Annotated in this window: 97 protein-coding genes and 26 pseudogenes (2 of these 123 running past the window's edge); 74 read left to right on the top strand and 49 right to left on the bottom strand. The window is 58.5% G+C overall.

The window, feature by feature from the left end; genetic code table 11:
* From SJ05684_RS29405 to SJ05684_RS29930, 9 genes and pseudogenes are all read left to right on the top strand, one after another.
* A pseudogene (locus SJ05684_RS29405) lies at positions 1–68 on the top strand (conjugal transfer protein TrbE); its annotated part reaches 2,164 nt to the left of the window's first position; the annotation flags it as partial.
* Entirely contained in the window at positions 40–843 is an 804-nt protein-coding gene (gene trbJ, locus SJ05684_RS29400; RefSeq protein ID WP_014858035.1) for a P-type conjugative transfer protein TrbJ, read from the top strand. The pseudogene SJ05684_RS29405 and the gene trbJ, both read left to right, overlap by 29 nt.
* Positions 840–1,037, top strand: coding sequence for an entry exclusion protein TrbK (gene trbK / locus SJ05684_RS29395; RefSeq protein WP_014858036.1), 198 nt, complete (start codon positions 840–842; stop codon positions 1,035–1,037). Before trbJ ends, trbK begins: the two co-directional genes overlap by 4 nt.
* Positions 1,031–2,206, top strand: a complete 1,176-nt coding sequence (gene trbL, locus SJ05684_RS29390) for a P-type conjugative transfer protein TrbL (protein ID WP_034859627.1) — start codon at positions 1,031–1,033, stop codon at positions 2,204–2,206. Before trbK ends, trbL begins: the two co-directional genes overlap by 7 nt.
* Before the next feature lie 23 nt (positions 2,207–2,229).
* Entirely contained in the window at positions 2,230–2,892 is a 663-nt protein-coding gene (locus SJ05684_RS29385; RefSeq protein ID WP_014858038.1) for a conjugal transfer protein TrbF, read from the top strand.
* Between the two features lie 17 nt (positions 2,893–2,909).
* Positions 2,910–3,722, top strand: coding sequence for a P-type conjugative transfer protein TrbG (gene trbG, locus SJ05684_RS29380; RefSeq protein ID WP_014858039.1), 813 nt, complete (start codon positions 2,910–2,912; stop codon positions 3,720–3,722).
* 3 nt (positions 3,723–3,725) lie between these two features.
* Positions 3,726–4,172, top strand: a complete 447-nt coding sequence (gene trbH / locus SJ05684_RS29375) for a conjugal transfer protein TrbH (protein ID WP_014858040.1) — start codon at positions 3,726–3,728, stop codon at positions 4,170–4,172.
* A gap of 11 nt (positions 4,173–4,183) precedes the next feature.
* Positions 4,184–5,478, top strand: a pseudogene (gene trbI / locus SJ05684_RS29370) (IncP-type conjugal transfer protein TrbI).
* A 302-nt stretch (positions 5,479–5,780) separates the two neighbouring features.
* Positions 5,781–6,493 (top strand): annotated as a pseudogene (locus tag SJ05684_RS29930) (autoinducer binding domain-containing protein).
* A 3-nt stretch (positions 6,494–6,496) separates the two neighbouring features.
* Here SJ05684_RS29930 and SJ05684_RS29355 read toward each other — a convergent pair.
* From SJ05684_RS29355 to SJ05684_RS29340, 3 genes and pseudogenes are all read right to left on the bottom strand, one after another.
* Entirely contained in the window at positions 6,497–6,820 is a 324-nt protein-coding gene (locus SJ05684_RS29355) for a transcriptional repressor TraM (protein ID WP_014858045.1), read from the bottom strand.
* A complete protein-coding gene (locus SJ05684_RS31195; protein WP_014858046.1) occupies positions 6,817–7,638 on the bottom strand; it encodes an ATP-binding protein in 822 nt (273 codons plus the stop codon). The genes SJ05684_RS29355 and SJ05684_RS31195 overlap by 4 nt, the downstream gene beginning before the upstream one ends.
* Before the next feature lie 40 nt (positions 7,639–7,678).
* Positions 7,679–7,939, bottom strand: a pseudogene (locus SJ05684_RS29340) (IS21 family transposase); the annotation flags it as partial.
* On the opposite strand from SJ05684_RS29340, the gene SJ05684_RS30895 reads away from it, so the two are divergent.
* Positions 7,915–8,244 (top strand): DUF5372 family protein, encoded by a 330-nt coding sequence (locus SJ05684_RS30895; protein ID WP_015633592.1) that lies wholly within the window; start codon positions 7,915–7,917, stop codon positions 8,242–8,244. The pseudogene SJ05684_RS29340 and the gene SJ05684_RS30895 sit on opposite strands and share 25 nt — an antisense overlap.
* A 22-nt stretch (positions 8,245–8,266) precedes the next feature.
* Here SJ05684_RS30895 and SJ05684_RS29330 read toward each other — a convergent pair.
* Positions 8,267–8,560, bottom strand: a pseudogene (locus SJ05684_RS29330) (helix-turn-helix domain-containing protein); the annotation flags it as partial.
* A 221-nt stretch (positions 8,561–8,781) separates the two neighbouring features.
* Between SJ05684_RS29330 and SJ05684_RS29325 the strand changes: the two are divergent.
* The 3 genes and pseudogenes from SJ05684_RS29325 to SJ05684_RS29315 form a co-directional block, all read left to right on the top strand.
* Positions 8,782–9,476: pseudogene (locus SJ05684_RS29325) on the top strand (IS6 family transposase); the annotation flags it as partial.
* 71 nt (positions 9,477–9,547) lie between these two features.
* Positions 9,548–10,216, top strand: a pseudogene (locus tag SJ05684_RS29320) (IS5 family transposase); the annotation flags it as partial.
* Positions 10,217–10,802: 586 nt separating this feature from the next.
* Positions 10,803–11,276 (top strand): DUF2867 domain-containing protein, encoded by a 474-nt coding sequence (locus SJ05684_RS29315; RefSeq protein ID WP_037403195.1) that lies wholly within the window; start codon positions 10,803–10,805, stop codon positions 11,274–11,276.
* Positions 11,277–11,397: 121 nt separating this feature from the next.
* Here the strand turns inward: SJ05684_RS29315 and SJ05684_RS29310 are convergent, their stop codons facing one another.
* The gene (locus SJ05684_RS29310) at positions 11,398–12,114 is read right to left on the bottom strand and encodes an IS6 family transposase (protein WP_109023434.1); all 717 of its coding nucleotides are present in this window, start codon (positions 12,112–12,114) and stop codon (positions 11,398–11,400) included.
* A 164-nt stretch (positions 12,115–12,278) separates the two neighbouring features.
* On the opposite strand from SJ05684_RS29310, the pseudogene SJ05684_RS29305 reads away from it, so the two are divergent.
* Both SJ05684_RS29305 and SJ05684_RS30185 read left to right on the top strand, forming a co-directional pair.
* A pseudogene (locus SJ05684_RS29305) lies at positions 12,279–12,623 on the top strand (transposase); the annotation flags it as partial.
* A 158-nt stretch (positions 12,624–12,781) separates the two neighbouring features.
* Positions 12,782–12,928, top strand: a complete 147-nt coding sequence (locus tag SJ05684_RS30185; RefSeq protein ID WP_158499789.1) for a hypothetical protein — start codon at positions 12,782–12,784, stop codon at positions 12,926–12,928.
* A 755-nt stretch (positions 12,929–13,683) separates the two neighbouring features.
* On the opposite strand, the gene SJ05684_RS29290 is transcribed toward SJ05684_RS30185, so the two are convergent.
* Both SJ05684_RS29290 and SJ05684_RS29285 read right to left on the bottom strand, forming a co-directional pair.
* Positions 13,684–14,913, bottom strand: coding sequence for a type II toxin-antitoxin system HipA family toxin (locus SJ05684_RS29290; protein ID WP_014857525.1), 1,230 nt, complete (start codon positions 14,911–14,913; stop codon positions 13,684–13,686).
* The gene (locus SJ05684_RS29285; protein ID WP_014857526.1) at positions 14,906–15,496 is read right to left on the bottom strand and encodes a helix-turn-helix domain-containing protein; all 591 of its coding nucleotides are present in this window, start codon (positions 15,494–15,496) and stop codon (positions 14,906–14,908) included. Before SJ05684_RS29285 ends, SJ05684_RS29290 begins: the two co-directional genes overlap by 8 nt.
* Before the next feature lie 207 nt (positions 15,497–15,703).
* Between SJ05684_RS29285 and SJ05684_RS29280 the strand changes: the two are divergent.
* From SJ05684_RS29280 to SJ05684_RS29225, 12 genes and pseudogenes are all read left to right on the top strand, one after another.
* Positions 15,704–16,398: pseudogene (locus tag SJ05684_RS29280) on the top strand (IS6 family transposase); the annotation flags it as partial.
* Between the two features lie 484 nt (positions 16,399–16,882).
* A pseudogene (locus SJ05684_RS31160) lies at positions 16,883–16,993 on the top strand (LLM class flavin-dependent oxidoreductase); the annotation flags it as partial.
* Positions 16,994–17,237: 244 nt separating this feature from the next.
* The gene (nifH, locus tag SJ05684_RS29270) at positions 17,238–18,128 is read left to right on the top strand and encodes a nitrogenase iron protein (RefSeq protein WP_010875130.1); all 891 of its coding nucleotides are present in this window, start codon (positions 17,238–17,240) and stop codon (positions 18,126–18,128) included.
* A 96-nt stretch (positions 18,129–18,224) separates the two neighbouring features.
* Positions 18,225–19,739 carry a nitrogenase molybdenum-iron protein alpha chain gene (gene nifD, locus SJ05684_RS29265; protein WP_014857528.1) on the top strand — a complete coding sequence of 505 codons (1,515 nt, stop codon included), beginning with the start codon at positions 18,225–18,227 and terminating at the stop codon, positions 19,737–19,739.
* Positions 19,740–19,834: 95 nt separating this feature from the next.
* On the top strand, positions 19,835–21,376 hold the full coding sequence (gene nifK, locus SJ05684_RS29260; protein ID WP_042779273.1) for a nitrogenase molybdenum-iron protein subunit beta: 1,542 nt from the start codon (positions 19,835–19,837) through the stop codon (positions 21,374–21,376).
* Between the two features lie 252 nt (positions 21,377–21,628).
* Positions 21,629–22,117 carry a NifX-associated nitrogen fixation protein gene (locus SJ05684_RS29255; RefSeq protein ID WP_014857530.1) on the top strand — a complete coding sequence of 163 codons (489 nt, stop codon included), beginning with the start codon at positions 21,629–21,631 and terminating at the stop codon, positions 22,115–22,117.
* A gap of 22 nt (positions 22,118–22,139) precedes the next feature.
* Entirely contained in the window at positions 22,140–22,343 is a 204-nt protein-coding gene (locus tag SJ05684_RS29250; protein ID WP_014857531.1) for a CCE_0567 family metalloprotein, read from the top strand.
* A complete protein-coding gene (locus SJ05684_RS29245) occupies positions 22,340–22,516 on the top strand; it encodes a hypothetical protein (RefSeq protein ID WP_010875125.1) in 177 nt (58 codons plus the stop codon). Before SJ05684_RS29250 ends, SJ05684_RS29245 begins: the two co-directional genes overlap by 4 nt.
* A gap of 75 nt (positions 22,517–22,591) precedes the next feature.
* Positions 22,592–22,951: an exopolysaccharide production repressor protein gene (locus SJ05684_RS30890; RefSeq protein WP_234818765.1), complete on the top strand. Its 360-nt coding sequence runs from the start codon at positions 22,592–22,594 to the stop codon at positions 22,949–22,951.
* A gap of 429 nt (positions 22,952–23,380) precedes the next feature.
* Entirely contained in the window at positions 23,381–23,914 is a 534-nt protein-coding gene (locus tag SJ05684_RS29235) for a tryptophan 7-halogenase (RefSeq protein ID WP_014857533.1), read from the top strand.
* Positions 23,915–23,984: 70 nt separating this feature from the next.
* Positions 23,985–24,818, top strand: coding sequence for an IS5 family transposase (locus tag SJ05684_RS29230; protein ID WP_014327878.1), 834 nt, complete (start codon positions 23,985–23,987; stop codon positions 24,816–24,818).
* Positions 24,811–25,821: pseudogene (locus SJ05684_RS29225) on the top strand (tryptophan halogenase family protein). Before SJ05684_RS29230 ends, SJ05684_RS29225 begins: the two are co-directional and overlap by 8 nt.
* Before the next feature lie 158 nt (positions 25,822–25,979).
* Here SJ05684_RS29225 and istB (SJ05684_RS29220) read toward each other — a convergent pair.
* Entirely contained in the window at positions 25,980–26,723 is a 744-nt protein-coding gene (gene istB / locus SJ05684_RS29220) for an IS21-like element helper ATPase IstB (protein WP_014857536.1), read from the bottom strand.
* A gap of 14 nt (positions 26,724–26,737) precedes the next feature.
* Positions 26,738–27,661: pseudogene (locus SJ05684_RS29215) on the bottom strand (Mu transposase domain-containing protein); the annotation flags it as partial.
* A 52-nt stretch (positions 27,662–27,713) separates the two neighbouring features.
* On the opposite strand from SJ05684_RS29215, the gene SJ05684_RS29210 reads away from it, so the two are divergent.
* A protein-coding gene (locus SJ05684_RS29210) for an IS3 family transposase (protein ID WP_086018076.1) occupies positions 27,714–28,903 on the top strand; the annotation gives its coding sequence in 2 pieces (ribosomal slippage) (positions 27,714–27,963 and positions 27,963–28,903; 1,191 coding nt in all).
* 7 nt (positions 28,904–28,910) lie between these two features.
* Here the strand turns inward: SJ05684_RS29210 and SJ05684_RS29205 are convergent.
* Both SJ05684_RS29205 and nodD2 read right to left on the bottom strand, forming a co-directional pair.
* Positions 28,911–29,549 (bottom strand): annotated as a pseudogene (locus tag SJ05684_RS29205) (transposase); the annotation flags it as partial.
* Positions 29,550–29,847: 298 nt separating this feature from the next.
* Complete coding sequence (nodD2, locus tag SJ05684_RS29195) at positions 29,848–30,786, bottom strand: transcriptional regulator NodD2 (RefSeq protein ID WP_014857540.1); 939 nt, start codon at positions 30,784–30,786, stop codon at positions 29,848–29,850.
* A gap of 1,694 nt (positions 30,787–32,480) precedes the next feature.
* On the opposite strand from nodD2, the gene SJ05684_RS29185 reads away from it, so the two are divergent.
* From SJ05684_RS29185 to SJ05684_RS29165, 4 genes are all read left to right on the top strand, one after another.
* The gene (locus SJ05684_RS29185) at positions 32,481–33,161 is read left to right on the top strand and encodes a response regulator (protein WP_014857543.1); all 681 of its coding nucleotides are present in this window, start codon (positions 32,481–32,483) and stop codon (positions 33,159–33,161) included.
* 23 nt (positions 33,162–33,184) lie between these two features.
* Positions 33,185–34,612 (top strand): type II and III secretion system protein family protein, encoded by a 1,428-nt coding sequence (locus SJ05684_RS29180; protein ID WP_034859716.1) that lies wholly within the window; start codon positions 33,185–33,187, stop codon positions 34,610–34,612.
* Between the two features lie 9 nt (positions 34,613–34,621).
* Positions 34,622–35,188: a CpaD family pilus assembly lipoprotein gene (locus SJ05684_RS29175; RefSeq protein ID WP_014857545.1), complete on the top strand. Its 567-nt coding sequence runs from the start codon at positions 34,622–34,624 to the stop codon at positions 35,186–35,188.
* A 218-nt stretch (positions 35,189–35,406) separates the two neighbouring features.
* Entirely contained in the window at positions 35,407–36,429 is a 1,023-nt protein-coding gene (locus tag SJ05684_RS29165; protein WP_014328393.1) for an IS110 family RNA-guided transposase, read from the top strand.
* Between the two features lie 549 nt (positions 36,430–36,978).
* Here the strand turns inward: SJ05684_RS29165 and nopL are convergent.
* The 9 genes and pseudogenes from nopL to nolW all read right to left on the bottom strand — a co-directional run bounded on the left by nopL (position 36,979) and on the right by nolW (position 48,237).
* Complete coding sequence (gene nopL, locus SJ05684_RS29160; protein WP_014857546.1) at positions 36,979–37,995, bottom strand: type II secretion system effector nodulation protein NopL; 1,017 nt, start codon at positions 37,993–37,995, stop codon at positions 36,979–36,981.
* Between the two features lie 257 nt (positions 37,996–38,252).
* Positions 38,253–39,467, bottom strand: coding sequence for an MFS transporter (locus tag SJ05684_RS29155; protein ID WP_014857547.1), 1,215 nt, complete (start codon positions 39,465–39,467; stop codon positions 38,253–38,255).
* Positions 39,464–41,350, bottom strand: a complete 1,887-nt coding sequence (locus tag SJ05684_RS29150; protein WP_014857548.1) for an IucA/IucC family protein — start codon at positions 41,348–41,350, stop codon at positions 39,464–39,466. Before SJ05684_RS29150 ends, SJ05684_RS29155 begins: the two co-directional genes overlap by 4 nt.
* Positions 41,350–42,489 carry an NAD/NADP octopine/nopaline dehydrogenase family protein gene (locus SJ05684_RS29145; protein WP_014857549.1) on the bottom strand — a complete coding sequence of 380 codons (1,140 nt, stop codon included), beginning with the start codon at positions 42,487–42,489 and terminating at the stop codon, positions 41,350–41,352. The genes SJ05684_RS29150 and SJ05684_RS29145 overlap by 1 nt, the downstream gene beginning before the upstream one ends.
* Positions 42,486–43,496, bottom strand: coding sequence for a PLP-dependent cysteine synthase family protein (locus tag SJ05684_RS29140; RefSeq protein ID WP_014857550.1), 1,011 nt, complete (start codon positions 43,494–43,496; stop codon positions 42,486–42,488). The genes SJ05684_RS29145 and SJ05684_RS29140 overlap by 4 nt, the downstream gene beginning before the upstream one ends.
* Positions 43,497–44,848, bottom strand: a pseudogene (locus SJ05684_RS29135) (Y4yA family PLP-dependent enzyme). It abuts the gene before it with no gap.
* Positions 44,848–45,276 carry a ParB N-terminal domain-containing protein gene (locus SJ05684_RS29130; protein WP_014857553.1) on the bottom strand — a complete coding sequence of 143 codons (429 nt, stop codon included), beginning with the start codon at positions 45,274–45,276 and terminating at the stop codon, positions 44,848–44,850. Before SJ05684_RS29130 ends, SJ05684_RS29135 begins: the two are co-directional and overlap by 1 nt.
* 184 nt (positions 45,277–45,460) lie before the next feature.
* On the bottom strand, positions 45,461–47,251 hold the full coding sequence (nopX, locus tag SJ05684_RS29125) for a type II secretion system effector nodulation protein NopX (protein ID WP_014857555.1): 1,791 nt from the start codon (positions 47,249–47,251) through the stop codon (positions 45,461–45,463).
* Between the two features lie 281 nt (positions 47,252–47,532).
* Positions 47,533–48,237, bottom strand: coding sequence for a nodulation protein NolW (nolW, locus tag SJ05684_RS29120; protein WP_032490256.1), 705 nt, complete (start codon positions 48,235–48,237; stop codon positions 47,533–47,535).
* Positions 48,238–48,392: 155 nt separating this feature from the next.
* Here nolW and nolB point away from each other — a divergent pair, with 155 nt between their 5' ends.
* The 16 genes from nolB to SJ05684_RS29025 all read left to right on the top strand — a co-directional run bounded on the left by nolB (position 48,393) and on the right by SJ05684_RS29025 (position 63,528).
* Positions 48,393–48,887 (top strand): nodulation protein NolB, encoded by a 495-nt coding sequence (gene nolB / locus SJ05684_RS29115; RefSeq protein ID WP_014857557.1) that lies wholly within the window; start codon positions 48,393–48,395, stop codon positions 48,885–48,887.
* Positions 48,888–48,896: 9 nt separating this feature from the next.
* Positions 48,897–49,766, top strand: a complete 870-nt coding sequence (gene nolT / locus SJ05684_RS29110; RefSeq protein ID WP_014857558.1) for a nodulation protein NolT — start codon at positions 48,897–48,899, stop codon at positions 49,764–49,766.
* Positions 49,763–50,401: a nodulation protein NolU gene (gene nolU / locus SJ05684_RS29105; RefSeq protein ID WP_015633406.1), complete on the top strand. Its 639-nt coding sequence runs from the start codon at positions 49,763–49,765 to the stop codon at positions 50,399–50,401. Before nolT ends, nolU begins: the two co-directional genes overlap by 4 nt.
* Before the next feature lies 1 nt (position 50,402).
* Entirely contained in the window at positions 50,403–51,029 is a 627-nt protein-coding gene (gene nolV / locus SJ05684_RS29100; protein ID WP_014857560.1) for a nodulation protein NolV, read from the top strand.
* Complete coding sequence (sctN, locus tag SJ05684_RS29095) at positions 51,026–52,381, top strand: type III secretion system ATPase SctN (RefSeq protein ID WP_015633405.1); 1,356 nt, start codon at positions 51,026–51,028, stop codon at positions 52,379–52,381. The genes nolV and sctN overlap by 4 nt, the downstream gene beginning before the upstream one ends.
* The gene (locus SJ05684_RS29090) at positions 52,357–52,893 is read left to right on the top strand and encodes a hypothetical protein (RefSeq protein ID WP_014857562.1); all 537 of its coding nucleotides are present in this window, start codon (positions 52,357–52,359) and stop codon (positions 52,891–52,893) included. Before sctN ends, SJ05684_RS29090 begins: the two co-directional genes overlap by 25 nt.
* A gap of 46 nt (positions 52,894–52,939) precedes the next feature.
* Positions 52,940–53,995 (top strand): type III secretion system cytoplasmic ring protein SctQ, encoded by a 1,056-nt coding sequence (gene sctQ / locus SJ05684_RS29085; protein WP_034859390.1) that lies wholly within the window; start codon positions 52,940–52,942, stop codon positions 53,993–53,995.
* Positions 53,988–54,656: a type III secretion system export apparatus subunit SctR gene (gene sctR / locus SJ05684_RS29080; protein WP_014857564.1), complete on the top strand. Its 669-nt coding sequence runs from the start codon at positions 53,988–53,990 to the stop codon at positions 54,654–54,656. The genes sctQ and sctR overlap by 8 nt, the downstream gene beginning before the upstream one ends.
* Positions 54,653–54,931, top strand: coding sequence for an EscS/YscS/HrcS family type III secretion system export apparatus protein (locus SJ05684_RS29075; protein WP_014857565.1), 279 nt, complete (start codon positions 54,653–54,655; stop codon positions 54,929–54,931). The genes sctR and SJ05684_RS29075 overlap by 4 nt, the downstream gene beginning before the upstream one ends.
* Before the next feature lie 8 nt (positions 54,932–54,939).
* The gene (gene sctT / locus SJ05684_RS29070; protein WP_034859387.1) at positions 54,940–55,758 is read left to right on the top strand and encodes a type III secretion system export apparatus subunit SctT; all 819 of its coding nucleotides are present in this window, start codon (positions 54,940–54,942) and stop codon (positions 55,756–55,758) included.
* Positions 55,755–56,792, top strand: a complete 1,038-nt coding sequence (locus tag SJ05684_RS29065) for an EscU/YscU/HrcU family type III secretion system export apparatus switch protein (protein WP_014857567.1) — start codon at positions 55,755–55,757, stop codon at positions 56,790–56,792. The genes sctT and SJ05684_RS29065 overlap by 4 nt, the downstream gene beginning before the upstream one ends.
* Positions 56,793–57,587: 795 nt before the next feature.
* On the top strand, positions 57,588–58,400 hold the full coding sequence (gene nopP, locus SJ05684_RS29055; protein ID WP_014857569.1) for an effector protein NopP: 813 nt from the start codon (positions 57,588–57,590) through the stop codon (positions 58,398–58,400).
* A 701-nt stretch (positions 58,401–59,101) separates the two neighbouring features.
* Positions 59,102–59,398: a nodulation protein NopC gene (locus tag SJ05684_RS29045; protein WP_010875097.1), complete on the top strand. Its 297-nt coding sequence runs from the start codon at positions 59,102–59,104 to the stop codon at positions 59,396–59,398.
* A 392-nt stretch (positions 59,399–59,790) separates the two neighbouring features.
* Positions 59,791–60,681 (top strand): SctD/MshK family protein, encoded by an 891-nt coding sequence (locus SJ05684_RS29035; RefSeq protein WP_014857572.1) that lies wholly within the window; start codon positions 59,791–59,793, stop codon positions 60,679–60,681.
* A 188-nt stretch (positions 60,682–60,869) separates the two neighbouring features.
* Positions 60,870–62,963, top strand: a complete 2,094-nt coding sequence (sctV, locus tag SJ05684_RS29030; RefSeq protein ID WP_014857573.1) for a type III secretion system export apparatus subunit SctV — start codon at positions 60,870–60,872, stop codon at positions 62,961–62,963.
* Between the two features lie 16 nt (positions 62,964–62,979).
* Entirely contained in the window at positions 62,980–63,528 is a 549-nt protein-coding gene (locus SJ05684_RS29025) for a tetratricopeptide repeat protein (RefSeq protein WP_015633401.1), read from the top strand.
* 622 nt (positions 63,529–64,150) lie between these two features.
* Here SJ05684_RS29025 and istB (SJ05684_RS29020) read toward each other — a convergent pair.
* Positions 64,151–64,468: pseudogene (gene istB / locus SJ05684_RS29020) on the bottom strand (IS21-like element ISRsp2 family helper ATPase IstB); the annotation flags it as partial.
* A gap of 55 nt (positions 64,469–64,523) precedes the next feature.
* Here istB (SJ05684_RS29020) and SJ05684_RS29015 point away from each other — a divergent pair.
* Entirely contained in the window at positions 64,524–64,757 is a 234-nt protein-coding gene (locus tag SJ05684_RS29015) for a DUF6429 family protein (protein WP_014330863.1), read from the top strand.
* Here SJ05684_RS29015 and tnpC read toward each other — a convergent pair.
* The 5 genes and pseudogenes from tnpC to istA form a co-directional block, all read right to left on the bottom strand.
* Positions 64,738–66,438 carry an IS66 family transposase gene (tnpC, locus tag SJ05684_RS29010; RefSeq protein ID WP_014330862.1) on the bottom strand — a complete coding sequence of 567 codons (1,701 nt, stop codon included), beginning with the start codon at positions 66,436–66,438 and terminating at the stop codon, positions 64,738–64,740. The genes SJ05684_RS29015 and tnpC overlap by 20 nt on opposite strands.
* Before the next feature lie 45 nt (positions 66,439–66,483).
* The gene (tnpB, locus tag SJ05684_RS29005) at positions 66,484–66,822 is read right to left on the bottom strand and encodes an IS66 family insertion sequence element accessory protein TnpB (RefSeq protein ID WP_080577875.1); all 339 of its coding nucleotides are present in this window, start codon (positions 66,820–66,822) and stop codon (positions 66,484–66,486) included.
* A gap of 11 nt (positions 66,823–66,833) precedes the next feature.
* On the bottom strand, positions 66,834–67,205 hold the full coding sequence (gene tnpA / locus SJ05684_RS29000; RefSeq protein ID WP_014330860.1) for an IS66-like element accessory protein TnpA: 372 nt from the start codon (positions 67,203–67,205) through the stop codon (positions 66,834–66,836).
* A gap of 87 nt (positions 67,206–67,292) precedes the next feature.
* Positions 67,293–67,760 (bottom strand): annotated as a pseudogene (istB, locus tag SJ05684_RS28995) (IS21-like element ISRsp2 family helper ATPase IstB); the annotation flags it as partial.
* A gap of 11 nt (positions 67,761–67,771) precedes the next feature.
* Positions 67,772–69,322, bottom strand: a complete 1,551-nt coding sequence (istA, locus tag SJ05684_RS28990) for an IS21-like element ISRsp2 family transposase (RefSeq protein ID WP_034859779.1) — start codon at positions 69,320–69,322, stop codon at positions 67,772–67,774.
* A 207-nt stretch (positions 69,323–69,529) separates the two neighbouring features.
* On the opposite strand from istA, the gene SJ05684_RS30840 reads away from it, so the two are divergent.
* The 4 genes from SJ05684_RS30840 to SJ05684_RS28965 all read left to right on the top strand — a co-directional run bounded on the left by SJ05684_RS30840 (position 69,530) and on the right by SJ05684_RS28965 (position 73,031).
* A complete protein-coding gene (locus SJ05684_RS30840; RefSeq protein ID WP_153458867.1) occupies positions 69,530–70,051 on the top strand; it encodes an integrase catalytic domain-containing protein in 522 nt (173 codons plus the stop codon).
* Entirely contained in the window at positions 70,027–70,542 is a 516-nt protein-coding gene (locus SJ05684_RS30835; protein ID WP_050980240.1) for a hypothetical protein, read from the top strand. Before SJ05684_RS30840 ends, SJ05684_RS30835 begins: the two co-directional genes overlap by 25 nt.
* 787 nt (positions 70,543–71,329) lie before the next feature.
* Positions 71,330–72,409 (top strand): IS630 family transposase, encoded by a 1,080-nt coding sequence (locus SJ05684_RS28970; RefSeq protein WP_037446536.1) that lies wholly within the window; start codon positions 71,330–71,332, stop codon positions 72,407–72,409.
* A gap of 406 nt (positions 72,410–72,815) precedes the next feature.
* Positions 72,816–73,031: a hypothetical protein gene (locus SJ05684_RS28965; RefSeq protein ID WP_014857579.1), complete on the top strand. Its 216-nt coding sequence runs from the start codon at positions 72,816–72,818 to the stop codon at positions 73,029–73,031.
* A 25-nt stretch (positions 73,032–73,056) separates the two neighbouring features.
* On the opposite strand, the pseudogene SJ05684_RS30830 reads toward SJ05684_RS28965, so the two are convergent.
* Positions 73,057–73,232: pseudogene (locus tag SJ05684_RS30830) on the bottom strand (integrase); the annotation flags it as partial.
* Positions 73,233–73,780: 548 nt separating this feature from the next.
* On the opposite strand from SJ05684_RS30830, the gene SJ05684_RS28950 reads away from it, so the two are divergent.
* A complete protein-coding gene (locus SJ05684_RS28950) occupies positions 73,781–74,398 on the top strand; it encodes a YopT-type cysteine protease domain-containing protein (protein ID WP_244425044.1) in 618 nt (205 codons plus the stop codon).
* Between the two features lie 460 nt (positions 74,399–74,858).
* Here the strand turns inward: SJ05684_RS28950 and SJ05684_RS28945 are convergent, their stop codons facing one another.
* Complete coding sequence (locus tag SJ05684_RS28945) at positions 74,859–77,756, bottom strand: Tn3 family transposase (protein ID WP_014330276.1); 2,898 nt, start codon at positions 77,754–77,756, stop codon at positions 74,859–74,861.
* Between the two features lie 96 nt (positions 77,757–77,852).
* Here SJ05684_RS28945 and SJ05684_RS28940 point away from each other — a divergent pair, with 96 nt between their 5' ends.
* Positions 77,853–78,497: a recombinase family protein gene (locus SJ05684_RS28940; protein WP_034859270.1), complete on the top strand. Its 645-nt coding sequence runs from the start codon at positions 77,853–77,855 to the stop codon at positions 78,495–78,497.
* A 453-nt stretch (positions 78,498–78,950) separates the two neighbouring features.
* Here the strand turns inward: SJ05684_RS28940 and SJ05684_RS28930 are convergent, their stop codons facing one another.
* The 5 genes from SJ05684_RS28930 to SJ05684_RS28910 all read right to left on the bottom strand — a co-directional run bounded on the left by SJ05684_RS28930 (position 78,951) and on the right by SJ05684_RS28910 (position 83,205).
* Positions 78,951–79,283, bottom strand: coding sequence for a DUF982 domain-containing protein (locus SJ05684_RS28930; protein ID WP_014330278.1), 333 nt, complete (start codon positions 79,281–79,283; stop codon positions 78,951–78,953).
* Positions 79,284–79,303: 20 nt separating this feature from the next.
* Positions 79,304–79,615 carry a DUF982 domain-containing protein gene (locus SJ05684_RS28925; RefSeq protein WP_014330279.1) on the bottom strand — a complete coding sequence of 104 codons (312 nt, stop codon included), beginning with the start codon at positions 79,613–79,615 and terminating at the stop codon, positions 79,304–79,306.
* A 55-nt stretch (positions 79,616–79,670) separates the two neighbouring features.
* Positions 79,671–81,011, bottom strand: a complete 1,341-nt coding sequence (locus SJ05684_RS28920) for a Do family serine endopeptidase (protein ID WP_034859293.1) — start codon at positions 81,009–81,011, stop codon at positions 79,671–79,673.
* A 196-nt stretch (positions 81,012–81,207) separates the two neighbouring features.
* On the bottom strand, positions 81,208–82,836 hold the full coding sequence (gene groL / locus SJ05684_RS28915) for a chaperonin GroEL (RefSeq protein ID WP_014330281.1): 1,629 nt from the start codon (positions 82,834–82,836) through the stop codon (positions 81,208–81,210).
* Between the two features lie 54 nt (positions 82,837–82,890).
* Positions 82,891–83,205, bottom strand: a complete 315-nt coding sequence (locus SJ05684_RS28910; protein WP_014330282.1) for a co-chaperone GroES — start codon at positions 83,203–83,205, stop codon at positions 82,891–82,893.
* A gap of 363 nt (positions 83,206–83,568) precedes the next feature.
* Between SJ05684_RS28910 and SJ05684_RS28905 the strand changes: the two genes are divergently transcribed.
* From SJ05684_RS28905 to SJ05684_RS30885, 3 genes are all read left to right on the top strand, one after another.
* Entirely contained in the window at positions 83,569–84,030 is a 462-nt protein-coding gene (locus SJ05684_RS28905; RefSeq protein WP_014330283.1) for an Hsp20 family protein, read from the top strand.
* A gap of 98 nt (positions 84,031–84,128) precedes the next feature.
* Complete coding sequence (locus SJ05684_RS28900; protein ID WP_034859295.1) at positions 84,129–84,638, top strand: Hsp20/alpha crystallin family protein; 510 nt, start codon at positions 84,129–84,131, stop codon at positions 84,636–84,638.
* A 65-nt stretch (positions 84,639–84,703) separates the two neighbouring features.
* Complete coding sequence (locus SJ05684_RS30885) at positions 84,704–85,075, top strand: NADH dehydrogenase ubiquinone Fe-S protein 4 (protein WP_014330285.1); 372 nt, start codon at positions 84,704–84,706, stop codon at positions 85,073–85,075.
* A 129-nt stretch (positions 85,076–85,204) separates the two neighbouring features.
* Here SJ05684_RS30885 and SJ05684_RS28890 read toward each other — a convergent pair.
* From SJ05684_RS28890 to SJ05684_RS28875, 4 genes and pseudogenes are all read right to left on the bottom strand, one after another.
* A pseudogene (locus SJ05684_RS28890) lies at positions 85,205–85,348 on the bottom strand (SPW repeat protein); the annotation flags it as partial.
* Between the two features lie 219 nt (positions 85,349–85,567).
* A complete protein-coding gene (locus SJ05684_RS31155) occupies positions 85,568–85,849 on the bottom strand; it encodes a hypothetical protein (RefSeq protein ID WP_014330287.1) in 282 nt (93 codons plus the stop codon).
* Between the two features lie 9 nt (positions 85,850–85,858).
* Positions 85,859–86,014 (bottom strand): annotated as a pseudogene (locus tag SJ05684_RS30810) (DUF982 domain-containing protein); the annotation flags it as partial.
* A 303-nt stretch (positions 86,015–86,317) separates the two neighbouring features.
* A complete protein-coding gene (locus tag SJ05684_RS28875; RefSeq protein ID WP_014330927.1) occupies positions 86,318–86,620 on the bottom strand; it encodes a DUF982 domain-containing protein in 303 nt (100 codons plus the stop codon).
* A gap of 249 nt (positions 86,621–86,869) precedes the next feature.
* Between SJ05684_RS28875 and SJ05684_RS31150 the strand changes: the two genes are divergently transcribed.
* From SJ05684_RS31150 to SJ05684_RS28840, 4 genes and pseudogenes are all read left to right on the top strand, one after another.
* A complete protein-coding gene (locus SJ05684_RS31150) occupies positions 86,870–87,409 on the top strand; it encodes a DUF4158 domain-containing protein (protein WP_080577857.1) in 540 nt (179 codons plus the stop codon).
* A gap of 1,241 nt (positions 87,410–88,650) precedes the next feature.
* Positions 88,651–89,670, top strand: coding sequence for a LysR family transcriptional regulator (locus SJ05684_RS28855; RefSeq protein ID WP_014857586.1), 1,020 nt, complete (start codon positions 88,651–88,653; stop codon positions 89,668–89,670).
* 308 nt (positions 89,671–89,978) lie between these two features.
* On the top strand, positions 89,979–90,227 hold the full coding sequence (locus SJ05684_RS28845) for a helix-turn-helix domain-containing protein (protein WP_078070602.1): 249 nt from the start codon (positions 89,979–89,981) through the stop codon (positions 90,225–90,227).
* Between the two features lie 6 nt (positions 90,228–90,233).
* Positions 90,234–90,405 (top strand): annotated as a pseudogene (locus SJ05684_RS28840) (1-aminocyclopropane-1-carboxylate deaminase); the annotation flags it as partial.
* Between the two features lie 266 nt (positions 90,406–90,671).
* Here the strand turns inward: SJ05684_RS28840 and shc are convergent.
* From shc to SJ05684_RS28815, 5 genes are read right to left on the bottom strand one after another with little or no spacing between them, the layout of a single operon-like run.
* Positions 90,672–92,564 carry a squalene--hopene cyclase gene (gene shc, locus SJ05684_RS28835; RefSeq protein ID WP_050980215.1) on the bottom strand — a complete coding sequence of 631 codons (1,893 nt, stop codon included), beginning with the start codon at positions 92,562–92,564 and terminating at the stop codon, positions 90,672–90,674.
* A 43-nt stretch (positions 92,565–92,607) separates the two neighbouring features.
* The gene (gene hpnE / locus SJ05684_RS28830; protein ID WP_014857589.1) at positions 92,608–93,915 is read right to left on the bottom strand and encodes a hydroxysqualene dehydroxylase HpnE; all 1,308 of its coding nucleotides are present in this window, start codon (positions 93,913–93,915) and stop codon (positions 92,608–92,610) included.
* Positions 93,915–94,751, bottom strand: coding sequence for a presqualene diphosphate synthase HpnD (gene hpnD / locus SJ05684_RS28825; RefSeq protein ID WP_014857590.1), 837 nt, complete (start codon positions 94,749–94,751; stop codon positions 93,915–93,917). The genes hpnE and hpnD overlap by 1 nt, the downstream gene beginning before the upstream one ends.
* Positions 94,748–95,626: a squalene synthase HpnC gene (hpnC, locus tag SJ05684_RS28820; protein ID WP_034859281.1), complete on the bottom strand. Its 879-nt coding sequence runs from the start codon at positions 95,624–95,626 to the stop codon at positions 94,748–94,750. The genes hpnD and hpnC overlap by 4 nt, the downstream gene beginning before the upstream one ends.
* Positions 95,623–96,147: a nuclear transport factor 2 family protein gene (locus SJ05684_RS28815; RefSeq protein WP_015633390.1), complete on the bottom strand. Its 525-nt coding sequence runs from the start codon at positions 96,145–96,147 to the stop codon at positions 95,623–95,625. Before SJ05684_RS28815 ends, hpnC begins: the two co-directional genes overlap by 4 nt.
* 904 nt (positions 96,148–97,051) lie before the next feature.
* Here SJ05684_RS28815 and SJ05684_RS28810 point away from each other — a divergent pair.
* Positions 97,052–97,438, top strand: a complete 387-nt coding sequence (locus SJ05684_RS28810) for a potassium-transporting ATPase subunit C (RefSeq protein ID WP_080577843.1) — start codon at positions 97,052–97,054, stop codon at positions 97,436–97,438.
* Here SJ05684_RS28810 and fcl read toward each other — a convergent pair.
* From fcl to SJ05684_RS28790, 4 genes are all read right to left on the bottom strand, one after another.
* Entirely contained in the window at positions 97,331–98,269 is a 939-nt protein-coding gene (gene fcl, locus SJ05684_RS28805) for a GDP-L-fucose synthase (protein ID WP_034859283.1), read from the bottom strand. The genes SJ05684_RS28810 and fcl overlap by 108 nt on opposite strands.
* Before the next feature lie 14 nt (positions 98,270–98,283).
* Positions 98,284–99,339, bottom strand: a complete 1,056-nt coding sequence (gene gmd, locus SJ05684_RS28800) for a GDP-mannose 4,6-dehydratase (RefSeq protein ID WP_014857595.1) — start codon at positions 99,337–99,339, stop codon at positions 98,284–98,286.
* A gap of 244 nt (positions 99,340–99,583) precedes the next feature.
* Positions 99,584–100,552: a nodulation protein NodZ gene (gene nodZ, locus SJ05684_RS28795; RefSeq protein WP_014857596.1), complete on the bottom strand. Its 969-nt coding sequence runs from the start codon at positions 100,550–100,552 to the stop codon at positions 99,584–99,586.
* A gap of 314 nt (positions 100,553–100,866) precedes the next feature.
* Positions 100,867–102,282 carry a phosphomannomutase gene (locus tag SJ05684_RS28790; protein WP_034859288.1) on the bottom strand — a complete coding sequence of 472 codons (1,416 nt, stop codon included), beginning with the start codon at positions 102,280–102,282 and terminating at the stop codon, positions 100,867–100,869.
* Positions 102,283–102,428: 146 nt separating this feature from the next.
* Here SJ05684_RS28790 and SJ05684_RS28785 point away from each other — a divergent pair, with 146 nt between their 5' ends.
* From SJ05684_RS28785 to SJ05684_RS28745, 6 genes and pseudogenes are all read left to right on the top strand, one after another.
* Entirely contained in the window at positions 102,429–103,883 is a 1,455-nt protein-coding gene (locus tag SJ05684_RS28785) for a mannose-1-phosphate guanylyltransferase/mannose-6-phosphate isomerase (RefSeq protein WP_048655408.1), read from the top strand.
* 728 nt (positions 103,884–104,611) lie between these two features.
* Positions 104,612–105,577: a transcriptional regulator NodD1 gene (gene nodD1, locus SJ05684_RS28770; RefSeq protein WP_014857603.1), complete on the top strand. Its 966-nt coding sequence runs from the start codon at positions 104,612–104,614 to the stop codon at positions 105,575–105,577.
* A gap of 599 nt (positions 105,578–106,176) precedes the next feature.
* Positions 106,177–106,608, top strand: coding sequence for a helix-turn-helix domain-containing protein (locus SJ05684_RS28765; protein WP_015633385.1), 432 nt, complete (start codon positions 106,177–106,179; stop codon positions 106,606–106,608).
* A gap of 145 nt (positions 106,609–106,753) precedes the next feature.
* A pseudogene (locus tag SJ05684_RS28760) lies at positions 106,754–107,201 on the top strand (transposase).
* Between the two features lie 178 nt (positions 107,202–107,379).
* The gene (locus SJ05684_RS28755) at positions 107,380–107,949 is read left to right on the top strand and encodes a hypothetical protein (RefSeq protein ID WP_064240030.1); all 570 of its coding nucleotides are present in this window, start codon (positions 107,380–107,382) and stop codon (positions 107,947–107,949) included.
* Positions 107,950–108,472: 523 nt separating this feature from the next.
* A pseudogene (locus SJ05684_RS28745) lies at positions 108,473–108,905 on the top strand (Ros/MucR family transcriptional regulator).
* Between the two features lie 528 nt (positions 108,906–109,433).
* Here SJ05684_RS28745 and SJ05684_RS28735 read toward each other — a convergent pair.
* A pseudogene (locus SJ05684_RS28735) lies at positions 109,434–109,937 on the bottom strand (IS66 family transposase zinc-finger binding domain-containing protein); the annotation flags it as partial.
* Between the two features lie 48 nt (positions 109,938–109,985).
* A pseudogene (locus tag SJ05684_RS29925) lies at positions 109,986–110,060 on the bottom strand (IS66 family insertion sequence element accessory protein TnpB); the annotation flags it as partial.
* A 66-nt stretch (positions 110,061–110,126) separates the two neighbouring features.
* Here SJ05684_RS29925 and SJ05684_RS28730 point away from each other — a divergent pair.
* The 5 genes and pseudogenes from SJ05684_RS28730 to SJ05684_RS28710 all read left to right on the top strand — a co-directional run.
* Entirely contained in the window at positions 110,127–110,435 is a 309-nt protein-coding gene (locus tag SJ05684_RS28730; protein ID WP_014857612.1) for a type II toxin-antitoxin system TacA family antitoxin, read from the top strand.
* Positions 110,435–110,980, top strand: coding sequence for a hypothetical protein (locus SJ05684_RS28725; protein ID WP_014857613.1), 546 nt, complete (start codon positions 110,435–110,437; stop codon positions 110,978–110,980). The genes SJ05684_RS28730 and SJ05684_RS28725 overlap by 1 nt, the downstream gene beginning before the upstream one ends.
* 206 nt (positions 110,981–111,186) lie before the next feature.
* Positions 111,187–112,197: an IS30 family transposase gene (locus tag SJ05684_RS28720; protein WP_014857614.1), complete on the top strand. Its 1,011-nt coding sequence runs from the start codon at positions 111,187–111,189 to the stop codon at positions 112,195–112,197.
* A gap of 178 nt (positions 112,198–112,375) precedes the next feature.
* Positions 112,376–113,754 (top strand): annotated as a pseudogene (locus SJ05684_RS28715) (ISNCY family transposase).
* A gap of 293 nt (positions 113,755–114,047) precedes the next feature.
* Positions 114,048–114,755 (top strand): annotated as a pseudogene (locus SJ05684_RS28710) (ISNCY family transposase); the annotation flags it as partial.
* A 79-nt stretch (positions 114,756–114,834) separates the two neighbouring features.
* Here the strand turns inward: SJ05684_RS28710 and SJ05684_RS28705 are convergent.
* Positions 114,835–115,108, bottom strand: the 3' portion of a protein-coding gene (locus SJ05684_RS28705) for an IS3 family transposase (RefSeq protein WP_015633379.1). Its footprint extends 596 nt past the window's final position; the window shows 274 of its 870 coding nt (coding positions 597–870); its start codon lies beyond the right edge, outside the window; the stop codon is at positions 114,835–114,837.

Here is a 115,108-nt window from a genome sequence, read left to right as displayed (position 1 = left end):
ACTGGCCGGTCCACTGGCTTCAGATGAGAGGAGTTCACGATGCCGCGTCGCTGTTCAATGTCGAATAAATTGCTCGCCGGTCTGGCGGTCGTCGCCGTAACGGTCGGCACAGGCGAGCCGGTCGGTGCCGGCACCGCCACTGGCGCCGCAACCGAGTGGACGCAGGTTCTCAACAATGGGGAGCTGGTTGCTCTGGTGGGGAAGTCCAATGAGCAAATTCAGAACCAACTCACCCAGATCAGCCAGCTCGCACAACAGATCGAGACGCAGCTGAACATCTATCAGAACCTGCTCCAGAACACGGCGACGCTTCCGTCTCATATGTGGGGGCAGGTCGAGCGTGATCTCAATCGGCTCCGCAGCATCGTCGATCAAGGTCAGAGCATCGCCTTTTCCATGGGCAACGCCGACGACGTACTGCAGCAGCGGTTCCAGAGCTATGCAACCCTCAAGACCAACCTGCCAAGGAATGAGACATTCTCCTCGACTTATGAAACCTGGTCGGACACCAACCGCGATACGATTGCCAGCACGCTGAATGCGGCGAGCCTCACGGCCGATCAGTTCGACAGCGAGGAAACGACAATGTCCTCGCTGCGCTCGATGTCAGAGACCGCTGACGGGCAGATGAAGGCTCTGCAGGTGGGCCACGAAATCGCGGCCCAACAGGTCGGGCAGATGCAAAAGCTCCGCGGCCTTGTCTCGCAGCAGATGACCATGATGGGAACCTGGCTCCAGACGGAGCAGACCGACAAGGACCTGGCGCAAGCACGGCGGGAAAAATTCTTCAACGCCGACGTCAAGAGCATTCCGGAAGGTCAGAAAATGGAGCCACGCTGGTGAGCCGCGCCGTTATCATTGCCTTAGTGATCCTCGTCCCTGCGGTTTCGACCACAGCGACAGCGCTGATCGTCAACTCCAGAGCCTCCAACCCATCCGCACCTGAGGAGCAACGCACCGCCAAAGAAAAATTCTTCGGCGCGGGGAAGGCGCTTCCGCCGATCAAGGATGGTCAGGAGATGGGTCCAAGATGGTGAAGATCAGTCTTGCACGTTCGTTGCTGATTGCAGGCTTGGCTTATGTCGCCTTCGAGGCACGCGCTTTCGCGCAGGAAGGACTAGTCCTCACGGAGTTGGAGAACCACATCTCGGCAGCCGCGAAAGGATGGGAAACCACCATCCTTGACGCGGCGAAATCGCTGTTTTGGATTTTGGCCACCATCGAGATCGGCATCGCAGCCATCTCGCTGGCGCTCCAGGCGGCTTCGCTCGACAGCTGGTTTGCTGAGCTTGTCCGGCGGATCATGTTCGTCGGATTTTTTGCTTTCGTTCTGACGCAGGGCCCGACCTTCGCGCGCGCCGTGATCGATAGCCTGTTCCAGATCGGCGCTGGCGGGGGCTCGGCATCCCCCGCTGAAATCTTCGACGCTGGCATTCGGGTCGCCTCACAAATGTCGCAGCAAGCCCAGTTCGACGTCTTCGAGGACAATGCGCTCGCAATCGCTGCGGTGCTGGCGATGGGTGTCGTGGTCATCTGCTTTTCGCTGGTTGCAGCAATTTTCGTGTCGGTCATGGTCGAGATGTATGTCGGCCTGCTCGCTGGCATGATCATGCTTGGGCTTGGCGGTTCCTCTTTCACGAAAGACTTCGCTGTCCGATATCTTGTCTATGCCTTCGGCGTCGGCATGAAACTGATGGCGCTCGTGATGATAGCTAAGATTGGATCGCAGGTCCTCTTGGGCCGGGCGAATGCTCCAACCGCGTCTTCCGACCAATTTGTCACGACCCTGGCGATCGCCGGCATCTCCGTCGTGGTTTTCATCATCGCCATGTACGTGCCGAGCATCATCCAAGGTGTAGTGCAAGGCGCCTCGGTTTCCGGGGGGATGGAAACGATCCGTCACGGCGGCCAGGCGGCATCCTTCGCCGCCGGCGCTGGGTTCCTCGCGGGCGGCGCCGCGAGAACGGGTTTCACGGCCGGTCAGTCGGCACGAGCGGCGGGTTCATCCCTCGCCGGCGCGGCGCTTCGGGGTTTCGGCGCGGGGATCGGATCCGCCAGCAGTGCTGCTGGTTCTGCCGCCAAGGAAAAGGCGATCGGTTCACCCGGCGCCTATGCCGGATCAATCCTCGGCCTCGCCAACGCCAAGCTCGATGAGAGCCGGGGCGGTCATAGCGGGCACAAGCCACCTCCCGAACGCAAAGACTAACAGCAATCAGAAAGTGATAGACGATGGCAGCGAACCGCGCCCCCGAAAACCCCTATCTTGCCGCGCGGCAGGAATGGACGGAACGATACGGATCCTATGTGCGAGCCGCCGCGGCATGGCGCACAGTCGGCATTCTGGGCCTGGCCATGGCCGTAATCGGTTTCGGATATGCTATGTATCTCAGCACCGAGGTCAAGCTCGTGCCTTACATCGTCCAGGTCGACAAGCTTGGCACGTCGGTCACGACCGGTTTCCCCGAACAGATTGAATATGCGGATGTGCGGGTAGTGCGCGCCACGCTCGGCAATTTCGTGACCAGCTTCCGTTCGATCACGCCGGACGCCGCGGTGCAGAAACAATATATCGACCGCACCTACGCGCTCCTTCGGACCTCGCATCCATCGACGGAGAAGATCAACGCCTGGTTCCGAGGCAATTCGCCATTCGAGAAGGCGAAAACCGCAACGGTCGCGATCGAAGTCAACAACATCGTGGCGCTCTCAAACCAGACCTATCAGATCGACTGGACCGAATACGAACGGGACCGCAAGGGCAAGGAGATCGGCACGCGCCGGTTCCGGGGCATCGCGACGGTGACACTCACCGCGCCGCAGGACGAGGCAACCATCCGCCTCAATCCAATCGGCCTTTATGTCCGGGATTTTGACTGGACAGCGCAGCTTTAAGGGCAGGGGAATTCTCAATGCACAGAACCGGATTGATCGCAGCCGCCGGCTGCCTGGCAACACTCGTCTTTGCGAGCGCCGCTGAAGCGCAGAGCATGACCACCAATGAGGTGAAGGGCACCAGTATTTCGAGGAAATGGCGCGGCACGGCCGGGTTGGTGACGACTGGTCCCGACGGCAAGGTCATCTTCCTGTACGGCGAGACGCAGCCGTCGGTCGTCTGCTCGCCCTTGCAGGTCTGCGATATCGAATTGCAAGGCGGCGAAATCGTCCGTGACGTTCTCGTTGGCGATAGCGTGCGCTGGAAGGTCGAACCTGCGACATCGGGTGCCATAGGCGGGCAGGCGATCCACCTGATCGTCAAGCCATCGGAGCCCGGACTTGTGACCTCGATGGTGGTCACGACGTCGCGCCGCACCTATCACATCCAGCTGAAATCCCATCCGAGCCAGTATATGGCCCGGGTCGGTTTCGAGTATACGGAGGACGTTTCGACGAAGCTTGCTGACATCAATTCAAGGCTCGAGACCGGCGGCATTCCAGGAACGGCACCCGACAAGCCGAACTTCTCCTACTCGGTCAGCGGGAGCGCGCCGTGGAAGCCGAAACGGGTCTATTCGGACGGCGCAAAAACCTACGTCCAATTCTCGAAATCGATCTCCGGACAGGACGCGCCGGTGCTCTTCGTCGTCAGCGGCGGCCAAAACCGCATCGTCAACTACCGCATGAAGAATGACATGATGATCGTGGACTACGCGGTCGACAAGGCGATCCTCGTCTCCGGCGTCGGCTGGCGGCAGCAGAAGATCACTATTCGGCGGGGAGGCTGAACGATGCGGAAGCTTCTGATCTCCTTCGTTACGGTGGCTATTCTTTCCGGCTGCCAAACGGCCGAGGACGGGCTGACGACCAGTTCCACGCCAACCACCGTCACCGGGCCCGCGGCGAGCGCGATTGCCGGCGATATGGCAAGCCGGCTCGCCGAGCAGATCGGCCCGTCTGCGACGACGACCATCAAGATCGAAAAAGACTCGTCGGATTTCGCGAGCGCGCTTGAGGCGGCGCTGAAAGGCTGGGGCTATACGGTCGTGACTGATGGCAAGGTCGGCAGGGTCGGCAAGGACGTGAAACTGGTCGAGCTCGGCTATTCGATCGACGGTGTTGACGGTCAGGTGCTCGCGCGACTTTCGACGCCCTCTATCGCGCTTGGCCGGGCCTACTCGGCAACGGCAGCGGGTGCTGTGCCGGCAAGTCCGCTTTCCATCATGCAGCGCAACTGACGGAGACAGATATGGTCCAGTCTCTGCGGCTTGGTGCCGCCAACGAGACAGAAGATCAGAACGGCATGCGCCGTCTCAATCGCCTGCCGATCATCGTCGCCATCGTCATCGTTGCGCTGTTCGTCGGCGTCGTCGTCATCGGACTGGCATGGCGCGGTCTTCCGTTCAACCGCAACAATGATATCCACAGCGCATCGAATACCCCGGCAACGAATTTCGGCGACCAGCTCAAGCGCGGCGTCACCGACGGTATCATCGGCGAGCCGGTGGAACGGGAAGCGTTTCAGCCGACGCCCGCCATGAAACAGAAGGTCGACAAGGAACCGACTGTCGTCGACCGGCCTACGGAACCGGAAGAGCGACGCGCGCGGCTCGAAACGGAGGAAGAATGGAAGGCGCGCCTGAAGCGCGAGCAGGACGAACAAATTATCCGCGAGGTCCAGCGGCAGCGGATGGCCCGGCTGCAGGCACGAGCAACCGCTTTGGACTCGCCGTTGAAGGTGGATATTTCCGATGTCGAGAAAGTAGCCAGGAACGCCAGTGACACCGGTCAAAATCCCACGGCAGCAACCAACAATGCGTCGGACCTCTACGCCGCCGCCATGAAATCGGGGATCATGGGCGAGAACCTCGATCCGAACGCCCAGGCGTCGAAGGAGGATTTCTTCAACCAGGACATCAAGGATGTTGGCTACCTCCCAAATCGGGTCGTGCCGCAGATGTCGGTCTATGAGTTGAAGCGCGGCTCGGTCATTCCCGCCACCTTGATCACCGGCCTCAATTCCGACCTCCCGGGTCGCATCACAGCGCAGGTCAGCCAGAATGTCTATGACAGCGCCACCGGCTACCGGTTGCTTATCCCGCAGGGCGCCAAACTGTTCGGGCGCTATGACTCAAAGGTCTCGTTTGGCCAGGAGCGCGTTCTCGTCGTCTGGACCGATCTCATTTTCCCAAATGGATCGACCCTGCAGATTGGCGGTATGCTGGCACGGACGCCGAGGGCTATGGTGGCTTCAAGGACAAGGTCGACCGGCATCTCTGGCGCACTTGGAGTTCGGCAGCGCTGATCGCGCTGATTGGGACCGGAATCGACATGTCGATGCCCGAGAGCTCGACGCTGGCGACACAGGATACTGCCTCAGACGCCGTACGCCGAAACTTCGCTGAATCGTTCGGCCGGGTGGCTGAGCAGACCATATCGAAGAACCTGAACGTCCAGCCAACAATCCGCATCCGACCCGGCTATAAGTTCAATGTCCTCGTTGACCAGGACATCATCTTTCCGTCCGCCTATCGTGACAATTAGCGGCGCAGGGCCCACAGATCTGATCTCCGTATCTGCCGCTGGTTGGCGCGCGGTGTGGCGCTACAATCACTGCAGCGCAAAACCTTTCCTCACTTGTACTATTTCTAGGCCGACGTGGCTTGAAAGCTGCATCTCCACAGGTAGTGCTAATGTACATGGTCCGAGGGAATACTCCGCATGCTGTATTAACCTGCGGTTGCCGCAAAAAGTAATTGTGTGCGTAAATCGCAGTCATGACCCGATTGCCCAAACGGCCGCTCGTTTCGCAAAGGACGAGCTCGGCGGTCAAGAAGATAGGAGAGATGTCCGTGAACGGAAACCTTCGCTCGCTCATCGATATGCTGGAAGCCGCGCAAGATGGGCACATGATCAAGATTGCTCTTAGAAGCTTCGCGCATTCCTGCGGGTATGACAGGTTCGCCTACCTGCAAAAAGACGGCACCCAGGTTAGGACGTTCCATTCCTATCCCGGACCATGGGAAAGCATCTACCTCGGTAGCGACTATTTCAACATCGATCCCGTGCTGGCGGAAGCAAAGCGCCGGCGGGACGTTTTTTTCTGGACCGCCGACGCTTGGCCTGCCCGAGGATCGTCTCCTCTTCGGCGGTTTCGTGACGAGGCAATCAGCCACGGCATTCGCTGCGGCGTCACCATTCCCGTGGAGGGAAGCTACGGATCCGCGATGATGCTGACCTTCGCATCGCCGGAAAGGAAAGTGGACATTTCGGGCGTGCTCGATCTCCCAAAAAGGCAGTTCAATTGCTGATGATGGTGCACTACCAATTGAAGATCATTGCGGCGAAAACGGTGCTTAATCCCAAGCAAATGCTGTCGCCGCGCGAGATGCTTTGCCTGGTGTGGGCTTCGAAGGGAAAAACTGCGTCCGTAACCGCCAACCTCACTGGAATCAATGCCAGAACCGTGCAGCACTATCTCGATAAAGCACGTGCAAAGCTTGACGCGGAATCAGTGCCGCAACTCGTTGCCATTGCCAAGGATCGCGGCCTGGTCTGAGTTCTAGTTGTCATCGTCGAAAGGCACGTCGGGCACAAAGCCAAGCGCGTCCAGAATGTCCGATAGCTCCTCCTGTTGGGCCTCCGACCTCTTCTGGCGTGCAACGTACTCATCCTGGAGCGTCTGGAGGACCGGACCGGAAATCGACGGATCGTCGCTTGCGCGCAACCACTCCTCGTAAACGGCCTGATCGGCCCAGAGGAGCCGGCGGTGTTCGCGAATCGCGGAAACTGCCAGTGCCTCAAGCTCTGACTTGGTCATGACACTGTAGCGCGCTTCTTTCTCCTTGCTTTCGTCGTTCACCTCGGATGAGCCCATATCGTTCATCCGCTTCTCCCTGATTTGATTTCCTCACTGCCCAGCACCCAAGGTCGGCATTGTATCGGTCTAGCCGCTACAGCCAAATTCTCTGGGCTTGAGGCAAGGCAGTTGAATCTAAACTCGACATTTAAACAACTGCTTCGAGCCGACGGGCGTTCCGAGCCGCCGCGTTTACATACTTTAGTTGATAAACTTATGGTGTGTAAACGACGATCTTTCAGCGCATGGATATGCGCAAGCTGGTCGGCTCTAATTTCGCCCGCCTGCGTCGGGAGAAGGGCCTGACACAGGAAGAGGTCGAAGCTCGTTCCGGTTTCAGCCAACAATATCTGAGCAGCCTTGAGCGCGGGCGACGCAACCCTACCGTGATTACTCTTTATGAGCTGGCTCAAGCCTTGGGTGTTAGTCACGTCGAGTTGGTTACCCCGACTGATGAGACTCCGTTTGGCACGCGATGAGGCGAATAATCCTACTGCAGGGTAAAATCGAGCGTATGCGCCGCTTACATCCCATTGATTTCGCGTGTTTGTGAACATTGAGGATTCTGCCAGAAGGTTTTCGGCAAGAGCTGGAGATTTGGGATGGCGGATGGTGATGGTTGCAAGGCGTCCCATGCGAAGAGCCGTTTTGATGCGGCTGTTCTCACGCAGGGTCAGTTCCTCCGATAGAAGGATGTCGATTGCTTCCAGGGCTGAGAGTTCGCCATGCTCGAGGCGGCGGACCACGTGGTCGAGCGCCTCGAGAGCACGCGGCATCTTGAGGCCGACGAGATCGTGACGGATGCGTTCGATCATCGACGGCATAGCATCAAGGGCGGCGCTCATCGGCGGGTCTCCCGAGCCATAGCCGTTGCAACAGCGTCATGACCATGCCGTCACGCGAGATTCGCCGCTCCAGCTTCAGGACCGATCGGAAACGGGCCAGGGGAAGTGGCCGTAGATGAGATCGCTCTTCGGCGAAAGCCTCATTGACGACGCGCAAGGTCGTGGCATGCACCCTGGGATTGGCGACGGTATCCAGCCAATGGCGCAGCTGCGCGTTCAGGTCATCAAGGTTGCGGAACGAGCGAGCCAGGAAGAAGTCTTCGCGTATGTAGCGGAATGGCCTCTCGACCTTGGCTTTCTTTCAAGTCCAGGACTGCAGTTCGTACTGACACTCAAGCGCGTATAGAATTCGAGGTCACGCACCCGTTCCATCCGTGGCGCGGCCAGCGCTTCGTGTTGTCGACACGCAAGCAGAACTGGGGCGAGGACCGCGTCATGTTCTACGACGCGGATGGGCGGCTTCGCTCTCTGCTTGCGTCATGGACGGACGTCGCTGCCCCCGATGTTTTCATTGAGATCGCGGCCGGTAGGTCGTTCGTGCGTCCAGATGATCTGGCAACCCTGGCGGCATTGATCGAGCAAATCGAGCGCAGCCATGGCGGCTGAATGCGTGTCAGGCAATTTATGCCGCTTTGGTGACAGCGGTATAGCCGCCGCTGTAGCCGCGCTCCTTCAGCTCGCGCAGAAGTCGTCGCGCCGTTAGCCCAGGATAGGCCGCCACGCGCTCCCGAAGATAAGCAGCGAATGGGTCTATCACCGTCGCGCGTGGTCTCCTTGGCCCATAGGCCGGCGCTTCCAGACCGCGATCGATATACTTGCGGACAGTCTTTCGGTCCGCGCCGGTCTGCCTGGCGATCGCCGACACCGATAAGCCTTGTCGATGCAAATCCAAGATCATCATCATCTCCCCGAGCTTGATCACCAACATCCCCCTTCCGACAATCGGAAGTAGTATCGGTGATGACATGCGACCAATCTTCCGGGGCGCGCCCCGGAAGACCGGTCACGGCGCAAACTGGGGAAGATTCAAACGGCACATTTGGGGAGTATTGATCCGGTATCGATAACAATCTCGCGATCGGGCTGACGGATTGGGCACCGTAAAGTTAACCGACGGCTGAGGAAGATGTGCGTACATGGGCCATGTCAGAAGTTGCTCGTGATCCGCTTTATCGTCGCCACCGCTATCCCGCTGAGATCATTGCGCACGCGGTATGGCTCTACTTTCGCTTTCCGCTCAGCCTGCGCATGGTTGAGGACATGCTGGCGTCCCGCGGCATCATCGTCACGCATCAGACCATTCGAAGCTGGGCGGAGAAATTCGGACGGCATTTCGCCCGGGAGATCAAGCGACGGTCAGCCGGCTGCCTGGGCGACAAATGGCATCTCGACGAATGTGTGGTGGCCATCAATGGCAAGAAGCAGTGGCTCTGGCGTGCCGTCGATCAGGACGGCTTCGTCCTCGAAGTGCTGGTGCAAAGCCGCCGAAATGCCAAGGCGGCAAAGCGCCTGATGCGCAAGTTGCTGAAGGCTCAAGGGCGGACACCACGGGTCATGATCACCGACAAGCTCCGGTCCTATGATGCCGCCAGGCGCGACCTCATGCCCGGTGTCGAACACCGGTCGCACAAAGGCCTAAATAATCGAGCGGAAAATTCGCACCAGCCGACCCGACGACGCGAAAGGACCATGAAACGCTTCAAGTCGGCACGCCAGCTTCAGCGGTTCGTTTCCATGATCCGATTGCCAACCTGTTCCACTTTCCCCGCAATACGCTGTCATCGGCTCAACATCAAGACCTGCGTAACGCCGCCATGCAAATCTGGAGCAAAATCGCGTGTGTCGCCGCAGCCTGACAGCCGTCCCCGCCAGCTATCGCTGCATCAATCCGCTGATAACTTTACAGTGCCTTTACATCGCCACGACGGGGTGCCAGTGGCGGATGATGCCCAAGGATTTTCCGCCTTTTACAACTGTCCAGTCCTATTTCTACGAATGGCGAGCGACAGGGTTATGGGGTCGGATCAACCATCATCTTGTGATGGAGGCGCGCGAATTGGAAGGCCGGGAAGCCTCGCCATCTGCTGGCGTGATTGACAGTCAAAGCGTGAAAACCACGGAAAGCGGCGGAATTTCGGGCTATGACGCGGGCAAGAAGATCAAGGGACGGAAGCGTCATATCGTCGTCGACACGCTCGGGTTGATGGTCGGCCTCAGGGTTCACAGCGCCGATATCCAAGATCGCGACGGCGCACCTGCCGTCCTCAAAACCATTCTCAAGCGCTGGCCGTGGCTGAGACATATCTTCGCCGACGGTGGTTATGCCGGACCGAAGCTGAAGGGCGCACTCCAAAAGATCGCTGCCTTCACTCTCCAGATCGTCAAGCGGACCGACAAGGCCAAGGGCTTCGAAGTTCTGCCGCGGCGCTGGGTCGTGGAGCGCACCTTCGCATGGCTTGGCAGATGCCGACGATTGGCTAAGGATTGGGAGAAGTCCATCGCATCAGCCGAGGCTTGGATCACTATCGCCCACATCCGGGTCCTGACACGACGCTTGGCAAGGTACGGATATTGTTGAGACCTTTTCGAGTCAGGCTCTTACAGCCGAGCAAGTCACTGATCGGCTTAAGGCTGATGGCGCCGACAAGCTCAATAGCTCGAAAGAGCGCAGTTTCCGGGTCCAGTACGTAAACTACGTTGTCCATCTTACTCCTTTCCACGGTGAAGCGGTCTATTACCGTCAACTCGATCGAGACGTGATTTGTGACGCCAGGTGCTTGGCTATGCCGCATTCCGCGAGCTAAACAAAATCGATTGTTTGCATGGTATCCATCCGCGCGATGGATGCTGGATGCTCCTCGCCGCTCCGCAAAGGCGTACCTGAGTTCTTGGTCACCCAGATCAGCGTCTCCACTCATCATGTCTGATTAGTACTGCAATCCGCTGCTGCTTTTACGGTGTGGCACCCTGAATAACGTCCGAGCGTGCAAACCGTCGATCGCTGTCGCCCCGTCGGTGCATGCCACAATGCGACAAATTGCCCTTAACTGCGGCAAGCGGTCCGCTATCTCGCGCCGCCTTCCTGCGCAATCATGATGTTAGGTAGAATGCACGGTAATCGCCCTGATTGGGCGGAAGCTATAAGAGCGGAAGGCAGGCAGCTGATGAGACCACGAAGGGCCACCGTAAGACTGCCGAACGCCTGGCTTCCGGGAGCTGATTGGGCTGATCGCTACGAAGTCCTCGTCTTGTCCGAACGGATGACAGCGGCTGAGGCCGCCTGGCGAGTGCTTGGGAGTGCACCCCGCTGGGTGCGAAACCTTCTGTGCTTTCGAAACCGCCTCGTGCCTTTGATCGGTCTGAACGCAACCGCGGATACGAGGCATTCCGACCTGGTCGCCAGCCTCCCACTCATGCACAGCGACGACAGCCAAACAGTGTTCGGCTATGATGACCATCACCTGCTTTTTCGCCTGGTCGTGGATGTCCGTGAAGGGCCGGCTGATAGCCAGGTCGTTGGAATGACCACCCTGGTGCGCCGCAGAAGTCTTTTGGGCCGGCTCTATCTTGCCGCTGCCATTCCCTTTCATAAGGCGATTATCCCGTCCTTGCTGACGGCGATTGAACGACCCGGCTAAACCACATCCTTGCAACAGGAACATCGCGCCGCTGGTAAGCGCCGTGCGTTTGAGGAAGACCTCAAAGGGCACTGTAAAGTTATCAGCGGATTGATGCAGCGATAGCTGGCGGGGACGGCTGTCAGGCTGCGGCGACACACGCGATTTTGCTCCAGATTTGCATGGCGGCGTTACGCAGGTCTTGATGTTGAGCCGATGACAGCGTATTGCGGGGAAAGTGGAACAGGTTGGCAATCGGATCATGGATGGAAACGAACCGCTGAAGCTGGCGTGCCGACTTGAAGCGTTTCATGGTCCTTTCGCGTCGTCGGGTCGGCTGGTGCGAATTTTCCGCTCGATTATTTAGGCCTTTGTGCGACCGGTGTTCGACACCGGGCATGAGGTCGCGCCTGGCGGCATCATAGGACCGGAGCTTGTCGGTGATCATGACCCGTGGTGTCCGCCCTTGAGCCTTCAGCAACTTGCGCATCAGGCGCTTTGCCGCCTTGGCATTTCGGCGGCTTTGCACCAGCACTTCGAGGACGAAGCCGTCCTGATCGACGGCACGCCAGAGCCACTGCTTCTTGCCATTGATGGCCACCACACATTCGTCGAGATGCCATTTGTCGCCCAGGCAGCCGGCTGACCGTCGCTTGATCTCCCGGGCGAAATGCCGTCCGAATTTCTCCGCCCAGCTTCGAATGGTCTGATGCGTGACGATGATGCCGCGGGACGCCAGCATGTCCTCAACCATGCGCAGGCTGAGCGGAAAGCGAAAGTAGAGCCATACCGCGTGCGCAATGATCTCAGCGGGATAGCGGTGGCGACGATAAAGCGGATCACGAGCAACTTCTGACATGGCCCATGTACGCACATCTTCCTCAGCCGTCGGTTAACTTTACGGTGCCAAGTAGGGGGTTCATCGGGCCCACGAATCTGAGAAGTTGCTTTTACGACAAAGAATTAGCAGAGGGCGCGATGCAAACACACTTATCTCCGCGCAGCTCGAATTTGAAGCCTTCGGCGCTGCTGCTTCGCCACGTCGACGGGGCCATCGGGCTGTTCGACCGGATGGCCGCCTGCTTCGTCGATGGCCGCGATCGCAAGTGCACGGTTCACAGCGTGCGCACGCTGATCGGCCAGCGCGTCGCGGCGATCGCGCTGGCCTAGCAGGATGTCGACGACCACGACACGATGCGCCATGACCCGGTGCTCGCGCCTTTGTCGGAGCGGCTGACGCCGAAGCGGCAGGACTCCGCGGTGCGTGCCGGCAAATCCACTGTGAACCGGCTGGAGCACGGCCGAACCGACCGCGATCACAAGATCGCCCACGCAGGGAACGCGCTGGAAGCGCTGTTCGTGGAACTGATCGAGGCGGGCAAGGAGGCGGGTTCGACCGATTGGGAAATTTTTCAATCGTTCTGCCGATCTCCATTCCGGGTATCATCACTGGTGCGACCATTACCTTCTCTCTCGGCTTCGGTGATTTTATTGCTGCTACATTGGTCGGCGGTGCCGAGGGCGTCATGATCGCCGGCGTGGTCATCAACTTGATGGGCGTCTCATTCGATTGGCCGCTCGGCGCTGCGATCGGCGTCGTTGTTGTGGGCATGGCCCTTGCCCTGATGTCTGTCCTCAATCATCTCGAACACAAGGCAACGGTGCGGCTATGAATCTCACCTTCGGCTCCAAATGGCTGATTCATCCACTTGCCACATTGACCTTGGTCGGCTCGCACACCGTCAAAGGCAACGAAGCCGCCGCTCCAGTGCTGTCGTAAACGATCTTGATCGACCAGGCGTGGATGAGCCCGCTCCAAGGCACGTGCCGTCCGCGTTCCTGGAAGCGGAAGCTCAGTCACTTAGCCAACCGGCCAACTGAGCTCAATGACATCTCCGGTTCGGCAAGGAGGCCCTTCTTTTTCGCCGTGCGGAAAAACGTCTCGCGCGCCGCATTCACATGCATCTCTCCAACAAGGCATTTGCTTAACGCCTGCCAAGTGATGCGGGCGACGAGATCCTCCGCGTCGAGTCGCTTTCGCTCCACGAAGACGATCGCTTGCTCACGGAACAGATTTCCTTCACGAGAGTGCGGCCATTTTGCGCATAGACCAGGTTGTTAAAGGATCCCCGCATCATGACCTCCGCCGTCGGGTCCAAAGAACTGTAACCGGACGCCCCGGTTTTCGGAGCGACTTTCATCTGGGAGGCACATCTTGGGCCTTCAAGATGTCAGCGTCATGTCGAAGGAAAGAGGCTGGCTACTCGACCTGGACTTCGTCGGCCGGAGTTTTTGGACTTATGCGGCCGATGTGCCATTTCCGCCTTGTGGGTCTTGATGGGATTCGAACCAACGGCCATCCTTTGGATGGGCTAACGACTTGAATATACAGCAAGGCTCGATAATTTGAATGCCGAGCCGCAAGGCACTACTTCGCGAACTCACGGTACAGCTCGACCGTCGGTGCGTGCGTATCGATCGTGTCGGCGACCTTGGCGGCCATCGGCAGATTTTTCTTTTCCGCCTCCCATACCGCCCTAAAACGTTCAACCGTCTCGCGCGCCGTGTCGATCACCAGCTTTTCGGAAAGCTCCGCTTTCGCAGCCAGATGCGCCAGCTCGTCCTTCGACAGCGCCGCCATCTTTTTTGTGCGGGAGAAATTGAGCGCCGCCGTATCTTCCCCCTCGATGTAAGGGATAGTCGACAACAAGTCATACGCTGGCGAGAGCGCAGGGGTGCGGCGATCAGGATAGATGAGCGACCAGTTCTTCAGGTGCATGTCGCCATTGCCGATTAGCGTGCTGAAGACTAGACGCCGGATGAATTCCGCCACGTCGGCCGTGCTGGTTTCGATCCCCAGCACGCGGCCGATCATCCGGTAATTGCCCTTATCGTATTTGTGGTCGGGAAAGACGCCGAAGACTTGCGCAAAGTCCTCGATATGCACCGCTCCCTCCGGCGTGCGGTCAAAACGCTTGATCGCCAGCGCCTGCCCGTGCAGTTCACCCACCCCCTGCGGCAGGCCGCTTACGGCGTCGAGATCAACCAGCTGGAGCTCAGGCACGTCCATACCCATCATGCGGGCGATGGTCATCATCGCGAACTCATTCTCGGGCACGCCGCTATATTGCTGAGACGGCAGCTTCACGATCCACGAGCCACCCGTGCCCTCGGCCGGAATGGTCAAGCCGCCGCCCTTTTTGTCGTTCTTAAAGGCCGAGAACTTCAGCTGCACACCTGCCAGCGAAAAGCGCAGCGCGTTCGGCCGCGCTTCGACGATAGCCTGCTCGTCATCCGGAGGCGCGTCATCCCCTTCGGAGGGATGCACCGTCACAGCCCCAGGCAGGTCGCGGCCGAGCATCCAGAGCAGGAAGAATTCACGCGACGGCTTCACACCCGCACGATCAGCGAGGTATTTGCGCAGCGGTCCTTCCGGCAGTAGGTTCGAGAAGAAGGGAGGGACCACCATATTGTACGGCCTGAACTTCGTGATGAGCGCCCCGAACGGGTCTTTCAGGGACAGGCTAAGCGTCCGCCGCTTTTCGTCTTCGATATAAGCCTCGTTGAACGCGAAGATGGTGCGCCCGTCCTGCAGATTCGTCAGGGTCGAAACCGGTTCCCCATACAGCCTGACATCGAGTACCGTGACCTTAGGCATTATCGTCTTCCTCATCCAGCGCATAGGCCGAGCGAGGGACCGCGTCGTCACGGTCGCGGTGCACCGCGGCGTTGCGTAGGTGTCTTACGGCATGTGCGATCCTGCTCAGTTCCTGACGGGATGGAGGATCAGCCTGCCACCGTTCGAGGCGTGCAGTCGCCTCGTTGAATGTGTCCATCTCCTCGGCCGACAGAGGAAGATGCCGTAAGAGCGCGAGGCTATCTTTGAATGTATCTGCCTCGGAAGCACTACCGAACCCGCCCCTGTGCTGCGCAAACCACCGCTCAAGGCGCCCCACCAGTTTGCGCTGGTCGGATGTCAGGACATCACTCGATGCCGATGCACTATCGAGGATATTGCGGATTGCCGGCATCAGTTTTTTCGGGGCAAGGACTATCTCGAGGTCGAGCGCGCGCGCCACATCCACTAGGCTGCCAAGTCCGGGCTCCATGGTGCCCCGTTCTATCTGAGAAATATGGCTTTGCGTCAGGCCCGATCGTGCGCTCAGCTCGCGCTGGCTCATTTTCTGCGCTTCGCGCGCAGCGCGCAGCTGCTGCGTTATATGCTCCGTTTTATATGCCATATCATTATCCTGTATCGCAGGATGCGAAACATACAGGATAATATATAGAGGATTCTCAGAGCAATGCAATGCCGATATACAAAACCGTATCAAAACGCTGACTTATATGGAATTATATATCAACTTGCAGCTTAGGACTCACAGTTACCCATCAGCTCGGCACCGTAAAGTTAACCGACGGCTGAGGAAGATGTGCGTACATGGGCCATGTCAGAAGTTGCTCGTGATCCGCTTTATCGTCGCCACCGCTATCCCGCTGAGATCATTGCGCACGCGGTATGGCTCTACTTTCGCTTTCCGCTCAGCCTGCGCATGGTTGAGGACATGCTGGCGTCCCGCGGCATCATCGTCACGCATCAGACCATTCGAAGCTGGGCGGAGAAATTCGGACGGCATTTCGCCCGGGAGATCAAGCGACGGTCAGCCGGCTGCCTGGGCGACAAATGGCATCTCGACGAATGTGTGGTGGCCATCAATGGCAAGAAGCAGTGGCTCTGGCGTGCCGTCGATCAGGACGGCTTCGTCCTCGAAGTGCTGGTGCAAAGCCGCCGAAATGCCAAGGCGGCAAAGCGCCTGATGCGCAAGTTGCTGAAGGCTCAAGGGCGGACACCACGGGTCATGATCACCGACAAGCTCCGGTCCTATGATGCCGCCAGGCGCGACCTCATGCCCGGTGTCGAACACCGGTCGCACAAAGGCCTAAATAATCGAGCGGAAAATTCGCACCAGCCGACCCGACGACGCGAAAGGACCATGAAACGCTTCAAGTCGGCACGCCAGCTTCAGCGGTTCGTTTCCATGATCCGATTGCCAACCTGTTCCACTTTCCCCGCAATACGCTGTCATCGGCTCAACATCAAGACCTGCGTAACGCCGCCATGCAAATCTGGAGCAAAATCGCGTGTGTCGCCGCAGCCTGACAGCCGTCCCCGCCAGCTATCGCTGCATCAATCCGCTGATAACTTTACAGTGCCGGAAGGGGGCACCTCCCCATTGCGCATTCAGGGATCACATCGGCCCCAAGGTTGCTGCTCCGGTCTCTTGTGCGCACCGCAGCGTAGGTCCTTGCGCACAAGTAGTCACGTTGATCTTCATCCAGCTCCCTCAAGTCTCGAAGACCCAACCGCGCAACATACACCGGATCACGAATGGACGTCGCGTAGGCCGCGGCTCACGAAAGGCAGGGGTGATGAACTGGGGACGATGAACTGGGGACGATTTCTGGCCTCGCCTGACGCGTCCTAATGGGGACCACACCGTCAGCGCCGGCCGAATGACACGTGGCACCGCGACCTGCACGGCGCCTGATCTGCAAACGAAGCGACTATCAAGTTCGCAACATCTATCCTGGCCGCCCAGCGCGGCTGTCATGAATCGTAGGACAGTCTGCAAGCCGGCTTCAGCACAGCCTGGTTCGCCGAGCACCACTTCGACGACTACAGCGGTCCGTCGCCTTTGTCGATCGTGACCCACTGCGCCGGTTTGACTACGACCATTGGCGCGTCGGACGCTTTCGACAATTGTTTGTGAAATTGTCGGCTCCGCGACACAGGCTTGCGTCTGGGTCGGCTACTTCTCCTAATCTAAGTAGCTGTAAAAGAAAGTAAACCAGCTTCTGCTGGGCTCACCCTCCTCGACTTGGCACGGGTCTTGTAGCCACTCTTGTGCAGGCGGCTTGAAGCTGCCGCTGTATTCGTGTTGCGGGCAACCGCGATGGTTTCGAACAACGAAGGAAAGCAACATGGCAGGTCTGCGTCAAATCGCGTTTTACGGCAAGGGCGGTATCGGCAAGTCCACCACCTCGCAGAACACGCTCGCCGCCCTTGTCGACCTCGGGCAGAAGATCCTCATCGTCGGCTGCGATCCCAAGGCCGACTCCACCCGGCTCATCCTCAACGCGAAGGCGCAGGACACGGTCCTGCATCTGGCGGCCAAGGAGGGATCGGTGGAAGATCTCGAGGTCGAGGACGTGCTCAAGGTCGGCTACAAGGGCATCAAATGCGTCGAGTCCGGCGGCCCCGAACCGGGCGTCGGCTGCGCCGGCCGCGGCGTCATCACCTCGATCAACTTCCTGGAGGAAAATGGCGCCTATGACGATGTCGACTACGTCTCCTACGACGTGCTGGGCGACGTGGTGTGCGGCGGCTTCGCGATGCCGATCCGCGAGAACAAGGCGCAGGAAATCTACATCGTCATGTCCGGCGAGATGATGGCGCTCTATGCCGCCAACAACATCGCCAAGGGGATCCTCAAATACGCCCATTCGGGCGGCGTGCGGCTCGGCGGGCTGATTTGCAACGAGCGCCAGACGGACCGCGAGCTCGATCTCGCCGAGGCGCTGGCGGCCAAGCTCAATTCCAGGCTCATCCACTTCGTGCCGCGCGACAACATCGTCCAGCACGCCGAGCTCAGGAAGATGACGGTGATCCAGTATGCCCCGGAGTCGCAACAGGCTGCGGAGTATCGCGCGCTGGCCGACAAGATCCATGCCAATTCCGGCCAGGGCACCGTCCCGACCCCGATCACCATGGAGGAGCTGGAGGACATGCTGCTCGATTTCGGCGTCATGAAGACCGACGAGCAGATGCTTGCCGAACTTCAGGCCAAGGAAGCGGCGGCAGCGGCCCAGTGACCGCCGCCGCAGACGCTGCCCGGGACGGTGATCCGGTGCGACATTCCACCAATGGTGCCTCTTCTTGGAGGACACGCAAAAAAGGGGGCAGGCCCAATGAGCCTCGATTACGAGAATGACAGTGCGCTCCATCAGGAGCTGATCACGCAAGTGCTGTCGCAGTACCCACACAAGGCGGCCAAGCGTCGCCAAAAGCACCTCAGTGTCGCATCGGACCGCGAGGCGGTCGGGGAGGAGGGCGAGACCCTCTCCGAATGCGACGTGAAGTCGAACATCAAGTCGATCCCCGGGGTGATGACGATCCGCGGCTGCGCCTATGCGGGCTCGAAGGGCGTGGTCTGGGGCCCGGTCAAGGATATGGTCCACATCTCGCACGGCCCGGTTGGCTGCGGTCAGTATTCCTGGTCGCAGCGCCGCAACTATTATGTCGGCACCACCGGCGTCGACACCTTCGTGACGATGCAGTTCACCTCCGACTTTCAGGAGAAGGACATCGTCTTTGGTGGCGACAAGAAGCTGGAACAGGTCATCGACGAGATCGAGGAGCTGTTTCCCCTCAACAACGGCATCACCATCCAGTCCGAATGTCCGATCGGCCTGATTGGCGACGACATCGAAGCGGTGTCGCGCAAGAAGGCCGTCGAACACGAAACGACGATCGTGCCGGTGCGCTGCGAAGGCTTCCGCGGCGTCTCGCAGTCGCTCGGCCATCACATCGCCAACGACGCCATCCGCGACTGGGTGTTCGACAAGGCGGACGACAAGACGGACGTCGAGTTCGAAACCGGTCCCTACGATGTCAACGTCATCGGCGATTACAACATCGGCGGCGACGCCTGGGCGTCGCGCATCCTGCTCGAGGAGATCGGGCTGCGCGTCGTCGGCAACTGGTCGGGCGACGCCACGCTCGCGGAAGTGGAGCGGGCCCCCAGGGCCAAGCTCAACCTCATCCACTGCTACCGGTCGATGAACTACATCTGCCGGCACATGGAGGAAAGATACGCCATCCCCTGGATGGAATACAACTTCTTCGGCCCCTCCCAGATCGAAGCCTCTCTGCGCAAGATAGCCAGGCATTTCGGCCCGACGATCGAAGAACGGGCCGAGAGGGTCATCGCCAAGTACCGGCCGCTGGTCGACGCCGTGATCGACAAGTACTGGCCGCGCCTCCAGGGCAAGCGAGTGATGCTCTATGTCGGTGGTTTGCGCCCCCGCCACGTCATCACCGCCTATGAGGACCTCGGCATGCAGATCGTCGGCACCGGCTACGAATTCGCCCACAACGACGACTATCAGCGCACCGGCCACTACGTGAAGACGGGCACGCTGATCTATGACGACGCGACCAGTTACGAACTGGACACGTTCATCGAGCGGATCCGCCCCGATCTGGTCGGCTCCGGCATCAAGGAGAAGTATCCGGTGCAGAAGATGGGCATCCCGTTTCGCCAGATGCACTCCTGGGATTATTCCGGCCCCTATCACGGCTATGACGGCTTCGCCATCTTCGCCCGCGACATGGATCTCGCCATCAACAATCCGGTCTGGGATCTTTACGACGCGCCCTGGAAGAAAATGACCGTGCCGACGGCCGCAGTTGCAGCCGAATGATCGTCCGGTCTTGCGCGGCACGAGGACCGCGGCAAGACCGGAAACCTCTCGAACATCCCTGGCCTAAGAGGCCAGATCAAGAAGGGTCAAACACCATGCCGCAATCGGCTGAGAAGATACTCGACCATGCGCCGCTGTTTCGCGAGCCGGAATACCGGCAGATGCTCGCGGAGAAGAAGCTGAACTTCGAATGTCCGCACCCCGAACGGCTCGTCACGGACCAGCGCGAATACAGCAAGGGCTGGGAATATCGCGAGAAAAACCTCGCCCGCGAGGCGCTCGTCGTCAACCCCGCCAAGGCCTGTCAACCGTTGGGGGCGGTGTTCGCAGCCGCCGGCTTCGAGCGGACGATGTCGTTCGTCCATGGCAGTCAGGGCTGCGTGGCCTATTATCGCTCGCACTTGTCGCGCCACTTCAAGGAGCCGGCTTCGGCCGTTTCGTCCTCGATGACCGAGGATGCGGCGGTGTTCGGCGGCCTGAAGAACCTGGTCGACGGGCTCGCCAATACCTACGCGCTCTACGATCCGAAGATGATTGCCGTCTCCACCACCTGTATGGCCGAGGTCATCGGCGACGACCTGCATGGCTTCATTGAGAACGCCAAGAGCGAAGGCGCAGTCCCGCCCGAATTCGACGTGCCGTTCGCTCACACGCCCGCCTTCGTCGGCAGCCATGTCGACGGCTATGACAGCATGGTCAAGGGCATCCTGGAGCACTTCTGGAAGGGCCAGGCGCGCACGCAAGCGGCCGGCACGATCAACATCATCCCGGGCTTCGACGGCTTTTGCGTCGGCAACAACCGCGAGCTCCAGCGCCTGCTCACCCTGATGGGCGTGTCCTACACCTTCATCCAGGATGCCTCCGACCAGTTCGATACGCCGTCCGACGGCGAATACCGCATGTATGACGGGGGCACGACGATCAAGGCGCTGAGGGCGGCACTCAATGCCGAGGCGACGCTGTCGCTGCAGCACTACAACAGCCGCAAGACGCTCGAATATTGCCGGGAGGTCGGTCAGGCCACCGCCGTCTTCCATTACCCGCTCGGGATCAACGCCACCGACGCGTTCCTGATGAAGGTGTCGGCGATTTCCGGCCGGGAAATCCCCGAGACGATACGCCTGGAACGCGGCCGGCTGGTCGACGCCATGGCCGACAGCCAATCCTGGCTGCATGGCAAGACATACGCGATCTACGGCGATCCGGACTTCGTCTACGCCATGGCCCGCTTCGTCATGGAGACCGGCGGCGAGCCGCGGCATTGCCTCGCCACCAACGGCACGGCGGCCTGGCAGGCCGAGATGACCGAGCTGCTCGCCTCTTCTCCCTTCGGCAAGCAGGCAAAGGTCTGGCCGGGAAAGGATCTCTGGGCCTTGCGCTCGCTGCTCTTCACCGAGCCGGTCGACCTGCTGATCGGCAATTCCTACGGCAAGTATCTCGAGCGCGATACCGGCACGCCGCTGATCCGGCTGATGTTCCCGATCTTCGACCGCCACCACCACCACCGCTTTCCGCTCATGGGCTACCAGGGCGGCCTGCGCCTGCTGACGACGATCCTCGACACGATCTTCGACCGCCTCGATCGCGAAACGATGCAGACGGCGGTGACCGATTATTCCTATGACCTGACCCGCTAGAGCGGCGGTCGGCAAAACGCCGGCCCGGGAGCCGCACCATGGGATCGCGAGCGTTGAAATGGGCTGATCGTTTAGCTCATGCGCTATCGGAACTGCGCTCGGAAGTGCATTCGGACAGCCACCTGATCATTCTAAAGGGGCATAGCGGCATATGAATTTTGCATGGAGAGAGACAGACGGTTGTGTAGTATTGTCGGCCACTCACGGGATCGCCTCGACTAAAGAGGGCCCGTGCTTCAGGACGAGGACTAAATGATGACAGCGTTATCTGATCCCCGGTTTACTCGAGCTGTCAGTGACGATGGATCGTTGGCCACTCCTTTCATGAAATGCCTCGCGCGGTTGGTCCGCGCTCAGGATTCCTACGGATTATGGAGGGATAAATGTGACGCCGAGTTGCTGGCCAACTTCACAGTTACGGAGGAGCAGCGGCGAGCCATCCCCGTCATCGGCGACCCCGAGCCGGACGTGCTGTTGAGGCTCGACCTTTTTTACGCCGCCGTCGGCGTCGCTATCGAGGAGCGCTCGGGGCTTTTGATCTCGCGAACGCTGGAGATCAGCGATGAGGGCATCGGCCGAGTGCTCTTCACAACCAGGCGGCTGGTGGTGCTGTCGAAGACCCTACGTGACGCTCACCGTTTCGGCTTCAATACACTTGGCAAATGCGCCAAGACTGGCACGAAGTTGGTCAAGGATGCGATCAAAAGCATCGAAGCTTATCCGGACGTGGCGCGGGCATAATGTGCCTGCAAGGAATAAGACCATGACAGATCTTGAAAAACTCAAGCAGAGGGTTCAAAAACTGCAGTCACGCGCTGCGACTGCGAAGACGCAATTGCATGACCTTGCCGAGTGCCTTCCGAACTATTGGACCGAAATAGTGGGCGTCGCCGAAAAAACATTCGACGCTTTTGCTCAGTTGGACGCTGCCAAAAGAGAACTCGCCGCGTCGGAGAATTCACGATGAAAAGCTCGTTCGTGACCCGCCGCTTCAGCTGGTGCCGGAATATCTATTATGCATCGGCTGCGGCTGCTGACTCGGGGCGCGAGGTATGCACCTTCACGGGATCAATGACGCAGGTGAAATTCTCGGTCTTTTGCGATGCCGAGGACGATCATTCCAGCAACCAGATCATGTGATCATGTCCGGCGACAGCGCCGGCCGCTGTATCGGCTGCGGAGCCGGAGTGCGTGTTTGGCCAAACCGCCAGAATCATGTTGCGGCCGACGACATTGCCGCATGATCCCACAAACAAAACCAGGAAAACGGCGTTGTCTTTTGGTATCTTTCATCGAATTCTATGGCTGTTCCTATGCGCCAACACTCTTATAGTCTACCTCGTAACGGGGTCCATCAGTGACGCAGTCGTCACGACTGTGGTTGGTTCGCTGCTTCTGCAGCTAGCATATTTCGGACACGTACTCTTTCTGCTCTGGCGGGCTCACTGCGCCCGGAGAGCTCGTCAAACGACCGGGCAATTCCATGGAGAGGGACAGCCGGGGGACCCTCGTATAGCGGGCACTCACGGGCGCACTGATGGGGATCCGTGCTTCGAGGACGAGGACTCTCGATAGGCCCCTTGCTAACCGCTTCATGAAATCTCTCTCGTGCGGCTAAATCCCCGCTGAGGTTTGCTTTCGGTGTGCAAGGACAAGTGCCCACGCTGGATTTCTGGCCGACTTCACTGTCACCGAGGACCAGCGCCGTGCGACCGCGTCAGCCCTTGAAGCGCGGAACAAGAGAGTGCGTAAGCTGCAGCCTTTCTGGAAAGCGAACATGGAATCTGCGTAATGTCGCCAAGGACCTTCCAATCAATGGAGCTGATCATGGTAGTCGCCGAGAATACGTTGGCGCCTTTGCTCAGGTTAGCGCTGCCGGATTGCTGCCCGACGGCACAATCTGGGGAATGCTACCGCTTCAGATGATCCTACATTGAGTCTTACTGTTGGTTCTCTCTGCAGATGCGCCGCCTCTTAACATAATCTTGACGATAGTGAAAAGTGATGCTGGATCTGACGAATGCGAAGCGCATAGGAATTATCGGCGGCGGCATTGTCGGTTGGCTTGCAGCGATAGCGCTTCGCCGTGTTTTCGACGTTGATGTCGATGTAACGGTCATAGAGGCTCCGACGGTGTTTCCGCTTGGCCCAGGGGAGGGGGGCTCGCTCAACCTGATTGACACGTTGTGTCGCAATGAGCTCGACCTGGACGTTTTCATTGGTGAAGCCGGCGCCACCCACAAGCTTGGTGTGCTCTATGAGAATTGGAGGGGTGGAGGAATCCCGGATCGCTACTACCGCATGTTCGGCGGATCGGGCATACCGGAAATCGAATGTCGCGTCGGCGGTTTCTTCCCTCTGCTGTCGGCGAGAATTGCCGCAGGTGAGAACCTTCACACGTGCATCCCTGGCTTTGAGTTAATCATAAAGAAGGCATCGCAAGTGGAAATCGACGAGTTGCTGGCAACGGGTGAGTCTGGACTCTACCCTTCGTTTCACTTCAATCACGCCGGCTTCGAGCGATACCTAAGAGCCTGACCGAAAAAGAGTTGAGTGAAATCAGCCAGTTGTGATTCTGTTTGTTTGCTTAGGACGAACGGAGACCACAATGGGCTGGACTGATTTCACCCGTCGGCAATATGCCCGACGCGCAAGGCGGTATGCAAGCGATCTGACGGACCGGGAATGGGGATTGATCTCGCCTTGCCTGCCTGGACCGCGGCGGTTGGGCAGGCCGCGCAGCACCGATCTTCGCGAGGTCGTGAATGCGTTGCTTTACATCGCCACGACGGGGTGCCAGTGGCGGATGATGCCCAAGGATTTTCCGCCTTTTACAACTGTCCAGTCCTATTTCTACGAATGGCGAGCGACAGGGTTATGGGGTCGGATCAACCATCATCTTGTGATGGAGGCGCGCGAATTGGAAGGCCGGGAAGCCTCGCCATCTGCTGGCGTGATTGACAGTCAAAGCGTGAAAACCACGGAAAGCGGCGGAATTTCGGGCTATGACGCGGGCAAGAAGATCAAGGGACGGAAGCGTCATATCGTCGTCGACACGCTCGGGTTGATGGTCGGCCTCAGGGTTCACAGCGCCGATATCCAAGATCGCGACGGCGCACCTGCCGTCCTCAAAACCATTCTCAAGCGCTGGCCGTGGCTGAGACATATCTTCGCCGACGGTGGTTATGCCGGACCGAAGCTGAAGGGCGCACTCCAAAAGATCGCTGCCTTCACTCTCCAGATCGTCAAGCGGACCGACAAGGCCAAGGGCTTCGAAGTTCTGCCGCGGCGCTGGGTCGTGGAGCGCACCTTCGCATGGCTTGGCAGATGCCGACGATTGGCTAAGGATTGGGAGAAGTCCATCGCATCAGCCGAGGCTTGGATCACTATCGCCCACATCCGGGTCCTGACACGACGCTTGGCAAGGTACGGATATTGTTGAGACCTTTTCGAGTCAGGCTCTAAGGCGTGTCGGACTGGCACGTGGGATCACTTCTCGTAGGGCTGTGGTACACGGGATGAGACTCGACGACCGAGGGCATGTAAACGCTTTCCAGCTCGGAGGCGAAGAACTTGAAGTCGACTTCGCCGTCGATGCGTCCGGATTTGCCAGATTGGGTCTCGGCAAAGTCTTTAATACGCGCTGGTGTTCGTTCGCAAATGTGCTGCCTACTGATCGTGCGATCATCTTTGAGCTTGAGCCGCGGGCATCATCCCCCGTTACCCGTGCTACCGCCATGAAAGCCGGATGGATGTGGGAAGCCCCATTGAATCGCTCGATCAGTGCCGGTTATGCATTCAGCAGCAGATATGCGGACGCTGCGATGGCAATCGCCGAGGTTGAGAATCACTATGGATTCCGTGTGGAGGCGAAACACGAGCTTTCGCTGGATCAAGGTTACTTTTCGACCGCATGGGTTAACAATTTCGTGGCTTTGGGAACGGCGTCGGGTTTTGTTGAGCCCCTGGAGGCTGCACTTGCCGCCCACACCTTCGAAGCGTTAAGGAATTTGGAGCGCATTCTCGCCAACGGAAGCGGCATTGTGCCCGCTCGGGCCATCGAAGGCTATAACAGCGCGAACGCACGGTGCTAAACGGGTGTTCGGGACTTCCTGAGGCTGCACTACGATTCCAAGCGAATTGACACACCGTTTTGGCGAGATCTTGCCGCAGCCGAGTTGCCGGAAGGATATGCCAACCTGAGGGCTTGCTTCCAAAAACGGACACCGCGCTTTATCGATATCCAACCGTATGTCGGAAGCGGATGGCAGAGCCTCTTCCACGAAATTGATTGGATTTCAGTGGCGGTCCCTCTAGGAGTAGTGCCGCAGGCGGCCGCATGCGCCGAACTACGCAGGCTCTCGACGGAAAGTCGAAGTGAGGTCCAGGCCTATGTTGATCGGCTGAAGGGAACAATAGCCAAGATCAGCAGCACGAGGGGATGATGCACTAATCGTTGCGTATTCCGGTGAAGTCGGCCGCTGATTCCGAAACGAAGCCGGCCACCTATTCCGATTTCATTCCGGCCACCATTCCGATCTGAAGCCGGCCAGTTGATGCTCCCCTGGGCCGTTGTTTTGCATGGCGCGTGATTGTCGCGCGGTCAAGCGGCGGATGGTGTTTGACGCTGCTTTCGCAAGCTCTCGCCGTGCAGTTCGATGCGGTAGGCGTTGTGGACAAGGCGGTCGAGGATTGCATCGGCGATCGTAGGATTGCCGATCATGTCATACCAGTGATCGACGGGCACCTGGCTGGTGACGATGGTGGATCGCTTCTCGTAGCGGTCCTCGACGATCTCCAGGAGATCGCGCCGCTGCTCGTCGTTGAGCTTCTCCGGACCCCAGTCGTCGAGGATGAGCAGGTCGGTTCTGGCGAGCGCCTTGAGGACCTTGGGATATCGGCCGTCGCCGCGCGCCAGCGCAAGGGTGGCGAACAGCCTGGGCAGGCGATGATAGGCGACGGAGAAGTCCTCGCGGCATGCCTTGTGTCCGAGCGCGCAGGCCAGCCAGCTCTTGCCGACGCCGGCGGGTCCGATCAGCAAGAGGCTATGGTGTTGCCTGATCCAGTCGCAGTTGGCGAGCTTCAGGACGAGATTGCGATCGAGGCCGCGGGCGGCGCGGAAGTCGATGTTCTCGATCTGGGCATCATGGCGCAGCCTCGCGGCGCGAGCCCTTGCCTCGAAGCGCTTCTGGCGGCGCGTGGTCGCCTCGCGTTCGAGCAGCAGAGCGAGCCATTCGCCATGCTCGAGGTGTCTGGCTTCCGGCTGCGCCTCGAGCTCCTGATAGGCGCTGGCCATGCCTGTCAGGCCGAGTTCGCGCAGCATGTCGATGGTGGGATTGGTCAGCATTATCAGGTGTCTCCTCAATGGAAGTAGCCGGGGCCACGCAGATTGGCGTGTTCCATGACGGCGGCGGGTTCGGTGGAATGTCTGAGGGCCTTGTGGGTTGCGATGAGCGAGGCAATCGTCTTGCAGGTCAGGCCGCCGATCTCGACGGCCCGTGCCGAAACGACCTCGGCGCGCTCGCGGCTGAGGTCGCGATAGAGGCGCAGGATGCCGAGGCATGTTCTGAAGCCTTGCTCGGGATGTGGCCGGCTGGCGAGAATGGCGACGATCAGCCCTTCGGTCTGCGGACCGATGGACGCGCCCCAGCGCCGGAAGCGCTCCGGCGTCCATTCGGCGTATCGGCGGTGGGAGCTCGGCATGTGCGCGGGGTCTGTTCCATAGCGCGGCCCGCCATAGCGGCGCTGATGGACCGCGACGCGTTTGCCGCGATGGAAGATCTCGATCATTCGCGCGGTCGCCCGGATATCGACCTGCTGACGAATGAGCGCGTGCGGGACGGAATAGAAGAAGCTCCTGAACTCGGCATGGTAATCCGTCGAGACCCGCGCAAAGCGCCATTCGGCGAACTCGTACTCCTCGGCGGGCAAGCTTGCGAGCGCCGCGCGTTCGACCGTCTCGAAGAGATGGCGGCGGCTGACACCCAACCGGCGCATGACATGATTGTTGATGCGCTCCAGCACGTCGGCGATTGCGGCATTGGCCTCGGCGAGCGAGAAGAACGTCTGTTTGCGCAAGCGGCCGAGAAGGCAACTCTGGGCGAAGCGCATGCCGTTCTCGACCTTCGCTTTGTCCTTCGGGCGTCGCGGTCGGGCCGGCAGAACGCCGACACCATAGTGGGACGCCATCATGCCGTAACTGCGGTTGATCTCGGGATCGTAGAAGCTGGCGCGGCTGACGCCGGACTTCAGATTGTCGGGCACGACCAGGCGTGACCTTGCCCCGTTGAAATAATCCATTTTGAAGTAAGCTCTGGCCCATTGAGAGGACCAGAGAATGAAGCGCAACCGTTTCACAGACGAACAGATCATCGGGATTCTGAAGGAGCACGAGGCGGGCACGCCGGTCTCGGAGCTTTGCCGCAAGCACGGCGTCAGCGATGCGAGCATCTATAAATGGAAGGCCAAATTCGGCGGCATGGACGTGTCCGAAGCCAAGCGGCTGAAGACGCTGGAGGACGAGAACGCGAAGCTGAAGCGGCTTCTGGCGGATGCGATGCTCGACAATGCTGCTCTGAAAGACCTTTTGGGAAAGAAGTGGTGACGCCCGCAGCCAAGCGGAGTGCTGTCGCGCATCTGATGAGCCAACATGGGATGAGCGAACGGCGGGCGTGTAAAGCCATCGGCTTTTGCCGAATGACGATCCGTTATGAAACCAGGCGCAGCGACGATCATGGCCTTCGCGAGCGAATGAAGGCGCTGGCACATGAACGCCGCCGCTTCGGCTATCGACGCATTCATGTGCTGCTCAGACGTGAGGGACACCTAGTGAACCACAAAAAGCTCTTCCGGCTCTATCGGGAGGAGAAGCTGACGGTGCGCAAGCGCGGCGGCCGTAAGCGAGCGATTGGCACCCGAGCGCCGATGCTGATCCCGATGACTGCCAATGATCGTTGGTCGCTGGACTTCGTGTCGGATCAACTCACCGATGGACGCAGGTTCCGGATTCTGACGGTCGTCGACGATTGCACCAGAGAATGCTTGGGCCTCATCGCCGATACTTCGCTGTCCGGCCTGCGGGTTGCCCGTGAGCTGGACCGGATCATCCAGGCACGCGGCAAGCCCAGGATGATCGTCAGCGACAACGGCAGCGAATTCACCAGCAACGCGATCCTGCAATGGACGGACCGGGGCAAGGTGGATTGGCACTACATCGCGCCTGGCAAGCCGATCCAGAACGCCTTCATCGAAAGCTTCAATGGGCGGCTGCGAGACGAGTTCTTGAATGAAACCCTGTTCTCGTCACTTTCTCATGCTCGCTCAGCGCTTTTAAACTGGCGCAGCGATTACAACGATTGCCGACCACACTCCGGCCTCGGCTGGCTGACCCCTGCCGAGTTCGCTCAGACCATCAACCCGCGACGTGATGCGGTGCTGCGCAGCCGAAATGGCTCCGCACCGCAACCCGCCGCTACCGCCCCAAATACAGCAACCAAAAACCGCTGGAGCGAACTCAAAATCGGATAAAAGTTGGGGGCAAGGTCAGGCGGGGCACACCGCCGAAGAAGGCGAACATGCGCACATGTGAGCCGACCCAGTCCGGTAAGGTCTGGGTCCAGGTCACCTCGGCGAAGGTGTAGCTCGATGCGCCGAGCACGCCAAGGAACAGCTCCGCCTCGCGGACTTCGCCAGTCTTGCGATCGACGATCGGCACCCTCTTACCGGAATAGTCGACGAAGACCTTGTCGCCGGCCGCATGCTCCTGGCGCATCGTCGGCGAAAGGCGCTGCTCGAACCCGCGGAACAGCTCGCAGAAACGGCTATAGCCATAACCATCGGGATGGACGCTGCGATATTCCTCCCACAGGATCAGCAGTGTCACGCCGGGCTTCTTCAATTCGATAGAGAGCTGTGCCCAGTTCGGCTCGTGACGTCGCCGTTGGCCCTGCTTGACGCCGGCGCGGGCGAAAAGCCGAGACTCAAGAGCATCGTCTGTCAGCTCTCCCGGCAATGGCCAGCTCAGCCCCGCCATCGCAGCCCGCTTCAGGTTATCCTGGACGGTGCTGCGGGCAACGCCGAGGATCACCGCAATCTCTCGGCTGCTTGTCCCGCTTCCGGCAAGCCGGAGCATCTGTCGTAATTGTCGCATGGTCAGCCTTCTCTTCGCTGGCATCAAACTCTCCTCGTGTAACGGGAGGCTTGATGCCAAAGTTGCTGACCCAAGGGGTATCTTCAGAGCCGGAAACCGGCCGGTCTTTGATTGGAATCGTGGCCGGCTTCAAATCGGAACGGTGGCCGGATTTTGATCGGAATGGTGGCCGGCTTCAGGTCGGAATCCGCAAATCGTCACACAAAAGCCCACTCCGCGGCCGAAGCCGTGTACCAGGGTCTTGCTTCATGATCATGGCGGGGCGGCACATTGATCGTGAGCAGGGTGTCTCAAAGCCGGTCAAATCCGCGGCTGCGAACGACTAGGGTCGATATTCCACTGAATCACGCGGAGTTGTCATGTGCAACGCTTCCTGTAGTAGTACCTGCCGCATCCAGATGCTCGCCTGATCCCTGTTGTGTAGGCTAGGCCACTGGACAGCTTGGGCGAATGGTGGAAGTGCCAGTGGAAGTTCGGCGACCCGCAGCGGCGTTGTTTTTGCGAAATGTTCCACCAGCCGTAACGGCATGGTCGCTATGCGATCGGTTCCCGACAGCAAAGGCGGGATTAGACTAAATCCCGGCACGACGACTTCGATGCGCCTCTTGAGACCGTGCTCAAGCAACAACCAATTCTCGATGGAGGGCTTTAGCGTACGTCCGAACTTAGCCGCAATATGACCCATCGATCCGTAGTTTTCGAAAGAAAGCTGCCGTTTTAACTGCTTGTTAGTGGGGCAACCTACGCAAACCAGCGTGTCGTCGAGCAGTTTCGCCTTTGGATGATCGCTCGACGCGAACAATTCCGGAAGGATCACGAAATCGACGTCACCGTACCGGAGAAGTTCATCGGGATCCTCAGTGAGAGGCAGCAACTCGAAGCCGATGCCAGGCGCCTCTCGCGCCAGCCGCTTCACGACTCTTTCAAAAAACACCAGCATTATGACGTCGGAAAGCCTGATCCTGAAGCGTCGCTGCGACTGAACTGGGTTAAACATATCCCAAGAAATGATGGAGAACTGGATGTGCAGCAGAGCATCGCGGACTGCGGGGGCGAGCGCTATCGCACGCGGAGTTGGGATAAGTTCGCGACCTCGCATCGTGAACAAGTCGTCGCCGAAATAGGTGCGTAGGCGGGCGATGGCGGCGCTCATGGCCGGCTGACTGAGGTTGATACTGCGAGCAGCTGCGGTAACGCTTCGCTTTGTCATCAGAGCATCGAGCGCTACGAGCAGATTAAGATCAAGTCCCTTAAAACGCATTATTTAATTCAACCAAAGCGTTTCTACCCTCATAGAACAGGTAGTTTTCAGTGATGTTACAGAGTGAGCGCCGTTGCCTTGTTCCCGCTGCTCAGAAGAGCATGAGGGAGTGGAGCGCACTCCGTCCCGAGTACCGTAAAGAGCGTGGGACTATCCCACCACATTCGACACACCAAATGAGTGGTGCGTTGGACAAAACTTCGGCTTGCAGAGGCCTCTCCAGCGTGCTGATGAGAAAGGTGTGCAACCCGGACCCCGGCACTTTCGAGAGCTGACGTCGGTGACCAGCTGATCCCCGATAAGGGAGTGATCCTCCGGCTTGGTTAGCCTGTTCTTCAATGCGATATTGGTTTTGCGGGCGGTCTCAATTTCGGACGTGGTTTCCAATCTGCTGGGGTGCATCAGTGGCTCCGGGCAGTCCGCCGTTTTCGAGCCGATCTGGCACGCGGCTGTGGAACTCTTCGCCCATCGCCTCAATGAACCACTCCTGCGTGCCAGCAAAGACCTTGAGTTCGACCCTCTTTAGCGACGCCGACCTCCTCAACCCGATCGACGCGTCGGGTTAATGTCTCGGCAGCAGGATCAGGAGAGGACGACCCGCCCAGGATCACATTGTCTTGTGCGGGCGTGCCGCCTGGCTGGAACTTTCCTGAGTGCATCAATGGCATCTTTCTGATAATCAGACGAAGCGATGGCGGATACTAGTGCCGCATCGACCCGGTCGCGCTATGCAAAGTTCATATCCCGCCATGCGCTTGAGATATGGTTCTAAACTCTTTCCAGGATCAGTGCTGCCAGCCGACGAGTCCTGACCCACACATGGAGTAAAACGCCCGACCTCTCACTTTCGCAGAGGACGAATAGCTCCTGATTGAACCTTCAGGAGCTTGACATCGCGGACTGCAGACGGCAGGCGACACACCCGCGAAGCCTTTTTGTATGCCAGCTTGCTCCTAGTTTCTTAGTTCGCCGCGAATCGCCTCACTTCAACCGCGTCGGAACCAAACGTTGATCCGATGTGATGAGCCATTGATGCCAGACGTGCCCCACTCCACATTGGTTTCCGAAGAGCACCATTAAATCTGCGCCCAATATCTACTGCTGCTGTTAATCAGCCTGGCTGACAGAAAGCTGACGCGGAGGGGTTAGGGCGTTGTTCATGTACAGCCACAAAACTTCTTCCAGCGAATTTAGGATTGGGTAATAGTCATTCGCGCTAGTGTGTTCTGGATGTCCATCAGTGTTCGTCTCGCGATCCTTGATCGAACCGGAGCTCGCCGTTCAGCCTGAGTGGTTCATGTAACGGCAGAGCAGTGTGCGACGACAGCTCGACCCCCGAAGTAAATGTAGCGAAATGCATTCATGATGCAGATGCCTTCGATCCGAAGAATCGATTTGCTCAATCAGTTTCTCTTAAGGCAAAGGCTGATCTAATGAAGGTGTAAGGGCATATCAATGCGCAGAGAAATCGCAGGTGTATTTTTGGCATCATGGGCTCGCCGACCGGTGTATTTCTGCTCGTCAACAGACCTTCGCCCCCGCTATCACAGGTGTTTGGGTTACATGCTCCTTCGATTAGCCCTCGCAAGGAGCGGGTACGAATACTGCGATCAGTCGCGCGGTACTGCTGTCACCCCGGTCATAGTCCGCGGTGACGTGCTCAATTGGCTGTCCTGCCTTGATAGGAGAATGAAATGCGAACGTTGCTCGTGGATACGGATCTTACCCGCGCGGTCCGAGGCGCGCTCGGTGACGGCGGCTTTGCCGTTGATGTAGTTGGCACGCTGGAACAGGCGTCGAGCGCATTTTTTTCAGCGAGCTATGAAATTCTTCTGCTGGAGTTGGTACTGCCAGATGGCGATGGACTGGATTGGCTGAGGCAGCTAAGGAGCGACGGGTATTCAGTTCCTGCCGTCATTATGAGCAGGCTCGACGATCTCGAGAAACGAATTTCGGTATTCAATAGTGGCGCGGACGATTTTCTCCGTAAACCCGTCTCTACGGATGAGCTCATCGCCAGAATGCGGGCCCTTCTGCGCCGATCGACACAGATCACTTGCCCCATCATTGAATTTGGCAACCTCCACTTCGATCCGATCGGCCGACAGGTGTCGGTTGACGGTCATCCGTTAATGATCGCACGTCGCGAACTATGCATTCTAGAGCATCTGCTTAACCGCGCGGGTCGCATCGTGCCGCGTGCGCGGTTGGAAGATCAACTCTATTCGTTCAACGACGAAGTTTCAGGCAACGCGCTTGAAGCCGGAATCTACCGCTTACGCGGGTATCTCAGTAGGTCAGGTGCCACGTTGCGGATCAGGACCGTGCGCGGCATTGGCTACGTTCTTGAATTGACTGACGCGTCATCAGCATAGTCGAATTTGAAGGAAGGACTGCCTTGAAAGCCACTCCAACTGGTCATGCTAGCGCCGATCGATGGCCGACCCCCATCGTCGGTTCAAGGCCAACTGTTCCATACTGGAGCAATCTTCTCTACGCGCTCGTTCTGTTGTCGCCTATGTCCGCCGCTGCCGAAAACAACGGGGATGAAGCGGTGCCTCGTGCCGCTCCCAACAGCATCAACGCCACGCTGAACCTTTCCTCTTCGCTGGGCAAGACAGTTCATTTGCCCGCGCCAGCCGCGACCATCTTTGTGGCCGACCCAACAATTGCTGATTATCAGGCACCCTCCAATAGAACGATCTTCGTCTTTGGCAAGAAGTTCGGTCGGACCAGCCTATTCGCTCTGGACGAAAATGGCGAGGCTCTCGCCGAGTTGCATGTTGTAGTAACGCAGCCGATCGGGGATTTGCGTGCCATGTTGCGAGACCAGGTCGGCGACTACCCGATCCACGTCAGCTATACGCCACGCGGCGCAATCCTCAGCGGTACAGCGCCCAATGCCGAAGTCGTTGACATTGCAAAAAGAGTTACTGAGCAATTTCTCGGTGACGGTGCGCCGATCGTCAACAATATCAAGGTCGCCGGCTCTTTGCAGGTTAATCTCAGTGTGCGCGTAGCGGAAGTCTCCCGCAGCGGTCTGAAGGCACTCGGCATCAACTTGTCCGCCTTCGGTCAATTCGGCAATTTCAAGGTGGGTGTGTTAAACAGAGGTGCTGGACTTGGTTCGGCAACTGGTAGCGGCGGTACAGCAGAAATCGGATTCGACAATGATGCTGTCAGCGTCGGCGCGGTTCTCGACGCGCTTGCTAAGGAGCACATAGCTTCCGTCTTGGCTGAGCCGAACCTCACTGCTATGTCGGGTGAAACTGCCAGCTTCCTCGCCGGCGGCGAATTTCCCATTCCTGTCCTGCAGGAAAATGGGCAAACCTCGGTGGAATTTCGCCGCTTCGGCGTCAGTCTTGAATTCGTACCAACTGTTCTCGACAACAACCTAATCAACATTCACGTAAAGCCGGAAGTCAGTGAACTATCGTTACAAGGTGCCGTTCAAGTCAACGGGATCGCCGTGCCGGCAGTTTCCACGCGGCGTGCCGATACAGTCGTCGAGCTCGCGAGCGGGCAGAGCTTCGTGATTGGCGGTCTCATCAGGCGTAACGTCAACAATGATATCAGTGCATTTCCCTGGCTTGGCCGAATACCCATCCTTGGCGCTCTGTTTCGTTCGTCCTCGTTTCAAAAGGAGGAGTCGGAATTGGTTATTTTGGTTACGCCTTACATCGTCAGGCCAGGCTCCAACCCCAACCAAATGAGCGCACCCACGGACCGGATGGCTCCGGCTTTGGGCACTCCGCCGCGAGCCCGCGCTGCTATCAGCACCGACGCGCCAAGCGTCAAGGGCGATCTCGGCTTCATCATCGAATAGTGTTGCCGAATGACGTTGCGGATCATAGCTCACCTGCTCGCTTTGACAGCAAGCCTAGCAGGCTGCACAAGCACTGCACCGATCTATGTCGAGCAATCGACACCGATTTTTGTCCGACAGGAGTCCACCGTCTTGAAGTTGGAGAGCCTTCACGCTTCCGAACAGCAGCGTCTTCTTGCCTTCCTATGGAAGGCCAGTCGCGGCCGGAGGGATGCCCTTCACCTCGTTATCAGCGGGTCGTCCCGGCTCAGCGCAGAGGCAGTCCATCAAGCCAGACAGATGGGCATCGGCGCTTCCAACATCCATTTGCTTGACCAAAATGACCGCGGGCAGCTGCGGGTAGAGGCCGTTGTCTATCATGCCCTCCCTCCAATCTGCCGGTCGCTTTCCAGCCAGTTACTTAATGACGAATTCTTCGACCAGCCGATCGGCTGTTCGACGAGCCATAATCTGGCAGTAATGATCAACGATCCGCGCGATTTGCTCGGCAATAGATTTGTCAAGCCCAGCGATGGTGATCGGGCGGCCATACCAGTTACCACCTACAGGACCTCGACGGGTAAAGGTGGCTTATGAGCCAGGAACGCGACTGTTCCCGATGATCGCTTCATCCGGGTTGGGTGTCCCCTCAACGCACTCGATTCGCATGAGCGGCGCGGCGCTCCCGACTTACCGCGGTTGCAGTCACTTAGAGTGTGGCGAGATCGGATGGGATGATGATGTGGACGCCCCCGCGCCGGCGGTTGCCGCTATGATGCCGGCCAGTTACCCGCAGCAAAAGAGGAGCGTTGACAATGCAGATCACGACCGTTGGATTGGATTTGGCCAAGAGCGTGTTTCAGGCGCATGGTGTCGATGAGACAGGCGCAACCGTGCTGGTGAAACGGCTGCATCGCAAGCAGATGCTGCCGTTCTTCTCGAAGCTGCCACCCTGCCTAATCGGAATGGAAGCGTGTGGCACAGCGCACCATTGGGCTCGGACGCTCGCCGCCATGGGGCACGAGGTCCGGCTCATTCCCCCATCCTACGTGAAGCCCTATGTCAAACGCGGCAAGAGCGACGCGCTGGATGCCGAGGCAATCTGCGAAGCCGTGCAGCGCCCGACGATGCGGTTCGTGCCTGTGAAGACGGTGGCGCAGCAGAGCATTCTCATGACTCATCGCGCCAGGTCGCTGCTCGTTCGCCAACGCACCATGGTCGCAAATGCGTTGCGGGCGCATCTGGCTGAACTCGGCTTAGTCGCCAATCCAGGCATTGCCAATCTGGCAAAGTTGGCGCAGCAAGCGCTGTCTGGCGAGAGCAGCTTGCCCTCCTATGCCCGGACCACGCTGGACATTCTGATCCGGCAGATCCTGGTGTTTGCCGATGAGATCGCTGCGCTGGATCAGCAACTTCTCGCTTGGCATGCCGACAGCGAGGCCAGTCGCCGGCTCTCCGCTATCCCCGGCCTCGGCATAGTCACAGCCACGGCGGTCGCCGCCACCGTCACCGATCCCGAGCAATTCCGCTCCGGCAGGCAATTTGCCGCCTGGCTCGGCCTGACGCCGCAGCAGTGTTCGACCGGAGGAAAAACCCAGCTCGGCGGCATCTCCAAGCAGGGAGACCGATACTTGCGGAGGTTGCTCGTCGTCGGCGCCACCGCCGTTATCCGTCATACGAAGGACAAGGCAACGCCCCTGGCGAACTGGATCAGAAAGCTCCTGGAGAAAAAGCCGTTCAGGCTGGTCTCCGTTGCCCTCGCCAATAAACTCGCGCGGATCGCATGGGTCGTGCTGACCCGCAAGGAAGCCTATCGGGCCCATGAAATGATCGCCTGAGTTCAATCCCAGAGAACCGGAATTGGTAACGGCAGTCGATGATGTGTAACGATCGAGCCAATGGTGAGGCCAACCCGTCTGATTCAATGCGCTTCAAACGCGCGCCAGCTTGATCAGGGTCCTCATCGGCGGATTTCCATCAGGGCCAGCGGTCAAACTTCATACCGCACAAACAGGCCGGACATATGAAAGCAACCGATCAAACCACCCGACAAAAAGCCCTTGCCATAGGGGGCGTCCACATATGATCACTTGCCGGGGTGTCAGTCGGCACGGAAATTGTTGAGCCCCTATCGGCGCTTGTGCATAAGCAAGATCGATCGACGCCCAGACAGCCAGTTAGAGGGTCGGTACGTCAGTCTCGCCGATACGAAGCTGAGTCGACGTGTATATAGGTCTGGCTGGCGTCAATATCTTGACGCTTGTAACGTATGGCGCCTGTCAGACGGGGGTGCTAAGAATTCCTGCCCCTGTCAGCTGCGGGCATACGCTGTGCGCTTCGATCGTGAACGCCTACTCTGCAGGAAAGCCCGCACCCGAGTCCGCAGATCAAATGTCAAAATCCAGCGATGGCCTGATGCGAATAACTCCCTCGCCTCGGAATTCGGCAACGTGCGGCATGCCCATCATCAAAAACGTTGTTGTCGGGACCTCTGCGGTTGGCATTAGCCCCGTGGCTCTTAGCATGCTCATCTGGTCTTCTGAGGCCATGTGAGGAGCTAAGAACCAGTGGTCCCACGCACGAACGCCGCTATCCATAACGAAATCAGAAAGTTCAGTCGGCTCGGCCCCTGCGGACGAGGACGGCCAAGCGTGCGATGGCCGGGCTTGCGACGGTCCAGAGTGTGATGGCCCCACCTGCCACGGTCCAGCTTGCGGCCCCGCGGCATCCACGCGCTGCCATATCAAATCCTGATCGTATTCGGGCACCTGCAGCGCGCGAGCATGCGGTTGCTGCTCGCTAGGCTGGGGAGACTTTCCCCTCTCAGCGGTCAGTGGCGCGGGAGAAGCTGTAGCCCGCGTATGCAGGTCATGCTGCCAATCAAGCAATGACGGATTCGCCCAATCCAAATACTGCGAGTAGGGATGCTCGGTTTCTAAGTCGGTGGCATGTGGCGGTGGGCTTGCGTTCAGTGGGGTGGCGGACGAGGATGGCCCGGCTTGCGACGGTCCAGATCGTGATGGCCCCACTTGCCATGATCCAGCTCGCGGTCCCGCGGCTTCCACGTGCTGATCCTGGTCGTGTTCGGGCGCGTCCTGTAGCACCCGAGCATGCGGTCGCTGCTCGCTAGGATGGGGAGACCTTTCCCTAGTCCTGGTATACAGGTCATGCTGCCATTCACAAGGTGATGGATAAGGATATGCCGAATCCAAATACTGCGAGTAGGGATGCCCGGTGTCCAAATATGGGGAATCGGCTTCAACCTGCGGCAATAGTGAGTCAGCGGCATGTGGAGGGCTATATTGAAATCCGCTCAGCTGATGCGCAAATGCACTCTCGTTGGCGGGTGGTGGAGAGTCGGGCTGTGGGCTTGCGTTTAGTGGGCGGGTTGAATTGATATCCATCCTGTTTCTCCTTTGAAATATGGAGGCCCCAAGCCTTTCCGATGCGGAGGCGGCATCACCGTCTAATTCGCCCTGCAATTGTAAGAGAGATACCTTTCGAGAAGCTGACAATCAGATGGACCGAATGAAGACCGGACTTATGTTCGCTCGAACGTCGCGTCGCTGGCGAAGCCCGTCGACAGATCCAGGATGATAGAGACAACAGCTGTCAACATGGCACGCGCCAAGAGACAATGTTTCAACACGATATTTCTTCTTTACCGACGTGATTGGCGCGCCTTCAGCCACAGGCCGAGCGCCACGAGAAAAGACAGGCCGTAGAGGCCCGTGACGAGCGGGAAAGCTGCCTTGAGCCCAAACCGTTGCGTGGCGGCGACTCCTGCAATGATCCCGACGACCGAAGCGCCCTGCTGGCAGGTCTGCGCAAGCCCCAGGACCGATCCCTGCCTTTCGCTTCGCGTCGCGGCCGAGACGAGCGACAGGAGAACCGGTGTCGTTCCTCCAAGCAGCGCGCCCCAGGCAAAATAGAGCGCTGCGTACAGCCCTATCGCACGGGTCGAGCCAGCGAGCCCGGTGGCGACGAAGCATCCGCCAGCGATCAGCACGTTACATCCGAGCACAAAAGACGGCTCTCGCCCTTCGAAGGTCCGGGCCCACACCGGCGCTGCGACCACAAAGCCGAGCGCAAGAAGGCCATAGCTCAATCCCGTGATCCAATGCTGAGAGCCGTAGACCTCCGACATATAGAGGGAAAAGGGCACCTGCAGCACCATCCTGCTCGCAAGCAGCAATCCCATCAGAGCAAGTAGTCCGAACACGGACACCCCCGTGGAAGGCGCGCAAGAGACTGTTGTTGCTTTCGCGGTTTTCGTGAGTCCCGCTCCTCCTGGTGGAACCGGCAGGCTTGTCCAGGCGACTGCGGCACAGAATGCGCAGATCACCCCGGCGGTGAGGTTGACGGCCGCAAAAGGCAAGGCGTCGAGGATGAGCCCGCCGAGGAAAGCGCCGCCCAGCGAGCCGACATTCGTCGCCACCTGCAGCCAGGCGAAGAGGCGGGCGCGATCGCGCCCGCCGGTGACCTCAACGCCGTAGGCCTGGGCCGGAGCGATATAGCCAGCGCAGGCCCCCTGCAGAAAGCGCAACGCCAGAATGGTCCAGACATCCTGGGCGAAGGCGACGAGCAGTTGCGTGATCGCCAGGCCCAGCAAGGCCCGGACCATCATCAGGCGATTGCCGTACCGGTCGCCCATACGTCCCCAAAAGGCACTCGTCAGCGATACGCCGAGCATCGGGCAGACGTAGACGCCGATACCCGCGAGGCCAAAGACGCTGTCCGAGGGGCTCAATGCCTTGATCTGAATCGGCCAGAAGGGACCGTTCATCTCCATGGCGCCCATGGAGATGAATTGAAGTCCGAACAGCAGCGCGAAGTCGGGTCCGAAACCGCGCAGGACCGCGACTGTCCTGGTCATTCCGCACTCGCCAACGGATTGGGCAATTGGTGCTCGATGCGGTAGTCGCGATAGCGCTCGAGATGCATCCGCAGGACCGAGCGTGCCGGCCAGGGCCGTTCGAGGAAGGCCTGGCGTTCCTCGAGCCAGAACGCATCCGAGAGCATGCGCGGCCGCAACGTCTCGAACGCCTCTTCCGTTTCTTCCCTGAGGACGCGCCAAAGGCTGTCACCCGCAACCGAATATTGCTCGGTCAGGCAAAGGGCGATCTCGTGAAGATGGCAGACAAAGCACGCATTGATGAGGAACGAGCGCACGAGGCTGATATCGTCGTCGAAGGTGGTTGGCAGGATGCCCCCTCGACTGAACGGCTGCAGCTCATAACCGCGTTCGGTGAAGAGCGGTGCAAAACTGCGGCCGTCACCGAAATCGCGGATCAAGAGCTTCCGTGGCAGGCCGCGATCATCGAAAAGGACCGTGCTGTTTTGTTGATGCGCCTCGAATGCAATGCCGTAGAGGAGATACATGGCCAGAGTCGGTCGGACAACGGTGCGAGCATAGAGCCGGAAGAACACAGCGATCGCCGCTTCGCTCTCGTCGCCGCTTTTTCCGATGAGTTCGCAGATCAGTGGCCGGCCGTCGACAGGGCCAGCGGTCAGAAGCGCGGCGACGGTTACCGGCAGCAGGCCATCTCGACGGGCAAGAGCATCGGCCTTGCGATAGACCACCCAAAGAAAGCGGCCGAGATGCTCGTCGCCGGTTTCGGGATGACGCAGAATCGCCCCAAGCTCTTCAGTAAGGATCTCCAGCCTGCACCTGAGGTCATCCTCCTCCGACACAATGTCGGAAATCAGCGTGCTGAGGCGCGGTCCCATATGGATCGACTTCGCCTGCAGCGTGCGCTGCTCACTCGTCATCCAGATCGCAACCGGCAGTTTGATGAAGGGTCTTGGCGCCTCGGTCTTCGGCAGCATCGTGCGAAACGACATGGACGGCAACGTCACGATCTCCGGGCCGTCAGGATCGAAAATGCCGGCTTCGATCTCTGCCGCGAATTCGCGGCGCACGAAGTGCTCCAGATGCCAGGCGTGGACCGGCAGAGGCAGCCAGTCCTCGGGTGACTGGCCCCGCGCTTTCAGGCCCTCCGCCCAATCGCGCGAGAGATCCGGGAAGTTCTCAGCGAACCATTCCGAATAGCTTCCGACATGCGGCATCTTCTCGACGTAGGCCCAGCTGCTGCGGAGCGCCGCAATGCGCAGGGGCACGCGCGCGCCGAACTCGGGGGACAGTGCGGCGACCTCCTCCGCCGCCAGGCCGGGCTTGGCCTTCCAGGTCGGATAGAACGGGTGGCCTTCGAGCGCGCCCCATTGGTCGAGGGTCATCGCGGCCAAATGCGTCGGCAAGCTTCTTTCGAGATAGGCAAGGAAGCCGGGCGCACCGGCTTCGGCGATTTCCTGGCGCAGCCTGGCGCTCCAGCGCCCGCGCTCGCGGCGCGCCAGCATGTCGTTGCGCATGCTGTTGTCCACGTCGCGCAGCAAATGCTCCAGTCCGTCAGAAGCGGGCGTGATCGCGAGAGAGGGGGCAACCTCCCGCATCAGGGCGGCCGGATCATCGATCCGCTGCCGTGCCCCGGTGCCGTCCAGCACTTCGATCTGTCCACGGTTCCGCAAGGTTCCGGCGGGCGCGAGGCTGAGATCGGTGAAGTGCAGCATGCGCTGCGAGGGCCAGAGGGGGAACCAGGCCTGGCGGCCTTCGCGTGCCCACAGCAAGGCGTTCGGCGCGAGCAGGCGCTCGGCGAACAGGCAGCGCACCAGCCGGTTGATCGCGTTGCGCGATGCCTGCGTCAAAAGCGCAAGATCCTCGTTCTCGACGGGATTCGTCACGGAAGGCGTCTTCTCGTCCATCAGGCGGCCTCCGGCCAGTCGGCTGGGACATAGTCTGGTGTACCCGCAGCCAATTTGCCGTGGTAGTCGCACGCCCAGCGATAGGTCTTGGCGATCGCCGGTACCGTCGCCTCGAGCCGTTCTGCCATCGTGACGAGCAGCGCCTGTCCGAAAGCGATATCCTCATGGAAGGCGCGGCTTCCGCGATCGATGACGAGCCCCGGGCCATGTGGATTGGGAACGAGGGGGGCAGGAATGCCCGCATAGGCGCGATTTGTGCGTAGAAGCGTGTACATGGTTCGGTCATCCCCAATCTGGTCGCCATAGGCCTCGATCAGTTCCTGCTGAAGCGGCTTCACTGAGCTGAGATCAATGCCGAGACGTGCCTCGCTCGCCCGGCGGATCGCTTGGTTTTCCGCATCGCAAGCTTCCAGGAGCTCGGCGCCTGCTTGTGGGCAGTCGCTCCACCAGCACAGGGCTTCGTCGAACGGTCTTTTTTCCCACGGTGCGCCGGGGCCGATGAGCGCGTAGAGCACGGCCGGGTGCATCAGCGCGTTGCCCGGCGTCAGCGTGATTTCGAGATAGTCCTTGAGCAGGTTGACGGGCGCCTCGTAGATGCGATTCAACATCGCCATCAGTGCGGCGGCGCTCGCAGCGCTTTCCCGGCGATCCAGGGCAACGAAGAGTTCTGCCTTGGCGCCGCCCATCCGCACGCGCTGGCCTGCAATCAGATCATAGGCGATATGGGGCACGTCCTTCATGCCCCAGATCACCACATTGTCACGCCCCGAAAGCACCTTTGCCGCGAGCCAGTCGAAGCCGCAAAAGCCAGGAATCGCGCCGATATAGACGCTCTTATCCGTCGGCAAATACGGCGCTATACGATGCAAGAGCGCGGATCTTGCCTGGGCGGGTTGCGTTATGAGGACCATGTCAGCGTTGTCGAGCGCCGCGCTCGGGTCGGTTCCGCTGTAGTCGGGCCTAGCACTCAGGGTGCGACCGTCTCGCGTCACCGCTTGCCAGAGATCGCCCCCGCTCGCCCATCGCGCGGCCACGGTGGCGGACGTGGTCAGGACCGAAACATCGATGCCCGGGTTCTGCTTGAACAGCACCGCGTTCAAATGTCCGGTGCGGCCAGCGCCGCAAATGGTCACCTTCATGCTGCCCGCGCCTTTCCGAATAGCCAGCCATCCAACTGGGCAGCGATTGCCGGGTCGAGCAGGCGGCGCTTCGCCATCCATTCCTCATCGAAAATCGTGCCAAGATATTTCTCGCCGCCATCGGCAACCGTCGTGACGACCGTGCCGGTGAGCTTGCCGGCGCCAATGAACTCCAGCGCCTTGTAGATGGCGCCGCCGGTCGAGCCGCCAACGAGCAGTCCCTTGCGCCGGGCGATGTACCGCGCCGTCTCGAAGGCTTGCGTATCGGTCACCTGCACGCCTTCGTCGATGCAGCCATAGTCCAGCACCTTGCCGACCTCATCGCCGGCGGGCGTGCCCGTTCCTGACTGGTAATAGGGGTGCCCCGGCTTGCCGAAAACGATCGAGCCGGCCGGCTCCACGGCAATAGTGCGTACGGCCGGATTGTTACGCTTCACACGCTGGGAGATTCCGGTCATCGAGCCGCCGGTCCCCACGCAGCCGACAAAGGCGTCGATGCCGTCGGGAAGCTGGGCAACCAGTTCGTCCACGAGGCCGGTATAGCCTGCCGGATTTGCCGGGTTGTCGGACTGGTTCATGAACAGCGCGCCCGGAAGCTGCGCGCCGAGTTGCGCTGCGAGGCGTTGGCGCTCGACGACTGCGACCTCGTCTTCGCGAAAGTCGCCTTCGACATAGCGGATCTCAGCCCCTAGCGCCCGCATCATGCGGATCTTGTCGGGCGCTGCATGGTGGTCCACCACGGCAATGAAGCGCAGCCCGAATTCCAGCGCTGCGAGCGCCAGCCCCGTGCCAGTATTTCCCGACGATGATTCAACGATCGTGCCGCCCGGAGCGAGGCGCCCATCCTCAAGGGCCGCAATCACCATGCTGCGAGCCATACGATCCTTCATCGAGCCGCCGGGATTGTTCTTCTCGATCTTCAGAACCAAGGTGGCGTTGCGGCCCGGCACGTCGATCGACATGACCGGCGTCTGGCCGATCAATTGTGTTACGGTCGTGTGCAGCATCTAAACCTCTCCAATTGTGTCGGGAACGAGATTGGGCCGCCCTTCGGCGTCTTCGATGACGCAGAAGCGAGCGGGCATGGGATGGCGATGGAACTCGTTTTCGAGGAGGTCCATCTGGTAGCCGCCGGTGTTGGCGTATACGAGCAGGTCGCCAGCGCGCGGCGCGGTCGGGAACGTCAGCCACCGGTTGCTGATGACGTCCTCGTCGAGGCAGCTATGGCCGGCCAGATAGGCGCGGACCGGCGGCGATTGAACGGTCGCCTTGGTGGCAGGCACGAGAATAGGGTCGATCAGGAATTCGGAGGCGAACCAAGTTTCGCAGGCGCTGAAGCTGCAAAGATGACGTGCGAATCCGGACCGAGCGCCTTCACCCGCGAGATTCGAAAGACAGTGATCGCCGCCTGGTCGGCCAGAGCGCGGCCGGGCTCCATCGCCAGCGTGAGACCCTCACGCGCCAGGTAACCGGCTACGCTTCGGCCCTGGTTCATCTCCGCCTCCAAGAGCCGGTGCAGCCAGTCGGCTGCTGAAAGAGTGCTGCCATAGGGATAGAAAGAGTCCGGTATTTTCCCGGTGCGGTAGTCCTCGGGCGCCTGCGCCGCGAGATGCGCGTCGTACCTGGCTCGGTCGACATATTGGATAGGCAGGCCACCGCCAATATCGATCATGCCCGGAAAAAATCCCATCCGTCTGGCTTCGGCAATGAGGTCGGCGGCCTCACTGAGCGCTGCCACACGGGTCTCCCGGCGATAGCCGCTAAGGTGGAAATGCAGCCCGTCGAAACGGAGCCTGCCTTCGCCGGCAAGCCGAACGAGGCAATGAACAATCGCGTCGGGCGGCATGCCGAAGCGGCTCTTGCTTTGGTCCCTCGGTCGCAAACGCAAGAGGATCGGCTGTTGGCCAGCATCTGCCGGCAGACCGTGGATGAGATCCTCCAGTTCTTCCGGCGAGTCCACCGATATCAGCGCGTTGCAATTGATCAGCGCTTGATGAAATGCGCTCGTCTTCGCCGGTCCCGTCGCCACAAGCCTGGCACCATCGGCCCCAAGCCGCCTTGCGTCGCGAAGCTCGTAGAGGCTGGAGACGTCGAGCCCGGCGCCTGCGCTGAGCGCTGCCTGCATGAGCCCGGGCGATTTGTTGGCCTTCGCCCCGTAATAGATCGCATGCTCGACGCGGCGCTCCGTCAGTACGCCCTTCAAGGCGGCAAGATTCTCCCGCAACGCATCCGGCCAGACCAGATTGAGCGGGGAGCCGTGGCGGGCGGCCCAATCGAAAAGAAGAGGACCGTATTTGGTGAGAAGGTCCGCAGTCGCCGATCGCAGAATCGGTGGCAGCCCATGGCCGATCTTCGTCATCACAGCGCCCCCGCGGAAAAGACCGGCGCCATGTCCATCGGAGTGGGACTGCTCAAAAGCTCAAGCGGCACATCGCATGTCGGCAAGCCGTGGGCAAAAACGTGCCGGGTCGTCTTGTAGGGAAACTTGCGGCCGCTGCGCGCCATCGCGAAGATTTCAGCCGGAGTAATGTTCCCACCTGGGCGCCAACTCTCTACCCGCACCGAATCGTTGTCGAGAAGAAGCACCGGCATCCTGGTGAGCCGGAGGCGATGCGCAGCCGTCAACCGGTGATAGTCGTCAATCACGAATAAGGCATCCTTCTCGGCTGTTATTGGCACGGTCCATGAGCCTGTTTGCAGGATTTGGGCCTGCAGTGCATCGACCCTGTCAGGGTTCACCTCTTCTGTTGGGATCAATTGTGCTGCGGAGAGAGGGCAATGTTCCATGCGGTCCGGCCTCACGCTCGCTCTTTCGCATCGCACATATCTTGATTATCCGCGTTCACGTCTAGTCTCCTGCGCGTTCGCTGCCTCGTCGCTCGCAAATGTGCAAGCGACAGCGGCCGGCGAGGCGCGGTGAGGATACCCACATGGGAAAATGGGTCATGAACTAGCCGGGAAGGCCGACGGCCTAGGCCGGATGGTCGGCCGTAAGGCGTGCCTTCAGGTCGTTCAGATAGCCTTCTGCATAGTGCTGCGCCATTGAAAGCGGCAGATTAATCCCGGCCGTCGCGGCCTCTTCAATCGCCTTCCTTGCGAGCCCGTTGCGAATAGCCAGCTTGACCCCGGGTCCCGAGACAAGGCCGACTGCTTGTGCTGCGACCCCTATGCCAGCCTCTATCAGCGCCTGCTTCATATTGCCTCCGGTAATCGCTGTACGGAGGAGATTTGCGGCTTGCGCCTCGCATGCAAGCGTCATGGATACGAGATCGGCCACCTGTCCGATTCCCGGGATGAAGCTGAGCACTCCCACGGCCGTTGCAGCCCAGTCAAGCACTTTAGACCCTACCCGCAGCACGGAGTCGACGACATGCATGAGGGCTCCGCCGTTCTTTTTCGGTGACTTGATGTCAGGCTGGTCCGCCAGGCCCATCTTCATGTCTGCGACAGCGTTCTGCGCAGCCTCAGTTTCCGGCACATGGAACTTTGGCTGCTGAACGGTGCGGTTTGCCGTAGTCATGTTTGTGTAGAAACGGCCAAAGTCTTCTTTGCTGACGTTGCCAGAATCGACCGTATGTCCGCCGCCGAAGTCGAAAAATCCATGATGAGTCTTATAGCCCGTAATCGCATTGTTTAGCAGACCGAACAGAAGAGGATCTGAAAGGAGCTGCGAGGCAGCTTCACGTACTTTCGGATCCAAGCTCTTGTCGTCTGCCATACTCGCCAGCTTGTCGCGTGTGAGATCACCGCTCCCGAAAAATAACTCCTGATGGCTGTTAATTGTCTTGAGCGTGTCCAACTCGGCTTGTGTGAGGCTCATCGACGAGGAGGCCACTTGCAGGAAGTCCTCTTTGTGGACCTTATCTATATTACCACCGTACAACCTCTTCCATTCTTCCGGATGACTGACGAAGTATTGAGCCGCCGCAATGACCTGGGGTGGACATTTGCCTGTTTTCGCTTCGCCGTCGACGATCTGCTTGAAGTCGGCCAGACTCAGGTTCTTGGGAAGATATTCCGAGTACCGATAAAGCTCCCGTAGAGCATCGTTCTCGGTCATGACCGATGGCTGGGCATTCTCGGCGCTGTCGGATGGGATGTAGTTCTGCGCGTAGCTTTGCGCTTGGCTTTCCTGAAATGCGGCAACTTGTGGGTGATGTTTGGAAAATTCAGACAAGTCCTTCGCAGTGATCTTGCCTCCACAGCGACCATCGCCCTGCGAGCCGATTGCATAAAAAAGTTCGGGATCCTGTAGCAATGCCTCGATTGCCGCTTTCAGATCCGGCGGTGTAGAGGGATCATTGACTTTAGCCTCCAGCGACTCCCAACTGAGTGGGCACAGATCCTTGTGACGGTTCAGCACTGCGACAATCTGCAACTCAGGCTTAGTCAGCGATCCACCGTTCCATGTAATTCTCGAGCTTTGTATGGGAGCTGGCGCGACATAATGGTCGTCGATCGCAACAGCCGACTGCGGGGTCTGATCCATTGATTCGATCGCCGCCCTCATGTGGGGGGGCAGCAGGGCCAATGGGTCCTTCTGCAAATCCTCCAAGGTCGACTCGGCATCCGGCGGCAGCAGGTCCTCCCGACTGGCTAAAGGACCAATCCTGTCTAGCATGTTAGTGGACAGCATCGCTTCGAAGGACAATACGCTTTGCTGCCCCTGGGCTACCCGAGGCGCGAAAGCTTTGGCGAGCGACGCCTGGGCGAACTGTGCAGGATTAGAGCTGATCATTGGTAAAAGGTTGCTGGCCGACATTGTGCATCCTCAGACGTGATGTTGTCCCTCCACAAGGACCTTCTATAAGGCGCTTGCGCTCACGAAGTGACAATCTTAAAGCCTCCGCTGGAGTAACTATGCTTTTTGATTGCTTCGCTCCATGCTAGCTACAAAGGTCAATTCCGGCACAATGGTCGGCGACATCGTTGGAGCTACCGATTCACATCATGAGCGGTTTAGCTTTCGAGAAACTGACGAGGCTTAGACGAATAACAATCAAGAGGTGACCGCAGTGAGGTGCTAATCCTAAAGTCTGAATTTCATTTCTTGCTCAGCTCAGCCTTCCCGCCATCGTCGTTCTCTGGCAGCATCTCAGAAGTATAAAAGACTTCCGGTCTCCCGCCGCGGACGACCGTGGTGGAGGAGCCCCGAAACAGTACCATCACAGATTCCCTGGCGGGCGTATCGGTTGCGCGAGGCTGCGCCTGCGCCACTGCCAGTAGACCGTTCAACGTCTGCTCGATGAGCGCGATGAAGCGCGGCGGGCCGGACACTAAGACCAGGCCATTTCCCGGCGCGGGTCTCACCGGATAGCGCTCATCAGAGATGTCAAGCTTATCGAGGGCGAGCTTGAAAGCACTAAAGTGAACTGAACTCAACACAAGCATCCGAGTTTGTGCTTCTTTTGCAGCAGACACATAGAGCACAACCCCGTCATAATACCATTGGAGATCGTAGAGATCGGTCAATCGGTCGAGGAACTCGCGCGGTGACAACTCCGGTATACGCCCGCGAATCCGCCCCTTCACCTCTGCGCTGATGTTAACACTGATTTTCAGGTTGTTGCCGAACTCCTGCAACGCGGCAGAGAGATCCTGATCTAGAACCGTATACTTATAGGAGGTCGAGGGGAGCGGCAGGGTGGCCCCGAGGGTTGTGTGGATTCCGGCAAATAGAAAAAGCCCGACACAGAGCAGTCTCCTAAACATATGAAGCGGTGTGAATGGGATCGGCGTTGTCGGCATCTCGTCTTGATAAACCAAATCTGAAAATCTCCCATGCGGTTCAACTCGACTAACATCACTCTTCAATGGGCAAGCGACGCTGCCGGTAGTCAGCGTGTCGTCAGCTCGCCTCGCTAGAGTTCCACGTCAAAGAGTTAAGTAATCGAGTCCTTCTCATGATGCTGCCTGTCACGTCAATCTCTAACAGTCTCCCCAGGGTCGCGTCATCGTCATTCGGCGAGCAAGCTCAGTTTGAGCGTGCTCTGGCACAGGCGGCTGATTCGATGAAAAACGATACTGCTTCAACGCCAGTGAGGACGGCGCCTATTTCTCCGCCGATGGACGTTCACCGCGCGGCGCCAACGAGCCCGCTGAAGGACCGCGTGCTGCAGACGATTTCTGCGATTTGCCCGGATAGTATAGTTGCTGCTGCCGCGCCCAACCATAAGGCGGCCCTTATAAGCGGCGCTCCGCCCGGGCCGTCGCAGAAGCTCCCTGTCGAAGATGGGGCGGGCACCGAAAGGTTGGGAATCCCGCAAGGGGGGCATGATTTTGACGTGATGGTTGCCGGTCTGCGGGATCTTTATAATGGCGTGACCCAAGTTGCTCTTGTTTCGAAGGGTATCAGCGGCATCACCTCATCCGTAAACAAACTATTAAAGGAAGGGTGAGTAGCGCGCATGTTCGGCTCAGCCCATGGCGACACAACGAGCAGCGACACGTCTGGCCGGCGACCGCTTCGCCTCGTCGTGCTGCCACTTCTCCTGGCTCTGAGCAGTTGCAAGGTCGATCTCTATACCCAGTTGCAAGAGCGCGAGGCGAATGAGATGCTCGCGCTTCTGATGGACAACGGGGTTGATGCGGTCCGGGTGGCCGGTAAGGATGGCACCAGCACAATCCAGGTCGACGAAAAGTTGCTCGCCTTCTCAATCAAGCTCCTGAATGGCAAGGGGCTGCCGCGCCAATCTTTCAAGAACCTTGGCGAAATATTCCAAGGTTCGGGCCTTATTGCATCACCGACCGAGGAGCGTGCACGTTACGTTTATGCCCTTAGCGAAGAGTTGTCGCATACAATCAGCGATATCGATGGCGTGTTCTCGGCGCGTGTTCATGTGGTACTGCCGCATAACGACCTGCTGCGAGCAGGCGACACACCGTCATCGGCCTCGGTTTTTATCCGCCACGACGCCAAAACGAATCTCCCAGCTCTGCTGCCTAAGATAAAGATGCTCGTCGCCGAAAGCATCGAAGGCTTGGCCTACGACAAGGTAGAAGTGGTTTTGGTGCCGGTGGAAAGGTCCGCACAAGAGCAACGGTCTTTACTGGAGCCTGACTTGGCTCAAGCATCTAGGCCTATCCCAGTGCCGCTCCTGGCTGTCGCGGTGGGTGTTGGCGCTGCAGTGTTCGCTGTGACGTGTTACCTCTTGTTCATCGTTCTTGGGCATCGGCGCAGGCAATTAACTGGCGAACTATCTAGAGTCCAGGAGCGCCCCGGTGTTTCCGCTCTCGCGGCTATTCGTAAAAAGATACCGGCGCTAGGGCGTAGGTGAAATTACCAATGCCGATAGCGATACAAAATACCCAACCTGATGTTTCGTTCCAATCGCACTCCGTTCCCAGGAGCGAGCTTGCTGCGTCGACCCATCCGACGCGTCTTGCCGCCCGTCTCGATCCGGAGTTGTCGGCTGCGACAGTGGTGCAGTTGCAGAAGTGTGCGAGGCTTCAGCCACGACTGGCAGAATTGCTGCTTGGCAATGACATGGATTGGAACCGAATCGGATGGGGGCCCGATCTCCTGCGCGGCCATGATCCTCGTCGCGCTGCTCTTCTTGCCGGAAGTATTTGGCATGCCCGTTCGCTTCTGAAAGTCGTTTCTCAGCGTGACCTCGCCCGTCTCGTTGAACGTATTGGCGCTGATGCGCACGCATTTGGCATCCGACATCTGGCGCATGCTATCGCAGACAAATTGATCTCTGATCCGGAAAAACTCGCGTTGCAAATAGAACACGATGGACATGCTTGTCTTGGTGCTTGGCTCAACATAAGACCAGCGCTTGAGCGGAACCGCGTGCTTCTACGCTTGCCGCTCGGTACAGCCGCGGAGAACCCGGCGCCTGAGCACGATGGTGCCTCAAGCGGGTTGTTTTCGCTCGTGATAGCCCATTTCGAGATGGAGAGCCCGTGATATGACAGCCGACATTTCAGCAGCACCCGTCGCGCCGCAGATGCGCCCATTGGGGCCACTGATACCCGCGAGTGAGCTTAATATCTGGCACAGCGCTGGAGATGCGCTTGCCGCAGCAAAACGGCATCAGCAGCGGGTCCGTACCTGGGCACGCGCCGCTTATCAGAGGGAGCGGGCCCGCGGCTACGCCGAGGGGTTGAATACAGGCGCCGAGGAAATGTCAGGGCTGATTGCACGAGCAGTCACCGAAGTAGCGCAACGAAAGGCAGTTCTGGAAAAGGAATTGCCACAGCTTGTCATAGAGATACTGAGCGATCTTTTAGGTGCTTTCAATCCGGGTGAGCTGTTGGTGAGGGCTGTTCGTCACGCGATTGAGCGCAGATACAACGGCGCGGAAGAAGTTTGCCTTCATGTGTGTGCCACGCAAGTCGATATGCTCGCGCGCGAGTTCGCCGGTTGCGACGGACGGGAGAAGCGGCCGAAGGTTCGAATTGAAACGGATCCTACGTTGTCGCCGCAAGAGTGTGTGCTGTGGAGCGAGTATGGCAACGTCGCTCTTGGACTTGATGCGCAGATGCGCGCGCTGCGCCTTGGCTTCGAGTACCTTTCTGAAGAAGGAGAACTGTGATCACTCCGGTACCACAGCATAATAGCCTTGAGGGGACTCCTCTCGAGCCAGCGATCTCGTCTTTGTGGTCCACGGCAAAGAGAATCGATACGCGCGTCGTGCGAGGACGGATCACGAGGGCTGTTGGTACCCTGATCCATGCCGTCTTGCCAGAGGCTCGGATTGGGGAACTTTGTCTGCTGCAGGATACGCGAACCGGTCTGTCGCTCGAAGCAGAGGTAATCGGCTTGTTGGACAATGGCGTGCTGCTCACGCCGATCGGAGGCTTGGCGGGTCTGTCCAGCCGCGCGGAAGTCGTCTCCACTGGACGAATGCGTGAAGTGCCGATCGGCCCCGATTTGCTTGGCCGTGTGATCGACAGCCGCTGCCGTCCACTCGACGGCAAAGGCGAAGTTAAAACCACCGAAGTTCGTCCGCTGCACGGCAGGGCGCCCAATCCAATGACGAGGCGCATGGTTGAGCGGCCATTCCCGCTTGGGGTGCGCGCGCTCGATGGTCTCCTCACATGCGGTGAGGGGCAGCGGATCGGGATTTATGGCGAGCCTGGCGGGGGCAAGTCGACGCTAATATCACAAATCGTAAAAGGTGCTGCCGCCGATGTCGTCATAGTCGCGCTGATAGGCGAGCGTGGCCGCGAAGTACGTGAATTCGTAGAGCGGCATCTTGGGGAGGAAGGCCTCCGCCGTGCGATAGTTGTGGTTGAGACCTCCGATCGCTCGGCAACGGAGCGGGCGCAATGTGCTCCTATGGCGACCGCCCTGGCGGAGTACTTTCGCGAACAAGGGCTGCGTGTCGCTCTCCTGTTGGACTCGCTGACGCGCTTCTGCCGTGCGATGCGCGAGATAGGTCTTGCTGCGGGAGAGCCGCCGACCCGGCGGGGCTTTCCTCCTTCTGTTTTTGCCGCACTGCCAGGCCTGCTGGAGCGCGCCGGCATGGGTGAGCGCGGTTCAATCACAGCCTTCTATACTGTGCTTGTCGAAGGTGATGGCACAGGCGATCCGATCGCCGAGGAATCGCGCGGCATTGTCGACGGACATATCGTCCTCTCACGCGCTCTTGCGGCGCGATCCCATTTCCCAGCTATCGACGTGCTGCAGAGTCGCAGCCGAGTTATGGATGCGGTCGTTTCTGAGACGCATCGCAAGGCAGCATCCTTCTTTCGTGATCTCCTCGCGCGCTATGCAGAGTGCGAGTTTCTGATCAACGTCGGCGAATACAAGCAAGGCGGCGACCCCCTTACTGACCGCGCCGTCGCGTCAATTGGTGAGTTGAAAGAGTTTTTGCGCCAGAGCGAAGACGAGGTATCAGATTTTGAGGAGACGGTCGGATGGATGTCGCGTTTGACCTCGTGAATTATGCTTACGCTTCAAGGCTACGGCTTTTAAAGGAAATGCGCGAGCGCGACGCCCGTAGGAAACTGTCGAAGAAGGAAGCTCAGCACCACATGGCCATTGTAGCCGCACAGAATGCCTCTCGGGAGCTTGAAATCGCACAGCAACAGCGTGCTGGAAAGGAAGCTCAACTCTACCAAGAACTAACGTCGCTGAACACCTTGTCCAGCGCCGCACTCGACCATCACCACCTTCATATAGAGCGGCTTGCGGCTGAGATCACTATCAGAGGCCAGGTACTTGACGACGCGCGCATCGCTCAAGAGCAGGCCGAGACAGCGGCGTCTGAGGCAAAGGCCCTGTTGGTGAAGCGTTCGGAAGCACGGCACAAATGGCAACAGATCCAGGATGACCTCCGGCGCGCCGTCGATATTCTTTCTGAAGCCGCAGGTGAGATAGAGGCCGACGACGAGATATTACTGCGGTATGGGAGGGGTTCGCTCGCCCAGAGATCACGCAACGAGTTCCGGTAACTGCAAGTTTCGGATTGACCGCATCGTGCACCTAAGATCCGCTTTGATGACTGGCGTGGCCAGACGCACCATATTCGAACCAGCGCTGACACTGTCCCCCGAGGTCGTCGCGTGGATCAACGACATAGCGGCTTCACGCGGGCCGTTTCAGAGCCGTGTCGGCGACAAACCACTTTCGGTGTCGATGGAAGGACTTGTTTGGCAACACGAGTCTTCTGCCATTCCGATGTTTGACTGCATTTGGGATTTGGGAGGTGAAACGGTCGTCTTGTCGCTCTCTCGACCGCTTGTAGAGGCGCTCGTCTCGACAGTGCAGAGCGGGCTTGCTTTTCCTACCGAGCCAACTGCATCGCTCATTCTCGAACTTGCGCTCGAGCCGCTTATCGCTCGACTGGAGGATAAGACGAACCGGACCTTGCATCTCCTTCGCGTGGGTAAAGCCATAACATTGGCTCCTTATGTGGAACTGGAGATCGTCTTCGGCTCGGTCAGTGGCAAGGGTCGCCTGTCCCTCTTCTCGCCTCTTGATGGCTTGGTGCCGTTTGCGTTCCGCGCGCTGGCCGAACTGCTTGGCCAATTGCCGCGGCAACCGCGCGAGCTTTCCCCAGACCTTCCGGTCATAATTGCAGGTGAGATCGGCACGCTTCGAGCTTCGGCGGCGCTCCTTCGAAAAGCATCCGTCGGTGATGCTCTGTTGCCAGACATATCGCCGTTCGGCCGTGGCCAAATCGCTCTGTCTGTGGGTCAGTTATGGACCAGGGCAGACCTTGAGGGCGACCACCTAGTCCTGCGGGGACCTTTCCGCCCGCAATCACGCCCCTTGGAGTATGCGCATATGACAGAAACCGAATCGCAACTAAGGCCGTCGGATGCCGATCTCGATGACATAGAGATCGTGCTTGTCTTTGAATGCGGCCGCTGGCCCATCTCTTTGGGCGATTTGAGGAGTGCCGGCGATGGGCATGTTTTTGAACTCGGGCGGCCAATCGATGGCCTTGTAGACATAGTTGCCAATGGTCGGTGTATCGGACGTGGCGACATCGTGCGCATCGGAGATGAGTTGGGCATCAGACTCCGTGGAAGGTTGGCATGCAATGACTGAAATGCAGCCGGCAATTCTGGCCCTTCTTGCGATAACCGCGGCACTCGGCTTGCTGGTGTTAGCGGTCGTCACAACCACGGCGTTTGTAAAAGTATCAGTTGTTCTGTTCCTCGTCCGCAACGCACTCGGGACCCAGACGATACCACCTAACATAGTGCTGTACGCAGCCGCACTTATCCTCACCATGTTCGTCAGCGCACCCATTGCTGAGCAGACCTATGATCGGATAACAGATCCGAGACTCCGTTATCAATCGCTCGACGACTGGGCTGAAGCCGCCAAAGCAGGAAGTCAGCCCTTGCTTGAACATCTCAAGAAGTTCACAAACGAAGAGCAGCGGCGATTTTTCCTCTCCTCGACGGAAAAGGTCTGGCCTGAGGAAATGCGCGCTAGAGTCACAGCAGATGATTTCGCCATTCTTGTTCCATCTTTTCTGATATCAGAACTAAAGCGCGCGTTCGAAATCGGCTTCCTCCTTTATCTACCCTTTATCGTCATTGATCTTATCGTCACGACGATATTGATGGCCATGGGGATGTCGATGGTATCCCCGACGATTATAGCTGTCCCGTTCAAACTATTCTTGTTCGTCGCTATTGATGGCTGGTCAAGATTGATGCACGGACTTGTGCTCAGTTATACGATGCCGGGAGCTTTATGATTACCGGATCCAGTATTGTTAGTCTAATGAGCCAATCACTGGTGGTTTTCATGATCTGGATTCTGCCACCGCTCATTGCATCGGTGATTGTTGGCCTAACCATTGGCATCATCCAGGCAGCAACGCAGATCCAGGATGAAAGCCTGCCACTCACTGTGAAGCTCCTGGTCGTTGTCGCGGTGATTGGCCTGTTTGCGCCTGTGCTGAGCGCTCCGCTCATCGAGCTCGCGGACCAGATCTTTACCGAGTTTCCAGCAATGACACTCGGCTATTAGTCTGCGCTATGTATTTGTCACCTGCCGAGATTCAGATCTTGCTCCATGCGGCTATCGAACTCGTTGCGGCAGCCGGTCTTGGAGCGGCCCGCGCGCTGGGCATAATGCTGATCCTTCCTGTATTTACACGATCTCAAATTGGCGGGCTGATCCGCGGCTGCCTGGCTATCGCCTTCGGACTACCCTGCTTGGCACACGTCAGCGACGGATTGCAGGCGCTGGATCCGGAAACAAGTCTGATCCAGATACCCCTGCTCGGACTAAAGGAGGTGTTTGTCGGCGTGCTACTTGGCACTTTTCTCGGAATTCCTTTATGGGGCCTTCAGGCTGCGGGTGAGTTTATCGACAACCAGCGCGGCATCACCAGCCCGTCTACTCAGGCCGACCCAGCAACGAGCAGTCAGGCTTCCGCTATGGGAGTATTTCTCGGAATCACTGCAATTACGATCTTCGTCGCAGCGGGGGGCGTGGAAGCTGTGCTCAGCGCCCTCTATGGTAGCTACTCAATCTGGCCCGTATATCGGTTTCAGCCAACATTGAGTACCCAAGGCGCAGTGGAGTTATTCGGGCTCCTCGACCACATCATGCGCACGACATTATTAGTCTCGGGGCCTGTAGTCTTCTTTTTGGGACTGATTGATATATCAATGATGATGCTACGTCGCTTTGCGCCACAATTCAAATCTGGCCAGCTCTCCCCGCCGATCAAGAATATCGTCTTTCCGATCATCATGGTTACCTACGCTACCTATTTGCTCGAGGGCATTAAACTTGAGATCACGCAAGCGGACGGCACGCTTGGGTGGCTCGACAAGTTGCTGAAATGAGCGATACGAGCGAAGAGAAATCACACGGCGCTACCCCTAAGAAGCTGAGCGACGCGCGCAAAAGAGGTCAAATACCGCGTAGCTCGGATTTTGTCCGCGCGGCCGCCACTTGCGCTGGGCTTGCCTACTTATGGCTAAGAGGTAGCGTTATCGAAGATAAATGCAGGGAAGCGCTACTATTAACCGACAAGCTGCAAAACCTGCCTTTCAATCTCGCGGTCCGGCAGGCGCTGGTTCTGCTAGTCGAACTCACCCTGGCAACCGTTGGCCCGCTGCTCTCAGCTCTTTTTGGCGCGGTAATCTTGGCTGCATTACTGGCCAATAGAGGATTTGTATTCTCTCTCGAGCCAATGAAGCCCAACTTCGAAAAAATCAATCCTTTTCAATGGCTGAAGCGCTTGGGGTCGGCGCGTTCGGCAGTCGAGGTTGGCAAAACGCTGTTCAAGGTGTTGGTTCTCGGCGGGACCTTTTCCCTCTTCTTTCTCGGTTTATGGAAGACGATGGTGTATCTGCCGGTCTGCGGAATGGGCTGTTTCGGCGTCGTCTTTACCGGAGCGAAACAGCTGATCGGAATTGGCGCCGGCGCACTTCTGATCGGCGGACTGATCGATCTGCTGTTGCAGCGTGCGCTATTTCTGCGTGAAATGCGCATGACGAAGACGGAAATAAAGCGCGAGTTGAAGGAACAGCAAGGAACGCCAGAATTGAAGGGTGAACGGCGTCGCATTCGCAACGAGATGGCTAGCGAGCCTCCGCTTGGTGTGCATCGCGCCACGTTAGTCTACAGAGGAACTGCGGTGCTGATCGGTCTGCGTTACGTTCGTGGTGAGACCGGAGTTCCGATCTTAGTTTGCCGCGCCGAGGGCGAGGCCGCTTCAGATATGTTTCGCGAGGCGCAGAATCTGCGTCTCAAGATTGTCGATGATCATGTCCTAGCGCACCAACTCATGAGCACAACGAAACTGGGCACCGCCATCCCCATGCAATATTTCGAGCCCATCGCGAGAGCACTCTTGGCCGCAGGTTTGGCCTGAGCATCCCTGAATTCGGAAAAGAACTTTGAAGACATTGACTTCCGGGCGTGATTCCTTTGGCTTTAAGTCGGGACGCAATGGATGGCCCAGGAAGAAACAGTGCTGCCGCAAGCACATCGCACGGCGGGATCATCTGGCAATCGGTTCTGCGAATGGCGGCAAACGTGGCTCGCGCTTGTCGTTCAGGTTTGGCATGTCCGTCGGTGGCGACACGTTGTTTCAAATGGTAGTTGTGGCTGAGAATCGATAGAGGTGCCGCACGTGTTGGGGTCGGACGTAACGGCGGCCGCAGGGACGCTGGTCCGGCGCCCCCGCCATATCCGTGCGTGCAGAGTTCCCGCGTCATGACGCGTGCCCGGGTTAAAGCAACAGGGTCGTAGACTTCGAATGGCAACACGTCTGTGGCGGACATTGCTCGTCGCCACGAGATCGATCGTTCATTTTTTTCTACAGATGGCGTCAAATGCTGCGAACCTCAGCGATAACGTCGACGCTTCAGCAAATTGGAAACGCGGCGGCGCAAACAGTAGGCTTAAGCCCAAACTTCCACGACACGTCCGTTCCAGCCAGATCTGCCACCCAAGCCGATAATGGTTCAATGGTTCCGAGCTCCGGCCGTCCGCGCAAGCAGCAACAGAGCCAGTGAACCCGAGTATTGGCAAATAGCGGTAGAAAGCTTTTTGTCCGCGCTGAAAGTCCCACTAGTCAGCTGAACGTCAGTTGTGCGGGTCTATCTTGACCCGTTTCCCCTAGCCAGCCGCTCTCAATGCGAAAAAATAGGAGTACAAGATCGCCATGTACGGTCGAATTGATAGCTCGTCCGATTTCCACTACACGCAGAGTGCCAGCAAGCAAACGGATGCAGAAACCCAAGAGTTCGCGGACACGTTTGCCCGAATGCACTTAGACAGATCGGATTCCAACGGCGGTTCATCCAGATATACCCTCGATCACGAACCTCCGGTCGTGCCGATTGATCTGAAGACGTTCAGGAGGGAGATCAGGAAATTTCATGGCAAAGAAATCACTGACATCGCCGACAATCCACAGGAATATTCAGACTTCGTGTCCGCAAAAGCCAGACGCACTGCGGACGTTGCTCAGCAATACGGCATTCGTCGGGATTCTGAGAACGCTCGATATTTCAGTTACCAGTTGGGAAACCAGTGTGTTGGACTGATGAGAACGGAAGGTGGGTTCAGCATGGAAGAAGAGTTCGAATCCAAAAGTTGGAGAGACCAATTTCCTGGTCACCAAGAGATTACCTCCACCGTGGATCTTCAAGTCGCCCATCCTCTCGTTGAGAATGCAGGCGATATTCTGCTCGAGCACCAACTTCGGAGGGACGGCGAACGACCGTTGCTGAACTGGCGCGCGGAAAACCCAGAGGCGAAAGCCCGTGCAGCGATGATGGGGTTTGTTGAAGTGGATGATTGCGACATGGTCCTTGACCCCAAACAGCATCCCGACAAATGGACGCAGACCAGTGCCGCTGAATGGCGGCGTAAAGACAAACCGCCGCTCTATCTCCGCAAATTTGAGGATGCTGAAACCGCACAGTGTTCAACCAGCTGCTCTTACGAGACTTACGAAGATGACTTCATGTGACCGGATTCTCGCCAGATTTGGTCGCGACGGCCGGGCCCCATCTGCCAAGACCGGCCCTCATGTCATGGACAGGGAACGAAAGAGCGTTACAAACTGCCACGCGCTAACGAGCGATACCCATTCGGTGTTTAGGCGCAAAGGAGCTTGAACGCAGGGTTTCTTTGAGACCATCGTAGTAGTTCGTTCGGGGTTTTGCTCCCGAGTCCCGTAAAACACCTCGAGGCCGTTCTTTACATTGAGGCCGGAGCGTCTTTGATGCCCGGCCTCTTTTGCCATCGGGTGGCTCCGACACCGCAATGGCGATACGCAAAGCAGTTGGTCTCGCCGGCCCGAAGTTTCGTGTAAAGCAAGCCTTTGCGCATTCGAGGCTTCATCGAACCTGAGAGAGCTTCACGCTCGCGCAAAATGCCGAATTTCTCGCCCTGCTGGTCCAACTGCACACGTTAGCGTTTTTTTGTCCTGGAGCCGACCGGCTCTTCGAACAGGTTGTCGCTTGCTGTCGGCATGCCCGTTGTATGCTGATGTCACTCAAGTGCATCGGACTGAGCGCCGCCTCGGCCTGCCGGAGTTCCAGGGAGTCCAGATCGTGCAGCACGTTTATATGCAATAGCGCTTCTTTTTTTGACAATTGTCAGCTTTTCGAAAGCTGGAGCTCATAAGTAGATGTTATCTACAATTCGCCGCTAAGGCAGGAGTAGCTGATGGTCGGAGTGATTGGAAGTGGAGTTGGCTCCATCGGCGTTTCCCTGGCCCGCAAAGGGGGGCATGGACATTCGACTGGACAGCCGCCGCGCGATTCAGGCGGGCCCTCTGGTCACAACAGGCCGGATCGCGGGAGCGGCGTTACGGATGGCCCGACCATTTCTGGGGATCGCTCGCAGGCTGCAATTCAAAGCGAAGCCTTCGAACTAGCTCTTCGATCGGTTGCGCTGCAACTTATGAACGATGCCATGGCTGATGCCGACGAAGCTATGGCAGAAACTGAAGAGGATGCCTGACGCTGGGTGGCCCCCGTCAGGAGGTGCGTGCCGTTAGTGACGGCACAATTGTAACAGAAAGGGAAATGACATGTCTAAAATAGGTACTGTCACGAGTGCAGTTGGAGCTGGCGCCGCGGCTGGCCAGAACGTAGCGGCCAAAGGTGCTGGGGCTGCGGCCTTCCAGGCCCAAATCGCAGAACTGGCAGCGGTGAGCGCAGAGGCTACGGCTAGGAGTATGCTACTGCGCACTGTTACGACCGAGCTCCAGACAACCAAGAAGGCGGCGGATGAACGCGTACAGTGATGCGGATGGGGCTCTAGGCACTGCGTAGCACAATTGGCACGAAGTGGAGCCGAGATGAGCCGCATGCCACTCGCCGTGCGGCTTCTCTTTTGTCTGGATATCGTCAGTGAACGACGCCATTTCGCTTCAATTCAAAGTTATCTCAGGGCTCTATTGTGAACTGACTGGTACGACGGCTCTAGAAACCAGCTTGATCGGTAGCGGCCTCGACGCCGACATAGTCTTCGTCGAGCAGGGCCTCGCGCCGCATCATTTTCGCGTCACTCTTCTGGGCAAAACACTTGAGGTCGAGGCGCTTGCTGCCGGTCTCAGCATAGAGGGAAACGGGAATATTGCCGCAGGCGAGCGGGTTGTCGCGCCCCTTCCTGTCGTCATTCATGCAGGCGCGATGTCCATTCTCTGGTCAGTGCAGGATGCAGCGTCATCTGGTTCGATCGGTAAACCACGCCTCTCGATATCTGTGCTCGCCTTGGTGTTGCTCGGTTCTCTCGGGATCGGCGTGCTCTCGGCCATTTTCTCTTACTACGACAACGCTGTTGTATCGAACGCCGATTTATCTGGTGATGCCCGGGAACCCAAGCTGCCTGATAATCGCACTGATGATGAGACTGCATTCACAGCCGCTAAAGCCCTCCAACAGGAAGTCGACAGAGCCGGTCTGTCCAACATTAAGATCAGCGCCGCTGAGGGTGTTGTGACAGTCGAGGGCACGGTCACGTCTGCTTCGGCCATCAGTTGGCATAAAGTGCAGCAGTGGTTCGATCATCGCACGAGGGGCGCTCTAGCGCTGTTGAATGGAGTGATTATCGACGATGAGAAGGCGCCATCCGCAATCGCAGTCGAAGCTGTCTGGCGTGGGTCGCTTCCGTATCTTGTCATCAAAGGAGAGAAATATTTCGTCGGCGCTCTTTTGGACGATGGTTGGATGGTCGAACGGATCGAGGACGGTCGCGTAATGCTAAGCCGAAATGGCCGCCTTGCTGCTCTCCCGTATTAAAGTATTCCAGCGCAGGGCTGACGATCTTGGACAGACTTGATGACCGGTCAACTTCGCACTTGCCTTTGAATCTTATGCGCAGCCATCCGCTGCAGGGGTCGGCCTCACGGACGACGCGCCTGCGGTCTTGGAGCTACGTTGCACCTGTGTAGCAGCAGAGTGTTCAGAAACGATCGTGAAGGGACCTCATGGCCAACGCCCTGCGTAAATTCACCGAGTATGCGCCGGCCAACCCGGACTTGATGGTCGCGTTGATGCTGCTTCTGGCCGTCAGTATGATGGTCATGCCAATACCGGTCGTGGCGGTCGATGCGCTGATAGGCTTCAACATGGGTTTGGCTGTACTGCTGCTGATGGCGGCCCTGTATGTCAGCACGCCACTTGATTTTTCCTCTTTGCCCGGCGTCATTTTGATTTCCACGGTATTCCGTCTGGCGCTCACCGTCGCGACGACGCGACTAATCCTGGCCGAGGGCGAGGCAGGCAGCATCATCCACACGTTCGGCAGTTTTGTGATCTCAGGCAATATTGTCGTGGGTTTCGTTATATTTCTGGTAGTGACCATGGTGCAGTTCATGGTTCTCGCGAAAGGCGCCGAACGCGTGGCAGAAGTGGCGGCGCGCTTCACCCTCGATGCTTTGCCAGGCAAGCAAATGGCGATCGACGCAGAGTTGCGGAACGGTCACATCGATGCCGACGAATCCCGCAGGCGGCGCGCCGCATTAGAAAAAGAAAGCAAACTTTATGGGGCGATGGACGGCGCGATGAAGTTTGTGAAGGGTGATTCCATCGCCGGGCTAGTGGTTATCTGCATCAACATGCTGGGCGGAATTTCCATCGGCCTGCTCTCGAAGGGCATGTCGTTCGCCCAGGTGCTGCATCACTACACTCTGCTGACGATAGGTGATGCGTTAATCTCGCAGATTCCCGCCCTGCTGCTCTCAATTACAGCGGCAACCATGGTTACTCGTGTAACTGGGGCTTCGAAACTCAACCTCGGTGAGGACATAGCCAATCAACTCACCGCCAGTACACGAGCATTGCGGTTGACGGCCTGCGTCCTGGTGGCCATGGGCTTCGTTCCTGGTTTCCCTCTGCCTGTCTTTTTTATGTTGGCCGCAGTCTTCGCGGCGGCAAGCTTCGTCAAAGGTGACGTCCTAGATGCCGACAAAGTCGATGCTACAACTGTAACTCCGGCGGAGTCTCAAACGCGAAACGTGGCTGCGCAGCCAAATCCCATTGGCGTCTTCCTCGCGCCGAGCCTTACGAATGCGATCGACCAGGTCGAATTGCGGCAGCACATTGCGCGTATTTCCCAACTAGTCTCGGCCGATCTCGGCATTATCGTTCCTCCGATCCCAGTCGATGTCGACCAGCAGCTGCCCGAGTCGCAATTCAGGATAGATGTCGAAGGCGTGCCCGTCGAACAGGATTTGATTAATCCGGCGCAGCTTTCCCTCGCAGACGATCTGAAGAAGATTGAGTCAAGCGGCATCCCTTTTCGGCATGATCCTGAAACCCACAGAATTTGGGTTGAACAAAGCCACGAGCCGGCGCTCAAAGCCGCCGGTATCCGGCATCATAGTCCCAGCGAACTCCTTGCGATGCGTGTCCATGCGACGTTGACTTGCCATGCGCCGCGCTTGGTGGGTATCCAAGAGACCCGCCAACTACTGGGCCGGATGGAGCAGGAATACTCTGATCTGGTGAAGGAGGTGCTGCGTACCACGCCGATCCCCCGGATTGCAGATGTGCTGCGCCGCCTCTTGGGCGAAGGTATACCAATCCGAAATACCCGGCTCGTCTTGGAGGCATTGGCCGAATGGAGCGAACGTGAGCAAAACGTCGCCCTGCTCACGGAACACGTTCGTTCTGGAATGAAGCGGCAGATCTGTCACCGCTATGGCAGACACGGTGTCCTACCTGCCTTCGTCATGGAACGTGAGACTGAGGATGTGGTGCGCTGCGCGGTTCGGGAAACGGCTGCAGGCCCCTACCTCGCACTAGAGGATCGGCAAAGCGAGGCGCTGCTGTCACAAATGCGGCAGGTCTTTTCGAGCACGGCACCGGGCCAGACGCGCCCGATCGTCTTAACTTCAATGGATGTCCGACGCTTCGTCCGCGGTTTTCTTACCCGAAACGGTATCGAGCTTGCCGTACTGTCTTATCAGGACCTCGCCTCCGATTTTAAAATTCAACCCGCCGGATCCATCAGGCTCCCGCCCAGTAATGGAACGTCAGGGGAACCTCGCAGTTTCCGCCCTTCTGCCACTACTGGATGATAGGTGAGAACCAAACATGAATTCACATGAGAATAGAGTCGCCGCGCCGTTGCTTTCATTTCGTTTGAACTTAGTTCTCTTCGCAGTACTCTCCGTTCTGCCTCTCGGCGGTTGTGCTAGGTGGGATAACCCCGTTCTTTCAGTGAAGGAGACGTCAGCCCCACAATTGCTCGGCGCCAACCAAATCAATGCGGCTACGCGCCAACGCATTTTGCGCGCCGTCGGTGAGGATGCTCAAGAGCGGGCTTTGCGGGATGATCTGAAGCAGCATCCAGGCAATGTCGATGCGGCAATCCGTCTTACAAAAGCATTGGTGGCGCAGAAACGCCCGCATGAGGCGCTTCAGGTTTTAGACAACGTCTTGGTCGTGACCCCAGACAATTTGCGTGCATTGAATGCGAAGGCAGTCATCTTGGACATTGAGGGGCGGCATGACGCGGCACAAGAGCTGTACCGGCAAGCTCTCGAAACGAACCCAGAGAATCAGATGTTGCACCATAACCTCAATCTGTCTCTTGCGTTTGAAGGGAAGTCCGAACAGAGTACTTTGCCACAATCGCGATAACGTTGCTGTGATGACCATTCACCTTTGAGAAGCAGACGCAGCACGTCGTGCGTGCCTGGGGACGAGGCAGGCCCTATAGCAATTGAGCGCTGAACACGACACTAAAGGGACGGAACTGAGCGGCTAATCCTATTTTCTGACAGCGGCTCTGGTTTGAATTGGCGCTGTGTCCGTGGCGCTCGACACCGAGGGCGCGGCCGGCGCGCGGCGTACAGCGTTTTGTCGGTCCGGTTATTGACCTTGCCCCCATCCGCCTATCTCAGGGTCGCGTTACCGCTGAACTGCCGTTGTCCTGACGATCATCATCGGTTCGCTGCGCTCCAGGATAAATCCCAGCCGAGCTCACGGGTGCAACACGCAGGCCAGGGTCATTATAATAGTAGTGCGTAAATGGGGGCTCATCAAATGGAGCCAATTTGGTTCCCTAGGCGATTAAGCAGCATTCTGCATCAAAAGTGTCACCCTACAGAATAATGATAGCATTAATATTGCAGCATAGTGTAGCTTCTGACTCTTTGCGCGCTTCGCAAAAGCTGGACATTGATTCCGCTAAATCCCGGACAGCGCTTTCGCTAAAGTCCGGACAGTTTGACGAGGTTGGTCGTCGGCAGCCTGGTTACCATCAGGGCTGATTGATTTCGCCGTTTTCTGCAGCCGTCAAGAGGGGTGCGCTTTTTTGCTTTCGCATGCTCTCGCCCCGGAGGGTGATGCGATGGGCATTGTGCACGATACGATCGAGTATGGCGTCGGCGACGGTGCTGTCGGCAATAAGGTCGTGCCAGCTTGCGACGGGGACTTGGGCTGTGATCAGGGTGGATTTTCTCTGATAGCGCTCCTCGACGATTTCGAAGAGGTGGAAGCGCTGCTGATCGGAGAGCGCATGTGTTCCAAAGTCATCGAGGATGAGGAGCTGGACGCGGGTGAGCTTGTCGATGAGGGTATCCATCCGAGCAGGGCCGCGGGATTTTGGGCGCCGCGCGTGGTAACGTCGGTCCATGGAGATCGATGAGGACAAGATCGACGATGCCGTTTTGGCGCTGTTATGGCTGACGCTGCATAACGAGCGTTGTGCCTGGAAAGGCTTCGACTGGGCAACGACGGATAGGCTTCACAAGAAGGGCATGATCGGCGACCCAGTCAACAAGTCGAAGTCATTGATCCTGACCGATGAAGGCTTGGAGCGTTCGGAAGCGTTGTTCCGGGAGCTGTTTACGCGGCCGCCGCAATAGCCGTCCCTTTGTGTGTCTTCCATTGCCAAGGCAGCAGTTCGTGCAGGCGGGAGACGGGAAGATCGGCGATGCGGGCGAACACATCGGCGAGCCACGCCTTTGGGTCGACGTCGTTGAGACGGCAGGTCGTGATGACGGAGAGCATGATGGCGGCACGATCGGCGCCACGCTGGGAACCGGCAAAGGTCCAGTTTCGACGCCCGAGTGCAATACCTCTCAGAGCGCGCTCGGCGGCATTGTTCGTGAGACAAATCCGGCCATCTTCGAGGAAACGGGCAAAACCATCCCACCGCTTCAGCATGTAATCGATCGGCTCGATCGCCTCGGACGATTTGCTGAGCATGGCGCGCTCCCGTTTTAGCCACTCGTGCATGTCATCGAACAGCGGCTTGCTCTTTTCCTGCCGCGCGGCCAGTCGTTCTTCGGCGCTCAATCCATTGATCTCGCGCTCGATCTCAAACAACGCATCGTACCGTTGGACGGCCTCCAGGGCGATCGGCGAGATCGGCTTGCCTTTGCGTTTGCGGTCGCGGGCATTTTTCTGGATGTCGGCCAGTTCAAAGAATTTGCGCCGCGCATGCGCATGACAAAAGGCGAAGGTGATCGGTACCGCTTTCTTTTCGGCGACACTGAGCGGCTCGAAGCCATTGTAACAATCACTCTGCAGAATGCCGCCATACCCGGCCAGGTGCTTCTGCGGATGCTCGCCGCGGCGGTCGCTCGAAGCATAGTATATGGCCGCCGGCGCTGCCGCTCCGCCGTAGGGCCGGTCATCGCACACGTAGGTCCATATGCGCCCGGTCGTGCATTTGTCTTTGGCCTGAATGGGAATGGTGGTGTCGTCGCCAAAAAGGCGCTCGGCCGCGAAGACATGCGCCTCGATCAGATCAAAGATCGGCAGGAGCGCGGCCGTTCCATACCCGACCTGGTCGGCCAGCGTCGAGGTCGAAAGCTCGATGCCCTCGCATTTGAACCGGGTGCTCTGGCGGTTCAGCGGACTATGCATGCCGAACTTATCGAACAGGATCGTCGCCAGCAGATGAGGACCGATGAAGCCGCGCGGCGTGGCATGGAACGGCGCCGGCGGCTGGCTGATCGCTTCGCAGTCACGGCAGGTAAATTTCTCCCGCACCGTCTCGATCACTTTGAACCGGCGCGGAACCTCCTCGAGCGTCTCAGTGACGTCCTCGCCCAGTTTCGACAGGCGCGACCCGCCGCAGCATGCACAGGTGACTGGGGGATCGATCACCACGCGCTCGCGTTCGATATCCTCCGGCCACGGCTTTCGGACCGGCCGTTTGCGCGTGAACGAACGCACGCTCGAGGTCTTGGCGGCAGCCGCCTGCGCTGCGGCTTCATCCTCCGTCGCTGCCATCACCAGTTCTTCGAGCTGCAATTCCATCTGGTCGATCAGGCGCGCCGTGCGCTCGGATCGCCGGCCGCGCAGTTCGCGCTTCAGCTTTTCGATCGCCAGCTCCAGACTGGCAATCAAGGCCTCACTGTCCGACAGCATGGCCTGCGCATTGGCGGCTTGCGCCACCGCAATGTCCCGCTCGGCGACGACGGTATCGCGCTCGGCAACAACGACATCACGTTCAGCCTGTAACATCTCACGCTCGGAAAGCAGCGCCAGATAGGCGCTCGCAAGGTCCGCAGGAAGGTCCACAGGCTTCGAAGTCATGAAGCCATTCGATCAGATTCACTCAATATTTTCAATGCAATAATGCTATCCGACCCGTGTCGGACGCCAGGTTTCCTGCGGATTGCGCCAGTCGATCCCGGACAACAAATAAGACAATTGCGCCGGTGAGATCGCTACCGCGCCGCCCTCCATATTCGGCCAGATGAACCGGCCCTTCTCCAGCCGCCGGGTAAAAAGGCAGGCGCCCAGACCATCATGCCAGATGATCTTCAAAATATCCGATCTGCGGCCCCTGAAGACGAAGAGATGCCCTGACAACGGATCACGTTTCAGAACCTCCTGCACCCGAAGCGCCAGGGAGGGAAAGCCACAGCGCATGTCCGTATACCCCGTTGAAAGCCAGACCTTGACGCCTGTTCCCATCGGAAACGGATTCACCGCAGCGCCTCCAGTCCGCGCATGATCCGAAGCAGCGCTTCAACGTCGACATCGCGGTCCACGATCACACGGCGACCATTCGCGCTGACAACCTCCATCCGGCCGGCGTTCGGCAATGACCCTGCTGCCGGCTCTACCTCTGGAACAAGCAGCGCCGGGACAAAGCCGCCCACAGGCGACGCAACATCCAGTTGCCACGCTCGTGCGAGCCGGCGCCATTCATATAACTGCGAACGCGATATACCATGTCGCCGCGCCGTCGTCGCACACAAGCCAGGTTCCAAATAACTCTCCGCGACAATCTGGAGCTTCATCTCTTTGCTAAAACGACGACGCCGACCCGTGTCGACAATCTCAACTCGATCCATAGCCGCACTGTCCTTTTTGACGTCAATAAGGACAGTCAGTGCCAAATCCGACAATTCCTACAAGGCGGCCCACCTCGGATGCGTACCGATGAGGCGAGGGAAAGAGCCATCGAGGCGAGCAAGCGCAAGGTCCTCGAACATGCGCGGCACGCGCACATAGAGCACGGAGTGACCGAGCCTTGCCGCTTGCCTGCCGAAGGCGCAGGCCAGCCATGACTTGCCGGTGCCGGTGTGGCCGGTGATGATCAGGCCTTCATGGGCGGTGAGCCATTGCCCCTGGGCCAGCGCCATGGTGTTGCGCCGGTCGAGACCGCGGGCGGCGGCGAAGTCGATATCTTCGATACAGGCCTGGGCAAAGCGTAGCTTGGCGGAGGCGAGCCGGTTACGGATGCGCTTGTCGGCACGCAGGGTGACTTCGCGGTCGAGCATCAGTCCGAGCCACTCATCGCGGCTGAGCTCATTGGTGCCGGACTGCTCGGTCAATTCGCGCCAAGCGGCGGCCATGCCCGTCAGCCCGAGGGCCTGCATCTGGTTGAGGGTGGGGTTCGTCAGCATTCTTGCTTCCTTCACTGATAGTAGGATCGGCCACGGATATTGGTATGGGCAGGCGTGGGGGCCGCGTGTTCAGCCTGCGGTCTTTCCCGGTCGAGGCCGGATTTGAGGATGGAGGCGACGGAGGAATAGCTGATGGCATTGATGGTGAGCGCCCGCTCACAGGCCGCATCGAGGCGCTGCGATCCATAGCGCGGCGCCAGCGACAGGATGCCCATGGCCGAGCGGTATCCCTGTTCCGGATGCGGCCTGTCGCGCATCATGCGTTCGACCAGGATAGCGGCATTGGGGCCGATCTGGGTCGCACGGCCGATCAGATTGGCCGGCGTGGTGTTGGCATAGCGCTGATGCGCCTTGGGCATATGGTCGTTGACGGTGACGTGGCCGGAACGCTGGGAGCGGCGAACATGGCTGGCGACACGCTGGTGATCGTGGAAGATCTCGACTACCCGGTGGGTGAGCCGCACCTGCAGGGTGCATCCGATCAGCCGATGCGGCACCGAATAAAAGGTCTTGTCGACCTCGACATGATAGTCCGGGTGTACCTTCGCCGACTTCCATTCCGCATATTCGAACGGCACCGCCGGCAAGGGCTTCAATGCTGCCCGCTCGATCTCCTCGAACAGTTCGCGGCGGCTTTTGCCGACGTGGCGCATCGTCCGGTTGTTCAGCTCCTCGAGCAATTCGGCAATCGCCGTGTTGAGGGCGGCAAGCGAGAAGAAGGTACGGTTCCTCAGCCGGGCCAGAATCCAACGTTCCACGATCAATACCGCGCCTTCGACCCGGCCTTTGTCACGCGGCTTCCTGCTGCGTGTCGGCAGGATTGTGGTGTCGTAATGCTCCGCCATGGCGGCGAACGTGGCAGTCAACGTCGGCTCGAACCAAAGGGCCTTGGCCACCCCCGACTTGAGGTTGTCGCACACGATTGCCTTGGTGACCCCACCATAAAAGGTCAGAGCACGCACCTGGCCGTCGATCCAATCTGGCAACTGCTGGCTAGAGCTGGCATGGGCGAAGGTCAGGTTGGAGGCGCCCAGCACCGCGACAAAGATTTGGGCCGGATGGATGACGCCGGTCGCCGGATCAATCACCGGCACCGTCGGCCCGGCATAGTCGGTCTGCATCACGGCGCCCGCCGCGTGCCGATTGCGGAACGCTACACTCGTGCGCTGCCGGAAGGCGGCAACCTGCTCGCAGAACCACGTGAAGCCGTAACCATCGGGATGGTTGGCACGGTATTCCTGCCATAGAAGCGTCAGCGTCACGCCTTTGCGCTTCAGCTCCCGAACCACCAGCGCCCAGTCCGGCTCGCTGAGATCGCGCGGCGGTCGACCGGCTCGGCCGAACAGTCGCCGCTCCAGCTTTGCATCCTCGTCCGCGCCGACTGGCAACGGCCACGAAAGCCCGGCCTCCCGAGCGCGCAGCAAATAGGTCGATACCGAGCTCTTGCCGATCTTCAACCGCTCGGCAATCTCGCGCACCGAAAGACCCTCTTCGTGGGTCAGGCGCAGAATGGTCCGGATATCCCTCACTGTCGTTCGTCTTGCTTGCTTCCGTCTCGGCATCGGCCCCTCTCAACGTTGTCGTGAGAGACCTAATCAACAAGACGGCGCAGCCGCGAACCAACCGTCAAACCGCCGCCGGAAACTGTCCGGGATTTAGCGGAATCACTGTCCGGGAATTACTGAAAACTGTGTCCGGAGATTACCGGAAATCCTGTCCGGACTTTGCCGAAACCCGCAGACTCTTCGTCCGGTAGTTTCGTTCAGACGATGGTGCTGACCGATATCGCTACGGGCTGGACCGAGTGCGTGCCAGTCCGCACGCGCGAAAGCGGTCTCGTTATCGCTGCCCTCAATCAGGCCCGCTCGCTGTTTCCATTCCCGCTGCAGGGCGTGGACTTCGACAACGATAGCGCCTTCATGAACGAACGTGTGGTCTGCTGGTGCCGAAGTCAGGGATTGGAGGTGACCCGTTCGCGAGCGTATCGAAAGAACGATCAGGCTTGGGTCGAGCAGAAGAACGGCGCGATCGTGCGACGGCTGGTCGGTTACGGAAGGCTCGTCGGCGCGGAGGCGACGGTTGTCCTTGGGCGTCTCTACGACGTGGTGCGTCTGTACGGCAATCTGTTCCAGCCTTCGTTCAGCTGCGAGAGAAGACACGGATCGGCGCCCGCGTCGTCAAACGCTACCATCCGCCCGTGCCGCCTATCGCGCGGGTGGTTGCCCATTCCGGTGTGGCCGAGGCCGATAAGGAGCGGCTGCAGGCGATGTTGGAAAGGGAAGATCCGGTGATGCTGTTTGCCGGAATTCGTGCCGCACAGGAGGAGCTCGGAAAGCGGGTCGATCGCCGTGGCTTGAATGCCGGGACCGAAGAACCGCTCGCCATCGATCTGCAGCGATTCACCGTGAGCTTGAAGACAGCCTGGCAGGCTGGAGAGAAACGGCCGACACATCGGCGGCCCTATCGGCGGACCAAGCCTTACCCGAAAAGGCCGAGCATGCTGGAGCCATTCGAGCCCCAGATTCGAGCGTGGCTTGAGGCAGATCCGGCGCTCTCGGCAGCCGCGGTGCTCCAGCGCCTTGTGAGCGCCGATCCGTCACGCTTCACCAAGAAAGCGCTGCGGACGGTGCAAATGGCCGTCAAGGCTTGGCGCATGGAAATAGCCGGGCAGATCATACTCGATGGCGACTGGATGAAGCGCGCGCCCGTATCTCCTCCCGCCGCGGCGGGAGGAGATACGGGCCATCTCAATGCCCCCAACTTCAGTAACATTCCTGGGTGAGGCAATAGGAGGGGTCAGTTCTTCGATTCGCTTGACATTCCGGCTCTATCTCCCCCGATGCTCTCTCAGAGGTATATTCACGCAAATCGCCATCGCACCGTCATTCTCGCATTGACCTGTGGAACGACCATGAAAGGGGCGCACGACGATATCGCGTCCTGCATCAGGGTTCTGGACCAAGTCGGGATCGATCCGCACCGACGCTTTGTCCACGTCGAGGGCGCGCTGAATGCAATGGTACTTCCCTTTGTCGATGGCTTACAGAGAGGCATCCGCCCTTCTTTCCGGCAGTCGAGGGTCTTCCGCCGTCAGCTACCTGCGCTCAGATGATGCGACCCCGATGGGATCGCGAAACGGCCACGCCGTTCTCGCGATTTGGAACCGGCCGATGCGCCTTGACATCGCTGGTTTCCGCAACAATCCCCGTGCCTGCATCGAACGCGCGGAGGGCTTCGCAGCAGCACTTCGCTCGGTGGGCGTCTTGGTGTTGCTCAATCCGTGGTCATTGACGGTTGTGTTTCCAAAACAATCGGGGATGGCTCGTCAACGAATACCAACTCGCATGCAATGGAGGTTCTGCCCACGCGATCGTCATGCCAAGCGTCAAAGCAGATCTCATCTATGATCATGGCCTTCCTTGGAGGCAGCTTCCTGATTGCTGGTGACGGCCTGACGACCGGAAGCATTGTCGCGTCAGCCTCGCTCTTGTCGCCGACCTAGTGGTATCCGCCTAACATAAGAGTCCGTATGGGATTCCCTTTGGCGAGTGCGTATGCGAGTGTGGCGCATGCGCACAGGAATAGCCTTCACCGTTTCGCCGACCGATCGCCAACGCCTGAGAGCCCTCATCAGTGATCGCAATGCGCCGCAGAAGCACGTCTGGCGCGCCGAGATCATCCTGCTGAGTGCCGATGGCGTCGGCACCGTCGAGATCATGCGACAGACCGGCAAGTCGAAGACCTGCGTGTGGCGCTGGCAGGAGCGCTTCGCCACGGAAGGCTTCGAGGGTCTCTTGCGCGACAAGACGCGCCCCTCGCGCATTGCGCCGCTCGGGCCGGAGATCGGCGAGCAGGTGGTGGCGCTTTCGCTTGCCGACCCGCCGGGCGAGACGACGCACTGGACTGCCGACATGATGGCGGCCGAGGTGGGCGTCAGCGCCAGCGCGGTGCGCCGCATCTGGAAGGCGCACGGTCTCCAGCCCCACCGCTGGCGGGCCTTCAAGCTCTCCAACGACCCGCAGTTCGTCGCCAAGCTCAAAGACGTTGTCGGCCTCTACGTCGACCCGCCGGCCCATGCCATCGTGCTGTCGGTCGACGAGAAGAGCCAGATCCAGGCGCTCGACCGCACCCAGCCCGGCCTGCCCCTGAAGAAGGGCCGGCTCGGCACCATGACCCACGACTACAAGCGGCATGGCACGACCACGTTGTTTGCCGCCCTCAACGTGCTCGACGGCACCGTCATCGGCAGGAACATGCAGCGTCACAGGCATCAGGAGTTCATCCGTTTTCTCAACGCCATCAACGCCCAAGTGCCGGCCGACAAGGCGATCCACGTCATCCTCGACAACTATGCCGCCCACAAGCATCCCAAGGTGCGCGCCTGGCTCGACCGCCATCAGCGCTTTACCTTCCACTTCACGCCGACGTCCTGCTCGTGGCTCAACGCCGTCGAGGGCTTCTTCGCCAAACTGTCGAAGCGTCGCCTCAAGCGCGGCGTCTTTCATTCGGTCGTTGACCTCCAGGCCGCCATCAACCGCTTCCTTACAGAGCACAACCAACAACCCAAGCCCTTCACCTGGACCGCCGATCCCGACAAAATCATCGCTGCCGTCAAACGGGGGCACCAAGTGTTAGATTCCATCCACTAGGTTACGCCAGCTTTATCTTCGCATGGAAGCTTTTCCGCGCTCTTCGCAGCCGTGTTCTTCGGGGAACGGCTAACAGGTCCAGGGATGTCTGCGGCACTGGCTATCGTCGTTGGTGCGTTGATCACTTCCATGCCTGAGCGCCGTGTCGTCTCCATGCAAATAGGCCCAATTGGCGAAGGGGAGTAGGGCACCGGTCGATCCTTCTCCCGACGAACTGCTCAAGCACGTCTCGCTGCTCAGTTCGGAGCACATCAGTCGCGATCGTCGCAAGCAGCGGATGGTGCCGCCGGCGCGAGTGGACTTGAATGCCTGAAGAAAGACTCCAGCGAACTTACGGACGTATGCATGTTGCTCGGTCGCCATCACCGATAAGTTCCCTTTCTCCACAATCGCCTCGAGACTGGGCTTGATCTGCAGCAGCCGAATCCAGCCGACTTTCGATCGCATCTTCATCGGCATCATTGGCAGCCTGGAGCGCCAAAATCGTGTGGCGGAACAGTCGCAGCGCCTTGGATGTTTCTATGCGGGCGTTTATATGGCGCTGCTTTTTGTGGTGGTTGACCTGCGAGAGCATCGGCCCGTGCCGCCGCACTACAATAGAAAACCTGTCGCCGGGGGATAGTGAATGTGCGCGGCGGACTACGGTAGGTCAGCCGCCGTTGCACCGTGCCTGGTGCGTGCGGGCCGTCGGCCCTCAGCAGGCGCTCGGCCCGTAATCCGGCCTCGCCACCGCCGGCATGCCGTGGCTCGGGTCCTCCTTGCGCTTAACCGGACCCCTGGGCACGAATATCAGGAGCAGGGCTTCCGGCCCGGGGCAGGGGAGGAGGAAATCGCATTTGACTATTTTGGTTGCATTTGGAGGGCCGGGGGATTCTTGAGATAGGCAGTTCGTGGAGCAGAAACCGCCATTCCTTATCTTGAAAGCTGTTTCGGGGCGCTCCCCGATCCCCGCTCAGGGTTTCAACATCATCCTCGGTCAGGAGCGCGGCACCAGGAGATCGCCAAGAATTGAGCTTCTACAGCGGGTCGGCTATCGCCAAGCGTGGGCCATTTTTGAGGCAGCCAACACCGTTGCCGGCATAGCTGAAGCTTAAAGAAACCGATGCACCTCGCGAGGTGAGTAACGGACCGTAAGTTCGCCGTCAGCTTAACGAAGCATCGTGCGAAGCGCGGTCTAAGCGGCCCCATATTGGCAATAACCGTGCGAAGGGAAACGAACGCCATGCACAGTCCCATCAGTGGTTCATTCACAAGCTCTACGCAAGTTGACGATCCGATTCATCCAGCGAACAGCGATGGTTTCAGGGAGACGCTTGCGAATGTTGAACTCCGGACGAAATCACCAAGTGCGGAGTGCCCCGATAAGATGGGGTGCTGCGTGATCCGAACAATCCCAGTACCTCCTCTCCTGCGAGACCGAGCACCTCCCTATTCCGATACAGAACGGCCGAATTGGCCCAGGCGAACGCAGATGGAATCTGCGTGGGTTTGACTGCTGAGTGGCTGCGTAACCTCAACAGTCATCCGTCAATCCGAATGGAGGCCCTAGTACCCGGATCGCAAAGGCACGCCTCAGCCGCTGTTCGGCAGAAGGAGTACGAGAATCTGAAGGTTCACCTACGAAGACAAGGAGCAGGACCTTCTGAGGCCGACTTCGCGGCGCAAAACACTATGTTGCAGAAAGCAGGCCTTGCTCCATCCGGAAAGGAGAAAGTATACAACGTCGGCGAGCCTAACTTCTCGCGCATGCTGACCAAGATTACAGCCGACGGATCCAACCATTTGCTCAGCTTGTATTTCGCTGAGGGCGGCGCACACACCGTTGCGACCTCGGCAATGGATGGAAACACCACGCTCTTCGATCCTAATTTCGGCGAATTTACTGTGCAATCAGATCAGATTGATGATTTGTTCCGAAGCCTAGCCAATCGCTACAGCAATCCAAACCGGCAGCATTTTACAACGGTGACCACCCAAAAGGTGACATGAGTCGGGCGTCCTGCGCGGCGTAGTGTTCACTGAAGTCCACGTAAATCCTCGTCGATGCTTGTGCTGAAGAGGTGGGATCTTTGGTACGCTGAGCAGCAACAGCTGCTGCGTGCGAGGCAGGAATCGGACGACGCGCCGGTGGACCAGGTGGGTTTGAGCAGCAGTTGGCCATCTGCAGCTCAGCTTATCGGAGGAGAACTCCGCCGAGCCGATTTCGCCCGACACTGGATCGGTAGAGGTACATGGAGGTATCCAGCGCATTGGCCTCGGCGGTTCGATGCTGATGCCGCCGCAATCCAACTGGCAGGACAATCGGTTCCGACATTCCTCGCGCCCACATTCGCGGTCATGCAAGGTTCTCCATCTGACTTGCGCAACAGGACTTTTCGACATTCCAGCCGATGAAGACAGCTTGATCCGCCATTATGGGGTCGGTTCCGGCTCGGGGCGGAATGACACCCTAAGCGTTTGCCTCCGTAGGCCAGAGATATTCGCCGGTGAGCAGGATGTGCGCCCAGCCCAGCGGAGAGATGTGGGCTAGAAGCTCAGGTGGCACATCGAGGCTTTCGTTTCGCCGCTCGGCGATGGCGTGGCCGAGGTGGACGGTATTCCAGTAGATGATAATCGCCGTGAGCAGGTTCAGCCCGGAGATCCTGTAATGTTGCCCCTCGGTGGTGCGATCACGTATTTCACCTTGGCGGCCAATGCGAAGGGCATTCTTGAGCGCATGGTGGGCCTCGCCCTTGTTGAGGCCGATCTGGGCGCGCCGCTGCATGTCGGTGTCGAGAATCCACTCTATAATAAAAAGAGTACGCTCGACGCGTCCGACCTCGCGGAGAGCAGCCGCCAGATCGTTCTGCCGGGGATAGGATGCGAGTTTCCGGAGCAACTGGCTCGGTCTGATCTTTCCGGCGGCCATCGTGGCAGCACAGCGGAAGAGATCAGGCCAGTTTGCAACGATCAGCTCTTCGCGGATTTTGCCGCCGACCAGCTTGCGCAAATCTTTGGGCGTCCCCGCGGGATTGAAGACATAAAGCCGTTTCGACGGCAAATCGCGGATACGCAAGACGAGCCGGTAGCCGAGCATGGCACTGGTCCCGAACAAATGATCGGTAAATCCCGCCGTATCGGCGTATTGCTCGCCGACCTGCCGGCCGGCTTCATTCATCAGCAGGCCATCGAGGATGTACGGCGCTTCACTGACGGTTGCGGGAATAGTCTGTGAGGCGAACGGCGCGAACTGGTCATTGACGTGGGTATAGGCTTTGAGCCCCGGCTCATTGCCGTACTTCGCGTTGACCAGGTTCATGGCCTCGCCCTGTCCTGCCGAAGGAAAAAACTGACCATCGCTTGATGCGGTTGTTCCCATGCCCCAGAACCGCGACATCGGCAGCTTGCCCTGCGCGGCCACGACCATTGCCAACGCCTGGTTCATGGCCTCGCTTTCGACATGCCAGCGGGCAAGGCGCGAGAGCTGCCAGTAATCATGCGTGTTCGAGGCTTCCGCCATCTTTCGAAGGCCGAGATTCAGCCCTTCGGCGAGCAGGACGTTCAGCAAGCCGACCCGGTCGCTGCATGGCGCTCCGGTTCTCAGATGGGAAAAGGCGTCGGAGAATCCGATCGCAGCGTCAACTTCCAACAAAATGTCCGTAATCCGTACGGGCGGCATTCGACGATAAAGATCGAGAACCAGCTCCTCTGCGTTTTCGGGAACGTCTGCGGTCAGCCGGTCGATCCGCAACGTTCCATCTTCAATGCTGCCATGGGGAATGGTCCCATCGCGAGCGGCACGCGCCAACCGCTTCAGGCCGTCCGCAAGGCGGGCTTTGCGATCAGCCAGCCAAGTTTGAGGATCGAGAGGAACAGCAAGTCTGGCGTTCGCCTGCGCCGAGGTTATCGGTACAAGGATTTGCTTGAGATCACCGTAGCGACGGGAATGATCCAGCCATATGTCTCCGGATCGGAAAGCGTCCCGGAGATGGAACAGGACCGCGACTTCCCATAAACGACCATCGCCTCGATGTTGCGCGCGAAGATGGCGATGCCATTTAGAATTTGGCCGCAGGAAAGATACATCCGCCGACGTGAACACGCGCATTTCACCGATGGTTTTTGCGGCCGCAATCAAAGGCTCAGCCACCGGTGCGGCCCTGAGCTTCAGGCATCGCAACATCCGCGGCGCATATCGACGGAAGCGATGATACCCATGTTCGACGTGAGCCAACGGCTCGTCGGCCAGCGTATTGGTAAGCTGCGTTCCTGCAGCGACCAATTGTTCAAGCTGATGCCATTCGGCCGATCGGGCCAGCACCGTATCCAGCGGAATACCATCGTCGCGTGCTTCGAGCAGCGTAGCGCCTAATGCCGTGAAGGCGCGAAGCGTATCAGTGACCGCTGCCTTGGAGCCTGCAATCCGCTCGTCGTGCAGCCGTTTCGCTTCACGCCAAGTTTTCCCTACGATGCGGTCGTGGGTCTCGATTATGGCATCGGCGATTGCCGCTTCCCATTCCACGGCGCAGACGGCGAGGATCGCCCAACGTCTATCAGAACTGATGTCACGCAGACCATCGGTGAAGTAGCGCTCGCCCTGCCGACGCAGCCGTGCGATGCGGTGCGGTGGAATGCCGGCGAGCACTCGGGGATCGATTTCCAGACTGCGCAGGAATTCCAGCCGATCGAGCAGCCGGTTCGCTGACGCGGAATTGTTGCCAACCTCAAATTGACGAAGCCAGATGAAGCGGCTGATGTTTCCGACCATCACCTCGGCCAGGAGCCCATCCAGCCGCTCTCGCGCATCAGCGTCAAGCCTTTCCGCAATCCGTGTCTCTATCCGCCGTTCGGCCGTAACGAGCGCATCAGCGCAAAGTCGTTCGATCGTTGAGACCGCCGGCAGAATTGTCAGCGCCTTCCTGCATTGCGTGACGAAACGCTGAGCAAGATCTTCGTTCGACCTGGCATCCTCAGCCTGATCGAAAAGCCAGTCCCGCAGATCGCGCGCGCCACGGCCTGCGAACGTCTTGTAGCCGTAGATCTTGCGCAACGCTTCCATATGCTGCTGGCGGGTCTGGCGCCGAGCCGCATAGGTGAGGAGCGCGTCAGCCGAAATGCCGAGTTGAGCCCCGATAAAGGATAGAACTTCTTGCGGGATCATCTCGCCAGGTGCGAGCGCGCGACCTGGATAACGAAGTGCACATAGCTGTAGAGCGAACCCAAGCCGATTTTCCGGCCTCCGCCGTTCCCGGATGTGTTCAAGGTCGTCGTCGGCCAACGTGTAGTGTCTGAGCAGCGACAATTCGTCGGTTGGCAGATCGAACAGGGCCGAGCGCTGTCGCTCGGTGAGAATATGTCGCCTTGGCATACGGGAGTTGTCCCTATTGAAGTTAAGTCTGTTTTGGACAACACTCAGCCCGTGCAAATCAAGGCCTTCCGGGCACCAAAATCCACGAGGGTTCAATTGGGACAACGCGCCGCCATCTATTGTCGCGTTTCAACCGCCGACCAGTCATGTGAGCGGCAGGAGCGTGACCTGACGGCATTTGCCGGCCGCGCCGGCTACGATGTGGCGGGAATTTTCAAAGAAACGGGCTCAGGCGCGAAGCTTGACCGAGCTGAGCGCCGTAAGATCATGGCGCTCGCACAGGCCCGGCAGATCGATGCGGTGCTCGTCACAGAACTGTCGAGATGGGGACGCTCGACCATCGACCTTCTCAATACCCTGCGAGAACTGGAAAACTGGAAGGTGTCCGTCATTGCCATGAACGGGATGACCTTCGATCTGTCCTCGCCGCACGGCCGCATGCTGGCAACGTTTCTCTCGGGTATCGCCGAATTCGAACGCGATCTAATCAGCGAACGGGTCAAATCCGGTCTCGCGGCGGCAAGAGCGCGGGGAAAGCAACTAGGCCGCCGGATGGGTCAGCGTCCTAAGTCAGATCGGCTCGCTCCGAGAGTGTTAGCTCTGATTGCCGAAGGCCGCAGCTACCGCTGGATCGCTCGCGACCTTGGCATTAGCAAGAATACGGTTGCTGACGTTGCGCAGCGATTTCGGGCAACAGAACCGTCGCGGCGTCCCACAGAATACCCCGATGGTGAACGCTGACCAGTTTTGTTCTGTTCTCTTGCATATCACCGTGGCGGGGCAACATCCGGCCGGAACGGGAGCCCGTTAGTCAATGGGTCCTGAGGTATCCGCGCACTGCTAGATTGTTGCCGTCGCCGGCCCCAGCCGGGGCTGATGGCGGGGTGGTGCACGACGTACTCGTTTCCTTCCGTGTGGGCACCGCCTCACTTCATCATCCCGAACAGTTGCTTGCGGCCTTGCAGGAGCCGTGCTTGGTACGCCTAGGTCGCCTTCACCATTTCGCGCAGAGCATCTTCGCCTCTCACGCCGGTCTGAAAAAGCTCTATGAGAGTTCGTGCAAGCATGCCCGCTTCGTCGCTGTCGTTTGAGATGTGTCTAGCTTCCAATTCTCTATCCAGTATTCGTTGGAGCGTATCGAGGTCATCGGGCGAGAGTGGAAGGGAATAGAAGTCTATGCTGGGGCACATAACGCTACCTCCCTTTGATCGGGCGAAAATAACGCACTGCGTGACGGTGATCCGGCTTTGTTCTTGCGTTGCTTGGCGGGGGAACCAACGCTATGTCCTCTAGCAGCCCAGCGCGGCGTGCCGCCTTCACGAATGCGCGCCTTGCTTCGTACGGCTGTCTCCAGCCGTCCAAGACGTCGCGGCAGACCCGATAGGCTGCGCGATAGGTTCGCCCTCTCGCGCCTTCGGGCCAATGGTCGCGAAGACACTCCAGTGCTTCCCAGGAATTGGCGACAACCCGCTCGCCAGCAGAGTTCAGATGCAGTCTCACTGGAACGGGAAACTGAATATCGCTCATCACCTACTCGGTCCCAGGTATCACACCGATTTACTGTTTCCCGCTTGCGCACGCGCATCGGCTCTGCCACCGGCGATGATCGCCTCGGTATCTGGTGCGAGAAGATTGGCCCGTCGCGCGAAGGCGACAAACGTCCCGCGAGCGGTTTCGACATCAATCTCACCCGCAAGTGCTGCTCTGCAGGCATTGAGCGCGATGGCGTGGGTTGCATTTCGTTTCGATGGCGGCCACTCATTCAGCCAGGCATAGGCTTCTCTCAGGCCGCGAATCTCAGCCGGAAATCCGAGACCCACAAGGATTGTGACGGGATGTCGAAAGCAATCGTGTTTCATCGTTCTCCTCCATTCACGCGACATTGAATTTTAACGTCCTGCGTCGGGCAACCACCTACCGGATCACCAGCACGTGTTTGGACCCGGCGCGAAACAGATCGAGCACTATCGTGCCACTGGCGTTCGTTAAGGCTGTCTCGAGTTCCGCCACTGTCGCGATGGGCCGGCGATTGGCAGCAACGATCACGTCACCCATGCGCAGACCGGCTCGGGCGGCAGCACTTCCATCTTCAACACTTGAAACCACAACGTTGCCGGCCGCGTCCTGGAACTCAGCGCCGTCAAGGCGGGAGGACATGGAGCCGGACTTGGCAATCGTCTCGTCCGGCTCTATGCGCATCGTCACCGTTTTGCGAACTCGATCGCGTAGATATTCGATTTCGACTTCCGATCCGACCGGAGCCAGACCGACACGATTGCGGAGGTCTGCCGAGCCTGTGATTTTGCGATCGTTGACGGCGGTGATGACATCGCCGGCCTGAAGGCCCGCCTGTGCCGCCGGCGAATCTTGCTCAACGCTGCCGACGACGGCGCCGTAGTTTTCCTCAATGCTGAGCGCTTCGGCCAGGTCGGGCGTCAGGTCCTGAACGGAGATGCCGATCCGGCCGCGCCGCACTTCGCCATGCTCGATCAGTTGCTCCATCACGGCCGACGCCATTGCGATCGGAACCGCAAAGCCGATGCCGACATTGCCGCCGGCTGGCGCGATGATTGCGGTGTTGACGCCGACCAGCAGGCCGTCTGCAGTCACCAGCGCGCCTCCCGAGTTGCCGGGATTGATCGAGGCATCCGTCTGGATGAAGTCCTCATAGCCCTCGACATTGATGCCGCCACGGCCAAGGGCGCTGACGATACCGGAGGTGACGGTCTGCCCGAGCCCGAACGGGTTGCCGATCGCGACGACGGTGTCGCCAACCCGGAGCGCGTTGGAATCGCCTAAGGGCAAGGCCTTCAGTTTTTCCGCGTCGATCTTCAGCAACGCTATATCGGTTGACTCGTCACTGCCGACCAGCTCGGCCGTGAAGCGGCGGCGGTCCTTCAGGGTTACCGCAATCTCGCCGGCGTCCGCGACGACGTGGTGATTGGTGAGGATATAGCCTTTGTCGGCGTCAACGATGACGCCGGAGCCCGCGCTCAGCCGCTGCTGCTGCTCAGGCAGGTTGAAATAGCGGCGGAAGAAGGGATCGTTGTAGAGAGGATTGGTTTCGGCGGGAGCGCGCGATCTCACTGCAATGTTAACGACCGCCGGCGTGACGTCCTCCAGGACATCAGCGAGCGACGGCTGAATGCTTGCCGAAATCGCCGACGGCGGCCGCGCCGCCGGTAACGGCGCAGGAACCAGGATGAGGACGAGTGCGGCGAATACGCCAACATATTTCGACGGACGCGCGGTCATTTTTGGCCCCGAATTCTTCAGATCCTCCTTGGGTGCAGGCGGGCGGGCCATCGGGTCCAGCCTCATCGGAGCCCCGTTTGGCTCCGGCCACCTGCGCCAGTCCAACGTCCAAACGCTGCCCCAATCCGGCGCAACGCATGGTTCACAATCTATCGATCGGTCGGCGCCGCGTCGGGGCGCCGACCGATCGTTTCCGTCAGAAGTCCATGCCGCCTCCCGGCATCGGCGGGAGCGGTGCTTCCTTCTTCGGCTTCTCGGCGACCATTGCCTCGGTGGTAATCAGCAGGCCGGCGACCGAGGCGGCGTCCTGCAACGCGGTACGAACAACCTTGACCGGATCTATTACCCCTTGATCGTAAAGATCGCCGAACTCGTTGGTCTGGGCGTTCCAGCCAAAACCAAATTCGGTCTTCTCGCGCAGCTTGCCGACGATGATCGAACCCTCGGCACCCGCATTCTCGGCGATCTGGCGCACCGGCGCCTCGAGTGCACGGCGGACGATCTCAATGCCGTGCCTCTGGTCGGCATTCTCCGTCTGAGCGTTGTCCAGTGCCTTCACGGCTCTCAGCAAAGCGACACCACCGCCGGGTAGCACGCCTTCCTCAACGGCCGCCCGCGTGGCATGCATCGCGTCGTCGACGCGGTCCTTGCGTTCCTTCACCTCGACTTCGGTCGAGCCGCCGACGCGGATGACGGCAACGCCGCCGGCAAGCTTGGCGAGCCGCTCCTGCAGCTTCTCGCGATCGTAGTCCGACGTGGTTTCCTCGATCTGCGCCTTGATCTGGGCGACGCGGCCCTGAATCTCCGTCTTCGAGCCTGCGCCGTCGACGATCGTCGTGTTTTCCTTCTCGACGACGACCTTCTTGGCGCGGCCAAGCATATTGAGGGTCACATTCTCGAGCTTGATGCCGAGGTCTTCGGAGACCGCGGTTCCGCCTGTTAGGATCGCTATGTCCTCCAGCATGGCCTTGCGGCGATCGCCGAAGCCCGGCGCCTTGACGGCAGCGATCTTCAGGCCGCCGCGCAGCTTGTTGACGACGAGCGTCGCCAGCGCCTCGCCCTCGACGTCCTCGGCGATAATCAGCAGCGGCTTGCCTGATTGAACGACCGCTTCGAGAACCGGAAGCAGCGCCTGCAGGTTCGAGAGCTTCTTTTCATGGATCAGGATGTAGGGTTCCTCGAGCTCGACCCGCATCTTGTCTGGGTTGGTGATGAAATACGGCGAGAGATAACCGCGGTCGAATTGCATGCCTTCGACGACTTCCAGCTCCGTCACCGCGGTCTTGGCTTCCTCAACGGTGATGACGCCTTCATTGCCAACCTTCTCGACCGCGTCGGCGAGGAACCGACCGATCTCGGTGTCGCCATTGGCCGAGATCGTCCCTACCTGGGCAATCTCGTCGTTCCTGGTAACTTTTCGCGCGTTTGTCTTCAATTCCTCAACAATGGCGTCTACGGCCTTGTCGATGCCGCGCTTCAGGTCCATCGGGTTCATGCCCGACGCCACAGCCTTCGCACCTTCCTTGACGATCGCCTGGGCGAGAACTGTCGCGGTGGTGGTGCCGTCACCAGCGATGTCACTGGTCTTCGAGGCAACCTCCCGCACCATCTGTGCGCCCATGTTTTCGAACTTGTCCTCGAGCTCGATCTCCTTGGCGACGGTGACGCCGTCCTTGGTGATGCGGGGCGCGCCGTATGACTTCTCAATTACCACATTACGGCCCTTCGGACCGAGCGTAACCTTGACGGCATTGGCGAGAATATCGACACCGCGCAGCATCTTCTCGCGGGCGTCGGAATGGAACTTCACTTCCTTGGCAGCCATTTTTGTACTCCTTCCTGAGGCAGCATTCCTTGTTAGCAGGGGGCGGGATCGACACTAGGCTGCGTTTCTCGCTGCGGCGTCGACCTCGATCACGCCCATCACGTCCGATTCCTTCATGATCAGCAGATCCTCGCCATTGAGCTTGATCTCGGTGCCCGACCATTTGCCGAACAGAATGCGATCACCCACTTTCACATCGAGCGGTCGCAACTGCCCGCTGTCGTCGCGCGCACCAGGGCCGGCGGCAACGACCTCACCTTCCTGTGGCTTTTCCTTCGCCGTGTCTGGAATGATGATGCCGCCGGCCGTTTTTTCCTCGGCCTCGATGCGGCGAACCAGGATTCGGTCATGCAAGGGACGGAACGTCATGTCGCTCTCCTCATGGACAAACAGGTTTTTCAAGAGGTCCTCCGCGCCGCATTCGGGGCGAACCGACGCGGGGCGCGCCGACCCTTTCGGATCGCGCGCAAATCGATCTGGTTTTTGTCTTTTCGAGTTTCAAGGGGGAACCAGAAATTTTTTAGCACTCTAGCCCATCGAGTGCTACCGACATGAATTCATGAGACTATTTCGCTGAGCCGCCGCTCGAAAACTCTTGCTCCCTCTTGACGGAAGGTATCGTAATCCCCACCTCATTTTCGCCGACCGCCAAAATGGGGTCGACAACAGTCAGGGAGCCCCAAGCTTCTTGGCGCTCCCTCGTATCTATGTTGCTCTACGGAGGATGTAGCTATGAGAACAAACCTCGACTTTGCCCCCTTCTACAGGTCAAGCATCGGCTTTGACCGCATCTTCGAGCTGCTCGAGAACGCCAGCCTCAACGCTGACAACTGGCCGCCCTACAACATCGTCAAACTTGGCGAAGATGCCTACCGAATCGCTATCGCGGCGGCGGGTTTCGCCGAGGACGAACTGACGATCACCCATGAAGCGAACATGCTCGTGGTCAACGGCGTGAAATCGGAGGACGAAGAGGTACAGTACCTCCATCATGCGCTTCCTGTACGACCATTTGTTCGGCGATTTGAACTCGCCGATCATGTCATCGTCGAGGGCGCGAAGCTCGAAAACGGGCTTCTCGTTATCACCCTCAGGAAGGAAATACCTGAGGAGATGAAGCCGCGTCGGATCGCCATCGAAACCGAAATGACGAAGCCTGCCTCAAAGCAGATCGAAGGCGACAAGGCGGCCTGATTGAGAACATGCTGCTTGATCCTCGCCGTTGCCAACAGGTGAAGGAAAGCAGCTTCGCCAAGAAGGAGAGAAAAGAAAACCGAAGAAAGGATGAAGTCATGAATGTAGGTGACCTGATCCCGTGGAGCCGTGGCAGCAGCCAGCTCCCGAGCAGCTATCGCGGTGATGACATGGATCCGTTCCTGTCGCTGCACCGCAATGTCAACCGCCTGTTCGACGAAGTCTTCCGCGGCTTCGCCCCGCCATCGTCGTTCGCCGGGTCGTCGCCCTTCCGTGGTTCGTGGCCGCACGTGGAGATCGAGGAGAATGACAACGAGATCCGCGTGCTAGCCGAGGTTCCGGGCATCGAGCCAGACGATATCGAGGTCCTGTTGGAAGACGGCATGCTGACGCTTCGCGGCGAAAGCAAATCGGAAACCGAGGATAAGGATCGTCGGTTCAGCGAGCGCTACCACGGGCGCTTCGAGCGACGGCTGTCCCTCGGCGGCCAGGTCGAGGAGGGCAAGGTCGCCGCAACGTTCAAGAACGGTCTGCTCACCGTGACGCTAACGAAGAGCGAAAAGGCGCGAGCCAACGTCAAGCGGATCACCATCGACAGCACCAAATAATACCGACCGCCGCAAGCCAGCCGGGTGCTAACGTGCCCGGCTGGTTATTCGCGTAGCAAAAACCGATGACGTGGTTGACGGAACCCCTTGCGCGAGACAGACAATCCGGCCGCGCTGACCGGAAGTTCGTGGAGCACGTCAGCACCAGCCAGCCCCTTGACATCAACTGCCCACGACCAAACATTCATCCCGTAGCACGCATTTTTCGCCCGTCACGCTCTGTGATGACTTCGGCGCGCGTCTCGGGGCGACCTTGGCTGCTGGTATTCGAACGGCAAGCCCCACCCGTCATCGACTGTCTGATGGGCTACACTGGCGGGAGTGACACGCTGACTCAGGTTGAACTGCATTTCCCAACCCGCGATGCCGCCATTGCCTACGCAAAGCGACAGAAACTGAATTGCACCGTCGTAGACGACAGGAGCCGCCGTCCCTAGTTTTCGTTGATATCGCCGGCAAGCTCTACCATTCAAGCCCCGTTGCTGCGCGATCGGCGCATCGATCGGCATCGCCAATCCGGAAGAGCCCGCCGCTGAAGCGGCGGGCCGTGCTCTCCTTTTTCTCGATCATACATGTGCATGCGGGTTCCGCCGATAGTCCCAGAGTGCCCAGGCTGATACGGCGGTGGCGAGCACGCCGAGGACCACATGGGTCCACATCGCGTTCATGTTCGCCGCGAATTGAAGCAGCCAGGGCGAGACGATCAGCCAGGAGAAGATGCGGCTCAACCGCACCACAGCCTACCGCTCCTCCAGGCCTAAAAGCGGCCGCCGGAACAATAATGAAAAGCGAAAGCTGGCACCGCGCCGTCTGAAGAAGGCATTCTTTCGATGTGAACTGAATTCCCAGTATCTTTGACGGGCCGCCTCATATGAGGACCGCCCGTCGGAAAGCTGGCAAGGCTTTGAAGCAGGCGCCAGATAGCTCCGTCAGATATCGTACCGCGAATCGAGCTCTCGCAGGGCAGACCGAACCTCATCGATTGAAACCGGCTCAGGCGTTCCTGGCATATGACGGAGAGCCGGCTTCGAATCTATAGCGTAAAAGTCCGAAGCCCACGCGGCGAGAATGGCCCGTTTATCATCGACAGAAAGTGCAGGAGCCTTCACCACATCCATTGGACGTCGAAGCGGCGACCAGTGAGATGCTAGAACTTCCGGTCCGATGTTCACGGCAGTTGCGGCAATCTGCTTAAACAAATCGTCCATCATCGGTTCACCTCAGCTTACGTGCGGCTTCCTGCTCCACCTCGCATGAGTCGCCATGACGAGGTCAGTTTCCGGCGCCAGCAGATCGTGCTTTTCCGCGAAGGCGGCAAACAAGCCGCGTGCGGTTTCAGCTTCGATCTCGCCGCGCAAGGCAGCGCGGTAAGACCGTGCCCGTCGAGGGCGGCGTCGAAACGACGTAATTTTGCGGAAACTGATCTTCAACAGCCCGATTGTCTTCGTGATGGGGCAGCCAACCATGAATGACGAGATCTACGCCCCGCACCCTCCGCCCGCATGGCGTCCCAGGGGCCGTAAAGGCGAACATGGGCCTGACATGATCAATCGAAATGCCCGGACATCGCATCTGGCGGCTCTATCAGAACGCTTTAAGGGGGATGGCGAATTGCTCCGATGCGCCGCAGCGAATGCTCGAAAGGCTGGGGCACTAAGAAGTGCCCCAGCCCAGCCATTCTAGGTAAGCGAGCGTTGACCGCCGGTACCTGTCTTTGCCCCAGGCGGTCCATCCGCGCCTGTCGACATGCCCGCGCCTCGGCAGGCGTCAATAAACGCTTCGCGCGCGATGGCGACTGGCGTCACTCGGTTTAGAGCACGGCGGCACGTTTGAACCGCCCGATTGTATTTTCTGCCGCGATAGATGGCCCAATCCCCTTCGAGGAAATCGAGCACGTCGTTGACAGAAGCGAAGACCTGGGACGCCCCGTCCTTCATGTGAACGGTGACGGGAGTCATCCAAACCAATTCCGGGTTGAGCATGATGTCCTCCTTTCGCATTCAAGCCGGATGAAAAAGAAGTGAAGAAAATATCAGCGCAGACAGAGCGGATTTCAAGAGTTCCAACCCGCCACATGGTCCACGTCAATTGACGATCCAAGCGAACAGATTGCCGCCTGATCCCCTCAATACACACCGGATCCACAGCGGAGGCGCGGGGTGCGTTCACCGCCTTGACAGTCGACGATCTTCGGCGAGGTTGGCCGTTAAAAACCACCACGAACCGCAGCGATCCAGCAAGTTAGGCGCGTACGCAGGGAGGGCTCAAGATCTCAATTTTCAGTTTTCTCAAATTTCTGCCCTTCCTGCTGCGATACAACAGGATTTCCCTTACGGTGTCATTTCGCCCCCTACCGGAGCCGCCCCCATTATTCCCTGTCGCCGGCTGATCGGCTGGAAATCAAGCTTCGCAGGCGCAACCAGCTTGGTTTTGCGGTGCAACTGTGCCTGGTGGGCTATCCCGGCCGGGCACTCCTTCCGAACATATATCGACGCAGATCACAGGCTATTGCCTTTTACCCTCGCCGTGAGGAAACTCGCCGCGATCACATCGCACACCTGCTGCGCTATTTGAAAGTCGAAGCCCAACCGACATGGACAGCGCGCTACGCTGCGGGCAGCCATCGAGACAGCTTCAACGACAGACCAGGGTCAACGATCGCAAAAACAATCAGTGCTACGTACCGGGTACGCCGGGCCCTGCTGCCAATGGCGACCGTGATCGAACGCATGGGTCGGCGCGGCCCGCGCCATTGCCCGGCGTCGTGGTAGGCAGCTCTGATCGGAGCTGACGCTTACGCGCTCGAGATCGATCCTCGCTTGCAGGCCCCGCATCCGGTCTGGGGGGCGGGACATCCGCGAGGGTGACGCCACTCAGCCTGGCTCGCTGGTGACTTCAACGCCAGCCGTCGGTACGCGACAATCATAACGCAGGCATCAAACTCCGCCAGAAGCTCACTGATGACGCGGTGACGATGCTCATCAAGCCAATCGGCCGCCTGCTCTCGCAGGTCAGCAACCGCAAAATGCAGCGCCATATGAACGCTCGCATAGAAACATCTAAGGCGCTGTGACTGTTCCTCGCCGCGATTTTTTGGCCCCTGCAGGCTGCCAATGACGCCGATGAAGATGCGATCGGGACTATAGACCGGAAAGTCGCTGACACCGGCTGCTGCAGATCAAGCCCGGTCTTGAGGGAATGGTGGAGAAGGGGAGGTATCGCCTTTGGTGATAGCGACCAGCAACAAGCACACGTTCGTAAGCTCGCGGGAGGCTTCCTTCCAGGCGTTCACGTTCGACTCGCGACGGGGGCTATAGACGAACACCTTATGCCCAAGCCCGACTGATTGAGCATGTTACATGTTCATCCACGGTATGGATGATAGCTATGCAAAAGCTCGATTTTTCCATTCTCGCGAAATTCGATTAAGAAACTCGTACAGGTTGGAGGCAGAGTGGACAGTCAGACACCGGCCACGCAGATATGATTGGCAATCCGTCCGCGGATGCATTGAGGCAGGCTCATGAGCGAATTCAAGTGGGGTCACATTCGCGGCGATCTGAATTCTCGGCTTGTGCAACGGCACCCCAGCTATAGCCGCAGGCAGCGCAATCTCGGGTGCTCACCCGCACGTGCGTGCTCTCCAGTACATCACAAGCCCTCGCTTGGTTTAGCTCGGTGCGACGGAAATCGACAGGCGCCGCCGCCGAGGGTGCTGAATTGGCGCAACTGGCAGATTCATGAGGCACTTTTTTGAAAGCAAAGCTCGGTCGATCCATTGGCCGCTTCGGCGACGAGCGGGGCAACATAGCTGTTCTTTGCTTTACAACGGCAGCGCAACGCCGAACCCGCCAAGCGTTTTTTGAGGAGACCTGCTCCGGCTTGAGTTCGGAAGACACTTCTCGAGACACTGCATCGTCAGGTAAGGCATCTCATCGGCTCCGTTGAAGCTCAGTTTATCGCGGGCGCCATCTTGTGGCCCACAAACACCACTTACGAGGAGAATACATCCATGGATCAGCCCGCTTGGAAGAATCCGCGTACGGCCCTGATCGTCGATGGCAGTGACGCTGCACGTCAACGGCGTATACCGAATCTGGCGTCGGTCGACCTAAACCTGCTAGTGGAGCTCGAGGCCTTGTTGCAGTATCGAAACATCACGCATGCTGCTCAACATGTCGGTAGGAGCCAACCGGCAATGAGTAGAGCCCTATCAAGGCTGCGTGACATGTTCAATGACGATCTCTTGGTACGCGGCTCGAGTGGCCTAGTCCCAACACCGCAGGCCGAACACTTGGCGCAAATGCTGCCGTCGGTATTGAATGCTATCCGCGAACTGGTGAGCTGCAGTTCCGGCTTAAGGGATTTGCGGTCGAAGGTAACTATGGCAATGCCCGATCACCAATCGCTAGTTCTGCTGCCATATCTATTGCCGCGTTTAGGTGAGCGTGTGCCTCATGTTGACATCGCCACCGAGCCACTTTTGGACGGCGCTCTACGGCGTCTCGAGCAAGGTGAGATTGACTTTGCGATCGGGCAGATCGGTGCCGCTCCTCCAGGCTACTTGCGGCGCGGTCTCTATGCGGACCGCTTCACTTGCCTGCTTCGCCACGACCACCCTGCATTAGAGCAGGAGTGGAGCGTCGGAACCTTCGCGGCGCTGCGTCACGCCTCTATTGCCTCGGATTCCAACGAGGGCCTGGGTCAAGTCTATGATGGGCTGGTCAGGTTCGGACTACCCGGTCCGATAGTGGTCTCCAACGTGCTGACTGCGGCAGTTGTAGTGGCGATGACTGACCTAGTGCTGATGATACCGAACCGAGTTGCAACTCGGGTGGCGACTATGCTGCCGCTCGCTATTGTAGATCCACCCGTGGAGCTGAAGCCATACGAAGTCGCGTTGATCTGGCACCAGCGCTGCCATCATGACTTGGAGCATCGCGTGCTGCGTCGCGAAATCGCCGCCGCAGCGCGGATGGGCCGGCTAGACGTGTCACAAGACCAAATGGCGAGGCGGCAGAACGATAGTTGAACTCACCGCTGAACGGAAGGGTGCAGCGAAGGACAGCCCGACACCGCGTGCGATTGATCCCATCAAGCGCCGGGTGTTTGACGCTTTAGCTTCCTCAAGGCATCAGTTCATCTCGGGGTTCTCGCTGCCATGTCATCGCACTCGCCGTGGACGCTGGCGCCACTCTGCTAAGTGCCACTTTGCATCGTCAACATTTGACCTATATTGCACTGCAACAATGGTAGGCTTGCCTGATCCACCATTATGGTCACAGGTTCCCTTCAAGCGGGAACGCGCGCTCGCTGCGCACGATAGAAGGAGTCCATCTCATGAAAAATTTAATCCACAACGTGGGCCCAAACGACGCCCGTAGGGACCACGTCGATATAGGTGATGCGGTTCGGCGATCTCGCGAAGCGGTCGGATATAGCGTCGACGACCTCGCATTAACATGCGGTCTGACATGCGCCGAGATTTCAAGGATCGAATTAGGTGCTGATGTCGACCCTGAACGGCTCAGGCGTGTAGTCGCTGCCCTTCGAGTGCCAGCCACCACCTTCGCATTGAAGCATTCATGAACAACATTTAGTGGAAACAAGCTCTGCAAGCTCGAGTATAGTCCCCGACGCGATTGCCACCTATGCCGACACCCTCATTTCAATAGCTGGTGTGCAGTCGAACCACACGCGGAGGGTCGCTGCGGTTGCAGCGAAGACCGGCATGAAATGCCTCCTGGTTCAGGAGAGTTGGGTGCCATCGGCCGTGATACACGACCCGGCGCTTCTGCATTCCTATGCACATCAATCCAGCCGAGAACATCTGGGTATCTGTGCGAGAACGACTTCACCATCTGCGTCGGCGGCGAAATCATCGATAAATCAGTCAGGCCTGGAACTTCTTCGTCAACAACAAAGAGCTTCGTCACCTCCATAAAGTCAGGCAAATGGGCGCAGGTGAAAACTTTAATGCAATCGAGTCGACATTCACCCTCACGAGTTCTCCCAACGGCCAAACTCTTCTCATCAAACGTTCGTGCTCCTCAAGTTCCGGTACCGTGCTAATGCCCAGAGCGGAAAGAACTTGGAGTAGCCGTGATATCGCAAATAAAACACGCGCGGAAAACCCGTGGCGGTGTAGCGCTGCTCATCCCACAGACCGTTCTCGGTTTGTGCGTTTTTTAGGTAGTTCACCCCGCGTGCGACGGCCGGATGCTCCACCTCGCCGGCCGCCATCAGTCCAAGCAAGGCCCACGCCGTTTGGGAGGACGTGGAAGGCGCCTGCTCATATCCGCTATAGTCGAGTCGGTAGCTGATTGCATCCTCGCCCCAACCGCCGTCCCAACTCTGGATGGATACTAGCCATTCCACCGCCTTCCTTATCATGGGGTCCTGGTGATCGATCCCTGCGGCATTCAGCGCGCACAACACCGACCAGGTACCGTAGATGTAGTTCAGGCCCCAGCGGCCGTACCATGATCCTTCCGCGTGTTGGGTGCGGCGCAAATATGCAATCCCCTCGGCGACTGCCTTGCTGCTTTGGGTGAATTCGCCGACCTGGGCCAACATCGAGACGCACCGCGCGGTAACGTCTTCGGTCGGCGGGTCGAGCAGCGCGCCATGGTCCGCGAATGGGAGGTTATTCAGGTAGTATTCGAGATTGTTGACGTCGAAGGCGGCCCAGCCGCCATCCCGGCTTTGCATGCCTTCGATCCATTCCCGGCCACGTGCGATCGCGGTGGCGTATTCCTTGCTGCCGGCGTGCCGCTGCGCGCGGTCCATGGCCATGACCACCACTGCAGTGTCATCGAGATCGGGATAGTGCGCGTTATTGTATTGAAACGGCCAGCCGCCGGGCCTGATGTTGGGCGCCTTCACTGCCCAGTCGCCCTTCACGTCCAGTACCTGCCGCGGCTTCAGCCAGTCTAGGCCCTGCTTCGCTTTCGCTAGGGCGTTAGCGCCGCCCACCTCCTGAAGTGCGTGGCACGTCAGCGCGGTGTCCCAGACCGGCGACAGGCAGGGCTGGCAATAGGCCTCTTCCTCGCCGATCACCAAGAGCTTGTCAATAGCGCGACGTGCTATCGCGCGCGGCGGAAAATGATCGTCTTTACCGAGCGCGTCATACATCATCACGATATTGGCCATCGACGGATAGATCGCGCCCATGCCATCTTCACCGTTGAGCCGCTCTTCAGTGAAGGCGAGCGCACTCGCGATCGCGCGCTCACGAAGTTTCTTCGGAAGATGCGGCTCAATAACCCGCAGGATGCCGTCGATGCCGCGGAACAGCAAGAACCAGCCCCAGCTCTGGTGCGGCGCCTTCGGGTTCATGCCTACGCTCTTGGTATCCTGAAGGAACAGTTCTTCGATGCCGACGCCCTTAGGATTCTTCGCACGCGGCTTCAGCACTGCAAGAACCATCAGCGGCACAATAGTGGTGCGCGCCCAGTAGGAGATCTTGTAGAGGTGGAACGGCGACCAGATTGGCAGTAGCACGATCTCGATTGGCAGAACCGGCACCGCGCGCCAGCTAACTACGCCATAGAGCGCGAGCAGGAAGCGCGTGAGTACATTGCTGTTGGCGGCGCCGCCGCGCGCGCGGATCGCCTCGCGCGCCTTCACCATATGAGCCGCGTCGACGGAATCCCCGATCATCTTGAGCGCGAAGTAAGACTTCACGCTTGCGCTCATATCGAAGGGCCCGTCATGCACCAGCGGCCAGCCGCCGTGCGCGCCTTGAGTGCGGCGCAGATAAGTTCCGATTTTGGCTTCGAGCACGACGTCAATGGGCTCGGCCAGGTAATGACGTAGCAGGATGTATTCGGAAGGGATGGTGGAATCCGCTTCCAGCTCGAACACCCAGTGGCCGTCGGCATGACGATAAGCGAGCAGCGCCTCAGTGGCTGAGGCGATGCTCATTTCCAGCGCGGCGGGATCGATGGCAGTGCGATTTCCGGAATGCTTATTCACTGACTTCCTGCGTGTTCGGCAGCGTGCAAAACCGTGTGGATTTACCAATCGAGTGTTTGTCTGAAAGAGCCAGATCGGCGGCACGGTTACCCGACCGCACCGATCCCTCGATGGTTGCCGGCAAACCGGTAGCGGTCCAGTCGCCAGCAAGGAACAGGTTTTTGCAACCGGTCACGGGCCCTGGACGTAGCGCGTTCTGCTCCGGGGTGGCCTCGAATGTGGCCCGGCGCTCACACACGATCTGCCACGGCGGCAGCTCGCCTGAGATCCCACCGGCCTCGCACACGTCGCGCCAGATCGCTCGCACGAGCTCCTCACGCGGAATGTCAAGCAGGCGGTCGCCATTGCTAATGGTGACTGAAAACCGCTGCGGATAGGCGAACAGCCACTCCACGAGCCCGCCGACCACACCCAGGATCGGATCCGCACCGGCTGGCGGATCGAAGCGAAAATGGGCATTAACGACGGCGCGGAATTCGGTCGGGGTTTTCAGGCCGGGCAGGAGCGTCGCGGCCGCCCGTGGCGGCACGGCGAGGATCACGGCGTCGTCGGGGCCGACCGCTATCTTGTCGTCACCGAAATCAAGTTCGCTGATGATCTCGCCCGATTTGGCAAGCTTGCGCAGTTTATGGCTGAGGCGGACGGTGGCGCCCCGCCTCTCCAGGAGCTTGACCGCCGGCTCGACCAGAACGGCGCTCAGTCCGTCGCGCGCGACTAGCGGACGGCAAGCCTCGCCGCCCGCGAGCAGCGTTTCCCGTACGATGGCACCGGCAAGCCCTGCCGAGCCCTCCGGCGGATCGCAATTCAGGGCGGCGAGCAGCAGCGGCCGCACCAGACGCCGGTACAGCGTACCATTGCAGGGTATAGTGTTTCCGACCAGTTCATCCGCGCCGGCCCATAGGATTGGCGCGAGCTTCAGGTAGTCCCACAGCCTGGTGTCGGGGACGCGACGCGCCTTGTCGAACACCCAGGTCGGAAGCCTGCCGCCGCCGAGATCGACCTGCCAGCGCTGTACGGTGGAGATGTCGACGAAGGGAAACTTGGCACTCGTCGGACCGACAAGACCGGATTCCGTTCCGATCGCACGGGCGTAGTTGCGCACATATTGGTTGCCCGATAGAACCAGATGGTTGCCGTTGTCGATGGTGAGATTGGTTGCGGAATCGAAAAAGGAGCGGCATCGACCGCCGGCCTGTTGCGTCGCTTCATAGACATGCACCGGCAAACCTGCATTGCTCAACTGCACGGCCGCGGAAAGGCCGGAGATCCCGGCGCCGATAATGTGAACATTTTTTGGCATCACATCAAGGCGTAACGGAAGAGAATGGCGAGCTTTGTGAGATTGGTTACACGCACCGGTTCCCGGGGAGCCGCAAAACCCCTTATCAGCAGCAGGTCCAAGATCGCGCGGTAACATTTGGACATGATGGTGGGGGCGCGTACTATTCTGCGCGGGTTGCAATTCATGATCTCGTCGGATTCGGCAAAATGCATCATCGCGCGTTGGGCCAGCGGTGCGCACGCCTTGGGCAGCGCCTTGTCGGCGATGACTTTATGTGGGTCGCTGCTGGTGATACCGGCGTGATCGAGGCTTTCGCGTGGTATATAGAGCCGACCCAGCCCAGCATCCTCGTCGATGTCGCGCAGGATGTTGGTGAGTTGCAGCGCACGACCGAGGTGATGCGCAAGTGCAATGCCATCCTCCTCGCTCAAGCCGAACACACGCACCGACATCCTTCCCACGGCGCTGGCGACACGGTCGCAATAGAGATCCAGGGTTGCCATTTTGGGCGCGCGGATGTCTTGTAGCACGTCCATTTCCATGCCGTCGACAACGGCTAGGAAATCCTCTCGCTTCAGCCCGAAGGTCGTTACCGAGGCGAGATAGTCCTTTAGCCGCGGCGGCGGTACACCTTGGTAGAGCGCGTCAATGTGATCGCGCCATTGCTGAAGCGCAGCAAGGCGGTGCTCGCGCGGTTCGTCGGAGTCGGTGATGTCGTCGACCTGGCGGCAGAAGCTGTAGATCTGGAATATCGCCTCGCGCTGCACCGGCGGGAGGGTACGCATTCCCAGATAGAACGAGCTGCCAAGGGCCGTAGAGCGGTGGTTCGCGTGGGCCGCCGCCTCCGCCCTCATACGTCGACAGTCGTCTTGAATCGCGTACCGCGGCCGAACGCACGGCGCGCGGCTTCGTTTGCCATTGCGCCGGCGCCATGGAGCAGCAGCTCAAGCGGCGACAGATGCACGCGCTCCCTTAGAGGATCGCGCATCTTCAGCATCGACACGATCTTATCGGCAAAAGACAGTATGACGGAGACCTCGAACCCGAGGCGAAAGTCCTTCACCTGCGACACCAGCGCTCCGCCCCCGTTGAGCAGCACCTCGGCCTTCGCTGCGAGAGAGCGCAGGCATTGTAGCATCTGCAACGAGGATTTTGCGGCGCCCAGCTCTTCGATGGAGGCGCCGCTGGCTAAAAGCGCATCGCGCGGAATATAGACGCGATTGAGATTGCGGAAATCCTTGCCGCAATCCTGCAGGTGGTTACAGACCTGCAGTCCCGCGCACAACACATCCGATGCCGGCCAAGTCGCGGCACTTTCGCCGTGGACGTCGAGCACAAATCGGCCGACCGGCATCGCCGAGTATTGGCAGTAATCGATCACCTCGTCCCAGTTCTCGTAACGCTGCTTAGTCACGTCCGTTCGGAAGGCGGTGAGCAGATCGAGTGCATGACGCGGCGGCATGCCGCGCCGGTCAAGCGCAGTGCGTAGGTGTACAGCTTCTGCTCGCGTTTCGCCCTTGCCGAGCAGCTCGGCCTCCAGGATGTCGAGGTACAGAAGCTTCTCGTCTGCCGCGAGCGTGGCGTGATCGGCAATGTCATCGGCCATGCGGACGAATCGGTAGAAGGCAAGAATCAGCGCTCGGTGCCGCGGATGGATAATCCACGACGCAACGGGGAAATTTTTCTCGCGGTGCATTGCGTCCGACCCGGGGCCGCTGCCGCTCGTCATTTAGCACCATCGTCGGTTTTGCGGGCGTTGGATGCTGCTGAAATGCAGTCGGGCCCCCGAATAAAACGTACAATCCACGAAGGTACGGCGGCGGCCAAAGACGTTATCGACCGGCGCGCGTTTTTATCCCCGAGAATTATCCGATGCGAATCTGTTTTTCGAGTATACTGATTCGTCCTGCCGAATTCTTTGCTGAAAGCGTCGGATGAGACTATATCCCAGTAGCTAAAGGCGATTCGACTACCGCGCATTATGAATACACCACATCCCTGCCATGCAAACCTATCCCACCACTCAATTATTACGCGGTCATCTTCTTCGTAGATGAACTCCGGAGCGCATATCCTCTCCGCAATAGCGCGATTTGGTCGAAAAATCTTTTGGATTGCCGCGCGTCCTATCACGGGGCGCTGCATCGGCCAGAGGCACATTGCATTTTCGTGGTACAGCTCAGCCAAAGCGATCGCATCACCCTTATTGAATCGTCGAATCCACTCTTCGACCGTCCTGCGCGCGCTCATTGAAATGCTCCTTTCTCAAGACCTTTGCTACCATCGGTCCGTCAGGATCCGGTATTTTCCAGCTGTTGATTCGAGGTAAGCCTGAGGTGATATCGCCCGACTCGACCCCCAAACATAGTGAGGCACAAGGCGGCACACAGCGATTGCTGTGCGAGCATAAGCGCCGCGTTTCGTTCGTTCAGTCATTGCAGGTGATGTCCACGGTGATCACTCGATGCCGCTTCTAAAAGCGATCGGTGCACCTTCAACGAAAGTCGCGGAGCCCCACGCAGCGTGGAGAAACTCGCGTATGGGTCACTGGACGGGTCGTGGCCGTGTTTTTTGTAAGAAACCGCGACTATTGGCAAAGCTCGAACTCGCCCTCTCAGTTGCGCGCGCGACGCCCTTTTCAGGGACGGCACCGGCCCACGCAAGTGTTGCTGCTGGATACAAATACAACCGTGATCCGAGCGGAAAAGCGGTCCACCGGAAGAGCTAAATCAGATGTATTTTCACCAGAGTTTCACATAGTCTCGCTTTATTGAAATCCATTTTTTCAATGACATAAATCTATACGGTCGATTCACAGCCGAGTATGATTCAGCCACAGGCGGTTCTGCAGTCAGAACGTCGCGGTTCTCAATTTGAGGAGTTATCAGTGATGTTTAAGACAGAACGAGGCTGCGATCGTGAAGGAATGGATGAGCGTTTTTTCGAGTGCGGTATCGCGCGAGACCGGTGCGCCACTGGCAGACAGTGTAGGTCATCGCTGCTCCGGTCAATTTCACGGCGAAGACCGGCACTTGTCCTGGGGCCGGCGGCGCCTATCCACTGGGAACACCGGCGGTCGAGCAGGCCCTGTTTCTACCTGCCAATGCGAGCCTGATCACCCGTACCGGCGCTGTAGTCGGCTCCGAGTGCATCGGTGCAGGCGTTCAGGCAGGCGGAATATTTTCACGGCCGCCCGTCCGCCGTCGATTACGATGCTGCATCTTCAGGCGGCACAAATCTTGCGCCGACGAACCGCGAACTCGTCGACGCCGTTGATGAGCGGGTAGGGGTGATCGCGGAAGAGACCGGGCGGCCAGACGTTTGCGGAACGCACAAGCGACTCGCCCGTGACCCGCAGGCCGGTGGTGTGGGAGGGAGCGGCGCCGTGGGGCGTCTTTGCAAACCAGTGTCAATGCCAGAGTCGCGACCCGCCTTAATTATCAGCCACATTGCTGACAAACCATTCATAGGATTTGGCCAGTCCCAACTCGAGCGAGGTCTTCGGGCGCCAACCCATCGACACGAGTCTTTCGCTAGATAAAAGCTTTCGGGGCGTTCCGTCCGGCTTGGATGTGTCGAAGACTATATCGCCTTTAAAACCAACAACACGGCAGACGATGTGGGCTAGTTCAATGATAGTTATTTCCCCCCCGGAGCCTATGTTAATGTGTTCCGTTTCGGAATAATGCTTAAGTAGGAAGACCAGGGCGTCGGCACAGTCTTCACTGTACAAAAAGTCTCGAGTAGGTGTGCCGCTTCCCCATATAGACAAGCACCCAAGGTCTCTAATCTTTGCCTCATGTGCTTTGCGTATTAAGGCAGGGACGACGTGGCTGGAGGTAAGATCGAACTTATCGCGTGGGCCATAGAGATTTGTCGGCATGACTGATATGAAGTTTGCGCCGTATTGCTTACGATACGCTTGACACAACTTAATGCCGGCGATTTTGGCGATCGCATACCACTCGTTGGTCGGCTCAAGTGGTCCGGTCAATAGAGCCTCTTCCCTTATGGGCTGCGCCGCATACTTCGGATATATGCAACTCGATCCAAGGAAAAGAAGCTTTTCAACGCCACTGCGGAAGGAGGCCTCAATGACATTAGCCTCCATGATAAGGTTTTGATAGATGAAGTCAGCGGGCATAGTATCATTTGCCAGGATCCCACCCACCTTCGCTGCCGCCATTATGACCGCATGCGGCTTTTCCTTTGATAGAAATTTCTCAACTTCCTCTTGCCGCGTCAGATCCAGCTTTTGCCTATCTGCAACGATGACTTCGCAATCCTCGGAGGCAAGCGATCGAATTATGGCGCTGCCGACCATACCTTTGTGTCCTGCGACCCAAATACGCTTTCCGTCTAGCAAATACATCGGCATCTCGCCTCTTACTGTCGGGTGCCCCTCAAATAAGAGAGATCTTCCCTTACCATTTCGCAAGCAAGATCTCTCACACTTGTCTCGTGCCTCCAGCCCAAAACCTGGCGGGCCTTGGTGGCATCGCCTAAAAGTAAATCTACTTCGGTGGGCCTGAAATAGCGCGGATCCACCGCAACGACGCATTTGCCTGTCGCGGCGTCTATGCCCCTTTCTTCAATGCCTTCTCCCACCCATTCAATCGTCATTCCGGTTTCCTCGAAGGCCCATTCGACGAACGTGCGAACCGATGTTGTCACCCCGGTAGCCAGGACATAGTCGCCTGGTCTATCCTGCTGACACATCATCCACATGCCCCGCACATACTCACGGGCATGTCCCCAGTCACGTTGAGCATCTAGATTTCCAAGATAAAGGACCTCTTGTTTACCTAGACTGATTGCCGCCGCAGCCCGGGTGATCTTCCGAGTCACGAACGTCTCCCCACGAAGCGGACTTTCGTGGTTGAAAAGAATACCGTTGGAGGCATGCATGCCGTAAGCCTCTCTATAATTTACGACAATCCAGTACGCGTACAGCTTTGCGGCCGCGTAGGGTGAACGCGGGTAGAATGGCGTCTTTTCGTTTTGGGGGATCTCTTGAGCCAGCCCATATAGCTCTGAAGTCGATGCCTGATAAAAGCGAGTCCGATGGATCAGCCCAAGAATCCGAATAGCTTCCAGCATGCGCAATGTACCAATTGCATCGGCGTTTGCAGTGTACTCGGGGGTTTCGAAGCTTACCTGAACATGGCTTTGCGCTGCAAGGTTGTAGATCTCATGCGGCTGGGTTTGCTGAACAATGCGCAGCAAATTGGTCGAATCCGTCATATCCCCATAGTGGAGAAAAAATCTCGCTTCAGGATCGTGACGTTCTTGATAAATGTGCTCTATCCGTTGAGTGTTGAATGATGACGAACGACGCTTTATGCCGTGAACAATATAGCCTTCGTCCAACAGCAGTTCAGCAAGATAAGCCCCATCCTGACCCGTTACACCAGATATTAAAGCTACTTTCCGGTCTGTCACTTTGTCGAATCTCCAGTGATATTCCTGCGGGAGAGGGCGTGCGCTAGGGCGGCTGGTGTGAAGGAAATCGTCGTGCTTCGGCGACAGAGCGGGCCCATGGAGGCATTGCGGTTTTCAAAGCAGTATTGCCGGAGACGTGCGGGCCGGGACAACTGGGCATGAGGCGCTCGTGTCCCTTGGAGCGCGCCCAAGTTTCTCCATGACTGCTCTTCTCCACGCCTAGAATTGAGGTGACGATTTTCATTCAAGAGGCGGTATTTGTTGAAGATCTTTCGATCACGACCAGGCGACTAGGATCGTTCAGATCAAACTCAATAACCCTTGGGACAGAAAGGCGTGCGTAACGTGTAAAGGCGCTTGTCGGAGGAAACCGAATGACGGTGTCGCAAAGCCCAAGAAGATACATCTCGACGAGGGCGGAAATTCCGCCCTCAACCCCGAGATCTGGGCTGTGTAATGGGCCAGACTGATCCGCTCGGAAACTTTTCGGGATCGTGAGAAGATCGGGGAACCTACTCGACACCTGGTCCAATACCCGCGCGCTATCGGTGCACAAAATCACCCGCACAGGCTTCGGGTGGGGCAACGCTTTGGCAGCATTAATGGCAGTGCACACTTGATGCACGGCAAGGTCCGGATCGGCCCAGTAGGGTGCATGGTCCATAACGTCTTCGCCGTTACCATGCCGAACATGAACCCCGATCGCACTGTACCCATAGAAGTGCTCCTGATAGATAGCGTCTATGCGAGCCTGAATTTCAGCCCGAGGCTTGACACTGCAGAAAATCTGCCGCTCTGCCTCCTCGTCGCAGCGCCACATCAAACACGCATCACACACTACCGTGTTGGCCTCGACATCATCTTGGGCCTGGAAAAGTTCATCGAGTTCGTCTCGCTCTCGAAAAACCTGAGCATCTGGGCGGTAAACACATTCAATCGCAGGTTTATTCCACCAATTTGGGAAGAATGGTCCTGGGAAGGAAAACTCGTTGATCTGGTTATCGCAAATAAAAGGGACACCTGCGATATCCTTGATTGGTTCAAAAAACACCGGAAAGGCGTTTGTGAAGGGCTGATCAAGGTAGCAGGACCCGCGCCAGTCAACGGCTAACGTTCGCGCCGTCCGTTGGGCGTAGCGCCAAGCGGCCGCCAGCGACCACAGACAGTCACCGAAACCAGTACGTCTCCGAGAGAGGACATATCGATTGTACAATGCTGCCCGTCCTTAGTGCCGCCGCTCTGACTTAGTGTCTTCTACGGATTTCCGATCAATTCAGAGCTTCCTAATGGAGTTCGGCAACATCAGTAAAATTCATATTTTGAATGGCAACCATCCACATATTGGATATAAAGGGGACGTGTCTTTCAGGGCTTATCTTCACGTTAGGTGGCGAACCATCGGTTCACACCAGGAAGAGAAGAGCTGATGCCAATTCCTGGACTGCCGACACAGCATAGAACAGCTCGCTCATCGGCGACGCTAGCGGTAACAGATCTGCATATCAGCAAAGCCTAACTTACACCCATTCAACTGTTAAGGACCGCCAGTCCCTGAGCCAGCAAGTGTTCGGCAGCATCTGGGTCGTCTGCCTCGACGTAGCAACGCAGTTCAGGCGCGTTTCCTGAAGGGCGGATGTGCAGGATACGGCCGCCTTCAAATGTCAGGCGCAGGCCATCCACGTCGTCCGTGCCCGTCACGCGACCGATCCGGCTGAATAAATGGGAAACATTAGCTTTTGACGCTTTCAAGAATGCCACTAGGGCGTCGCTCCTATCGAATGGATAGTTCTCGATCCGGCCGGACAAAGCGACTGGCAAACGATGCATCGCGACGATCCCCGAGAGGGGAGTTTTGGCCTCTACTGCCATGTGGAGCGCTGCAATGATGGGAAGGACGCAGTCCCGGGTCGGCAAGGCGGGAAGCGACGCGCCTCCGAACGAGAAGTTCGAACCTAGCATGACGCCACCGTTGGCCTCGAAGCCCATCACCCGCTGCTTGCCACGCGCAACCGCCTCAGTCATGGCTGCAATGACGTAAGGTGAGCCAACGCGGGTACGCACCACCTCGACGCCACTCGCCGCCTCGATCCCGGAGTTGCTGGTTATTGGCGTAGCAATAAGCTTGGCCTCCAGCAGCCTTGCGCAAATTAGACCGAGCAGATCACCGCGCAATGGAGTTCCCGTTTCATCCGTTAGCAGGGGCCGATCGGCATCTGCGTCCGACGATACAATGGCGTCAAAGGCGAACTCCTTCGCCCAGGCAGCGAGCATCTTACATGTCGCCGCCGAAATAGCTTCCGTGTCAACAGGGATGAAGACCTCAGATCGGCCTACCGGTACGACATTTGCGCCATGACCTTCCAAGATGGTGGTCAAAATATCGCGGGCAACGCTGCTGTGCTGATATAAGCCGATCTTTAGCCCCTGAAGGCCCGATTTGGGAAGCAGCGTTTCGTAACGTTGGATATAGAAGTCAGTTGCTTCGCTGGAGTGGTCGGCGCCGCGGCCACACTCAACCCTGGTTGCATCTGCATCGGCTGAAAGCTGCTCCGCCAACGCCGTAATCGCCTGCTCGTCGGCCTTGTTGATCTCACCGTCAGGCAGATAGAACTTAATGCCGTTTCGGTCGGCCGGAATATGCGAGCCTGTGATCATGAGTGATGCTGCACCGAGTTTTCGGCCGTACAATGCAAGCGCTGGTGTCGGCAGCCCTCCGCAGTCGACCGGCACCATTCCCGCCCGGGCGAGCGCTGCCATGCAGATAGCGGCGATTTCCGAACTTGAATCGCGGAAGTCGCGACCGACCAATACGGTCGCCCCTCGCGCGACCCGTCCTCTGTCGAAGAGCATCCTCGAAAAGGCTGTAGCATAGAGCGCCGACACACTACCCACGAGTTCTGTTGCCAACCCGCGGAGACCACTTGTGCCGAATTTGGGACCCATTAACTAGCCTTTTTTTGCCGGGCAGCGTTCAGCAGGTAGTCGACGCCACCGGGGCAAGCCGAATGAATTCGCATCCACTAATGAGATTGCTTCGCTCTCGCCACACTGTTATGAAGCTTCCATCAAACGCAATCAAAAATGACACCATGCTTCCAAAGATTATCCCAGCTATCATGGCAGGGGGTAGGGGCACAAGGCTCTGGCCTCTGTCACGCGCAACTGCCGCAAAACAGTTTCTAAAGCTAATCGGCGAGGAAACGCTCTTTCAAGACACGCTTAAGCGCGTTTCCGATGCCAAAGTTTATGGAGCACCACTCGTCATCACCAATGAGGAATTTCGCTTCCTGGTTGCCGAACAGGCGCGCGAGCTTGGGGTCACGCTTTCCAGCATAGTACTTGAGCCGGTGCCGCGCAACACGGCAGCCGCAGTAGCCGTCGCCGCCCGGATCGTGGCTGATCGGTTTGGTGAGGACGCGCTATTGCTTGTGCTGCCGTCGGACCACGCGATTACGGTAGACGATACTTACAAGAAATGCGTGCGCTCCGCCTGCATCGCCGCAGCGGAGGGCAAGCTCGTGACGTTCGGTATTCAACCCACTTGGCCAGCAACGGGATACGGATACATCGAACGTGGCACTTACCTTGGCAAGGACGTCCATGCGGTTCAATGTTTTGTCGAGAAACCAAGTCTCGAAAAGGCGGCGGCTCTTTTGGAGACCGGCAATTACTATTGGAACTCTGGGATGTTCCTTTTCCAGGCGGCCAGCATTATCGCCGAACTTGAGGAGCATGCACCCGACGTGTTGTCGGCGGTGCACGCCGCGGTCAGGGGCTCAACGGTCGACGCCGATTTTATACGACTTGCCCCGGAGAGTTTCAGCCAAGCGCCATCCATCTCGATCGACTATGCACTGATGGAGAAAACCGCAAACGCCGCCGTGGTCTGCTCGGATTTTGCTTGGTCGGATCTCGGTAGTTGGGATGCTGTGTGGAAGAATGAGGAGCAGAATGCTGATGGTAACGTGCTCAAGGGCAATGTTACGGCCTGCAACACGAAGAATTCGCTTGTGTTGTCGCATACCGCGCATCTCGCTGTACAGGGGATGGATGGAGTTGCAGTCATCGCTAGCGAGGACGCAGTCTTCGTCGGGCGACTGGAGGAGGCCCATGAGATCGGAAACTTGGTGAAGCGCCTCGCCGCGGACGAAAATACGGCACGTCTTACGGAATTGCACCCAACTTTGATACGGCCATGGGGCGGCTACACCACTATGCTTAACGGCGATCGCTTCCAAGTAAGGCGGTTGTTCGTACGCCCTGGGAAGATGCTTTCTCTCCACAAGCATTTTCATCGATCAGAGCACTGGATCTGCGTGAAGGGCACCGCAGAAGTGACAATCGAGGATCGAGTAACGATCCTGCACGAGAACCAGTCAATCTACATCCCCGAGGGGGCGATACATCGCTTGGGGAACCCTGGCAAGATCATGCTGGAGTTGGTCGAGATTCAAACTGGTGCCTACCTGGGCGAGGACGATATCATCCGCGTCGCAGACGAATCGAGAAATGAAATGCCAGATTCGAGGCGTACGGGCCTATAGGGATAGCGTGTCCTTTGCGCAGTCCGGCACCTTCGCACGCATTACGGTATCTGGAGAGAGGACGTGGTGGCACCATCGGCAAGCGTTGCACCGGCGGCCGCGGACGAGTCTGACGACATGCGATGGATACCGCCCTCTGCGTCGACCCAATCGTAGATGCGTGTTCTCCTCCGTGGGCCCGGCACGATCGTTCTCCTGCGCAACGCATACCTCGCGACGAGGTAGGCCGAAAAATCCGCCTTTCTTCGCGCGCGCATTTCGAGACGACCTTTCTCGACGGGCAGCTCGCCCGGCGTCTGCGACCCGTCCGGCTTCTTTTTCTTTGAGCGGTTTCTCGCAGCCCCAGCCGCTTGCACGCGGCTCCATTCCGGCTTTTTTACCGACAGATCAGCTTTGCGCTTGAAGCGCTGCTTGCCGTCCCGTCTGGCGGCGGGCCCGCGAGGAACGGCGAAAAGGCGGCGCCGAAGCCCCTGCATTGTTAGTGGCAAGGCTGTTGCGGTGGGCGTTGACGGTTTCGCTCCGGCTCGACCCTACGGTCGAAAAGACGAAATGGCAGGAGCGGTCGGCCGTCTTGCCACAAAGCCTGATCTTCAGGAGGCGCATGTAAGAGGGCGGGCGACGGCATGAGCCGTGAATGCACTTGACTTCAGATTAATTAAGCGCTTTCTAACGATTTGCATAATTGATCGTTCGGATGACAACCATCCGCACTGTGGATTCGCCAGAACATGCGTTTTAAGGGCCTTGATCTCAATCTCCTCGTTGCGCTCGACGCACTGATGACCGAACGCAAACTCACGGCCGCTGCACGCAGCATCAACCTGAGCCAGCCGGCGATGAGCGCAGCCATCACCCGGCTTCGGACCTATTTCCGCGACGAGCTATTTACCATGAATGGTCGCGAACTTGTACCAACTCCGCGAGCAGAAGCGCTCGCACCCGCAGTCCGCGAAGCCCTGCTGCACATCCATCTCTCCATCATTTCATGGGATCCGTTCAACCCAGCGCAGTCAGATCGCAGTTTCAGGATCATTCTTTCCGACTTCATGACGCTAATGTTTTTCGAAAGGGTTGTGGTGAGAGTGGCGCGGGAAGCGCCCGCCGTCAGTTTCGAGTTGCTGCCGTTTTCCGATGAGCCAGATGAGCTTCTCCGGCGTGGTGATGTCGATTTCCTGATCCTACCAGAAATGTTCATGTCGCACACGCATCCCAGAGCGAAGCTGTTCGATGAGAGATTCGTGTGCGTGAGTTGCCCAACGAACCAGAAGCTACCGCCGCAGCTCTCCATCGACAACTATGTATCAATGGGGCATGTTGCGGCCCAATTCGGGAAGCAGCGGCCTTCCGTGGAGGAATGGCTATTGCGCGAGCACGGACTGCGAAGACGGGTCGAAGTCGCCGTGCCGGGTTTTACCATGATCCCGCCTTTTTTGTCGGGCACTGACCGCATAGCGACCCTCCCGTTACGACTGGCGATGCACTTCGCAAAAGCCATTCCCCTGCGGATCACCGAACTTCCGCAACCCATTTTTCCCGCGTTCACCGAGGCTGTCCAGTGGCCCGCGCCTCACAGCAGTGATCCGGCCAGTCTCTGGATGCGCGAGATATTTCTACAGGAGGCGTCTCGCGTTGAATTTCAATCCGAAACTTCGGCGCATGCTCTATCATCATCTCAATTGCCTACATGCCTCTAAAGCCGACGGCGCAACTCGCCACCCTTGAGCCCGCAACTGCACGGTCGGCTCAGGGTCGAGCAGTTTGGCTGCGGGTTGCGGCCGACCAGAAGGGCTCGCACGGCCCGAGCGTACGCCCCGCATGCCACGCTCCAACCATTTTCGGCCTATGCGCAGCATTAGCTCTTCAGCTTTAGCAGCCGGGAGACCATCTCATTCAGCGTGATATCCTTCGATACCTCGATCAAACCGCGCATGGGCATTAAGGCGAGGTTCTACTGTCCGCCATGCTACAAGTCACTCGCAAGTTGCCCTTCCGGACGCTCCCAATCCAGCCAATTGCGGTCGGAACGCCAATCCAACCGCCTCGCAGCAGCCTCCGCCGACAGCCCGTTCCCAGCCGTCTTCGATACTCGGCTCTGAAGATCGTGACTCAGTGCTCTTCCATTGCCTCCTGATTCTAAGAAAAGAACCCGAGACTGCGGACACGGAGATGCCTCAATTGAGTTGCTCACTTTGGAGTTGAGCTGTATCAAACGGGTGCCCTCGACAAAGGCCATATTCGATATAGCAGATCCCAGTAAATCATTAGGTGAAACGATCCTTCACCAGGAGTAAGTGTGTTGAGTATTGCCCCTGAGAAGAAAAGAGCCAAAGCGAACGCTGTGGATATTTACGTCGGCCGTCGAATTCGCCAGAGGCGACGATGGCAGAATATGCCCCAAGCGGCCCTCGGAGAAGCTATCGGGGTGACGTTTCAGCAGGTGCAAAAATATGAAAAGGGCTCGAACCGCGTGGGTGCGGGCCGACTTCAGCAGATATCTGATGCACTGGAAGTGCACCCTTCTTATTTTTTTGAGGACATGCCTGACGACACTCAGTCGATAGGGCAGGGCGCCCCTAATCAGGCCTATATCCCGCCCGAAGTGATTGAGTTCGCTGCAAGCGACGAAGGGGTCGAGCTCATCCGGGCGTTCTCCCGTGTCGGCAATCCCAATGTGCGCTGTCGAATCGTGAAGCTGCTCAAGTCTCTCGGCGAACACGACTGGTAAGCATGAATTCGCCCATTTCTGAGTCGAACGCGGCTACGCTCTCGGAATGAAATCAACCGTAAGTGACATCGCCATGGGACGCTTGCATTGACTCTGTAGCTCGTTAAGTTCAAATCATACAAGTGAGCTAGGGGAGGAAATCACAGTGGCTGACGAGAGTAACACAGGACCAGTGGCCGCGGCTGAGGCGGTTGCCGAAACGAAAGCACCAGCTGGCAAAAGGAAGAGTTCGTCGCGGCGTCAAAGAACGGCTGCCGGGACAAGTTGCGGAATCAAAGACGACTGCTAAGCCTAAGAGATATAGCGAGACAGAAAGAGCTGACAAGCTCAATCTGATCGAGGCCGAAGTGGCTCAAGGCAATAGCACCCTAAAGGACGCGATCAAGAGCGCCGGCATATCGGAGCAGACCTACTACGTGTGGAAGAAATCTGCTAAGCCTGCCGATCGAAAACCTGAGGCGTCTGTGGTGGCCGGCGATGACCTTGCCGATCTCATTCAACTCGAAAAGGAAAACTTGAGGCTTCGCAACCTTTTGTCGGACAAACTGCGTGCGGAAAACGCCGAACTGCGCAAGAGACTTGGGCTGGATTAGCTCAAGAGTAGCCTCTCAAGGCTGTGGTAAGGCGCCCTGCCGGCTTCCGAAAGGGACGGCGTGCCTAGCCTTACGGCCACTTGCGTCGAGTCCGAAATGGCGGTATTTGGCCGAATGGTAAAGGAATGTCGTGGCGCGTTTTGGCGCTGATGAGTCGTGGATTGCTTGCGAGATACATATGAAAACACCACCACGGAGGTTTATTGTCGAATTCAAGCAAGTACGGCGGCGATCAAAGGAACGAACGAATTCAGTCTGGGGAAACACGGACCTTAAGGCTTTGACCCGCGAAGTGGAAGAGATGGCTCCGCATTTGTTCAACTTAACGGAAGAGCCAGTATCCCCTAACGTAGCCTACGGTCCGCCGGCCAGCCCGAATGCAGAGTTTCTCATTGCAGACAAAGAGAATATCGGGCTTGGGCCAGAAGCCGTGACACCGGCCCAAGGTTCGGAAAACGCGTTCTCGGGGCTGCATAATTCAAGTCATTCCGCAGTCGACGCTACTGACAAGTTGCAGGAGACGCCACCGGTCTCCCACACCCGAACAAACTCCAAACAGCGCATTTCGCGAAAGCTACCCGAGCGGTTGTCATTGGACGGGCGTGAGAATGTAGAACGCCCGATTTCTCGCGATGAATTGGCCACTCTCGAAGCAGAAAACAAGCGCCTCAAAAGGCTGCTCGCTGAACGGATCCTTACCCAAAACTTGCAACTCAAGAAGATGCTTGATCGGTTTAACCTCAATTGACGATGTCGCATCCGCGCGAAAGTCTTAGGAATCTCTTGGGGGCCGAACGGAGTCTCGCGTTTCAGCAATCGCTGATAGCTCTTCAATCCCACCTCAATGACACAGTTCAGGACCTTCCTCCATGTATCTATGCATAGCACGCCGACCGATTCAAACAAACCTGAGCCTACGGCAGAATTAATGGTTTTTTAATAGACTTGGTAGCTGCGGATTAAAATTATGTTTTGACATATCCTCGATCGGTGTTAATTCACTAAATGAAAAGTGTCGTCGCAGATAAATACTTTGACGAAATTCCAGCTTGGGTTGTGATTCTTCCCTGTTGCTTTGAGCCGTCAGCCAGCTCGGCGCCTTGGCGGCGACTTCCCATCACGACTTGAGCCTTGATGTTGCGGCGGAGCCTGGCTCCTGTGCAATGACCGTCCAGTTTCAAGAGGCAAGTGAGTTCAGCGGCATTTTCTCGCATGTTTCCTCCTGAAACGTCGTTTTGGGATATGTTGCTAAGATCCGATAGGAGAAGAAGATGACAGAAACCACGCTCGGTGCGAGCAACGAACTCTTGGCAGAACTGACGGCAGAAATCGTAGCCGCCTATGTCAGCACCCACGTGGTTCCGGGTGCCGAGCTTCCGACGCTTATCGCTGACGTTCATTCAGCGCTCAACAATGCCACTGCTCCCGCGCCGGTGATTGCTCCCATTGAGAAGCCGAAGCCAGCGGTCTCGATCCGCAAGTCTGTGCAAAACGATCAGATCACCTGCCTCGAATGCGGCGGCGCCTTCAAGTCGCTGAAGCGCCACTTGATGACCCACCACAATCTGTCGCCGGAAGATTATCGCGAAAAGTGGGACCTACCCGCGGACCTACCCGATGGTCGCGCCCGCTTATGCGGAAGCCCGCTCGCGTTTGGCCAAGGAGATAGGCCTCGGCGAGCGCCGCAAGCGTCGTGGTAAGTAGAACGTTATCGCCGGCGGCGATCGCTGCCAGCTACGCGCCACGCCTTTAATTTGCGCGAAATGCTATGCAGAATGCGGTGTTTCGGCCGCATCTTCCAGATGCACGGCGTGATTGACGAATGTTGAGCCCGAACGAAAGCTTGGACATATGTAGATTTCACAGCTTACGCTTAAATCCAGCGATGACGAGACGGTGCGCCGCTTCAAGGTTTTCATTAATCTTGTCGTTGGCGAATCCGCCAAGTTCAACCGTCTCGATCCGGAGGTCCATCTTCGAGATATCCTCACGCGCATCGCCGGCCATCCGATCAACAGGCTTGACGAATGGTTACCGCGGAGCATGCGGCATCAGGGTCGACCATGGCCGGGCCTGCCAACACGACACTCATGCGCAGCGCGCCTGCGGCCTTCCTCGGTGGCGGCGTCATCGGCCCGCCTCCGAAGAGCTGGTCAGCTTGACGACATCGACGAACTTGCGTCGCGCGTGAGCAAGGCAGAACGCAAGCCGCATGGGGGCGACATTGCTCTCGTCCATCACGCGCGCCGACGCGGGCGCTTGCACAATGACGCTTTCGCAGGCCCGGCATGCATAGCGCGGCCGGATCGTCTGCTTTACCCGGACAACCGCCGGCACGATGTCGAGTGCCTCACTGACGTCCGTGCCGACGCAATGAAGCTCGAACGAGCAGCACGGGCAAATCTTGCTCTCCGGCTCGATAAGCTCTTCATACCGTGGGAGGTGCCTGGGTAAACGGCCGATGTTGCGCGACGGTGACCGTCGCTCCTGTTTTGGCCCTTCAGCCACGGGTGCAACATCGTCATTGGCCGCCTCGGGAATGTCGCTGAGATCGCCAAGGTCAAGCGTCGCCTGCGTCGGGTCGATCGCCGTCATCTTCTTCGATTTCGGCCCAAAGAGCTGCTGCTCCAGGAAGGCAACGCGCGCCTTGAGGTCGGCATTCTCTGCATCGAGCGAGAGAATGATCCGGCTCAATTGCGCGGCATCCTGAGGTAAAGAGTCGGGTCGAAGCGGCATAGCAGACCCTAGCACATGATCCTGAATCTTCAAGCAAATCCAATAGGATCAGCCCGCTTTCGTTGGCCGCTTTACGACGTTTCGCTTGACCCGAGTCCAGTCGATACCGGCCAGCAAAAAATTTGTTCGGCCTTGAAATGTACGTTCGTCTAACGTACATTTGGCTTAAACGACATGAAGGAGCCGGTCATGCGAGCAATCAAGGACGTCACGATTGACATCGATGAGCCGAACACCGTTCGAATGAACTTCCGTACGAAGGAGCGCGTGAAGAGGACGATCCAGCGTGCCGCGGCACTTTCCGGCCTCGACGATTCTGCGTTCACGATCAACGCTGCCTACCAGTCTGCCATTGCCACGATCGCGGCGCATGAGGCGACCTTGTTGCAGACAACGGACTACCAGGCGTTTTTCGACGCTTTGGATAATCCGTCCAAACCGACCGATCGGCTGAGAGACGCGTTCAAGCGTTATAGCGAGACCGTAGTCTCTAAGTAATGGCAAATACCGGCGCCGCAAAACGCATAGTCGAGCCGCTCGATCCCAACCGGTATGATCGGGCGGCTTTTTTTTGTGGAATCATCCAGGTCGACAACTTCTTCAAGAAGACGGCGAACAAGCTATCGAAAGCAGACAACCTTCGTGTCTATGTGATGACCGAAGACGATGGCACAACGGTTATAGGGTTCTACGCCATCAACAGCCACTCGATCAGCTATGCTGATCTGCCGGAACGCTTTTCCCGCACCCGGCCGGGACACGGCTCGATACCGGCCGCCTATATCTCCATGATCGGTCGCGATCTGCGATATAGGGGTGGCGGTTACGGCGGCGATCTGCTTACCGATTGCCTGCAAAGGATCGCCGGAATTGCTGACCAGATTGGGATCGCCGTCGTTCTTCTCGATGTCCTTGTTTGCGGTGACGAAGAAAAGACGAGCCGGCGTGTCGCGCTTTACAGCGAATATGGCTTTCAACCTTTGCCGTCAATGCCGCTTCGGATGTTCCTGCCGATCGCGACGATCAGGAGCCTAATGGGCTAACGCGCATTCGGTGCGCGATGCACGCATTTAAACGAAATGTGCCACACCTGCATGACGGCGGTTTAAGTGCAAAAAGCAACAGGAACAAAACCGCTCTGCTGTTCCATAAGATAGATTATGCGATCTTGATATGTAGCGGGGTGGGTTCAAGGATGAAGTGCGACTTGCGATAGATACCAATGGGTTATCACTCGCAAGGAATGCTCATGAGACGCACCTACTCCCAGATCGATATGGATGAACGTCGCAGGATCGCTCGCTGGCGAGCGGCCGGCCTCAGCGCCACGGTCATCGCCGAGAAGCTCGGACGGCATCGTTCGACGATTTTCCGCGAGCTCAAGCGCAATGCGTTTGAGGATGCGCAGATGCCGGATCTCAGCGGCTACTATTGCGTGACCGCCAACGAGATGGCACGTGAACGCAGAGCCAAGCTGCGCAAGCTCGCCCGCTTCGTCCATGTGCGCCAATCGGTGGTCGAGCGCATCATGCATGGCTGGTCGCCACAGCAGATCGCCGGCCGCATGCGGCTGGAGCGCCATCCGATTTGCGTCAGTTATGAGACGATCTACAAGTTCGCCTATTCCGCAGACGGCCAGGCCATCAAGCTGTGGCGGCACCTGCCGGAGCGTCGTGCGAGACGCAGACCGCGGCATGCCCGACGGCGTCACGGTCGCCGCTTCAGCCCGGAACTCAACATTCTTCACCGTCCTGATACTGTCGCCGAACGCAAACAGTTCGGGCATTGGGAGTGCGATCTCATTCAGTTTCGCAAGAAGTTCGGCAAGGCCAACGTGACGTCACTGGTGGAGCGGGTCAGCCGCTTTGCTGTCTTCCTGCGCAACAACGACCGGCAATCCAAGCCGATCATGGACGGGCTGATTGAGGTGCTCCAACCCCTGCCCCACGCTGCTCGACGCTCGATCACCTTCGACCGTGGCACTGAGTTCAGCGAATGGCCCTATCTGCAGGCTGGCATCGGAACGCAGACATGGTTCTGTGACCCGCAGTCGCCCTGGCAGAAAGGCACGGTCGAGAACACCAATGGCCGGGTTCGCAAATGGCTTTCGAGAGAGGTCGATCCCCTGTCGATCAGCGACGGCGAGCTCAGGGACATCTGCGACCGGCTCAACTCGACACCGCGGAAATGCTTAGGCTACCGAACGCCCGCGGAAGTCTTCCGCAAGAAACTGCTCGCGCAAATACGACGTGTCGGGTAGCGTCACACGCGCAAGTCGCAGTTCGGCATGAATTCACACGGCAGTTTAGAGATGCGACATATAGGCCAGTTAGAGATGCGACAGTCGTCGCCTCTTGGGATGCTGGTCAAACGTCAGCGTTTGGAAGGAAGACTGGCGACGTGAAGTGTGGCTGAGCCCAACAGCGTTCGGAGTCGTCATGTCTTGTTTGATCGTCATGTCGCAGAAAGAATTGCATCGCCTTGAACTCATTCAGCGGATTCGCGGTGGCAGCCTGAGTGTCGTCGAGGCGGCCGAGTTGCTTCGTCTTAGCCGCAGTCAGGTCCACCGGCTATTGCAGGCCTATGACCTGGCCGGCGCCGACGGACTGGTCTCGAAGAAGCGCGGCCGTCCGAGCAACCGACGTCACAGCGAGGATTTCCGCAACCTGGTGCTCGACCTAGTGCGTGAGCATTATGTCGATTTCGGTCCGACCTTGGCGGCCGAGAAGTTGATCGAACGCCACCGGATAGCCGTCAGCAAGGAGACGCTGCGCCAATGGATGATGGAAGCCGGCATCTGGGTGTCGCGCCGCGAACGCAAGAAGCGGGTTTTCCAACCGCGCGGCCGACGCGATTGTTTCGGCGAACTGGTCCAGATCGATGGCTCGCATCATTGGTGGTTCGAGAGCCGCGGTCCCAAATGCGCCCTACTCGTCTACATTGACGATGCCACCGGCAAGCTGTTGCATTTGCGCTTTGCGACTTCAGAGAACACCTTCGACTATCTGCATGCGACGAAGGCCTATTTGCAGCAATGGGGCAAGCCGATTGCGTTTTACAGCGACAAGCATGGCGTTTTCCGCAGCACGGCGCTTTATGAGCTGAACATGACATCATCTGCGCCAACACCCCGCAGGCCAAGGGGCGCGTCGAGCGCGCCAACCAGACGCTGCAGGATCGGCTCGTCAAGGAACTGCGGCTGCGCGGCATCGACACGATCGCGGCGGCGAACGCCTATGCGCCAGAGTTCATGGCCGACTTCAATCGTCGCTTTGGCAAGGCGGCGCGTAATCCGAAGGACATGCATCGGCCGTTTGCCGCGCATGAGAACCTCGATGGTGCGATGTGCCGCAAGGAGGTTCGGAAGCTGTCGAATTCGTTGACGCTGCGCTATGACAAGGTGATGTTCATTCTCGATCCGACAGATCGCGCAGCGGCGCTGGCCGGCAAGAAGGTTGTCGTTTGCGACTATCCCGACGGACGCCTGGAGATCACAGACGGGGAAGCCACCCTGCCCTACAGGACGTTCGACACGTTACGGTCCGTGCATCGCCCTGAGGTGGTCGAGAACAAACGGCTGGATGACATGCTTTCGATCGTCGCTGAGCTGCAGGCGGGGCGCCAACAGCAGCGCAGCAAAGGCGGACCGCGCCGCACCGGCCAGACGGATCATATGTTCGGCATTCGCGATGGCAGCCAAGGGAATGGCTACCAGAAGCGTGGCACCAAGCCTGGCAGAAAGACCGATTTTACCCAGGATCCCGTGGTTATCGCAAAGCGGCAGCAAGCCCTTGCGCAGCTGAAGGCGGCGGAGTGATCGGGCGGTCAAAGCTAAAGTTTATTTTGCCGCTGGAGCCATCCGCCGCCGACCGGGCTGCGCAACCCTGACCAGCTCCACCCGGACGGCGGCTTGCGTCTTCGTACTTTGCAAATATAGCAACTTGCAAACTAAGTAATAATGATTAGGATGATGTCGCGTTTCTAAGTTGATTACTTTGTCTCATCTTTAATTAGCTGTGACATGATATGTAGCCGCAAAGTTAAAGTGTCCTGTTCCTGCAAAGTAAGAATGTCACTCTCCCCGCGTTTTGATGACGTGGGAGATTGCGGATGGGATTGATTGCGATGAGCGAGCGCGACCTGCAGCGGATTGAGGTTTTGTCGAAGGTGATCGACGGCCGCATGACGATGGTGTCGGCGGCGCATGTCCTGGGCTTAAGCACGCGCCAGGTGCGTCGGCTGCTGGATCGGATCAGCGCTGGCGGTGCGGCGTCGATCCGCCACAAGGCGATCGGTCGCCCATCGAACAATCGGATTTGCGACGGCGTGCGCGATTATGCCATGGCGATCGTGCGCGAGCGCTATGCGGATTTCGGTCCGACGCTGGCGGCTGAGAAGCTAGCGGAGCTTGATGGCCTGACGGTGTCGCGCGAGACCTTGCGCCAATGGATGGCGGACGCCGGTCTGTGGCTGTCGCGCAAGCAGCGGCGGACGTTTCATCAGCCGCGGTTGCGGCGCGAGGCCTGTGGTGAACTGGTGCAGATCGACGGTTCCGAGCATCCCTGGTTCGAAGATCGCGGTGATCCCTGTTCGCTGCTGGTGTTCATCGATGATGCGACCGGCAAGCTGATGCAGTTGCGGTTCGTACGATCGGAAAGCGCGTTTACGTATTTCGAGGCGCTGCAGCTCTATCTGAAGGCGCATGGTGCTCCGGTCGCCTTCTATTCCGATAAGCATTCGGTGTTCCGGGTGGCGAAGAAGGATGCCAAGGGCGGTCAGTGCGCGCTTCGCAAAAGCTGGACATTGATTCCGCTAAATCCCGGACGGCGCTTTCACTAAAGTGGAGTGCACCCCCAGACTGAGACAAGGAAAATCGCGGACAGTTTCCCGTGTTCAGCTATGCCGCCTTTTCCATCCGTCGTCCACCTGAATGCTTCTGTTCGTATTCCTCCGGCGTGAGATAGTCGAGCGCCGAGTGCAGGCGCTGCGTGTTGTAAACGGTATCGATGAAAGCGCCGATGCGCCGGCGAGCATCGTCTGCATCCCTATAGGCGAGACCTTGCACCTCTTCCTGCTTCAGGGTCTTCATGAAGCTCTCCGCTTTCGCGTTGTCATAAGGATTTCCGACACGGCTCATGCTCGCCTGGATGCCGTGAAGATGCAGAAGTTCG

The organism is Sinorhizobium sojae CCBAU 05684, from assembly GCF_002288525.1.
GTDB classification, from domain to species: Bacteria; Pseudomonadota; Alphaproteobacteria; order Rhizobiales; family Rhizobiaceae; genus Sinorhizobium; species Sinorhizobium sojae.
This window is presented reverse-complemented; position numbering and strand designations above follow the sequence as displayed.

Coding starts and splice junctions, on each gene's coding strand:
- SJ05684_RS29355 (WP_014858045.1), bottom strand. CDS start 6,820: ATGAACGATATGGGCTCATCCGAGGTGAACGACGAAAGCAAGGAGAAA.
- SJ05684_RS30840 (WP_153458867.1), top strand. CDS start 69,530: ATGGTGCTGACCGATATCGCTACGGGCTGGACCGAGTGCGTGCCAGTC.
- SJ05684_RS28875 (WP_014330927.1), bottom strand. CDS start 86,620: ATGCTCAACCCGGAATTGGTTTGGATGACTCCCGTCACCGTTCACATG.
- SJ05684_RS29245 (WP_010875125.1), top strand. CDS start 22,340: ATGAAAAGCTCGTTCGTGACCCGCCGCTTCAGCTGGTGCCGGAATATC.
- SJ05684_RS28945 (WP_014330276.1), bottom strand. CDS start 77,756: ATGCCAAGGCGACATATTCTCACCGAGCGACAGCGCTCGGCCCTGTTC.
- shc (WP_050980215.1), bottom strand. CDS start 92,564: ATGAGCATCGCCTCAGCCACTGAGGCGCTGCTCGCTTATCGTCATGCC.
- SJ05684_RS29230 (WP_014327878.1), top strand. CDS start 23,985: ATGGGCTGGACTGATTTCACCCGTCGGCAATATGCCCGACGCGCAAGG.
- SJ05684_RS28920 (WP_034859293.1), bottom strand. CDS start 81,011: ATGACCGCGCGTCCGTCGAAATATGTTGGCGTATTCGCCGCACTCGTC.
- SJ05684_RS29185 (WP_014857543.1), top strand. CDS start 32,481: ATGCGAACGTTGCTCGTGGATACGGATCTTACCCGCGCGGTCCGAGGC.
- groL (WP_014330281.1), bottom strand. CDS start 82,836: ATGGCTGCCAAGGAAGTGAAGTTCCATTCCGACGCCCGCGAGAAGATG.
- SJ05684_RS29130 (WP_014857553.1), bottom strand. CDS start 45,276: ATGGAACATTGCCCTCTCTCCGCAGCACAATTGATCCCAACAGAAGAG.
- SJ05684_RS29385 (WP_014858038.1), top strand. CDS start 2,230: ATGGCAGCGAACCGCGCCCCCGAAAACCCCTATCTTGCCGCGCGGCAG.
- SJ05684_RS29155 (WP_014857547.1), bottom strand. CDS start 39,467: ATGACCAGGACAGTCGCGGTCCTGCGCGGTTTCGGACCCGACTTCGCG.
- SJ05684_RS30890 (WP_234818765.1), top strand. CDS start 22,592: ATGTTGCGGCCGACGACATTGCCGCATGATCCCACAAACAAAACCAGG.
- SJ05684_RS31155 (WP_014330287.1), bottom strand. CDS start 85,849: ATGATGGACGATTTGTTTAAGCAGATTGCCGCAACTGCCGTGAACATC.
- SJ05684_RS28730 (WP_014857612.1), top strand. CDS start 110,127: ATGCGAGCAATCAAGGACGTCACGATTGACATCGATGAGCCGAACACC.
- SJ05684_RS28855 (WP_014857586.1), top strand. CDS start 88,651: ATGGATCAGCCCGCTTGGAAGAATCCGCGTACGGCCCTGATCGTCGAT.
- SJ05684_RS28845 (WP_078070602.1), top strand. CDS start 89,979: ATGAAAAATTTAATCCACAACGTGGGCCCAAACGACGCCCGTAGGGAC.
- trbH (WP_014858040.1), top strand. CDS start 3,726: ATGCGGAAGCTTCTGATCTCCTTCGTTACGGTGGCTATTCTTTCCGGC.
- SJ05684_RS29315 (WP_037403195.1), top strand. CDS start 10,803: ATGAGACCACGAAGGGCCACCGTAAGACTGCCGAACGCCTGGCTTCCG.
- nodD2 (WP_014857540.1), bottom strand. CDS start 30,786: ATGCGTTTTAAGGGACTTGATCTTAATCTGCTCGTAGCGCTCGATGCT.
- nolT (WP_014857558.1), top strand. CDS start 48,897: ATGTTCGGCTCAGCCCATGGCGACACAACGAGCAGCGACACGTCTGGC.
- SJ05684_RS29090 (WP_014857562.1), top strand. CDS start 52,357: ATGGATGTCGCGTTTGACCTCGTGAATTATGCTTACGCTTCAAGGCTA.
- SJ05684_RS28755 (WP_064240030.1), top strand. CDS start 107,380: ATGAAAACACCACCACGGAGGTTTATTGTCGAATTCAAGCAAGTACGG.
- SJ05684_RS29145 (WP_014857549.1), bottom strand. CDS start 42,489: ATGAAGGTGACCATTTGCGGCGCTGGCCGCACCGGACATTTGAACGCG.
- SJ05684_RS30885 (WP_014330285.1), top strand. CDS start 84,704: ATGACGTGGTTGACGGAACCCCTTGCGCGAGACAGACAATCCGGCCGC.
- fcl (WP_034859283.1), bottom strand. CDS start 98,269: ATGTATTTGCTAGACGGAAAGCGTATTTGGGTCGCAGGACACAAAGGT.
- nifD (WP_014857528.1), top strand. CDS start 18,225: ATGAGCCTCGATTACGAGAATGACAGTGCGCTCCATCAGGAGCTGATC.
- SJ05684_RS30835 (WP_050980240.1), top strand. CDS start 70,027: ATGTTGGAAAGGGAAGATCCGGTGATGCTGTTTGCCGGAATTCGTGCC.
- SJ05684_RS28900 (WP_034859295.1), top strand. CDS start 84,129: ATGAATGTAGGTGACCTGATCCCGTGGAGCCGTGGCAGCAGCCAGCTC.
- istB (WP_014857536.1), bottom strand. CDS start 26,723: ATGCTGACCAATCCCACCATCGACATGCTGCGCGAACTCGGCCTGACA.
- nolV (WP_014857560.1), top strand. CDS start 50,403: ATGACAGCCGACATTTCAGCAGCACCCGTCGCGCCGCAGATGCGCCCA.
- SJ05684_RS29015 (WP_014330863.1), top strand. CDS start 64,524: ATGGAGATCGATGAGGACAAGATCGACGATGCCGTTTTGGCGCTGTTA.
- SJ05684_RS28905 (WP_014330283.1), top strand. CDS start 83,569: ATGAGAACAAACCTCGACTTTGCCCCCTTCTACAGGTCAAGCATCGGC.
- SJ05684_RS31195 (WP_014858046.1), bottom strand. CDS start 7,638: ATGAGCGCCGCCCTTGATGCTATGCCGTCGATGATCGAACGCATCCGT.
- nifK (WP_042779273.1), top strand. CDS start 19,835: ATGCCGCAATCGGCTGAGAAGATACTCGACCATGCGCCGCTGTTTCGC.
- tnpC (WP_014330862.1), bottom strand. CDS start 66,438: ATGACTTCGAAGCCTGTGGACCTTCCTGCGGACCTTGCGAGCGCCTAT.
- istA (WP_034859779.1), bottom strand. CDS start 69,322: ATGCCGAGACGGAAGCAAGCAAGACGAACGACAGTGAGGGATATCCGG.
- nodD1 (WP_014857603.1), top strand. CDS start 104,612: ATGCGTTTTAAGGGCCTTGATCTCAATCTCCTCGTTGCGCTCGACGCA.
- SJ05684_RS29310 (WP_109023434.1), bottom strand. CDS start 12,114: ATGTCAGAAGTTGCTCGTGATCCGCTTTATCGTCGCCACCGCTATCCC.
- SJ05684_RS30895 (WP_015633592.1), top strand. CDS start 7,915: ATGGCCTCTCGACCTTGGCTTTCTTTCAAGTCCAGGACTGCAGTTCGT.
- SJ05684_RS29165 (WP_014328393.1), top strand. CDS start 35,407: ATGCAGATCACGACCGTTGGATTGGATTTGGCCAAGAGCGTGTTTCAG.
- tnpB (WP_080577875.1), bottom strand. CDS start 66,822: ATGGGAACAGGCGTCAAGGTCTGGCTTTCAACGGGGTATACGGACATG.
- nifH (WP_010875130.1), top strand. CDS start 17,238: ATGGCAGGTCTGCGTCAAATCGCGTTTTACGGCAAGGGCGGTATCGGC.
- SJ05684_RS30185 (WP_158499789.1), top strand. CDS start 12,782: ATGATCGCCGGCGTGGTCATCAACTTGATGGGCGTCTCATTCGATTGG.
- SJ05684_RS28725 (WP_014857613.1), top strand. CDS start 110,435: ATGGCAAATACCGGCGCCGCAAAACGCATAGTCGAGCCGCTCGATCCC.
- hpnC (WP_034859281.1), bottom strand. CDS start 95,626: ATGACGAGCGGCAGCGGCCCCGGGTCGGACGCAATGCACCGCGAGAAA.
- nopL (WP_014857546.1), bottom strand. CDS start 37,995: ATGGATATCAATTCAACCCGCCCACTAAACGCAAGCCCACAGCCCGAC.
- SJ05684_RS29175 (WP_014857545.1), top strand. CDS start 34,622: ATGACGTTGCGGATCATAGCTCACCTGCTCGCTTTGACAGCAAGCCTA.
- SJ05684_RS29025 (WP_015633401.1), top strand. CDS start 62,980: ATGAATTCACATGAGAATAGAGTCGCCGCGCCGTTGCTTTCATTTCGT.
- SJ05684_RS29290 (WP_014857525.1), bottom strand. CDS start 14,913: ATGCCTAAGGTCACGGTACTCGATGTCAGGCTGTATGGGGAACCGGTT.
- SJ05684_RS28930 (WP_014330278.1), bottom strand. CDS start 79,283: ATGAGCGATATTCAGTTTCCCGTTCCAGTGAGACTGCATCTGAACTCT.
- SJ05684_RS28925 (WP_014330279.1), bottom strand. CDS start 79,615: ATGAAACACGATTGCTTTCGACATCCCGTCACAATCCTTGTGGGTCTC.
- SJ05684_RS29255 (WP_014857530.1), top strand. CDS start 21,629: ATGATGACAGCGTTATCTGATCCCCGGTTTACTCGAGCTGTCAGTGAC.
- SJ05684_RS28790 (WP_034859288.1), bottom strand. CDS start 102,282: ATGGGTCCCAAATTCGGCACAAGTGGTCTCCGCGGGTTGGCAACAGAA.
- nolW (WP_032490256.1), bottom strand. CDS start 48,237: ATGCCGACAACGCCGATCCCATTCACACCGCTTCATATGTTTAGGAGA.
- SJ05684_RS29235 (WP_014857533.1), top strand. CDS start 23,381: ATGCTGGATCTGACGAATGCGAAGCGCATAGGAATTATCGGCGGCGGC.
- trbJ (WP_014858035.1), top strand. CDS start 40: ATGCCGCGTCGCTGTTCAATGTCGAATAAATTGCTCGCCGGTCTGGCG.
- SJ05684_RS28720 (WP_014857614.1), top strand. CDS start 111,187: ATGAGACGCACCTACTCCCAGATCGATATGGATGAACGTCGCAGGATC.
- SJ05684_RS29045 (WP_010875097.1), top strand. CDS start 59,102: ATGGTCGGAGTGATTGGAAGTGGAGTTGGCTCCATCGGCGTTTCCCTG.
- nopP (WP_014857569.1), top strand. CDS start 57,588: ATGTACGGTCGAATTGATAGCTCGTCCGATTTCCACTACACGCAGAGT.
- SJ05684_RS28785 (WP_048655408.1), top strand. CDS start 102,429: ATGCTTCCAAAGATTATCCCAGCTATCATGGCAGGGGGTAGGGGCACA.
- nolB (WP_014857557.1), top strand. CDS start 48,393: ATGATGCTGCCTGTCACGTCAATCTCTAACAGTCTCCCCAGGGTCGCG.
- SJ05684_RS29140 (WP_014857550.1), bottom strand. CDS start 43,496: ATGCTGCACACGACCGTAACACAATTGATCGGCCAGACGCCGGTCATG.
- SJ05684_RS28815 (WP_015633390.1), bottom strand. CDS start 96,147: ATGAGCGCGCGCAGGACGGTCGAAGAGTGGATTCGACGATTCAATAAG.
- SJ05684_RS29065 (WP_014857567.1), top strand. CDS start 55,755: ATGAGCGATACGAGCGAAGAGAAATCACACGGCGCTACCCCTAAGAAG.
- trbL (WP_034859627.1), top strand. CDS start 1,031: ATGGTGAAGATCAGTCTTGCACGTTCGTTGCTGATTGCAGGCTTGGCT.
- sctQ (WP_034859390.1), top strand. CDS start 52,940: ATGACTGGCGTGGCCAGACGCACCATATTCGAACCAGCGCTGACACTG.
- SJ05684_RS28910 (WP_014330282.1), bottom strand. CDS start 83,205: ATGACGTTCCGTCCCTTGCATGACCGAATCCTGGTTCGCCGCATCGAG.
- sctR (WP_014857564.1), top strand. CDS start 53,988: ATGACTGAAATGCAGCCGGCAATTCTGGCCCTTCTTGCGATAACCGCG.
- SJ05684_RS29285 (WP_014857526.1), bottom strand. CDS start 15,496: ATGGCATATAAAACGGAGCATATAACGCAGCAGCTGCGCGCTGCGCGC.
- trbG (WP_014858039.1), top strand. CDS start 2,910: ATGCACAGAACCGGATTGATCGCAGCCGCCGGCTGCCTGGCAACACTC.
- SJ05684_RS28970 (WP_037446536.1), top strand. CDS start 71,330: ATGCGCACAGGAATAGCCTTCACCGTTTCGCCGACCGATCGCCAACGC.
- hpnE (WP_014857589.1), bottom strand. CDS start 93,915: ATGCCAAAAAATGTTCACATTATCGGCGCCGGGATCTCCGGCCTTTCC.
- sctV (WP_014857573.1), top strand. CDS start 60,870: ATGGCCAACGCCCTGCGTAAATTCACCGAGTATGCGCCGGCCAACCCG.
- tnpA (WP_014330860.1), bottom strand. CDS start 67,205: ATGGATCGAGTTGAGATTGTCGACACGGGTCGGCGTCGTCGTTTTAGC.
- SJ05684_RS29250 (WP_014857531.1), top strand. CDS start 22,140: ATGACAGATCTTGAAAAACTCAAGCAGAGGGTTCAAAAACTGCAGTCA.
- nopX (WP_014857555.1), bottom strand. CDS start 47,251: ATGTCGGCCAGCAACCTTTTACCAATGATCAGCTCTAATCCTGCACAG.
- hpnD (WP_014857590.1), bottom strand. CDS start 94,751: ATGAGGGCGGAGGCGGCGGCCCACGCGAACCACCGCTCTACGGCCCTT.
- SJ05684_RS29150 (WP_014857548.1), bottom strand. CDS start 41,350: ATGGACGAGAAGACGCCTTCCGTGACGAATCCCGTCGAGAACGAGGAT.
- sctT (WP_034859387.1), top strand. CDS start 54,940: ATGTATTTGTCACCTGCCGAGATTCAGATCTTGCTCCATGCGGCTATC.
- SJ05684_RS29075 (WP_014857565.1), top strand. CDS start 54,653: ATGATTACCGGATCCAGTATTGTTAGTCTAATGAGCCAATCACTGGTG.